At 70.9% G+C, this 111467-nt stretch carries 105 protein-coding genes, 1 tRNA gene and 2 pseudogenes (2 of these 108 cut by a window edge); 54 read left to right on the top strand and 54 right to left on the bottom strand.

Annotation, left to right across the window (positions count from 1 at the left end; all coding sequences use genetic code 11):
• The 7 genes in view from DPQ23_RS06865 to DPQ23_RS06895 are tightly spaced (at most 11 nt apart) and all read left to right on the top strand, a layout consistent with a single transcriptional unit that may run on beyond the window.
• On the top strand, positions 1–988 hold the 3' portion of the coding sequence (locus DPQ23_RS06865; RefSeq protein WP_112873962.1) for a coiled-coil domain-containing protein. 92 nt of this gene lie to the left of the window's left edge; only the last 988 of its 1080 coding nucleotides appear in the window; the start codon falls outside the window, past its left edge; it ends in the stop codon at positions 986–988.
• Positions 989–2119: a hypothetical protein gene (locus DPQ23_RS06870; protein WP_112873963.1), complete on the top strand. Its 1131-nt coding sequence runs from the start codon at positions 989–991 to the stop codon at positions 2117–2119.
• Positions 2119–4047 (top strand): AAA family ATPase, encoded by a 1929-nt coding sequence (locus tag DPQ23_RS06875; protein ID WP_420818569.1) that lies wholly within the window; start codon positions 2119–2121, stop codon positions 4045–4047. Before DPQ23_RS06870 ends, DPQ23_RS06875 begins: the two co-directional genes overlap by 1 nt.
• Positions 4044–4334, top strand: coding sequence for a hypothetical protein (locus tag DPQ23_RS06880; RefSeq protein WP_112873965.1), 291 nt, complete (start codon positions 4044–4046; stop codon positions 4332–4334). The genes DPQ23_RS06875 and DPQ23_RS06880 overlap by 4 nt, the downstream gene beginning before the upstream one ends.
• Entirely contained in the window at positions 4331–5734 is a 1404-nt protein-coding gene (locus DPQ23_RS06885) for a DUF6638 family protein (RefSeq protein ID WP_112873966.1), read from the top strand. Before DPQ23_RS06880 ends, DPQ23_RS06885 begins: the two co-directional genes overlap by 4 nt.
• Positions 5725–6003, top strand: a complete 279-nt coding sequence (locus tag DPQ23_RS06890; RefSeq protein WP_112873967.1) for a hypothetical protein — start codon at positions 5725–5727, stop codon at positions 6001–6003. Before DPQ23_RS06885 ends, DPQ23_RS06890 begins: the two co-directional genes overlap by 10 nt.
• 11 nt (positions 6004–6014) lie before the next feature.
• Positions 6015–6704: a DUF1523 family protein gene (locus tag DPQ23_RS06895; protein WP_112873968.1), complete on the top strand. Its 690-nt coding sequence runs from the start codon at positions 6015–6017 to the stop codon at positions 6702–6704.
• An 8-nt stretch (positions 6705–6712) separates the two neighbouring features.
• On the opposite strand, the gene DPQ23_RS06900 is transcribed toward DPQ23_RS06895, so the two are convergent.
• From DPQ23_RS06900 to fabD, 5 genes are all read right to left on the bottom strand, one after another.
• Positions 6713–7246: a sugar O-acetyltransferase gene (locus tag DPQ23_RS06900; RefSeq protein ID WP_112873969.1), complete on the bottom strand. Its 534-nt coding sequence runs from the start codon at positions 7244–7246 to the stop codon at positions 6713–6715.
• A gap of 8 nt (positions 7247–7254) precedes the next feature.
• A complete protein-coding gene (locus DPQ23_RS06905) occupies positions 7255–7623 on the bottom strand; it encodes an SUF system Fe-S cluster assembly protein (protein ID WP_112873970.1) in 369 nt (122 codons plus the stop codon).
• Between the two features lie 158 nt (positions 7624–7781).
• Positions 7782–8018: an acyl carrier protein gene (locus tag DPQ23_RS06910; protein WP_112873971.1), complete on the bottom strand. Its 237-nt coding sequence runs from the start codon at positions 8016–8018 to the stop codon at positions 7782–7784.
• 174 nt (positions 8019–8192) lie between these two features.
• Positions 8193–8930, bottom strand: a complete 738-nt coding sequence (gene fabG, locus DPQ23_RS06915; protein WP_112873972.1) for a 3-oxoacyl-ACP reductase FabG — start codon at positions 8928–8930, stop codon at positions 8193–8195.
• A gap of 91 nt (positions 8931–9021) precedes the next feature.
• Positions 9022–9951 (bottom strand): ACP S-malonyltransferase, encoded by a 930-nt coding sequence (gene fabD / locus DPQ23_RS06920; protein WP_170310766.1) that lies wholly within the window; start codon positions 9949–9951, stop codon positions 9022–9024.
• Between the two features lie 123 nt (positions 9952–10074).
• Here fabD and DPQ23_RS16060 point away from each other — a divergent pair, with 123 nt between their 5' ends.
• On the top strand, positions 10075–11421 hold the full coding sequence (locus DPQ23_RS16060) for a cytochrome b/b6 domain-containing protein (RefSeq protein ID WP_112873974.1): 1347 nt from the start codon (positions 10075–10077) through the stop codon (positions 11419–11421).
• Positions 11422–11499: 78 nt separating this feature from the next.
• On the opposite strand, the gene ndk is transcribed toward DPQ23_RS16060, so the two are convergent.
• Together ndk and DPQ23_RS06935 are read right to left on the bottom strand one after the other, a co-directional pair.
• Complete coding sequence (ndk, locus tag DPQ23_RS06930; protein ID WP_112874112.1) at positions 11500–11922, bottom strand: nucleoside-diphosphate kinase; 423 nt, start codon at positions 11920–11922, stop codon at positions 11500–11502.
• Between the two features lie 123 nt (positions 11923–12045).
• A complete protein-coding gene (locus DPQ23_RS06935) occupies positions 12046–12252 on the bottom strand; it encodes a cold-shock protein (protein WP_112873975.1) in 207 nt (68 codons plus the stop codon).
• Between the two features lie 220 nt (positions 12253–12472).
• On the opposite strand from DPQ23_RS06935, the gene DPQ23_RS06940 reads away from it, so the two are divergent.
• Positions 12473–14320 (top strand): ABC-F family ATP-binding cassette domain-containing protein, encoded by a 1848-nt coding sequence (locus tag DPQ23_RS06940; protein WP_112873976.1) that lies wholly within the window; start codon positions 12473–12475, stop codon positions 14318–14320.
• A gap of 196 nt (positions 14321–14516) precedes the next feature.
• Here DPQ23_RS06940 and dnaE read toward each other — a convergent pair whose 3' ends face one another.
• The gene (dnaE, locus tag DPQ23_RS06945; protein WP_112874113.1) at positions 14517–17993 is read right to left on the bottom strand and encodes a DNA polymerase III subunit alpha; all 3477 of its coding nucleotides are present in this window, start codon (positions 17991–17993) and stop codon (positions 14517–14519) included.
• 84 nt (positions 17994–18077) lie between these two features.
• Between dnaE and DPQ23_RS06950 the strand changes: the two genes are divergently transcribed.
• From DPQ23_RS06950 to DPQ23_RS06970, 5 genes are all read left to right on the top strand, one after another.
• Entirely contained in the window at positions 18078–19607 is a 1530-nt protein-coding gene (locus DPQ23_RS06950) for an ABC transporter ATP-binding protein (RefSeq protein ID WP_112873977.1), read from the top strand.
• Entirely contained in the window at positions 19594–20673 is a 1080-nt protein-coding gene (locus tag DPQ23_RS06955) for an ABC transporter permease (RefSeq protein ID WP_112873978.1), read from the top strand. The genes DPQ23_RS06950 and DPQ23_RS06955 overlap by 14 nt, the downstream gene beginning before the upstream one ends.
• On the top strand, positions 20670–21557 hold the full coding sequence (locus DPQ23_RS06960; protein ID WP_112873979.1) for an ABC transporter permease: 888 nt from the start codon (positions 20670–20672) through the stop codon (positions 21555–21557). Before DPQ23_RS06955 ends, DPQ23_RS06960 begins: the two co-directional genes overlap by 4 nt.
• A 20-nt stretch (positions 21558–21577) precedes the next feature.
• Positions 21578–22687: a BMP family ABC transporter substrate-binding protein gene (locus DPQ23_RS06965; RefSeq protein ID WP_112873980.1), complete on the top strand. Its 1110-nt coding sequence runs from the start codon at positions 21578–21580 to the stop codon at positions 22685–22687.
• A 183-nt stretch (positions 22688–22870) separates the two neighbouring features.
• On the top strand, positions 22871–23140 hold the full coding sequence (locus DPQ23_RS06970) for a DUF333 domain-containing protein (protein WP_112873981.1): 270 nt from the start codon (positions 22871–22873) through the stop codon (positions 23138–23140).
• A gap of 271 nt (positions 23141–23411) precedes the next feature.
• Here the strand turns inward: DPQ23_RS06970 and ilvC are convergent, their stop codons facing one another.
• Positions 23412–24434, bottom strand: coding sequence for a ketol-acid reductoisomerase (gene ilvC, locus DPQ23_RS06975; protein WP_112873982.1), 1023 nt, complete (start codon positions 24432–24434; stop codon positions 23412–23414).
• A 123-nt stretch (positions 24435–24557) separates the two neighbouring features.
• Between ilvC and DPQ23_RS06980 the strand changes: the two genes are divergently transcribed.
• A complete protein-coding gene (locus tag DPQ23_RS06980; protein ID WP_112873983.1) occupies positions 24558–25013 on the top strand; it encodes an Lrp/AsnC family transcriptional regulator in 456 nt (151 codons plus the stop codon).
• The gene (locus tag DPQ23_RS06985; protein WP_112873984.1) at positions 25010–25471 is read left to right on the top strand and encodes an Lrp/AsnC family transcriptional regulator; all 462 of its coding nucleotides are present in this window, start codon (positions 25010–25012) and stop codon (positions 25469–25471) included. Before DPQ23_RS06980 ends, DPQ23_RS06985 begins: the two co-directional genes overlap by 4 nt.
• Positions 25472–25546: 75 nt before the next feature.
• Here the strand turns inward: DPQ23_RS06985 and DPQ23_RS06990 are convergent, their stop codons facing one another.
• The 3 genes from DPQ23_RS06990 to DPQ23_RS07000 are packed head-to-tail and all read right to left on the bottom strand — an operon-like array spanning position 25547 to position 27780.
• Positions 25547–26731 (bottom strand): UbiH/UbiF family hydroxylase, encoded by a 1185-nt coding sequence (locus tag DPQ23_RS06990; protein ID WP_112873985.1) that lies wholly within the window; start codon positions 26729–26731, stop codon positions 25547–25549.
• 7 nt (positions 26732–26738) lie between these two features.
• Positions 26739–26981, bottom strand: a complete 243-nt coding sequence (locus DPQ23_RS06995; RefSeq protein ID WP_112873986.1) for a hypothetical protein — start codon at positions 26979–26981, stop codon at positions 26739–26741.
• A 43-nt stretch (positions 26982–27024) separates the two neighbouring features.
• Entirely contained in the window at positions 27025–27780 is a 756-nt protein-coding gene (locus DPQ23_RS07000) for a pyrimidine 5'-nucleotidase (RefSeq protein WP_112873987.1), read from the bottom strand.
• A gap of 66 nt (positions 27781–27846) precedes the next feature.
• Here DPQ23_RS07000 and DPQ23_RS07005 point away from each other — a divergent pair, with 66 nt between their 5' ends.
• The 3 genes from DPQ23_RS07005 (at position 27847) to DPQ23_RS07015 (ending at position 30117) form a co-directional block, all read left to right on the top strand.
• On the top strand, positions 27847–28494 hold the full coding sequence (locus DPQ23_RS07005; protein ID WP_112873988.1) for a GntR family transcriptional regulator: 648 nt from the start codon (positions 27847–27849) through the stop codon (positions 28492–28494).
• Positions 28494–29135: a DNA-3-methyladenine glycosylase family protein gene (locus tag DPQ23_RS07010; RefSeq protein WP_112873989.1), complete on the top strand. Its 642-nt coding sequence runs from the start codon at positions 28494–28496 to the stop codon at positions 29133–29135. Before DPQ23_RS07005 ends, DPQ23_RS07010 begins: the two co-directional genes overlap by 1 nt.
• A 322-nt stretch (positions 29136–29457) precedes the next feature.
• Positions 29458–30117, top strand: coding sequence for an alpha/beta hydrolase (locus tag DPQ23_RS07015; protein ID WP_112873990.1), 660 nt, complete (start codon positions 29458–29460; stop codon positions 30115–30117).
• A gap of 56 nt (positions 30118–30173) precedes the next feature.
• Here DPQ23_RS07015 and DPQ23_RS07020 read toward each other — a convergent pair whose 3' ends face one another.
• Entirely contained in the window at positions 30174–30563 is a 390-nt protein-coding gene (locus tag DPQ23_RS07020; protein ID WP_112873991.1) for a COG4315 family predicted lipoprotein, read from the bottom strand.
• 241 nt (positions 30564–30804) lie between these two features.
• Here DPQ23_RS07020 and DPQ23_RS07025 point away from each other — a divergent pair, with 241 nt between their 5' ends.
• The gene (locus tag DPQ23_RS07025; RefSeq protein WP_112873992.1) at positions 30805–31407 is read left to right on the top strand and encodes an HNH endonuclease; all 603 of its coding nucleotides are present in this window, start codon (positions 30805–30807) and stop codon (positions 31405–31407) included.
• A gap of 4 nt (positions 31408–31411) precedes the next feature.
• Here DPQ23_RS07025 and DPQ23_RS07030 read toward each other — a convergent pair whose 3' ends face one another.
• Positions 31412–31606, bottom strand: a complete 195-nt coding sequence (locus DPQ23_RS07030) for a hypothetical protein (protein WP_112873993.1) — start codon at positions 31604–31606, stop codon at positions 31412–31414.
• Between the two features lie 123 nt (positions 31607–31729).
• On the opposite strand from DPQ23_RS07030, the gene DPQ23_RS07035 reads away from it, so the two are divergent.
• On the top strand, positions 31730–32827 hold the full coding sequence (locus tag DPQ23_RS07035) for a PA0069 family radical SAM protein (RefSeq protein WP_240602539.1): 1098 nt from the start codon (positions 31730–31732) through the stop codon (positions 32825–32827).
• A 42-nt stretch (positions 32828–32869) separates the two neighbouring features.
• Here DPQ23_RS07035 and trpS read toward each other — a convergent pair whose 3' ends face one another.
• Positions 32870–33883: a tryptophan--tRNA ligase gene (gene trpS / locus DPQ23_RS07040; protein WP_112873994.1), complete on the bottom strand. Its 1014-nt coding sequence runs from the start codon at positions 33881–33883 to the stop codon at positions 32870–32872.
• A gap of 80 nt (positions 33884–33963) precedes the next feature.
• Here trpS and DPQ23_RS07045 point away from each other — a divergent pair, with 80 nt between their 5' ends.
• A complete protein-coding gene (locus tag DPQ23_RS07045) occupies positions 33964–34674 on the top strand; it encodes a rhomboid family intramembrane serine protease (protein WP_112873995.1) in 711 nt (236 codons plus the stop codon).
• A 96-nt stretch (positions 34675–34770) separates the two neighbouring features.
• On the opposite strand, the gene murJ is transcribed toward DPQ23_RS07045, so the two are convergent.
• The 3 genes from murJ to DPQ23_RS07060 form a co-directional block, all read right to left on the bottom strand.
• Positions 34771–36300 carry a murein biosynthesis integral membrane protein MurJ gene (gene murJ, locus DPQ23_RS07050; protein WP_112874115.1) on the bottom strand — a complete coding sequence of 510 codons (1530 nt, stop codon included), beginning with the start codon at positions 36298–36300 and terminating at the stop codon, positions 34771–34773.
• 244 nt (positions 36301–36544) lie between these two features.
• Positions 36545–39352, bottom strand: a complete 2808-nt coding sequence (locus DPQ23_RS07055; RefSeq protein WP_112873996.1) for a [protein-PII] uridylyltransferase — start codon at positions 39350–39352, stop codon at positions 36545–36547.
• Positions 39353–39354: 2 nt separating this feature from the next.
• Positions 39355–40554, bottom strand: a complete 1200-nt coding sequence (locus DPQ23_RS07060; protein ID WP_112873997.1) for a penicillin-binding protein activator — start codon at positions 40552–40554, stop codon at positions 39355–39357.
• A gap of 100 nt (positions 40555–40654) precedes the next feature.
• On the opposite strand from DPQ23_RS07060, the gene rsmI reads away from it, so the two are divergent.
• The 12 genes from rsmI to DPQ23_RS07120 all read left to right on the top strand — a co-directional run bounded on the left by rsmI (position 40655) and on the right by DPQ23_RS07120 (position 53450).
• A complete protein-coding gene (gene rsmI / locus DPQ23_RS07065) occupies positions 40655–41674 on the top strand; it encodes a 16S rRNA (cytidine(1402)-2'-O)-methyltransferase (RefSeq protein WP_112873998.1) in 1020 nt (339 codons plus the stop codon).
• Positions 41664–42098 (top strand): YraN family protein, encoded by a 435-nt coding sequence (locus DPQ23_RS07070; protein ID WP_112873999.1) that lies wholly within the window; start codon positions 41664–41666, stop codon positions 42096–42098. Before rsmI ends, DPQ23_RS07070 begins: the two co-directional genes overlap by 11 nt.
• 64 nt (positions 42099–42162) lie before the next feature.
• Positions 42163–43110 (top strand): glutathione synthase, encoded by a 948-nt coding sequence (gene gshB, locus DPQ23_RS07075; RefSeq protein WP_112874000.1) that lies wholly within the window; start codon positions 42163–42165, stop codon positions 43108–43110.
• Between the two features lie 157 nt (positions 43111–43267).
• Complete coding sequence (locus DPQ23_RS07080; protein ID WP_112874001.1) at positions 43268–44782, top strand: YifB family Mg chelatase-like AAA ATPase; 1515 nt, start codon at positions 43268–43270, stop codon at positions 44780–44782.
• A 209-nt stretch (positions 44783–44991) separates the two neighbouring features.
• On the top strand, positions 44992–46353 hold the full coding sequence (locus DPQ23_RS07085; protein WP_112874002.1) for a bifunctional phosphopantothenoylcysteine decarboxylase/phosphopantothenate synthase: 1362 nt from the start codon (positions 44992–44994) through the stop codon (positions 46351–46353).
• Entirely contained in the window at positions 46350–47396 is a 1047-nt protein-coding gene (locus DPQ23_RS07090; protein WP_112874003.1) for a cysteine desulfurase family protein, read from the top strand. Before DPQ23_RS07085 ends, DPQ23_RS07090 begins: the two co-directional genes overlap by 4 nt.
• A 3-nt stretch (positions 47397–47399) precedes the next feature.
• On the top strand, positions 47400–48926 hold the full coding sequence (gene sufB, locus DPQ23_RS07095) for a Fe-S cluster assembly protein SufB (protein WP_112874004.1): 1527 nt from the start codon (positions 47400–47402) through the stop codon (positions 48924–48926).
• A gap of 156 nt (positions 48927–49082) precedes the next feature.
• Positions 49083–49844, top strand: coding sequence for a Fe-S cluster assembly ATPase SufC (sufC, locus tag DPQ23_RS07100; RefSeq protein WP_112874116.1), 762 nt, complete (start codon positions 49083–49085; stop codon positions 49842–49844).
• Entirely contained in the window at positions 49837–51165 is a 1329-nt protein-coding gene (locus DPQ23_RS07105) for a SufB/SufD family protein (protein WP_112874005.1), read from the top strand. The genes sufC and DPQ23_RS07105 overlap by 8 nt, the downstream gene beginning before the upstream one ends.
• Position 51166: 1 nt before the next feature.
• Positions 51167–51664, top strand: a complete 498-nt coding sequence (locus DPQ23_RS07110; protein WP_240602541.1) for a hypothetical protein — start codon at positions 51167–51169, stop codon at positions 51662–51664.
• An 8-nt stretch (positions 51665–51672) separates the two neighbouring features.
• Positions 51673–52242, top strand: a complete 570-nt coding sequence (locus DPQ23_RS07115) for a YIP1 family protein (RefSeq protein WP_162630665.1) — start codon at positions 51673–51675, stop codon at positions 52240–52242.
• Positions 52239–53450, top strand: a complete 1212-nt coding sequence (locus DPQ23_RS07120; RefSeq protein WP_112874008.1) for a cysteine desulfurase — start codon at positions 52239–52241, stop codon at positions 53448–53450. Before DPQ23_RS07115 ends, DPQ23_RS07120 begins: the two co-directional genes overlap by 4 nt.
• A gap of 59 nt (positions 53451–53509) precedes the next feature.
• On the opposite strand, the gene DPQ23_RS07125 is transcribed toward DPQ23_RS07120, so the two are convergent.
• Positions 53510–54112 (bottom strand): NADPH-dependent FMN reductase, encoded by a 603-nt coding sequence (locus DPQ23_RS07125; protein ID WP_112874117.1) that lies wholly within the window; start codon positions 54110–54112, stop codon positions 53510–53512.
• A 295-nt stretch (positions 54113–54407) separates the two neighbouring features.
• On the opposite strand from DPQ23_RS07125, the gene DPQ23_RS07130 reads away from it, so the two are divergent.
• Positions 54408–54725 carry a hypothetical protein gene (locus tag DPQ23_RS07130; protein ID WP_112874009.1) on the top strand — a complete coding sequence of 106 codons (318 nt, stop codon included), beginning with the start codon at positions 54408–54410 and terminating at the stop codon, positions 54723–54725.
• A gap of 503 nt (positions 54726–55228) precedes the next feature.
• Here DPQ23_RS07130 and DPQ23_RS07135 read toward each other — a convergent pair.
• Positions 55229–55305: transfer RNA gene (locus DPQ23_RS07135), tRNA-Arg, on the bottom strand.
• A 259-nt stretch (positions 55306–55564) separates the two neighbouring features.
• Here DPQ23_RS07135 and rpsB point away from each other — a divergent pair.
• Positions 55565–56380 carry a 30S ribosomal protein S2 gene (rpsB, locus tag DPQ23_RS07140; protein WP_240602543.1) on the top strand — a complete coding sequence of 272 codons (816 nt, stop codon included), beginning with the start codon at positions 55565–55567 and terminating at the stop codon, positions 56378–56380.
• A 70-nt stretch (positions 56381–56450) separates the two neighbouring features.
• Positions 56451–57332, top strand: a complete 882-nt coding sequence (tsf, locus tag DPQ23_RS07145; RefSeq protein WP_112874010.1) for a translation elongation factor Ts — start codon at positions 56451–56453, stop codon at positions 57330–57332.
• A 281-nt stretch (positions 57333–57613) separates the two neighbouring features.
• Here the strand turns inward: tsf and clpX are convergent, their stop codons facing one another.
• Positions 57614–58879 carry an ATP-dependent Clp protease ATP-binding subunit ClpX gene (clpX, locus tag DPQ23_RS07150; protein WP_112874011.1) on the bottom strand — a complete coding sequence of 422 codons (1266 nt, stop codon included), beginning with the start codon at positions 58877–58879 and terminating at the stop codon, positions 57614–57616.
• A gap of 180 nt (positions 58880–59059) precedes the next feature.
• Positions 59060–59689 (bottom strand): ATP-dependent Clp protease proteolytic subunit, encoded by a 630-nt coding sequence (locus DPQ23_RS07155; protein ID WP_112874012.1) that lies wholly within the window; start codon positions 59687–59689, stop codon positions 59060–59062.
• A 153-nt stretch (positions 59690–59842) separates the two neighbouring features.
• On the opposite strand from DPQ23_RS07155, the gene pth reads away from it, so the two are divergent.
• Together pth and DPQ23_RS07165 are read left to right on the top strand one after the other, a co-directional pair.
• Complete coding sequence (gene pth / locus DPQ23_RS07160; RefSeq protein WP_112874013.1) at positions 59843–60547, top strand: aminoacyl-tRNA hydrolase; 705 nt, start codon at positions 59843–59845, stop codon at positions 60545–60547.
• 9 nt (positions 60548–60556) lie between these two features.
• Positions 60557–60922, top strand: coding sequence for a DUF2237 family protein (locus DPQ23_RS07165; protein WP_112874014.1), 366 nt, complete (start codon positions 60557–60559; stop codon positions 60920–60922).
• A 225-nt stretch (positions 60923–61147) separates the two neighbouring features.
• On the opposite strand, the gene DPQ23_RS07170 is transcribed toward DPQ23_RS07165, so the two are convergent.
• The 9 genes from DPQ23_RS07170 to DPQ23_RS07210 form a co-directional block, all read right to left on the bottom strand.
• Entirely contained in the window at positions 61148–61684 is a 537-nt protein-coding gene (locus tag DPQ23_RS07170; RefSeq protein ID WP_112874015.1) for a hypothetical protein, read from the bottom strand.
• 96 nt (positions 61685–61780) lie between these two features.
• Positions 61781–63007: a tryptophan synthase subunit beta gene (gene trpB / locus DPQ23_RS07175; RefSeq protein WP_112874016.1), complete on the bottom strand. Its 1227-nt coding sequence runs from the start codon at positions 63005–63007 to the stop codon at positions 61781–61783.
• Positions 63008–63038: 31 nt separating this feature from the next.
• Positions 63039–63494 (bottom strand): GNAT family N-acetyltransferase, encoded by a 456-nt coding sequence (locus DPQ23_RS07180; RefSeq protein WP_112874119.1) that lies wholly within the window; start codon positions 63492–63494, stop codon positions 63039–63041.
• 6 nt (positions 63495–63500) lie between these two features.
• The gene (locus DPQ23_RS07185) at positions 63501–64136 is read right to left on the bottom strand and encodes a phosphoribosylanthranilate isomerase (RefSeq protein ID WP_112874017.1); all 636 of its coding nucleotides are present in this window, start codon (positions 64134–64136) and stop codon (positions 63501–63503) included.
• Between the two features lie 4 nt (positions 64137–64140).
• On the bottom strand, positions 64141–64554 hold the full coding sequence (locus DPQ23_RS07190) for a lipopolysaccharide assembly protein LapA domain-containing protein (RefSeq protein WP_112874018.1): 414 nt from the start codon (positions 64552–64554) through the stop codon (positions 64141–64143).
• A 103-nt stretch (positions 64555–64657) separates the two neighbouring features.
• On the bottom strand, positions 64658–64939 hold the full coding sequence (gene ihfB, locus DPQ23_RS07195) for an integration host factor subunit beta (protein WP_112874019.1): 282 nt from the start codon (positions 64937–64939) through the stop codon (positions 64658–64660).
• A gap of 151 nt (positions 64940–65090) precedes the next feature.
• Complete coding sequence (gene rpsA, locus DPQ23_RS07200; protein WP_112874020.1) at positions 65091–66770, bottom strand: 30S ribosomal protein S1; 1680 nt, start codon at positions 66768–66770, stop codon at positions 65091–65093.
• Between the two features lie 312 nt (positions 66771–67082).
• The gene (locus DPQ23_RS07205) at positions 67083–67670 is read right to left on the bottom strand and encodes a (d)CMP kinase (protein WP_112874021.1); all 588 of its coding nucleotides are present in this window, start codon (positions 67668–67670) and stop codon (positions 67083–67085) included.
• Between the two features lie 141 nt (positions 67671–67811).
• Complete coding sequence (locus tag DPQ23_RS07210) at positions 67812–68984, bottom strand: NAD(P)/FAD-dependent oxidoreductase (protein WP_112874022.1); 1173 nt, start codon at positions 68982–68984, stop codon at positions 67812–67814.
• 177 nt (positions 68985–69161) lie between these two features.
• Here DPQ23_RS07210 and DPQ23_RS07215 point away from each other — a divergent pair, with 177 nt between their 5' ends.
• From DPQ23_RS07215 to DPQ23_RS16065, 3 genes and pseudogenes are all read left to right on the top strand, one after another.
• Positions 69162–69536 carry an NADH:ubiquinone oxidoreductase subunit NDUFA12 gene (locus DPQ23_RS07215; protein ID WP_112874023.1) on the top strand — a complete coding sequence of 125 codons (375 nt, stop codon included), beginning with the start codon at positions 69162–69164 and terminating at the stop codon, positions 69534–69536.
• Between the two features lies 1 nt (position 69537).
• Positions 69538–70020 carry an outer membrane lipid asymmetry maintenance protein MlaD gene (gene mlaD, locus DPQ23_RS07220; RefSeq protein WP_112874024.1) on the top strand — a complete coding sequence of 161 codons (483 nt, stop codon included), beginning with the start codon at positions 69538–69540 and terminating at the stop codon, positions 70018–70020.
• Positions 70021–70124: 104 nt separating this feature from the next.
• Positions 70125–70424: pseudogene (locus DPQ23_RS16065) on the top strand (DUF2155 domain-containing protein); the annotation flags it as partial.
• 47 nt (positions 70425–70471) lie between these two features.
• Here DPQ23_RS16065 and aat read toward each other — a convergent pair.
• The 6 genes and pseudogenes from aat to tkt all read right to left on the bottom strand — a co-directional run bounded on the left by aat (position 70472) and on the right by tkt (position 77393).
• Positions 70472–71185, bottom strand: a complete 714-nt coding sequence (aat, locus tag DPQ23_RS07230; protein WP_112874025.1) for a leucyl/phenylalanyl-tRNA--protein transferase — start codon at positions 71183–71185, stop codon at positions 70472–70474.
• 163 nt (positions 71186–71348) lie between these two features.
• On the bottom strand, positions 71349–72695 hold the full coding sequence (gene accC / locus DPQ23_RS07235; RefSeq protein ID WP_112874026.1) for an acetyl-CoA carboxylase biotin carboxylase subunit: 1347 nt from the start codon (positions 72693–72695) through the stop codon (positions 71349–71351).
• Between the two features lie 17 nt (positions 72696–72712).
• Positions 72713–73213 (bottom strand): acetyl-CoA carboxylase biotin carboxyl carrier protein, encoded by a 501-nt coding sequence (gene accB, locus DPQ23_RS07240; protein ID WP_112874027.1) that lies wholly within the window; start codon positions 73211–73213, stop codon positions 72713–72715.
• Between the two features lie 262 nt (positions 73214–73475).
• Positions 73476–74300, bottom strand: a pseudogene (locus tag DPQ23_RS07245) (lysophospholipid acyltransferase family protein); the annotation flags it as partial.
• A gap of 68 nt (positions 74301–74368) precedes the next feature.
• A complete protein-coding gene (locus DPQ23_RS07250) occupies positions 74369–75289 on the bottom strand; it encodes a DMT family transporter (RefSeq protein ID WP_112874029.1) in 921 nt (306 codons plus the stop codon).
• An 85-nt stretch (positions 75290–75374) separates the two neighbouring features.
• Positions 75375–77393 carry a transketolase gene (gene tkt, locus DPQ23_RS07255; protein WP_112874030.1) on the bottom strand — a complete coding sequence of 673 codons (2019 nt, stop codon included), beginning with the start codon at positions 77391–77393 and terminating at the stop codon, positions 75375–75377.
• Positions 77394–77511: 118 nt separating this feature from the next.
• Between tkt and DPQ23_RS07260 the strand changes: the two genes are divergently transcribed.
• A complete protein-coding gene (locus DPQ23_RS07260) occupies positions 77512–79554 on the top strand; it encodes a hypothetical protein (RefSeq protein ID WP_162630666.1) in 2043 nt (680 codons plus the stop codon).
• Here the strand turns inward: DPQ23_RS07260 and DPQ23_RS07265 are convergent.
• From DPQ23_RS07265 to DPQ23_RS07275, 3 genes are read right to left on the bottom strand one after another with little or no spacing between them, the layout of a single operon-like run.
• Complete coding sequence (locus tag DPQ23_RS07265; protein WP_112874032.1) at positions 79485–80528, bottom strand: tyrosine recombinase; 1044 nt, start codon at positions 80526–80528, stop codon at positions 79485–79487. The two genes, DPQ23_RS07260 and DPQ23_RS07265, sit on opposite strands and share 70 nt — an antisense overlap.
• A complete protein-coding gene (locus DPQ23_RS07270; protein ID WP_112874033.1) occupies positions 80525–82183 on the bottom strand; it encodes a hypothetical protein in 1659 nt (552 codons plus the stop codon). The genes DPQ23_RS07265 and DPQ23_RS07270 overlap by 4 nt, the downstream gene beginning before the upstream one ends.
• Complete coding sequence (locus DPQ23_RS07275; RefSeq protein WP_112874034.1) at positions 82167–82448, bottom strand: hypothetical protein; 282 nt, start codon at positions 82446–82448, stop codon at positions 82167–82169. Before DPQ23_RS07275 ends, DPQ23_RS07270 begins: the two co-directional genes overlap by 17 nt.
• A 108-nt stretch (positions 82449–82556) precedes the next feature.
• On the opposite strand from DPQ23_RS07275, the gene DPQ23_RS07280 reads away from it, so the two are divergent.
• The gene (locus tag DPQ23_RS07280) at positions 82557–83201 is read left to right on the top strand and encodes a shikimate kinase (RefSeq protein ID WP_170310768.1); all 645 of its coding nucleotides are present in this window, start codon (positions 82557–82559) and stop codon (positions 83199–83201) included.
• A complete protein-coding gene (aroB, locus tag DPQ23_RS07285; RefSeq protein ID WP_112874036.1) occupies positions 83201–84310 on the top strand; it encodes a 3-dehydroquinate synthase in 1110 nt (369 codons plus the stop codon). The genes DPQ23_RS07280 and aroB overlap by 1 nt, the downstream gene beginning before the upstream one ends.
• A 67-nt stretch (positions 84311–84377) precedes the next feature.
• Here aroB and ssb read toward each other — a convergent pair whose 3' ends face one another.
• Positions 84378–84899, bottom strand: a complete 522-nt coding sequence (ssb, locus tag DPQ23_RS07290; RefSeq protein WP_112874037.1) for a single-stranded DNA-binding protein — start codon at positions 84897–84899, stop codon at positions 84378–84380.
• Positions 84900–85118: 219 nt separating this feature from the next.
• On the opposite strand from ssb, the gene DPQ23_RS07295 reads away from it, so the two are divergent.
• A complete protein-coding gene (locus DPQ23_RS07295; protein WP_112874038.1) occupies positions 85119–85745 on the top strand; it encodes a lytic transglycosylase domain-containing protein in 627 nt (208 codons plus the stop codon).
• A gap of 106 nt (positions 85746–85851) precedes the next feature.
• On the opposite strand, the gene hemB is transcribed toward DPQ23_RS07295, so the two are convergent.
• Entirely contained in the window at positions 85852–86856 is a 1005-nt protein-coding gene (hemB, locus tag DPQ23_RS07300; protein ID WP_112874039.1) for a porphobilinogen synthase, read from the bottom strand.
• A 176-nt stretch (positions 86857–87032) separates the two neighbouring features.
• Between hemB and DPQ23_RS07305 the strand changes: the two genes are divergently transcribed.
• Both DPQ23_RS07305 and mfd read left to right on the top strand, forming a co-directional pair.
• Positions 87033–87614 (top strand): hypothetical protein, encoded by a 582-nt coding sequence (locus DPQ23_RS07305; RefSeq protein WP_112874040.1) that lies wholly within the window; start codon positions 87033–87035, stop codon positions 87612–87614.
• Between the two features lie 44 nt (positions 87615–87658).
• Positions 87659–91378 carry a transcription-repair coupling factor gene (gene mfd, locus DPQ23_RS07310; RefSeq protein ID WP_240602545.1) on the top strand — a complete coding sequence of 1240 codons (3720 nt, stop codon included), beginning with the start codon at positions 87659–87661 and terminating at the stop codon, positions 91376–91378.
• Between the two features lie 150 nt (positions 91379–91528).
• On the opposite strand, the gene DPQ23_RS07315 is transcribed toward mfd, so the two are convergent.
• From DPQ23_RS07315 to hisA, 4 genes are all read right to left on the bottom strand, one after another.
• Positions 91529–91990 (bottom strand): hypothetical protein, encoded by a 462-nt coding sequence (locus DPQ23_RS07315; RefSeq protein WP_240602547.1) that lies wholly within the window; start codon positions 91988–91990, stop codon positions 91529–91531.
• Positions 91987–93633 carry a CTP synthase gene (locus DPQ23_RS07320; RefSeq protein WP_112874041.1) on the bottom strand — a complete coding sequence of 549 codons (1647 nt, stop codon included), beginning with the start codon at positions 93631–93633 and terminating at the stop codon, positions 91987–91989. The genes DPQ23_RS07315 and DPQ23_RS07320 overlap by 4 nt, the downstream gene beginning before the upstream one ends.
• Positions 93634–93781: 148 nt before the next feature.
• Entirely contained in the window at positions 93782–94369 is a 588-nt protein-coding gene (gene secG, locus DPQ23_RS07325) for a preprotein translocase subunit SecG (RefSeq protein WP_112874042.1), read from the bottom strand.
• Positions 94370–94491: 122 nt separating this feature from the next.
• Positions 94492–95208, bottom strand: a complete 717-nt coding sequence (hisA, locus tag DPQ23_RS07330) for a 1-(5-phosphoribosyl)-5-[(5-phosphoribosylamino)methylideneamino]imidazole-4-carboxamide isomerase (RefSeq protein WP_112874043.1) — start codon at positions 95206–95208, stop codon at positions 94492–94494.
• A 167-nt stretch (positions 95209–95375) separates the two neighbouring features.
• On the opposite strand from hisA, the gene DPQ23_RS07335 reads away from it, so the two are divergent.
• Positions 95376–95762: a DUF2147 domain-containing protein gene (locus DPQ23_RS07335; RefSeq protein ID WP_112874044.1), complete on the top strand. Its 387-nt coding sequence runs from the start codon at positions 95376–95378 to the stop codon at positions 95760–95762.
• Positions 95763–95862: 100 nt separating this feature from the next.
• Here the strand turns inward: DPQ23_RS07335 and edd are convergent, their stop codons facing one another.
• Positions 95863–97665: a phosphogluconate dehydratase gene (gene edd, locus DPQ23_RS07340; protein ID WP_112874045.1), complete on the bottom strand. Its 1803-nt coding sequence runs from the start codon at positions 97663–97665 to the stop codon at positions 95863–95865.
• A 137-nt stretch (positions 97666–97802) separates the two neighbouring features.
• On the opposite strand from edd, the gene DPQ23_RS07345 reads away from it, so the two are divergent.
• Genes DPQ23_RS07345 through DPQ23_RS07355 form a run of 3 tightly spaced genes read left to right on the top strand, consistent with a single transcriptional unit; the run spans position 97803 to position 99974 of the window.
• Entirely contained in the window at positions 97803–99095 is a 1293-nt protein-coding gene (locus tag DPQ23_RS07345; RefSeq protein WP_112874046.1) for an adenylosuccinate synthase, read from the top strand.
• Between the two features lie 4 nt (positions 99096–99099).
• Positions 99100–99315 (top strand): DUF2842 domain-containing protein, encoded by a 216-nt coding sequence (locus DPQ23_RS07350; protein WP_112874047.1) that lies wholly within the window; start codon positions 99100–99102, stop codon positions 99313–99315.
• Positions 99312–99974, top strand: coding sequence for a thiamine diphosphokinase (locus tag DPQ23_RS07355; protein ID WP_112874048.1), 663 nt, complete (start codon positions 99312–99314; stop codon positions 99972–99974). The genes DPQ23_RS07350 and DPQ23_RS07355 overlap by 4 nt, the downstream gene beginning before the upstream one ends.
• Here the strand turns inward: DPQ23_RS07355 and DPQ23_RS07360 are convergent.
• From DPQ23_RS07360 to DPQ23_RS07370, 3 genes are all read right to left on the bottom strand, one after another.
• The gene (locus DPQ23_RS07360; protein WP_112874121.1) at positions 99961–100890 is read right to left on the bottom strand and encodes an ABC transporter permease; all 930 of its coding nucleotides are present in this window, start codon (positions 100888–100890) and stop codon (positions 99961–99963) included. The genes DPQ23_RS07355 and DPQ23_RS07360 overlap by 14 nt on opposite strands.
• A gap of 79 nt (positions 100891–100969) precedes the next feature.
• Positions 100970–101977 (bottom strand): ABC transporter permease, encoded by a 1008-nt coding sequence (locus DPQ23_RS07365; protein ID WP_112874049.1) that lies wholly within the window; start codon positions 101975–101977, stop codon positions 100970–100972.
• 64 nt (positions 101978–102041) lie between these two features.
• On the bottom strand, positions 102042–103742 hold the full coding sequence (locus DPQ23_RS07370) for a peptide ABC transporter substrate-binding protein (protein WP_112874050.1): 1701 nt from the start codon (positions 103740–103742) through the stop codon (positions 102042–102044).
• Positions 103743–104057: 315 nt separating this feature from the next.
• Between DPQ23_RS07370 and DPQ23_RS07375 the strand changes: the two genes are divergently transcribed.
• On the top strand, positions 104058–105914 hold the full coding sequence (locus tag DPQ23_RS07375) for an ABC transporter ATP-binding protein (protein WP_112874051.1): 1857 nt from the start codon (positions 104058–104060) through the stop codon (positions 105912–105914).
• A gap of 70 nt (positions 105915–105984) precedes the next feature.
• Entirely contained in the window at positions 105985–107151 is a 1167-nt protein-coding gene (locus tag DPQ23_RS07380) for a M20 aminoacylase family protein (RefSeq protein ID WP_112874052.1), read from the top strand.
• A gap of 63 nt (positions 107152–107214) precedes the next feature.
• Here the strand turns inward: DPQ23_RS07380 and lpdA are convergent, their stop codons facing one another.
• The 4 genes from lpdA to queA form a co-directional block, all read right to left on the bottom strand.
• Entirely contained in the window at positions 107215–108606 is a 1392-nt protein-coding gene (gene lpdA / locus DPQ23_RS07385; RefSeq protein ID WP_112874053.1) for a dihydrolipoyl dehydrogenase, read from the bottom strand.
• 23 nt (positions 108607–108629) lie between these two features.
• Complete coding sequence (locus DPQ23_RS07390) at positions 108630–109268, bottom strand: DUF924 family protein (RefSeq protein ID WP_112874054.1); 639 nt, start codon at positions 109266–109268, stop codon at positions 108630–108632.
• Between the two features lie 154 nt (positions 109269–109422).
• Complete coding sequence (locus tag DPQ23_RS07395) at positions 109423–110694, bottom strand: MFS transporter (protein ID WP_112874055.1); 1272 nt, start codon at positions 110692–110694, stop codon at positions 109423–109425.
• Positions 110688–111467 carry the 3' portion of a tRNA preQ1(34) S-adenosylmethionine ribosyltransferase-isomerase QueA gene (gene queA, locus DPQ23_RS07400; protein WP_112874056.1) on the bottom strand. Its footprint extends 282 nt past the window's final position, so 780 of the gene's 1062 nt are visible here — the last part of the coding sequence; its start codon lies off the right edge, out of view — the gene reads right to left on this strand; its stop codon occupies positions 110688–110690. Before queA ends, DPQ23_RS07395 begins: the two co-directional genes overlap by 7 nt.

The raw sequence follows: 111467 nt of genomic DNA on the forward strand, positions 1-111467 counted from the left end.
CCTGGCCCGCGCCGACGCCGCCGCCGCGGCACCCGCGCTGGACATCGCCAATGCCACGCTGGCCGAGGTGCACAAGCACAGCGAGGCGATGAACGCCAACATCGCCGAGCTGATCATGGGCCTGGACGACGTGACCGCGGGGTTCAGCAAGGACTTTGAACAGATGCGGTCCAAGACCGGCTGGGAAAGCCTTGTCGGCATCTTTGCGCGCGGCAAGTCCGAGGCGATGCGCCAGGAACGCCTGCGGACCGCGTCGATCGACGACAAGCTGCAGGACCTGATCTCGAAGTCGGACGTCATCACGCGCCTGCTGCAGGGCCAGCTGGACGTGCTGAACGACCAGAAGGCCAAGGTCGAGGCGAACCTGTCCCAGACCCTGGCCGAGCGCGAGGAGGCGGTCGCCACCCTGGAATCGCTGCGCGAGCGGATCAGGGCGATGGACCCGCAGCTGATCGATCTGGAAAACCGCATCGCCGCGACCACAGACCCCAGCGACCGCACCCGGCTGGAAACGGAGCTGGCCAACGCCAACAAGGACCACAACGCGCTGGTGCAGGACGAACAGGTGGCGCTGGCCCGGTCGCAGACGCTGGAACGCTATATCGAGGCCGGCAAGACCTGGGTGGACAGCCTGCAGAACCAGGCGGCCACGCAGATGGTGCTGATCAACAAGCTGCAGACCGACACGCGCCAGCGCGTCGTGCTGTATGACGCGCTGACCAAGTCGCTCAAGACCGCCCAGCAGCAGGACGTGGCCCACCGGATCAACGAGATCGGCGTCAAGACGGATCAAGAGGCGCAGACCGCCATGGCCGGGATCGGGGCCGCGACCAACGACCGGATGGCCGACATGCTCGAGGCGCACGGCGAGCACATGGTCTTTGCCCGCAAGGTGCTGGAGGAGAAGGCCCGCGCCGACGAGCGGTTCGCCCGCCGATTCGCCGAGATCGTCGAAAAGCACGACAAGAACCTGTACGGCGGGCAATAGGTGACGGACGCCCAAGGCCTTGCCGCCGACCACCGGGCGATTGCCGACGACCTGGTCGCGCGGGCCTATTTCCTGCAGTTGCGCCGGATCGCGGGCGCGCTGACGCCCGCGCTGGCCGAGATGGTGCGCGATCGCCTGTTCTCGGGGACCGACGTGCAGGTCATCGACGGCTACCTGCGCGCGCTGCTGGCCAGCGCGCAGGCGTTGTCGATGAAATACCTGGTGGCCGGGCGTGTCGAAGGGCCGCTGCGCCGCGCCCTGACCATCGACATCCACGATTCGGGCTTTCCCGTCTGGCAAGAGATCGCGCAGACCGCCGCGGATGCCGCGCAGGCCGGCGAGGAACTGGCCCGCACCCCCACCGCCGCCACGATCAAGGACGACATGATCCGCCAGATCGTCGGCGACCTGACCCATCCCACCCGCCTGCAATACGCGCTGTCGCAACGGATGTATTACGAATCACTGGCCGCCGGCGGGCTGTTCTGGCCGCAGATGCACCCGCAGGCGCTGGGGCTGGGCCAGCAGGGGCACCGCCGCCGCTGGCTGATCCACTGGGGCATCTACGACAGCCGGCAGAACCTGCCGGTCGTGTATCTGATGGACTGCGACGACACGGGACGCCGCCCCTTGCCCGACGACGCCAGGCGCTGGCCCGAGGCGCGCGCGCATCTGCTGGCGCAGTCGGTGGGCGAATTGCAGTTGCTGACGATCGCGCAGGGCTTTGACCGCGATTTCGACACGCTGCACCCGCAGCGGCTGCGGCGGCTGACGCTGGGGCCGATCCATTCGCGCGAGTTCACCGTGCAGGAAGGCCCCATTCGCCAAGTGCTGGAGGACGCGCGCGCCGAACCGGGGCAGGACTGGGCCCTGGCGCTGACGGTCGAGGACCTGCAGTCCGACCGGGCCGAGATGGAATCCGCGGGGCTGTTCACCGTGACCGAGCGCCAGATCTGGCGCATCGACCCGCTGAACCAGCACGGCGCGGGGCAGGGGACCACGGCGGCGCAGCGGCTGCTGGTGATCCCGCAGCGCCCCTATCAGGCGCTGGCGCGGCTGGACCCGCCCGGCTTCCGCGGCATCCGCAAGTATGTTCCCGGCCCCGACGGCCGCGTCCTGGGGTTTGGCTGATGGACACGCGCGACGAAATGGAATTGCCCGAGCCGAAGATCCGGGCGCAGTATCCCCAGGCGCTGGCGCTGCTGACCGGGTTCGACCACGCCCCCCGGCTGGCGGCGGCGGCGGCCCCCGCCGCGCTGCCGGAACGCTCGCCCGGCGTGCCGCGCGCCTCGCGCTTTCGGTCCACCACGCCGGGGCTGGCGGGGCTGCCCGCGCAGCGGCCCGGCGCCGTGCGGCTGATCGAGCGGATCGAGCGGACGGGCGGCGATGACCTGCCATCGGCCGCCGCCGCGACGGTGCTGCGGGTGTTGCGCCGGGCGCTGGCGATCGCGCTGGCCATGGGGGACGAGACGGCCGCGCGGTCGGGGGCGGCGGAACTCAAGCGCGCGAACCTGGAAAACCGCCTGCCCGCCGAGCGCCGCAGCGCCTTCGCCGACCTGCTGGCCGCCGAATCGCTGGCGGTGCTGTCGGTGCTGGCCAACGCGACCGCCTTTCTTCTGGCCGAGCACGCCGCCGCCGAGGCGCCCGACATCGGCGGCGTCGACGAGATCCTGACCGACGCGCCCCATGTCGCACTGCAGGGTGCGCTGTGGGAACTGGACGCCAAGCTCGCCGCCCACGCCGCCGACGACGCCACGCTGGTCGCCGTCACGCTGGCCTGGGCCGAGGCGCTGGCCGCCGCGGTTGCCGCACGGGCCGAGGCCGCACCCGCGACCGCGGCCTTCACCGGCGCGCGGTGGCGCGTGGCCGCCGACGACCTGCCGATCGCGGGCTTTGCCCCCGCGACCCGCGCCCGCGGCAAGCCCGTGCAGATGGCCTTCAAGCGCCCCGAGGAGGTGGTCGGCAACGCCATCGCCAAGCATCAGGCGATGCGCTTGGCGCGGATGCTGGTCGCCTATGACTTCGACCGGCGGATGAACCCGTTCGTGGAGCTGGGCGGCTTCATCTTCACCTTTCTGGGCGACGGGCGGCCGGGGACGGGCAAGACCACGCTGATCCAGATGATGGCGGGGCTGGTCAACGACTATTGCTCTGTCGCGGGCTATCCGTTCCGCTATCAGAACCTCGGCATCGACAACGTGGACAGCTATCAGGGCAAGTCGGGCCAGAATGCGCGCGCCTTCGTGGATGCGGTCATCGACCCCGCCGTGATCGGTTTCGGCACCATCGACGACATCGACCAGGTCGCGGGAAGGCGCGGCGACCGGCAGTCGTCGTCCGGCCAGCAGGAGATCACGGCCGTCCTGATGGACGCCTTTGCGGGCGCCGGAACGGTGGTGCGCGGCAACGCGACCTTCGGGATGTTTTCCAATCACGCCGAGTCCATCGACGAGGCGCTGCGCCAGCGCGCAGGCGCGCGGTTCCTGATCGACGGGCCCAGGACGCAGGCCGACTACATCGACATCTTTGCGCTGCTGCTGGGCAAGCACCACGCCATCCCGGTGGGCGACCACGACCTGATGCGCGCGCAGCAGATCAAGGCGGCGGTGCGGCAGGGCTATGCCGGCCACGACCGCCCCACTGATGCCGCGCTGGCGGCCATCTGGGACGAGGTGTCGGCCCGGCTTGGCCCCATGGACACGCTGGCCGACATCGGCGCCTATCTGCACGCCATCGCCCAGGCCGAACCGCGGTTCACCGGCCGGGCCGTCAAGAACATCACCGACGCCATCAAGACCCGCGCGATGGACTTCGACATGCCCGACGAGTGGTTCGAGACGCCCGAGCCGTTCCTGCACCAGCCCTATGCCCGCAAGCTGGACATGATCGCCGCCCTGCGCCAGCCGATCACCCCCGCGATGGTCGTGCAGGAAATCAACCGCTATGCCGACAGCGAATGGCGCTATGCCGAGACGGCGGACGAGCGCGCCATCGACGAGGCCGTTCGGGGGATGGAGCGCATGGCCGAGGCGCAGCGCCGGTTCGGGGGGGGCGCATGATTCTGATCTGTCTGGCCGGGCTGGCAGTGCTTTTGGCGAGGTTTGGCTGGGGCTTGTACTTGCGCCTTACCGGCGGCGCGTCAGGCGGCAGCGCATTGGTCAAATCGGTCGCCCTGACCGGAGTTCTGGCGGTGGCGCTTGGCTATGTCCTGGCCTGGGCAATCGGCGCGCTTGAGTATCCGAGTGGCGGGCCGTTTGTCGGACTGGTGTTTGCTGTCCTGACGGCGATCTTCTGGTTCCCGGTGCTTGTCATGGCCGCTCGCTCCGCTACGAGGCGCCGGCCATGAAACTGCTGATCGAACGCGGCCTGATGTTCGGGAACCTGATCCGGGTGGACAGCCCGGCGTGGGTCGCGCTCTACAACCGTGCGCTGGAAAAGCTGACCGGCAGGACCACGGCGCTGGCCGAGTTCCACATCGACCTGACGGGGCTGTCGCCCGAGGTGGGGGATGAGCTGGGCGATCTGGACTATCTGAATGCCGCCGGCGGCAACCGCCAGTTCATCCTGCTGACGACCGAGCAGAAGACCGCGCCCATGCTGGCGGCGGACCTGTCGGTCTATCGGACCATCCTGCGCCGCTTTGTCGCCGACAACGAAAGCCAGCTGTTCAGCCTGACCGCGCGCGACGCGGTGATCGGCGAGATCGACGATCAGGTCTGGCAGGTCGCCCAGCCCGCCGACCTGCTGGACATCCGGCAGGTGCGCATCACCGCCGACACCACCGGCAACCACGTGGCCGAGGCCGACCGGCTGACCGCCATGATCGACCGCTTCCGCAGCCAGCCGGACGCGTGGTGGGACGACGTGCTGATCGCCCAGATGATCGAGCAGGCCAGGAAATCCGGCGACGTGATCCGCAACCCGGTGCGGCTGGCGCACACCAGTTTCGACGTGCCCGATTTCTGGACGCCCGGGTTCGGGGGCGTCTATGTCATCCGCTCGGCCCGCGAGCCGGCCGTGATCTTTGCCGACGCCGCGCAGCGCACGCCGCTGCCCGGGGTGCGGGTGATGACGCTGGACGACCGGCACGACATCGCGGGCTGGCTGGCGCGCCAGGGGCTGGCCGAGCCCATCGCCGGCGCGGCCGGCGCCGATGCCGCGGCGGTGCTGCGCCAGAAGATCGACTTCATCCTGGTGGACGCGGCGACGCGGGCGGGAATCGATCCGGGCGACGGCACCCGCGCCAGCCTGCGCCGGGCCGCGGCGCGGCTGGACCCGGCCGCGCTGCCGGCCGAATTGCGCGGCCTGTCGGCGATCCTGCGCTATGTCGAAAGCGGGGGCGACTGGCCCGCCATCGATTCCAGCGATCCCGCCTATTTCCATGCGCTGCGCGGCAGCGCGGGGCCCGCCCGCGATCTGGTCAACCAGCTGCTGACCGAGCTTGCCCCCCATGACGTGCGCGCGTTGTTCATCCTGAACAAGCCGCTGTTCTATCGGCTGTATCAGGGCTGGGACGCCCGCAAGCAGGCCTATGTGGCCGACCAGCTGGCGCGCGAATACCAGATCGACAAGCAGGGCACGCGCGATGCGCTGTTCGGCCCCGAACCCGGCATGGCCGAGACGCCGGCGCCGCCCGCCCAGCCCGCCGCGCCCTGGGGGCCGGCGCGGGTGCGGCTGACCGAACAGCCCGCCGCGGGGCCGTGGGGCGCCGCGCCCAACGCCCGCAGGGGGCGCCCATGGGCCTGATCCGGCTGGCGGTCGTCGTGCTTGCCATCGAGGCGCTGTTCTATGGGCTGATCTCGGTCTATGTCCGGTCCTTGCGGCGCGAGGCGCTGGAGGAGGCCTGGGCGCGGCGGAACCCCGACCGCCCCGGCGACAGCCCGGACCGGCGCCGGTTCGTGCGCCTGGCGATGGCCGGGTTCCGCCGCAGCCTGGCCCGCCGGCTGATCGGGCTGGTGTTCGTTCTGCCGACGCTGGCGATCATCGTGGTCGTCTGGCTTGTGAACTACGACTGAAGGAGAGTTCGATGCGAACGGTTCAGGTGGTTCTGGGGGTTGCCTTCGGCATCCTGGTGTTCCTGTTTCTGGACTATGCGCTGCCCTCGCGCGAGACGGTGCGGATCACCAACACCTACAACAAGCTGACCGACATCGGCTGGAACCGGATCTTCTATGCCGCGGCCGACACCGGCACGGTCGAGAACCTGCAGGGCCAGCGCGACATCCGGTTCATCGACACGGTGCGCCCCAACGGGCGCCCGCTGGTCTTTCGCAACGAGGACACCGGCACGATCTGGCCGCCGTATTTCAAGTACGACAGCTCGAACCTGCACGCGGTGGCGGGGGACATGAAGTCCACGTCCGACAATCCCCGGTGGGTCAACATCACGTCCTACGGGTGGCGCGTCTCGTTCCTGTCGATCTATCCCAACGCGATCTCGATCCGCCTTGTCGCGGGTCCGGGGGACGAGCCGATGAACTGGCCGGCGATGGTGGTGCTGGCCATCCTGGGCGCGCTGCTGTTCCTGTTCTGGCGGATGTGGAACCAGTTCCGGGAACGGTCCATCGCCCCGATGGTCAGCCGCGCTGACCGGGCCATCGACCGCGCCGACGCGCGCATGGACAGCGCCCGCGACCGCGTGGCGGCCGAGACGCGGCAGGCGCGCGGCCGGTTCACGGGGTGGCTGGGCACCTGGCGCGGCAAGCCCCGGCGGTAAGCGGCATCTTAGCGCAGCGGCCGGGCCGGGTTGCCCGCGACGGTCGCGCCTGCGGCCACGTCGCGCGTGACCACCGCGCCCGCGCCGATGATCGCACCCGGCCCGACGCTGACGCCGGGCAGGAGGATCGCCCCGCCGCCGATCCACACGTCGTCCCCGATCGTCACGGGGCGGCCGGATTCTTCGCCCGTGGCGCGGCGGGCGGGGTCGCGCGGGTGGTCGGCCGTCAGGATCTGCACCTGCGGTCCGATCTGCACCCGCGCCCCGATGCGGATCGGGGCCACGTCCAGGAACACGGCGGAGAAATTGACGAAGCAGCCCGGCCCGAAATGGATGTGGCGGCCGTAATCGACATGGAACGGCGGCCGGATCACCGCGCCGCCCCAGGTGCCCAGCAACTCCCCCAGGATCGCCGGGTCGTCGCCCTCGATGGTGGCGTTGTATCGGCGCAGCAGGCCCTGGGCACGGCGGCGCAGCGCGACCAGCACGGGATCGCCCGCGTCATAGGGGCGGCCCGACAGCATGTCGTCCAGCGCGCCCATTTGGTAGCTTACATGAAGCCGAGTTCCAGCCGGGCCTCGTCGCTCATCATCTCCATCCCCCAGGGGGGCTGGAACGTCATCTCGACATCGACCTGGCGCACGCCGGGCAGCGGCTCGACCGCGTCGGCGACCCAGCCCGGCATTTCGCCCGCGACCGGGCAGCCCGGGGCGGTCAGCGTCATCACGATGCGGACCGCGTTCGTTTCATCGATGGCGATGGTGTAGATCAGCCCCAGGTCGAAGATGTTGACCGGGATCTCGGGGTCATAGACGGTCCGGCACGCCTCGACGATCGTTTCGTAAAGCGGATGGTCCGTGGTGGACGGCGCGATCAGGGGCGCCCCCTCCAGCATCGGCTGGGTCTGCGGCTGGTTCATCGGTCTGGTCCCGTGCATAGCTGACGGTTTATATAGGGCATCAGCGCGCCCGCGAAAAGACCGTTCGACGCCGCACGCCCGCCGCGACGCGATGTGGCGCAGATGAAAACGGCGCCCGCAGGGGGCGCCGTCAGGCAGGGGCAGGGGCTGGGGGCCGATCAGGCGGTCGCGCCCTGGATGAACTTCACCGCGTCGCCGAAGGTCTGGATGGTCTCGGCGGCGTCGTCGGGGATCTCGATCCCGAACTCTTCCTCGAACGCCATCACCAGCTCGACCGTGTCGAGGCTGTCGGCCCCCAGGTCGTCGATGAACGAGGCGGTCTCGGTGACCTTGTCCTCTTCGACGCCCAGGTGCTCGACCACGATTTTCTTCACGCGATCAGCGATATCGCTCATGTCTCGTTCCTCACTAACGGGCAATCCGCCCGGAATGCAGCCGGCACAGGATCCGGCGACAGCCGCGGGCGGTTCCCTGCGGCCTCGGATTCGGGGGATACAGCACCGCCCGCACCCACTGCAACCGCTTTCGCGCGCCGCTTTCGGGCCCGTGCAAGGGGGCGCGGGCGCGTTTCAGATCATCGCCATGCCGCCGTTCACGTGCAGCGTGGCGCCGGTGACATAGCCGGCCGCCGGGCTGGCCAGATACAGGACGGCGGCCGCGATGTCGTCGGGCGACCCCATGCGCCCGGCCGGGATCTGGGTCAGGATGCGGCCCTTCTGCTCGTCGGTCAGCGCGTCGGTCATCGCGGTCTGGATGAACCCGGGCGCCACGCAGTTGACCGTGATGCCCCGGCTCGCCACTTCGGACGCAAGGCTTTTGGACAGGCCGACCAGCCCGGCCTTGGCCGCGGCATAGTTGGCCTGGCCGGGGTTGCCGGTGGTGCCCACGACGCTGGTGATGCTGACGATCCGGCCCCAGCGCGCCTTCATCATCCCGCGCAGGACGCCCCGCGCCAGCCGAAAGGACGAGGTCAGGTTGACCGCGATCACCTGGTCCCATTCATCGTCCGACATCCGCATGAACAGGTTGTCGCGGGTGATGCCGGCGTTGTTGATCAGGATGTCCACCGACCCCATCGCTTGCGCCGCCTGCTTGGGCAGGGCGTCCACCGCCGCCGGGTCCGACAGGTTGGCCGCGACGACATGGGCGCGCTCGCCCAGGCGCTCGGCCAGGGCGCGCAACGGCGCCTCGCGTGTCCCCGACAGGGCCACGCTGGCCCCCGCCGCGTGCAGGGCCGCCGCGACCGCCCCCCCGATCCCGCCCGAGGCGCCGGTGATCAGTGCGGTCTTTCCGGTCAGGTCGAACATGGCTTGGCCCCTGCTGAGTTGTCGGGCGCGCCTTAGCACGCGGCGCGGCAGGCGGAAAGCGGCCCGCCGGCGCCCGCGCGCGCCGCCCCCGTCAGGCCTTGAGCGCGGCGATGTCCTCGGGCGTGCCGATGGCGCGGGTCCGCGCCTCGGGGGCGATGCGGCGGATCATGCCCGACAGCGCCTTGCCGGCGCCGATCTCCCAGAACTCGACCACGCCGGACTGGACCATGCAGCCCACGGATTCGCGCCAGCGCACCATGCCCGTCACCTGCTCGACCAGCAGGCGGCGGATGGCGCCGGGTTCCGTCACCGGCTCGGCCCGCACGTTGGCCACCAGGGGCACGGCGGGCGCGGCGATCTCGACGCCTGCCAGCGCCTCGGCCATGACCGCCGCGGCGTGCTGCATCAGCGCACAGTGAAAGGGCGCGCTGACCGGCAGCATCAGCGCCCGCTTGGCGCCGCGTTCGCGCGCCAGCGCCGCGGCGCGTTCCACCGCCGCCACATGGCCCGAGATCACCACCTGGGCCGGGTCGTTGTCATTGGCGGCCTGGCAGACCTCGTCCCCGGCCGCATCGCGGGCGATCTGGTCCACGGCCTCGAGGTCCAGCCCCAGGATCGCGGCCATTGCGCCCTGGCCCACGGGCACCGCCTCCTGCATGGCGGTGCCGCGCAGGCGCAAGAGCCGCGCCGTGTCGGGCAGGCTGATCGCGCCTGCCGCGCACAGGGCCGAATACTCGCCCAGCGAGTGACCGGCGACGAACGACGCGGCCTCGATCCCCCAGCCCTCGGATTCCAGCGCCCGCATAGCCGCCATCGACGTCGCCATCAGCGCCGGCTGGGCGTTGCGGGTCAGCGTCAGGGTGTCGGCGTCCCCCTCCCAGATCAGCGACGACAGGTTTTCCCCCAGCGCCTCGTCCACCTCGTCGAACACCGCGCGTGCGGCGGGATAGGCCTCGGCCAGGGCGCGGCCCATGCCGATGGCCTGCGCCCCCTGTCCAGGAAATACGAATGCCCGCATCAGTCCCGTTCCTTTTTCAGATCAGATCGGGGATAACGCGCGCGCCCCTGTCAGGCAACAGCGCCCCCGCACGGGTCCCTGGCGCGCCCCGCCACCGGCCCCGCCCCACGCAAGGATGACGCCATCATGTCCCAGCATGCCTCGCCGCGCGGCTACGACGGTTTCCACCGGCTGCTGCACTGGACCATCGCCCTGCTGATCCTGGCTGCCATGGCGCTGGGGCTGTACGCCAACAGCCTGCCGCGCGAGGGGCAGGACGCACTGGCCGCCATCATCGGGCTGTTCTCGGTCCACAAGACCGTGGGCGTGGCCGTCCTGCTGCTGGTGCTGGTGCGCATCCTCTGGGTGACGACGCGGCCGCATCCGCGCCCGCTGCACCCCGGCCGGCGGCTTGAGACGCTGGTCGCGGACACGGTCCACTGGGCGCTTTATGGCGGGATGGTGCTGATGCCGCTGACCGGCTGGCTGCTGCATTCCGCCGCGCCGGGCGAAGGGTTCGCCCGCATCCTGTGGCCGCTGGGCCAGCGCCTGCCCGGGGTGCCGGTGGACGCAGCGCTGTCCGAGCGTTTCGCCGCATTCCATGAAACCGGCTGGCTGCTGCTGGCGGTGCTGATCGTCCTGCACGTCGCCGGGGCGGTCAAGCACGCCATCATCGACCGCGACGCCACCATGGCGCGCATGACCCATGGCCGCAACCTGCCCGAGCCGCCGCCCGACACGCGCCGGGCCCGGTGGCTGGCACCCCTGCTGGCGGTGGTGCTGTGGGCGGGCGTGGCCCTGGCCGTGCCCGACAAGGCCGCAGAGGACGCCGACGCCACCCCCGTCGCCGAGGCGGTGCAATCGGCGCCCGCCGCCCCCTCCGGGGCCGAAACCCCGGCAGACACCGGCGCGCCCGCACCGCCCGAGGCACCACCGGCAAGCCCCACAGTTCCTGCGGCCGCGCCCCCCACGGCCGCTGCTGCGCCCGAGGCCGCCGCCACGGCCGCCTCGGCGCCCGCCTGGTCGGTCCGCTCCGGCACCGTCTCGATCACGGTCAAGCAGGGCGGCGCGCCGGTCACGGGCCAGTTCGGCACCTGGACCGCCCAGATCACCTATGACGAGGCGACCGGCACCGGGCGCGTCACCGCCGATGTCGATGTGACCTCGCTCAGCCTGGGGGCGGTGTCGTCCAACGCGACCGGCCCCGATTTCCTGAACGCCGCCGCCTTTCCGCAGGCGCGGTTCGAGGGGGCGATCACCCGCACCGATGCGGGCGGCGCGGCGCATCAGGCCACCGGCACGCTGACGATCGCGGGCGTGACCCGGCCCGCGACCCTGCCGTTCGACCTGACGATCGAGGGGACGACCGCCACGGCCCGCGGCACCCTGGCCGTGGACCGGCGCGATTTCGGGGTGGGCAAGGGCTATGCGGACGAGACGACCGCCGGATTTGCGGTGCCGGTCGCGATCGAGCTGACCGCCACGCGCGACTGAGCGCGGCGCAACCGCATGAACGGAAACGGGCCGCCCCGGCAGGGACGGCCCGATCGGCAGGGGCAAGGCCTGGGGCGATCAGCCGACCAGTTCCAGCCCCGAGAAGAAGAAGGCGATTTCTTCCTTGGCGGTGTCCGGCGCGTCGGACCCGTGGACCGAGTTCTCGCCCATCGACAGCGCGAACTCCTTGCGGATGGTGCCGGCATCGGCATTGGCCGGGTTGGTCGCGCCCATCACTTCGCGGTTCTTCGCGATGGCGTTCTCGCCCTCCAGCACCTGCACGACGACAGGCTCGGACGCCATGAACTCGACCAGCTCGCCATAGAAGGGGCGGTCCTTGTGGACCTCGTAGAACTTGCCGGCCTGCGCGGGCGACAGGTGGATGCGCTTTTGCGCGACGATGCGAAGGCCGGCGTCCTCGAACTTGGCATTGATCTTGCCGGTCAGGTTGCGGCGGGTCGCGTCGGGCTTGATGATCGACAGGGTGCGTTCGACGGCCATGATGTCCTCGTGGTGTTTGCGGTTGGGCGGCGCGGTATCATGGCGCGGGCGCAAGGGAAACCGTGCGGACATGAAAAAAGGCAGCCCCGAGGGGCTGCCTTTCAACGTCGGTCCGGCCTGAAATCAGGCGAACTTGATGTTGATCGCGGATTCGCGGCCGTCGCGGCCGGTTTCCAGGTCATAGGTCACGGCCTGCCCGTCAGCGGGGGCCTGCAGACCGGCACGCTCCAGCGCCGAAACGTGCAGGAACACGTCGCGCTTGCCGCTTTCCGGCTGGATGAAGCCGAAGCCTTTGGTGGTGTTGAACCATTTCACGGTGCCGTTGGCCATCGTGAGATCTCCTTCAGAATGCCGTCCACATCATGTGACGGCCCGGCGTAGTCAGAGAAAGCAGACTGAAGCCGTAAAGGAGACAGCGCAGATAGCCTAACGTCGCCACAAACAGATAGGACGGCAGGGCCCGACACGCAAGCGGCTTGTGGAAAGAATCAGCGCGATCGTGCGGAACCCGCCCATTGACCCGGGCCGACCGCTGCGGCATGGCCCCCCCATGCTGCGGATCGACGACATCTCTTATTCCATCGCGGGGCGCCCGCTGTTCGAACACGCCTCGGCCGTGATCCCGGATGGGCACAAGGTCGGGCTGGTCGGGCCGAACGGCGCGGGCAAGACGACGCTGTTTCGCCTGATCCGGGGCGAACTGGCGCTGGACGGCGGCGACATCCGCCTGCCCGCGCGGGCGCGGATCGGCGGCGTGGCGCAGGAATCGGCGGCGTCCGGCGCCAGCGTGCTGGCGACCGTGCTGGCCGCCGACCGCGAGCGCCACGCCCTGCTGGCCGAGGCCGACACCGCCGCAGATCCCCACCGCATCGCCGAGATCCAGACCCGGCTGGCCGACATCGACGCCTGGTCGGCCGAGGGGCGGGCGGCGTCCATCCTGCAGGGCCTGGGGTTCCCGGCCGCCGACCAGGCGCGGCCCACGTCGGATTTCTCGGGCGGGTGGCGGATGCGGATGGCGCTGGCGGGCGTGCTGTTTGCGCAGCCCGACCTTTTGCTGCTGGACGAGCCGACGAACTATCTGGACCTGGAAGGCGCGCTGTGGCTGGAGGGGTATCTGGCCCGCTATCCCCACACCGTCATCGTCATCAGCCATGACCGGGGCCTGCTCAATCGCGCGGTCGGCTCGATCCTGCATGTGGAAGACCGCAAGCTGACCCTGTATTCCGGCGGCTACGACAGCTTTGCCCGCATCCGGGCAGAGCGCCGCGCCCTGCAGGCCGCCGAGGCCAAGAAGCAGGAGGCCCGGCGCGCCCATCTGCAAAGCTTCGTGGACCGGTTCCGCGCCAAGGCCACCAAGGCCACGCAGGCCCAGTCGCGCCTGAAGGCGCTGGCGAAGATGGAGCCGATCACCGCGCCCGGCGAGGCGAAGTTCCACCGCTTCACCTTTCCCCAGCCCGACGCGCTGTCGCCGCCCATCGTGGCGATGGACGACGTGTCCGTGGGATACGGCGACCGGCCGGTGCTGCGGCGGCTGACCCTGCGGATCGACCAGGACGACCGCATCGCGCTGCTGGGGCGCAACGGCCAGGGGAAATCGACGCTGTCCAAGCTGCTGGCGAACCGGCTGGCCCCGATGGCCGGCAAGGTGTCGCAGTCGTCCAAGCTGCGCGTGGGCTATTTCGCCCAGCACCAGGTGGACGAGCTGGACCTGGCCGAGACGCCCCTGACCCATGTGCGCCGGCTGCGCCCGGCCGAGACCCCGGCCCGGCTGCGCGCGCGGCTTGCGGGCTTTGGCCTGATGGAGGCGCAGGCCGAGACCCGCGTGGCCTCCCTGTCGGGCGGGCAGAAGGCGCGGCTGTCGCTGTTGCTGGCGACCATCGACGCGCCGCATCTGCTGATCCTCGACGAGCCGACGAACCACCTGGACATCGAATCCCGCGAGGCGCTGACCGAGGCGCTGAACGACTATACCGGCGCGGTGGTGCTGGTCAGCCACGACATGCACCTGCTGGAACTGGTGGCCGACCGGCTGTGGCTGGTGGCCGACGGCACGGTCGCGCCCTATCCGCACGACCTGGAAACCTATCGCCGGTCGCTGCTGACCGCGGACGAGCCCGAGCGCCCCAAGGACCCCCCCAAGCCCGCGCCGAAAAAGCCCGGCCGGGACGAGATCCTGGACCTGCGCGCCGAGGTCCGCCGCGGCGAGGAGCGGGTCGAGAAGCTGACGGCGATGCTGGGCAAGATCCGTGCGAAGATGGCCGATCCCGCGCTGTACAACGACCCGCACGAGGCCGAGAAATGGGGCCGCAAGCACGCCGAGGCCACGGCCGCGCTGCCCCGGGCCGAAGAATTGTGGATGCAGGCGCTGGAGCGGCTGGAGGCCGCGGAGCGGACCTGATCGTCCCGGCGGCGGGCGTTGGCATGCTGCGCGCTCGTGAAAGCAGTCCGGTTTGGGCGCAGGCAAGCCTGATCGCCGGCGGCCGTCGCCCGATTCCCTTGACATCCCGAACCGCGCGACCGCCCCCCGGAAGGACCCGCATGGACGTGGGGAAGGGGCGAAAGCCGCCGTCGCCCAGCCGTCGCGCGCCCCGCGCCTATTCCTCGGTGACGTCGATCACGCCCTCGACCGCGCGCAGGGCCTGGCGCATGCGCGGGGTGACGGGGACATCGCGGCCCACCTCGACGTCATAGACGGTGTGGCCGTCGCGCACCCGCAGCAGCAGGGGGCCTCGGCCCCGCGACGACACTGCCATGTCGGCGCTGACGGCCCGCAGCCGGTCCAGCACCGCGATGGCGGTGGACGCATCCGCGACCTCGACGGCCAGCTGGTCCGCGCCGGCATCGGCGACCGCCTCCTCCAGTGGCACGGCCGCGCGCGCCAGCAGCTTGACCTGATCGCCCGACGGCTCGACGTTCACCGTCAGCAGCACGTTCGCGCCGGGTTCCAGATGCGCGCGCGCCTGGTCCAGCAGGTCGGAAAACACCGTCACCTCGTACAGCCCGGTCGGGTCGGACAGGGTGACAAAGGCATAGCGCGTGCCCTTGGCCGATTTCTTCTCGGCCCGCGCCGACACCGTGCCGGCAAGCTGCGCGACCAGCGGCCCGCCGGCCGCGGCCGCCGCAACCTCGGCCAGCGTCATCGCGCCCTTGCGCTTCAGCGCCGGCTGATAGTCGTCCAGCGGGTGGCCCGACAGGTAGAACCCGATGGCGGTGTGCTCCTCGGCCAGCTTTTCGGCGGGCATCCAGACGCTGGCGATGGCGGGCCGGGGCGGCGGCAGGTCCTCGCCCCCGTCGAACAGCGAGTTCTGGGACGAGGCCTGCGCCTGCTGCACCGCCGCCGACCACGCGACCAGCGCGTCCAGCGACCGCAGCACCCGCGCCCGGTTGGCGTCCAGCACGTCGAAGGCGCCCGCGCGCGCCAGCATCTCGAGCGCGCGCTTGCCGATCTGTTTCAGCGGCGCGCGGCGCGCAAGGTCGGTCAGGTCGGCAAACGGCCGGTCGCCCCGTGCGGCGACCAGCACGCGCATCGCCTCGACCCCCACGTTCTTCAGCGCGCCCAGCGCATAGACGATGCGCCCCTGATCGACGCTGAACCGCGGCTGGCCCCGATTGACGCAGGGGGGGATGATCTCGATGCCCATGCGGTCCACCTCGCGGCGATAGATCGCCAGCTTGTCGGTCAGGTGGATGTCGCAGTTCATCACCGCCGCCATGAACTCGACCGGGTGGTTCGCCTTCAGCCAGGCGGTCTGATAGCTGACGACGGCATAAGCCGCAGCGTGCGACTTGTTGAAGCCGTAGTTGGCGAATTTCTCCAGCAGGTCGAAGACCTCGCCGGATTTCTTGGCGTCAATGCCCTGGGCGGTGCAGCCCTCGATGAACTTGGGCCGCTCCTTCGCCATCTCCTCGGCGATCTTCTTGCCCATGGCGCGGCGCAACAGGTCCGCGCCGCCCAGCGAATAGCCCGCCATGACCTGCGCGATCTGCATCACCTGTTCCTGATAGACGATGATGCCCTGCGTCTCGGCCAGGATGTGGTCGATGGTGGGGTGGATCGACTCCAGCCGCTGCAGCCCGTTCTTGACCCTGCAATAGGTCGGGATGTTTTCCATCGGGCCGGGGCGGTACAGCGCCACCAGCGCCACGATGTCCTCGATGCAGGTCGGGCGCATCTGGCGCAGCGCGTCCATCATCCCCGAGCTTTCGACCTGGAACACCGCCACGGTGCGGGCGCTGGCGAACAGCCGATAGGTCGCCTGGTCGTCCAGCGGGATGGCGATGATCTCGTCCACGGCGCCCGGCGGCGGGTCGTAAAGCTGCCGCCCGTCGGCCGCGATGTGCAGGTGCCGGCCACCGGCGCGGATCAGGTCGACGGCATTCTGGATCACCGTCAGGGTCTTCAGGCCAAGGAAGTCGAACTTGACCAGCCCCGCCTGTTCCACCCATTTCATGTTGTACTGCGTGGCCGGCATGTCGGACGCCGGGTCGCGATACAGCGGCACCAGCTGGTCCAGCGGCCGGTCCCCGATCACCACCCCCGCCGCATGGGTCGAGGCGTTGCGCAGCAGCCCCTCGACCTGGGCCGCGTAATCGAGCATCCGGCGCACGTTTTCCTCGGCCGCCGCCGCCTCGCGCAGGCGCGGCTCGTCGGCCAGCGCCTTGGTGATGCTGACGGGCTTGACGCCCTCGACCGGGATCATCTTGGACAGCCGGTCGCGCTGGGAAAACCCCATGCCCAGCACCCGGCCGACGTCGTGGACCGCCGCCTTGGACAGCAGCGCGCCGAAGGTGATGATCTGGCCCACCTTGTCGCGCCCATAGCGTTGCTGGACGTACTGGATCACCTCCTCGCGCCGGTCCATGCAGAAGTCGATGTCGAAGTCCGGCATCGACACCCGTTCCGGGTTCAGGAAGCGTTCGAACAGCAGCGAATAGCGCAGCGGGTCCAGGTCGGTGATCGTCAGCGCAAAGGCGACCAGCGATCCCGCCCCCGATCCCCGGCCGGGGCCGACGGGTATCCCCTGCGCCTTGGCCCACTTGATGAAATCCGCCACGATCAGGAAATAGCCGGGAAAGCCCATCTGCTCGATGATGCCCAGCTCGAACTCCAGCCGGGCCTCGTACTCCTCGACACTGACGGCGTGGGGGATGACGGCCAGGCGCGCGGCCAGCCCCTCGCGCGCCTGCCGGCGCAGCTCCTCGATCTCGTCGTCGGCGAAACGCGGCAGGATCGGCTTGTGCTTGGCGACCGCAAAGGCGCAGCGGCGGGCGATCTCGACGGTGTTGGCGATCGCCTCGGGCAGGTCGGCGAACAGCATCGCCATGTCCTCGGCCGACTTGAAATGGTGGTTCGCGGTCAGCCGGCGGCGGGGGGCCGCCTGATCGACCATCGCGCGTTCGCGGATGCAGATCAGCGCATCATGCGCGCCGAACATCTCGGGCTTGGGGAAATACACGTCGTTGGTGGCGACCAGCGGCAGGCCCAGCGCATAGGCCAGGTCGATCATCCCGCCTTCGCTGGCGGCCTCGGCCGGCATGGGCTGGCCGTTGTCCTGCATGTGGCGTTGCAGTTCCACATACAGCCGGTCGCCGAAGGCGCCCGACAGCCGCCGGGCCAGCGTCTCGGCGTCGGCCTGCTTGCCCTGCTGGACCAGCAGGCCCAGCGGGCCGGTGGCGCCGCCGGTCAGGCAGATCAGGCCGCCTGCATGGGCCTCGAGCTCGTCCAGCGTGATGTGGGGCGCGGCCCCGCCGTCGCGCAGGTAAAGGCAGGACGACAGCGCCATCAGGTTCATCCAGCCGCCCTTGTCCTGCGCCAGCAGGACGACCGGCCCGCAGGCCGCGCCCGCATCCAGGGTGATCTGGCAGCCGACGATGGGCTGCACGCCCTCGGCCTGCGCCTTGACCGAGAATTCCAGCGCGGCGAACAGCGCGTTGGTGTCGGTCAGCGCGACGGCGGGCATCCCCTGCGCGGCGGCCAGCTTGGCCAGCTTGCCCACCGGGATCGCCCCCTCCAGCAGCGAGTGTTCGGAATGGCAGCGCAGGTGGATGAATCGGGGCAGGGCGTCGGACATGGCGCGAAACATAGGCCCATGGCCACCGGGCGCAATTGCCCCTTGGCGCAAATCGGCTAACACTGCGGCAAAAGACCTGCGGGGATGCGCGTGACGACAACCGAGCTGTTCCGGGCCGAGGGCCTGGGCAAGACCTATCCGGGCGTGCGCGCCAATGACGACGTGTCGTTTTCCGTCCGGCCCGGGGAAATCCACGCCCTGCTGGGGGAAAACGGGGCGGGCAAGTCCACGCTGGTCAAGATGATCTACGGCCTCGTGCGGCCCGACGCGGGGCGGATGCGGCTGGGCGGGGCGGCGCATGCGCCGGCCGATCCGCGCGCCGCGCGCGCCGCCGGCGTGGGCATGGTGTTCCAGCATTTCAGCCTGTTCGACGCGCTGAGCGTGGCCGAGAACGTGGCGCTGGGCATGGACGCGCCGCCGCCGCGCAGGCAGCTTCCGCCGCGCATCGCCGAGGTCAGCGCGGCCTATGGCCTGCCGCTGGACCCCGCGCGCCGCATCGCGGGGCTGTCGGCGGGCGAACGCCAGCGGGTCGAGATCGTGCGCTGCCTGCTGGGCGAGCCGCGCCTGCTGATCATGGACGAGCCGACCAGCGTGCTGACCCCGCAGGAGGCCGAGATCCTGTTCGCCACCCTGCGCAAGCTGGCCGCGCGGGGAACGGCGGTCCTGTATATCAGCCACAAGCTGGACGAGATCCGCACCCATTGCGACCGCGCCACGATCCTGCGGCAAGGCCGGGTCGTGGGCACCGTCTCGCCGGGCGAGCATACCGCGCGCGCGCTGGCCGCGATGATGGTCGGGGCCGAGATGCGCCCCGTCGATCGCAGCGGGCGGCAGGCGGGCGACGCGGTGCTGGTGGTGCGCGGGCTGACCTCGGCCCCGGGCCATGCGGGGACGGCCCTGCGCGACGTGGGCTTTGCGGTGCGCGCGGGCGAGATCCTGGGGATCGGCGGCGTCGCCGGCAACGGGCAGGAGGAGCTGATCGCCGCCCTCTCGGGCGAGACGGCCGGGCGTCCGGGCACCGTCCTTTTGTCGGGCGCCGACCTGTCCGCGCTGGGGCCCGAGCCGCGGCGGCGCGCCGGCCTTCTGGCCGCGCCCGAGGATCGGCTGGGCCACGCCGCCGTCCCCGAGATGAGCCTGACCGACAACGCCCTGCTGACCGGGGCCACGCGGCAGCGGCTGGCCCCCCGCGGGGTGATCGACCACGCCGCGGCGCGCGCCTTTGCCCGGCGCATCATCGCCGCCTTTGACGTGCGCACGCCGGGGCCGGGGACGCCCGCGGCCTCGCTGTCGGGGGGCAACCTGCAAAAATTCGTCATCGGGCGCGAGATCCTGCAGGACCCGCGCGCGCTGGTGGTCAACCAGCCGACCTGGGGGGTGGACGCGGGCGCTGCCGCCGCGATCCGGCAGGCGCTGCTGGACCTGGCGCGGCGCGGCGCGGCGGTGGTGGTGATCAGCCAGGACCTGGACGAGCTGCTGGAGCTGTCGGACCGCTTCGCCGCGCTGAACGCCGGGCGGCTGTCGGCCCCGGTGCCGACCGAGGGGCTGACCATCGAGCGGATCGGCCTGATGCTGGGCGGCGCCCACGGGATGGAGGTCGCCCATGTTGCGGCTTGAGCCCCGCCCCGCCGCGCCCGCCTGGCTTGAGCTTGCGACCCCGGTCATGGCCGTCATCGCGACGATGATCGCGGGGGGCGTGCTGTTTGCGCTGATGGGGTTCGACCCGGTGGCAGCGGTCCGCACGATTTTCTGGGACCCGCTGTTCGGACCGGCGGCCAGCTATTCCCGGCCGCAGTTGCTGGTCAAGGCGGGGCCGCTGATCCTGATCGCCTGCGGGCTGGCCGTGGGCTTTCGCGCGGGGATCTGGAACATCGGGGCCGAGGGGCAGTACATCGTCGGCGGCCTGTGCGGTGCCGCCGTGGCGCTGGCTGCCTATCCGGCCGAGGGCGCCTGGATCTTTCCCGCGATGGTTCTGGCGGGCGCGGCGGGCGGCTGGGCCTGGGGCATGATCCCGGCGATGCTGCGCAACTGGTTCGGCGCGTCGGAAATCCTGGTATCCCTGATGCTGGTCTATGTCGCGCAGCGGCTGGCGGCGTGGATGGCCTTTGGCCCGATGCGAAACCCCGAGGGGTTCGGCATGCCGGGGTCGCGCAACCTGCAGCAATACCCGTCCGCGGCAAACCCCGAACTGGTCGCGGGCACCGGCGCCCATTGGGGCGTGGTCGCCGCCGCCCTGGCGGTGGTTGCGACCTGGTTCCTGATGAGCCGGCATATCCGCGGCTTTCACATCCGCGCCGCCGGGCTTGCGCCGCGCGCCGCGCGCTTTGCAGGCGTCAGCCCCGCCGCGCTGGTGGCCTTCTGCCTGGGCCTGTCGGGCGCGCTGGCGGGCATGGCGGGCCTGTTCGAGGTGGCCGGTCCCGGCGGGCAGATCATCGACAGCTTCGGGTCGGGCTATGGCTTCACGGCGATCATCGTGGCCTTTCTGGGCCGGCTGCATCCGCTGGGCATCCTGCTGGCGGGGCTGCTGCTGGCGCTGACCTACATCGGGGGCGAGCTGGCGCAGCTGACCCTGCAACTGCCCGCGGCGACCGTCCAGGTGTTCCAGGGGATGCTGCTGTTCTTCCTGCTGGCGTTCGACACGCTGACGCGGTTCCGCATCCGGTCGGCGAGGGCCATGGCATGATCCTGGACGTCACCACGCTGCTGCTGCTGATCTCGGCCGCGACGCCGATCCTGTTCGCCGCCCTGGGCGAGGTGATCGTGGAACGCGCGGGGGTGCTGAACCTGGGCGTCGAGGGTCTGATGATCGTGGGCGCCCTGGCGGGCTTTGCCGCCGCGCACGCCACCGGCAGCACCGCCCTGGGGTTCGCCGTGGCCGCCGTGGCCGGGGCGGGGCTGGCCATGATCTTTGCCGTGCTGACCCAGATGCTGCTGACCAATCAGGTCGCCACCGGGCTGGCGCTGACCCTGTTCGGCCTGGGCCTGACCGCGATGTTCGGCAAGCCGTATGAGGGGATCAAGGCCCCGCCCGTCCCCGCCGGGCCGCTGGGCGTGAACGCGATGATCTGGCTGGGGCTGGCGCTGGTGCCGCTGATCTGGCTGGGGCTGAACCGCACGCGCGCGGGCCTGATCCTGCGCGGGGTGGGGGAAAACCATGATGCCGCCCACGCGCTGGGCTACAAGGTGCGGGCGGTGCGCATCGCCGCCATCGCCGCGGGCGGCGCGCTGGCGGGGATGGGCGGGGCGTATATCAGCATCGCCATCGTCCTGCAGTGGACCGAGGGGATGACCGCGGGCGCGGGCTGGATCGCGCTGGCGATCGTCGTCTTTGCAGGCTGGAACCCGTGGGGGGCGCTGGCCGGGGCCTGGCTGTTCGGCGGCGTGACCGTGCTGCAGCTGCGCCTGCAGGCGGCGGGCGTGGCGGTCCCGGTGCAACTGCTCAGCATGGCGCCCTATCTTGCCACGATCCTGGTTCTGGTGCTGATATCGGCCCGGCAGACATACGCGCGCGGGGGCGGCGGGACCGCCCCCGGTTCGCTGGGCCGCCCCTTCCACGCGCTGCGATAACCCCGACGAAGGAGCCTTTGATGAACCGCAGAACCCTGTTGGCCTCGGCCGCCGCGCTGGCGCTGCCGGCCCTGCTGCCCGGCGCGCGCGCCCGCGCGCAGACGCCCGCAACCCCCGTCCCGGCAGGCGAGACGCTGAAGGTCGGCTTTATCTATGTCGGGCCGGTGGGCGACGGCGGCTGGTCCTATCAGCACGACCTGGGCCGCAAGGCGATCGAGGCGGAATACGGCGACCGGGTCGAGACGACCTTCATCGAAAGCGTCCCCGAGGGCGCGGACGCCGAGCGCGCCCTGACCCAGCTGGCGCTGGCCGGCAACACTCTGATCTTCGCCACCAGCTTCGGCTTCATGGACGCCGTCATCAACACAGCCCGGAAGTTCCCGAACGTGAAGTTCGAGCACGCCACCGGCTACAAGCGCGCCGACAACGTGGCGACCTATGATGCGCGCTTCTACGAGGGCCGCGCGGTGATCGGCACCATCGCCGGGCGGATGACCAAGTCCAACAAGATCGGCTACATCGGGTCGTTCCCGATCCCCGAGGTGATCCAGGGCATCAACTCGTCCTTCATCCACGCCCGCAAGGTGAACCCGGGCGTCGAGATGAAGGTGGTCTGGGCCTATAGCTGGTTCGACCCCGCGAAAGAGGCCGACGCCGCCGCCGCCCTGATCGCCGAGGGCGTGGACGTGATCCTGCAGCACACCGATTCGACCGCGCCGCTGGCGAAGGCGCAGGAGGCCGGGGTGATCGGCTTCGGGCAGGCGTCCGACATGGCGAACTTCAAGCCGACGCCGCGGGTCAGCTCGATCATCGACAACTGGGCGCCCTATTACATCCGCCGCGTGGGCCAGATTCTGGATGGCACCTGGACATCGCACGGCGTCTGGCTGGGCATCGGCGACGGCGAGGTCGAGATCGGCGAGATCACCGAGGCCGTGCCGGCCGAGGTCAAGGCCGAGGCCGAGGCGCTGAAGGCGCAGATCGCCAGCAAGGCGTATCACCCCTTCACCGGGCCGCTGAAGAAGCAGGACGGCAGCGACTGGCTGGCCGAGGGCGCCGTCGCCACCGACGAGGAATTGTCGTCGATGAACTTCTTTGTCGAGGGGATCGCCGCGCAGATCCCCAGCTAAGCCGCCGCGACCGGGCCGGTCGCCGCCACGCGCGGCAAGGCCGGGCCGTTGGCGCCCTTGCTGCGGCGCACGGGCCGGGCCTGCCGCGCGCTGTCTGATCCGGTCCCGGGCGCGCGGCAGCTTGCCAGCCACGCGCCCGCTTGGCACCCTGCCCGGATTGCAATCGACAGGAAGGACCACCGGATGATCCCCATGACGCGATGCCGCGTGGCCCTTGTCCTGCCGGTTGCGCTGGTGCTGGCCGGCTGCGGGGGCGGTGCCCCCCAGGGCCGCCCTGCCTCCACGGCCACGCCCGCGGCCGCCATCGTCGATCCTGCGGCGCTGTATTGCGCGGGATCAGGAGGCACGGTCATTTCCGCCACCGCAGGGGGCCGGCGCGCCGACCTGTGCCGGATGCCGGACGGCCGCACCGTGCGCGCGGCCGATCTGCTGAACAGCCACAACGACCTGTGACCCCGGGGGCCGCGGCCCTGCCGCGCGCCTGTCGGTATCCCGTCACGGCTGTGGGGTGGGGGCCCGGTGAACTCGTCTGGATCGACCCTGGCTGCCCCCTGCGGTTGTGACGGGTCGATCCGCGCCGTTGCGGATGGCTCTCCGGCCGGGTGGGCCAAGGGGGGCGAATGGAAACGGGGCGCCGGTCAGGGCGCCCCGTCCAGGGTGTTTCGTGTCGCAGGACCCGGACCTGCCGGCCGCAGGGGGCGGGGCGGCTTTCGCGGTGAACCGATCAGTTCCGCGCGCGGTCCACCATCTTGCCCTTGGAAATCCAGGGCATCATCTCGCGCAGCTTGGCGCCGACCTGCTCGATCTGGTGTTCGTCGTTGATGCGGCGCGTGGCCTTGAAGGACGGCTGGCCGACGGCGTTTTCCTGCATGAAGTCGCGCACGAACTTGCCGGTCTGGATGTCCTTCAGCACCGCCTTCATCCGCGCCTTGGTTTCGTCATAAGGCAGGATCCGCGGGCCGCTGACGTATTCACCGTATTCGGCGGTGTTGCTGATCGAATAGTTCATGTTGGCGATGCCGCCTTCATAGATCAGGTCCACGATCAGCTTCACCTCGTGCAGGCATTCGAAATAGGCCATCTCGGGCTCATAGCCCGCCTCGACCAGCGTTTCGAAGCCCATGCGGATCAACTCGACCAGGCCGCCGCACAGCACCGCCTGCTCGCCGAACAGGTCCGTCTCGCATTCCTCGCGGAAGTCGGTCTCGATGATGCCCGACCGCCCGCCGCCGATGGCCGAGCAATAGGACAGCGCCAGGTCCAGCGCCTTGCCGGACGCGTCGTTGTTGACCGCGACAAGGCAGGGCACGCCGCCGCCCTTGACGTATTCGCCGCGCACCGTGTGGCCCGGACCCTTGGGCGCCATCATGATGACGTCCACGGTCTTTTTCGGCTCGATCAGGCCGAAGTGGACGTTCAGCCCGTGGGCAAAGGCAATGGCCGCGCCGTCGCGCAGGTTGTCGTGGACGTATTTGCGATAGGTGTCGGCCTGCAACTCGTCGGGCATGGTGAACATGATCAGATCGGCCCACTTGGCGGCCTCGGCGATCTCCATCACGCGCAGGCCCTCGGCCTCGGCCTTGGCCTGGCTGGGCGAGCCGGGGCGCAGCGCCACGACCAGGTTCCGGGCGCCGGAATCGCGCAGGTTCAGCGCATGGGCGTGGCCTTGGCTGCCATAGCCCAGGATGGCGATGTTCTTGTCCTTGATCAGGTTCACGTCGCAGTCGCGGTCATAGTAAACGCGCATGATGGTCTCCCTTGTGATGGGGCGACACTAGCGGTCCCTGCACGACACAAGGCTGCATTCTGTTGATGTCTGGCCGTTTCTGCGCGAAAACCATGCAAAGCCTTGGGACTATGTGCAAGGATCATGCTGGACGACACCGACCGCCGCATCCTGCGTCACCTGTTGGCCGACCCGCAGGCCGACAACGCCACGCTGGCCGGCCGGGCCGGCGTGACGGTGGCCACGCTGTGGCGCAGGCTTGATCGCCTGCGCGAACGCGGCGTCCTGACCGGGATCGAGGCCCGCATCGACTGGCGCGCCTTGGGGTATGAGGTTCAGGTCAGCCTGCGCTTCACCCTCGACAAGACCGAGCCGCGCGCCTTCGACGCGTTCACGACCGCCGCCCGCGTGGTGCCCGAGGTGATCGAGATCCAGACCTTCCTCGGCTCGGTCGATATCCGCCTGTCGGTGGTCGCCCGCGACATGGCGCATTGGCAGCAGATCTGGCGCGACCGCATCCTGGCGCTGCCGCATGTCACCGACATCGAACCGCTGATGCTGGTCGCCACCATCAAGGACACGGCGGAGCTTGCGCTGTGAGCGTCGATCTGGACGACACCGACCGCGCGATCCTGCGGCTGCTGGCCGGTGACGCCACGCTGGGGGCGGCGCAGGTCGGCCGGGCGGTGGGGCTGACCCAGTCCGCCGCCTGGCGCCGCATCCGCCGGCTGACCGACGCGGGCGTGATCGCCGGGCGCCGCATCGTCGTGAACCACGCGGCGCTGGGCTTTGGGGTGACGGTGTTTCTGGGGGTGCGGCTTGCGGCCAAGGGGCGCATCGACCTGGAGGCGTTCGAGCGCGCCGTCACCGCCATCCCCGAGGTGCAGACCGTCCAGCATGTGCTGGGACGGTTCGATTACCGCCTGCGGATCGTCGCCCGCGACATCCCCGATTTCGAACGCATCCTGCGCCGCCGGATCATGACGCTGCCGGGGGTCGGCCAGGTCGAGGCGAACGTCGTTCTGTCGGAAGAACGCCGCCCCGGCCCGCTGGCCTGAGGGGTGGCGCCGCCCGTCGGGCAGCGGGGGCCTTGCGCGCGGGGCCTGTGCGTCAGGGGCGCCGGTGGCCGGCCGTCACTTCAGCCCCAGCCCGGCCCGCATCATGGTGCGCCGCAGGGGCGCCAGCGCGTACAGCCCGCCCAGGGCCGCGGCCCGCAGGTCGCGCAGGGGACGGGGCGCCAGCATGCTGGCGCGGTTCAAGGCGTCGATGCCGATCAGCCGGGCCAGCGCCTCGGGGCGGCGGCGGCGCGCATAGGCGGCCAGGCTGCCCGGCGCGCCCGGATCGGGGCGCGACAGCTCCAGCAGGGTGCCCAGGTCCGCAAGGCTCATGTTCAGGCCCTGCGCGCCGATGGGCGGGACCACATGCGCGGCCTCGGCGATCAGGGCGGTGCGGGGGCCGGTGTAGCGGTCGGCGATCTGGCTGATGATGGGCCATTCCGTCAGCCCGGTCGCCAGCGTCAGCCGCCCCAGGACGCCGGCCGAGCGGGCGTTCAGTTCCGCCTCGAACGCCTGTCGGGCCAGGGCGCGCAGCTGCGCGATGCGCGGCCCCCGTTCCATCCACACCACGGCGGACGCGGGGCGGCCGTCGCGGTCGGGCAGGGGAACCAGCGTGAACGGTCCACCCGAGCGGTGGATCTCGGTCGAGACGTTCTCGTGCGGACGCTCGTGCGTGACGGCGAACGCCAGCGCCTTCTGGCCATAGCGGATGGTGCGCACGCCGATCCCGAGCGCGTGGCGCACGGGCGAGTCGCGCCCGTCCGCCGCCACCACCAGCCGCGCGGCAACCGATGATCCGTCCGACAGCAGGACGCGCGCGGCGTCGTCGCGCGGCGTCAGCCCCGCGGTGCCGGTGCCCGGGCGGAATTCCACCCCCGGCAGGTCGGCCAGGCGGGCCGCGATCTCTCGGCGCAACAGCCAGTTGGGGATGTTCCAGCCGAAGGGCCGGTCGGAAATCTCGGCGGCGTCGAACTCGCGCGTCAGCCGGGCGGCGGGGCGTGCGCCACCGGCATCGACGATGCGCATGACCTGCAGCGGCGCCCCATGGGGGGCCAGGCGGCCCCACAGGCCGATCCGGTCCAGCAGATCGACCGAGGGTTGCAGGAACGCGGTCGTGCGCAGGTCGGCGCCGGCGCCGTCCTCGGTCGTGACCGGCGGGGCGGGGTCCACGCACAGAACCGACCGCCCCTCGGCCCCGAAGGCCGCGGCCGCGATCAGCCCGGCGACGCCGCCGCCCGACACCAGCACATCGACGCTGTCCATGACCGCGTCAGAACCCGGCGGCGTAGGCGATCAGCACGGCAAAGACGAGCGCGGTGGCGATCAGCGCCAGGATGTTCAGCGCAGGCAGGCCGAACAGCGCCACAATGACAACCGCCAGGACGATCACCATCAGCAGGATGCCGATGATGCGCGCGGCGGTGCGCAGTTCGGCGCGCGACTGCATCGCGGCGTCGGCGGTCAGCGCCTCGCCCACGGCCTCGGCCGCGGTCTGGCTGTGGGTCTGGGACATGGTGGCCTCGTGTCTGTGCATGAATGTCGTGCGCGCTCGGGCGTCAGTCTGCCACGTCAGGCGGGCCGCCCGCAAGCGCCGCCAGAAAGCCGGCCAGGCCGTCGGTGCGGTGCTGGACGTGCGGCCCGTGCGTGTGGTCGGGGGCCAGGTCGTCCGGTCCGTGGCGGCCGGCACCGACCAGAACCGTGCGCATTCCCAGCGCATGCGGGATTTCCAGGTTGCGGGGATCGTCCTCGAACATGGCGGCGCGGGCGGGGTCCAGGGCGTGCGCGGCGGCGACTGCGGCGAATGATCGCGGGTCGGGCTTGGGGTGAAAATCCGTCTCCTCGATGCCGTGGACGGCGTCGAACAGCGGCCGGTCCGGGTCGTCCAGGCCGCGCCCGGCCAGCACCCTGCGGGCATAGGCCGCATCGGCGTTGGTGTGCACGATCTTGCGACCCGGCAGCGCGGCGATCGCCGCGGCCAGCGCCGGATCAGGGCTCAGCGCCGAAAAGTCGATGGCGTGGACATCGGCCAGATAGGCCAGCGGGTCGATGCCGTGATGCGCCATCAGCCCGGCCAGCGTCGTGCCGTGGTCGCGCCAGTACTGCGCGCGCAGGCCGTCGGCCGTGGCCGCGGACACGCCCAGCAGGCGCTGCACGTAAAGGGTCATCCGCGCCTCGATCTGCGCGAACAGGCGCGCGCCCGGCGGATAAAGCGTGTTGTCCAGGTCGAAGATCCACAGATCGACGCCGGCAAAGGCCGCGCGCAGGGCCGCCGGGTCGGGGATCGGGTCGGGCAGGGGGGTGGGGTCAGGCATCCGGCCACCTTGGCGCGCGGCGGGGCGGGTTGCAATCGCACCCACCGCACCCCATTCCTGACAGGCATGAAGGACGCCTATTCCCTGATCCTGTCGGCCATCGACAACGGCACCTATCGCCCCGGCGACCGGCTGGTCGAATCGGAACTGGCCGAACGGTTCGGCGTGTCGCGGACCCCGGTGCGCGAGGCGCTGCAACGGCTGGAAACCCAGTCGATGCTGACGCGCGACGGGCGCAGCCTGATCGTGGCGACGCTGGACCACAACCAGTTGGCCGAGCTTTACACCGTCAGGACCGAGCTTGAGGCGCTGTCCGCGCGCCTTGCCGCCCGCCACGCCACGCGAGAGGAAGTGCGGGTCCTGAACCAGATGGTGCAGGACGACCGCCGCATCGTCGGCGATCCGCAGGCGCTGAGCCGCGCGAACCGCCGCTTTCACCACCAGATCCACCTGGCCTCGCACAACCGCTATCTGGTGCAGCAGCTGGACATCGTGCACCGCACGATGGCGCTGATGGCGCACACCTCGCTGGCCGCCCCGGGGCGCGGCGACAAGGCCATGGCCGAGCACCAGAAGATCGTGGATGCCATCGCCGCGGGCGACGCGGTCGCCGCCGAAAGCGCGCTGCGCGAGCATATCTCGACCGCATTCGAGACGCGGCTGAAGGAAAGCGCCCGCGCCTGGGCCGACACCGTCGAGCAGGACCGCCGCTGATGCGGGTGATCGCGTCGGATGCCGACCTGGCCGAGGGCGCGGCCCATCTTGCCGCGGTCTGCCCGGTCTGGGCGCGGGTGCTGCCGACGCTGGGACCGCTGCCGCTGCGCCGACGGCCCGGCGGCTTTGGCGCGATCCTGGATGCGGTGGTGGGCCAGCAGCTGTCCGTCCACGCGGCGGGCGCGATCCTGTCCCGGCTGGACGCGGCGGGGTTGACCACGCCCGACGCCATCCTGGCCACGGACGAGGCCGGCCTGCGCGCCTGCGGGCTGTCGGGGCCCAAGATCCGCTATCTGCGCGGCATTGCGGCGGCAGGGGTGGACTGGGACGCGTTGCAGGACCAGCCGGACGAGGCGGTGATCGCGACCCTGACCGCGCTGCCCGGCATCGGGCGCTGGACGGCCGAGATCTATCTGATGTTCGCCCTGGGGCGCGCCGACGCCTTTGCACCCGCCGACCTTGCGCTGCAGGAGGCGGCGCGAATGATGTACGGGCTGGACGCCCGCCCCACGCCGCGCGCCCTGTCGGGCCTGGCCGAGCGCTGGCGGCCCTGGCGCGCCGTCGCCGCCCGCGGGCTGTGGGCCCATTATCGACTGGCCAAGGGGCGCGAGGGGGTGATCGCGCCGGATGCGTCCGGCTGACCGCCGGGCAGCGGCTTGCCGTCCGTGGCCTGCACGCGGCCGCAGTGTCTGGCGGGCTGCTGCCCCTGGCTTGCCGTCCGTCGCCTGGCCGGGCAGTGCTGGCGGGCGCGCTGCCCGGTCCTGCGCCGCACTTGCCACCGGCTGCTTTGCAGGGTCCCCCCCGGCGGTAGGCGGCCCAGGCGTCCCGCTGCCCATCGGTCCGCCGCGCCTCAGGCCCGCCAGCCGCGGCGTTCGCCCTGGCAGCGAACGCCCGCCACCCTTCGGCTTTACCATCCCGCCCGCATGGCCCACATTGCCCGCGTCCCAGTCGCGAGAGTTGCCGATGTCCCCCAGACCCCTGTCCTCTGGCCGCAAGGGCCCTGAAAGCGCCCGTTCCGTGGTCGTCTTCCTGCACGGCTATGGCGCCGACGGGGCCGACCTGCTGGGACTGGCCGAGCCGCTGGCCCCGCATCTGCCGACAACGGCCTTTTATGCCCCCGACGCGGCCGAGCCGTCGCGCAACAATCCCTTCGGGCGCCAGTGGTTTCCGATCCCTTGGCTGGACGGGTCGTCCCAAGGCGATGCCCGCGACGGCATGGCCCGCGCCGCCGCCGACATCGACGCCTTTCTGGATGCGGTGCTGGAACGCGAGGGGCTGACCCCTGACCGCATGGTCGTCGTCGGGTTCTCGCAGGGCACGATGATGGCGCTGCACGTCGTGCCACGCCGCGCCGCCGCTGTCGCGGGGATCGTGGGCTTCTCGGGCCGTCTGCTTGCGCCGGACAGCCTGGCCGAGGTGCGCGTCCGCCCGCCGGTCCTGCTGGTTCACGGCGACCAGGACGAGATGGTGCCGTTCGCCGACATGGACCTGGCCGCAAAGGCGCTGACGGATGCGGGGTTCACCGTCTATGCGCACACGATGAAGGGCACCGGGCACGGCATCGCGCCCGATGGGCTGTCGGTCGCGCTGGCCTTTGTGCGCGAGGTGCTGGCCGAGGGCTGAGCAACGGCCCGGCTGCGTCCGCAAGGGGGGCGTTCGCAGGGGCGCACCCGCGCGCCTTATTTCGCCGCGTGCCAGACCCCGCCCACGCCGTCGCCGGTCATCTGGCCGGGGGCGGTGTCCTTGACCCACAGATACAGCGGGCGGCCGTCCAGCGCCCATTGCAGCGTGCCGTCCGCGCGCGTTATGGGCGCGAACGGCCCCGCGGCCGTCGATCCCGCGGGCGCGGCGAGCGGGGGCCATTTGGCCGCGCACTCGCCGGTGCAGTTCGACTTGCCGGGTTCGTCCTTGTCGAAGACATACAGCGTCATGCCGCGCGAATCGGCATAGACCTCGCCGCCGGGCGTGCGAACCCGGACGACGCCGGGATCGGCCAGCGCCGCGGTCGCGGCAAGGCCCAGCGTTGCGGCGGCAAGGATCGTGCGTGTCGGGTGAAGGGTCCGGTTCATGATGGTTTCCCGCGCTTGCCCCCCGCCCTGTCGATCAACGGGGACGGCGCTGCATCATACCACAGGGCCAGCGCCCGGCCCAACGGCGAAGGTTGCCGCCGCGTCACGACGGCGTCACGAACGCGCGCTATCCCGCCGGTGACCATATGTCCCGGGCTTGCCACGTTGCGACCGCCAGATATAGTCGGCGCGACGGTTCTGACAGGCCCGGCCATGCCGGGGCAGGGGGCAGGCACGCACGATGCTGGACGACCATCACGGTGAGGCGGATTTCCGGACCCAGTTCGTGCGCGATCCCGCGTCGTTGCGCCGCAATCCGGCGCTGGTGCTGAACGCCGATTTCCGCCCGCTCAGCTATTACCCGCTGTCGCTGTGGCCCTGGCAAGAGGCGATCAAGGCCGTCTTCCTGGACCGTGTCAGCATCATCGCCGAATACGACGAGGTGGTCCGCAGCCAGCGCGAGGCGATACGCATCCCCTCGGTCGTCGTGCTCAAGGACTATGTCCGACCCAGGAAGCGCGTGGCCTTCACGCGCTTCAATCTTTTTCTGCGGGACGAATTCTGCTGCCAGTATTGCGGGGCACGGGGCGACCTGACGTTCGACCATGTCGTGCCGCGGTCGCGCGGGGGCGTGACCAGCTGGGACAACGTGGTGGCGGCCTGCTCGCCCTGCAACCTGAAGAAAGCCAACCGCAGCCTGCGCCAGTCGGGGCTGCGGCTGCATCGCGCGCCGCGCCGCCCCTCGTCCGAGGAGATGCACGCGATCGGCCGGCGGTTTCCGCCCAACCACCTGCACGACAGCTGGATGGATTACCTGTACTGGGACGCCGAACTGGAAAGCTGAACGCTCAGCCGCCGGGATGGTGATGGGGCCCGTCGCCCGCATCGCCCGATCGGGCGGCCAGATGGACCACGACCGCGCCCGCCAGCACCACGAGCCCCATGACCTGGAAGGGGACGCCGAGGGACAGGGCCGCCAGAAGCGTGGCACCCGCCGTCACGATCACGGCTGCAAGCATCAGCAGGAAATGGGGCAGGGGCATCGATTCCCTCCGGGTCAGACCCCGAATATGGGGTCTCCTGCCGGTTGAGGAAAGGGGCAGAACACAGTCGCAGGCGACAAGCCGCCAAGCCTTTGAACCAGATTGCGTGACAATGTTCTTTGTATGTTCTATTCTGGCATCATGCTGCCGCCGTCCAGCCCAGACGAAATCCTCAGGGCGCGCGGGGCCGCGCACCGTCCGGCCGGGCGATTCGAACCCTATCATCCGGTGCCCGAGGATGACGGCTGGGACACCCCGCGCGATGCGTCCCTGCTGCGGACCGAGATCGCGACCGAACGGCCGCGCCGCGTCATCACCCGCAACCAGTCCCCCGACGTGCCGTTCGACCGCTCTGTGAATCCCTATCGGGGCTGCGAGCATGGCTGCATCTATTGCTTTGCCCGCCCCACGCACGCCTATCTGGGCCTGTCGCCCGGCCTCGATTTCGAAACCCGCATCACCGCCAAGCCTGACGCCCCGGCCCTGCTGGCCGAGGAGATCGCCCGGCCCGGCTATGCCGTGGCGCCGATCGCGTTCGGCACCAACACCGATCCCTATCAGCCGGCCGAATCGCGGCTGGCGATCATGCGCGGCTGCCTGCAGGTGCTGCACGACTGGAACCACCCGCTCAGCATCGTCACCCGCGGCCAGACCATCCTGCGCGACCTGGACCTGATCGGGGCGATGGCGGCGCGCGGACAGGCCCTTGTCGGCGTGTCGCTGACCACGCTGGACCCCGTGCTTGCCCGGCAGATGGAGCCGCGCGCCCCCGCCCCCGCGACGCGGCTGCGGATGATCCGGGCGCTGGCGGACGCGGGCGTCGCGGTCCGCGTCATGGCCGCCCCGATGATCCCGGTCCTGACGGCGCACGAGCTTGAGGCGATCCTGGCCGCCGCACGCCGGGCGGGCGCGGCCAGCGCCAGCATGATCCCGGTCCGCCTGCCGCTTGAGGTGGCGCCCCTGTTTCGTGACTGGCTCGACCGCCACCACCCCGGAAAGGCCGCCCATGTGATGGCGCGCATTCAGGCCATGCGCGGCGGGCGCGACAACGACCCGCGCTTTTTCAGCCGGATGCGCGGCGAGGGACCCGAGGCCGACCTGCTGCACCAGCGCTTTCGCCTGGCGCGCAGGCGGCTGGGCTTTGCGACCGAAAGCCCGCCGCTGGATTGCAGCCGGTTCGCCCCGCCGCCGCGCGCGGGCCAGCAGCTGTCGCTGTTCTAGGCCACCCTTTCGGCCGCGCATGGTCCTGCGGGGGCGCCCCGTTCACCGGGCGCCGCGGATCATCCCCATAATCTCGCGCGCGTCCGCGACGATGGGCGCGGCCACGGCATCGGCGCGCTCGGCGCCCGCCAGCAGGATGCGGTCGATCTCGGCGGGGTCGGCCATCAGCGCGTTCATGCGCGTGGTGATGGGCGACAGCACGCCCACCGCGACCTCGGCCAGCGCGGGCTTGAACGCGCCGAAGCCCTGACCCTCGAACCGGGCGCAGACCGCGTCCGGCGCCTCGCCCGTCAGGGCGGCATAGATGTTGACAAGGTTCCGCGCCTCGGGGCGGTCCTTCAGCCCGGCCATGCTGCCGGGCAGGGGGTCGGCGTCGGTGCGCGCCTTGCGGATCTTTTGCGCGATGGTGTCGGCATCGTCGGTCAGGTTGATGCGGCTGGCGTCCGAGGGGTCGGACTTGGACATCTTCCTGCTGCCGTCGCGCAAGCTCATGACGCGCGTGGCCGTGCCCTCGATCACCGGCTCGGGCAGGGGAAAGAACTCGACGCCGTAGTCGTGGTTGAACTTGGCCGCGATGTCTCGGGTCAGCTCGACGTGCTGCTTCTGATCCTCACCTACGGGGACATGGGTCGCCTGATAGGCCAGGATGTCGGCCGCCATCAGCGCCGGATAGGCGTACAGCCCCAGGCTGACCGCTTCGGCGTTCTTGCCGGCCTTGTCCTTGAACTGGGTCATCCGGTTCATCCAGCCGACGCGCGCCACGCAGGACAGCATCCAGCCCAGCTCGGCATGGGCGGGGACGTGCGACTGCACGAACAGGATCGACTGGGCGGGGTCGATGCCGGCGGCCAGGAACGCGGCCGCGGCCTCGCGCGTCTGGTGGCGCAGGCGGGCGGGGTCCTGCCAGACGGTGATCGCGTGCAGGTCGACCAGGCAATAGACCGTCTCGACCTGGCCCTGCTTTTCGACAAAGCGCCTCAGCGCGCCCAGATAGTTGCCCAGCGTCAGCCCGCCGGACGGCTGGATGCCGGAAAAGATGCGCGGCGCGTGGGTCATGGCAAGCCTGCTGGAAAAATGGTCGCGGCCGGGATAGCGGTTGGCCGGAACGGGCGCAACCGCCCGAGGAAAGGACCGCGATGCGCCCCGGATACGACGAAAGCCCGCTGAACCCCGTCCCCGCGGTGATCTGGCTGCTGGCCGCCCCCATCCTAGCGGCCGAGGCGTATTTCGGCCTGGGCCGCCTGGGCTTTCTGGGCGGCGGCCCCGGCGCGAGCGGCGCCGCGCGGCAGATCATGGTCGAACGCACCGCCTTCGCGCCCGAGTTCGCCATCCGCGCCTGGGAACGCTGGACCCCGGCGGGCGGGCAGTTGTGGCGGCTGCTGACCTATCCGTTCGTCCACTACTCGCTGACGCACGCGATCTTCGTGTGCGTCTTTCTGCTGGCGCTGGGCAACATGGTGGCCCGCGCGTTCCGGCCGCTGGCCGTGGCGCTGGTGTTCCTGGGCGCGGCCGTGGGCGGCGGGCTGGTCTATGCCGTCGCCGCGCGGCTGCTGCCGGGGGTGCGGTTCGATCCGCTGGTCGGCGGCTATCCCGCCGTCTACGGCCTGCTGGGCGCGTTCACATTCCTGCTGTGGGCGCGGCTGGGGGCGGAAAACGCAAACCAGCTCAGGGCCTTTTCGCTGATCGGCATCCTGCTGGCGTTCCAACTGGTGTTCGGGATCGTGTTCGGCGGGGCGGGAATGAACTGGGTGGCCGAGATCGCGGGCTTTGCGATCGGCTTTCTGCTGTCCTTCGTGCTGGTTCCCGGCGGGTGGGCGCGGGTGCGCGGGCGCGTCCGCCACCGTTGAGCCGGTCCCCGGGGCGACCCGCAACCGCCGCCGGATCGCGCGGCGGGATGGTCCTGCGGCTGCACGGCCTGGGCCCCGCGGTTGCCCCTGTGGCGGTCAGCGCCGCCGCACGCTGGCCCGCAGGTCCGCCGGGCGCACCGCCCCGGTGGCAAAGCTCAGCCCGAAATAGAGCGCGGCGCCCCCAAGGACCATCAGCGCCAGGCCCGCGACATCGCCCTCTCCGTCCGCGGCCAGCCACTGGCGCAGCGCCCACAGCGCCGCCGCCATCAGCGCCGACGACAGCACGATGCGCGGGGCCGATCCGATCAGCCGCGCATCGGCGCGCGCCGCCAGCCCCATCGCGCGCGTGCCCCACCACAGCTGCGCGACCATCACCCAGGCCGCGACGCTGGTGCCGATCGCGGCGGCGATGAACCCCGCCAGCGGCATCAGGCCGAAGGCCACGGCGGCGTTCACCCCCATCGACACCACCGCAAAGCGGAACGGCGTGCGCGTGTCCTCGCGCGCGAAATACAGCGGCTGCAGGATCTTCTGCATCACGAAGGCGGGCAGGCCCAGCGCATAGACGACCAGCGCGCGGGCGGTTTGCGTGGTGTCATGGGCGTCGAACGCGCCGCGCTGGAACAGGGTGGCGACCATCGGCACGGCGATGACGGCGATAGCAAAGGCCGCGGGCAGGGTCAGAAACAGCCCGAACTCGGTCGCGCGGCTATAGGCGGACTGGCCGCCGGTCTCGTCCCCGGCGCGCAGGCGGCGCGACAGTTCGGGCAGCAGCACCACCGCGACCGCCGCCCCCACGACGCCCAGCGGCAGCTGGTACAGCCGGTCCGAGTAGCTGAGCCAGCCGATCGCGCCCTCGAAGAAGCTGCCCACCTGCCGGCCCACCAGCAGGTTCACCTGCACCACGCCGCCCGCGAAGACGGCCGGCAGGGCGATGGTCAGCAGCCGCCGCATCTCGGGCGTCAGGCGCGGCCGGCGCGGCACCAGCCGCCAGCCGCTGCGGCTGGCGTCCCACCAGACCAGCGCCAGCTGCGCGACGCCGGTGATCGGCGTGGCCCAGGCCAGCGTCAGGCCCAGGTCCCAGCCCAGCGCGCGCCCCAGGACCATGCCGACGATGAACAGCAGGTTCAGCAGCACGGGCGCCGCGGCGGCGGCGGTGAACCGGCCGTTCGCGTTCAGCACGCCCGAGATCATCGAGGCCAGCGAGATCAGCAGGATATAGGGGAAGGTGATCCGCCCGTATTCGACCGCCAGGCCGAACCGCTCGTCCCCGGAAAACCCCGCCGCCATCAGCCAGACCAGCACCGGCATGAAGATCATCGCCAGCGCGGAGAACACCGCCACCACCACCGCCAGCCCCGAGAAGGCATCGCGCGCAAAGCCCTGCGGGTCCTCGCCCGATTCCAGCTTTTTCGAGAACAGCGGCACGAAGGCGGTGTTGAACGCCCCCTCGGCGAAAAAGCGGCGGAACATGTTGGGCAGCGACAGCGCGACCAGGAACGCCTCGGCCACGGGGCCGGTGCCCAGCCAGGCGGCCATCAGGATGTCGCGGACAAAGCCGGACAGCCGCGACAGGAATGTCCACAGCCCGACCGAGACAAAGCCCCGCAGCAGTCCGCCCCGCATCGCGCCGGCCTCCTCGCTTTTTTCGTTTCCGGCGGCCCGGTGCCGGGCGCGCGCCACCCGCTGGCGCCGGTGCCGCGCCGATGTGCCCGCGATTGTGCCGCGCCGCAAGCCGGTGCGTGGCTGAGCGGGCGGGCCGCCGCGCAGCCGGCGGCAGGCTGCCGGACGGTCGGGGCGGGGGACGGGGACTCGGGCCGGAACGACAGGCCACCCGTGCCGCGACCCGTCGGCGCGGATTGCGGCGGCGTCAGACGGCCGCGCGCTCGGCGCCCTCGCGGATCGCCTGGCGCAGGCGGCGTTCCAGCGTTTCGCGCCGTGCCGGCTGATGCAGCTTCAGCCCGAACATGTCCTTGACGTAGAACGTGTCCACGACCTGGGCGCCGAAGGTGGCGATGACCGCGCTGGCGATCTGGATGTGGTTCTGCGCCAGGGTGCGGGTCAGGTCATACAGCAGGCCCGGCCGGTCGCGGGTGTCCACCTCGATGATCGTGTAGATCTCGCTGCCCTCGTTGTCGAAGGTGACGTGGGTGGGAAAGCGGAACGCCCGCTCGCGCTTGCGGACCTTGTCGCGGTCGGCGAACGCCTCGCGCGGGACGACCTCGCCGGCCAGCGTGCGCTCGATCATGCGGCGCAGGCGCGGCAGGCGGTCGGTGGAATAGGGATGGCCGGCCTCGTCCTGGATCCAGAACACCGCCGTCGCATAGCCGTCGCGGGTCGTATAGGTGCGCGCGTCCACCACGTTCGCGCCCACCAGCGCCAGCGACCCGGCCAGGCGCGAGAAGATGCCCGGATGATCGGCCAGCGCAAAGGCCGCACGCGTCGCGTCACGCTTCAGGTCGGGGTCCAGGTCCATGCGGATCTCGTCGTCGCGGATGCCGCGCAGCAGCCGCGCGAACACCTGCTGCGTGTCGGTGGGCAACCCCTGCCAGTAGCTGTCATAGTGGCGCTGCGTCTCGGCCCGGACCGCCTTCGGCTCCCACCCCTGGGCGATCAGCAGGTGGCGCAGGCTGCGCCGCGCCTCGTCCACGCGCTGTTCGCGGTTGACGTCCTCCAGCCCGTTGTCCAGCGCGTCGGCGGTCTGCTGGTACAGCTTCCGGATCAGCGCCGCCTTCCAGTTGTTCCAGGTGCCCGGCCCGACCCCGCGGATGTCGCAGACGGTCAGCACCGTCAGCAGGTCCAGCCGCCGACGCGAGCGGACCGCCTTGGCGAAATCACGCAGGGTGCGGGGATCGGCGATGTCGCGTTTCTGCGCCACGTCCGACATCAGCAGGTGGTGGCGGATCAGCCATTCCACCAGTTCCACCTGTTCATGCGTCAGGCCCAGGCGATGGCAGACCCGGCGCGCGATCTGCGCGCCCACGATCGAATGGTCCTCGGGCCGCCCCTTGCCGATGTCGTGCAGCAGCGTCGCCAGATAGATCACGGCGCGATCCACGGGCCCGCGCATGATCGCGCTGACGATGGGCAGGTCCGCCTCGTCGTCCCCGCGCTCGATGGCGGCCAGGGCCGCGACGCACTGGATCAGGTGCTCGTCCACGGTGAAGTGGTGGTAGACGTTGAACTGCATCATGGCGACGACGCGTTCGAATTCGGGGATATAGGCGCCCAGCACCCCCAGTTCGTTCATCCGCCTGAGCGAGCGTTCGGGATTGCCGTGCCCCAGCAGCAGGTCCAGGAAGATGCGCGCCGCCTCGGGGTCGTGGCGCATCCGGTCGTCGATGCGCCACAGGTTCGCCGCAACCAGCCGCATGGCGTCCGGGTGCAGCAGGATCGACGTCCGCAGCGACTCCTGGAACAGGCGCAGGATGTTCAGGGGATCGGCCAGGAACCGCGCCGGATCCTCGACGGTCAGCCGACCCGTCTTTTCGGCGAACCCCGGCCCCAGCGTCTTGCGGCGGCGGAAGATGCCGGGCAGCAGCGGCGCCTTGTAGACGTGGCGCTGTTCCAGCGCGGTCAGGAACACGCGGGTCAGCTCGCCCACGCGGGTGGCGTGGCGGAAGTAGTCCTGCATGAAGATCTCGACCGCGCGGCGCCCGGTGGCGTCGTGATAGCCCATGCGCGCCGCCACCTCGACCTGCATGTCGAAGCTGAGCACGTCGACCGCCCGTCCCGCGATCAGGTGCAGGTGGCAGCGCACCGCCCACAGGAAATCCTCGGCCGCCCAGAAGGTCGCGTGCTCGTCGCGGGTGAAGAAGCCCAGGTCCACCAGCTCGACCGCGCGGTCCACGCGGTGGATGTACTTGGCGATCCAGTAGAGCGTCTGCAGGTCGCGCAGGCCGCCCTTGCCCTCCTTGATGTTGGGTTCCAGCACATAACGCTGGCCGCCCTGGCGCTTGTGGCGCTCGGACCGTTCGGCCAGCTTGGCCTCGATGAACTCGGGCACGGTCCGCTCGAACAGCTCGGGCCACAGGCGGTCGCGCAGGGATTCGGCGGTCAGCGCATCGCCGCAGATCAGCCGGTGCTCCAGCAGGCTGGTGCGGACCGTCATGTCGCGCTCGGCCAGCCGCACGCAGTCGTCCAGCGACCGCGTGGCCTGCCCGATCTTCAGCTTGAGGTCCCACAGCATGTACAGCATCGATTCGACGACGCTTTCGACCCAGCCGCTGATCTTCCACGGCACCAGGAACAGCAGGTCCACGTCGGACTGCGGCGCCATCTCGGCCCGCCCGTAGCCGCCGACGCCCACCACGGCCAGCCGCTCGGCCTCGGTCGGGTGGGGGTTGGGGTGCAGATGGCGGATGGCGACATGATGGACGCCGCGCACGGTGGCGTCGGTCAGCGTGGCGATGGCGCGCACGGTCTCGCGCCCGGCGCGCGGGTGGCTCGTCAGGCCCGCGACGATGTCGGCCATCGCCTCGGCCCGCGCCTGGGACAGCAGCGCCACCGTGGCCTCGCGGATCGCGCGCGGCTCGGTCAGGCCGGCCAGGCGCCGGTCCAGCGCCTGCGCCAGCCAGTCGGGGTCGAACAGCCCGTGCGCCCCGGGCAGGGCCGGCGCGCTCTGGACGGGGGCCGCGACGGGGGCGGCCCCCGCGTCGGTCGGCTGGGGGTCGGCCAAGGTCAGAGCCCGAACCCGCTGAAGCTGCGGCGCGCGGGGTCCAGGATGACCAGCTGGCCGCCGCGCAGGGTGGCGACCGCAAGGCTGCGCTCGATGCTGCCGTCCGAGCGCAGGCGGAACGGACCCTGGACGCCCGCGAACCCGGCGCCGCTGGTCAGCCCCGCCGTCGTTACCGCATTGCGCCGCCCGTCGCGCACCAGCGCCGCGATCGCCGAGACGCCATCATAGGCCAGCGAGCCCAGCTCGTGCGGCCGCTCGCCGAAGGCGGCCTGATAGCGGCCCTGGAACGCCGCGATGCGCGCCAGGTCCGGCACCGTGAACCAGCCGTTCTGCAACTGTGCCAGCCCGATCCGTTCGGGCGGCGTGTCCCACCGGGTCAGCCCCATCATCTGGATCGCCGAGCCGGTCAGGCCGACCTGGGCCAGCGCGGCCGTGATCTCGGGCAGGACGCTGCCCTGGTTGGCGGTCAGGAAGATCGCCTGGGCGTTGTTGGCGCGGGCGGCCTGCGCGATCTGCGGGGCGACCGCGTCCATGTCGGCGCGGCTCAGCCCGTGGCTGGTGCGGCCGACCATGGTGGCGCGGTTGCGCGCGATCGCGCCCTCGATCGCGGCGCCGCCCAGCTGGCCGGCGGTGTCGTTCTCGGACACCACCAGGAACCGCCGCAGCCCCTGCTGCGCGCCATAGGACACCAGACGGTCGGCGGTGTTGCCGAAGGTGTTGCCCAGCACGAACACGTTGCCGCCCGCGATGTCGGCGTTGTTGGAATAGGACAGCACGTTCACCCGGCCGCGCACGGCGTTGCCGACGGCGTTGGTCTCCTCGGCGAACAGGGGGCCGACGATGATCCTGGCGCCCGCCGCGACGGCCTCGTTGGCGCGTGCGACGGCGGTTTCGGCGTTGCCGCCGGTTTCATAGATGCGCAGGTCGATGCGGGCGCCCTGCGCGTCCGCGGCGGCCATGCGCCCGGCGTTGGCCAGTGACCGGGCCAGCCACTCGACCTCGGCGTTGCCGGACCCGGCAGGAACCAGCAGGGCCACCTGCACCGGCTGGGCGGGATCGATCAGCGGGCCGGTCTGCGGCCCCGAGGCGGTCGGCGTCATCGGCTGACAGGCGGCCAGCGCCAGCGCCGCAAGCACCGCCGCGGCGCGCCGAAGGGGCCGGCGCAGCGCATCGAGGGCCCGGCCGGGGGCAAGTGTGGACATGGATGATTCCCTTTCGGACGATGGGGGGCTTGGGCGCAAGCCTAGCCACAAGGGCCGGGACGTGGCAACCTGACGCGCCCCTGTGGGCAAGGAGGGGGCGATGACGAAGGACACACGCGCACAGGGTGGCGGGCGCCCCGGCGGGACGGGGGCGCGGCAAGGGGCGGCCGGGCGAGCGGGGGCAGGCCACGCCGCGCCTGCGGCCGAGGCAGCCGGCGAGGCGCGGGACCGCGAGCCCGCCCGCAGCCTGACGGCCACGATCGAGGCCGGGCCGCTGCCCCCCGGCCTGCACCTGGTCGCCACGCCCATCGGCGTTGCCCGCGACATCACGCTGCGGGCGCTGGACGTGCTGAACACGGCCGACCTGCTGGCGGCCGAGGACACCCGCACCCTGCGCCACCTGATGGCGATCCACGGCATCCCCCTGCGCGGCCGCCGGATCGTCGCCTATCACGACCACAACGCGGCGCGGACGCGTCCCGGCCTGATGGCCGCGCTGGGACAGGGGCTGTCGGTGGCCTATTGCTCGGACGCGGGAACGCCCCTGGTGGCGGACCCGGGCTTTGCGCTGGCGCGCGATGCGGCCCATGCGGGCGCCCGCGTCCATGCGGTCCCCGGCCCGTCCGCCCTGCTGGCCGCGCTGACCGTGGCGGGCCAGCCCAGCGACCGGTTCCTGTTCGCGGGCTTTCCCCCGTCGCAGGCCTCGGCCCGCCGGCGCTGGCTGGCCGGGCTGGCCGGGATCGACGCCACGGTCGTGCTGTTCGAAAGCCCCCGCCGCGTTAAGGAACTGTTGAACGATCTGTGCGAGTCTGAGGCGAATCGCGGTATCGCGGTGTGCCGGGAACTGACCAAGAAGTTCGAGGAGGTGCTGCGCGGCACGGTGGCCGAGGTGCGCGAGATGATCCCCGACGAGGGGCTGAGGGGAGAGGTCGTGGTGGTGCTGGCCCCGCCCGTGCCGATCCCCGCGGGCGACGACGAGGTCCGCGCCGCCCTTGCGGGGCGGCTGGGCCGGATGACGGTCAGGGATGCCGCCGCCGAGGTGGCCGGCGCGCTGGGCCTGCCGCGCAAGGACGTGTATCGCATGGCGCTGGTCCTGCAGGAGGAACGGGATGAGACATGAGGCCTGCGACCGCATCGCCCCGGTCCGTCCGCTGTCCCCGGTGCGCCCGTCCCGCACCGCGCGGATCGCGCGCGGGCTGAGCGCGCAGGCCTCGGGGCACCAGGCGGAACGGCGGGTGGCCGAGGTCTATCGCGCCCGCGGCTGCGAGATCCTGGCGCAGTGCTGGCGGGGCCGCGCCGGAGAGATCGACCTGATCCTGCGGGACGGGCCTGCGCTGGTCTTCGTCGAGGTGAAGAAAAGCGCGACCCATGCCCTCGCCGCCGAACGCCTGTCGCGGCGCCAGATGGACCGCATCTGCCTTGCCGCGCAGGAATACTGCGCCGGCCTGCCCGAGGGGTCCCTGACCGAGCAGCGCTTCGACGCGGCGCTGGTGGACGCGGCGGGGGAAGTCGAGGTGATCGCCAATGCGTTCGGCCTGAACTGACGCGGTTGCATCGGGGCAGGGTGCTTGCGACAAGACCCGCAACCGACCAGCCGGAGCGAGACCCATGGGCCTGACCGTTGCCTTGCAGATGGACCCGATCGAACAGGTGTCCATCACTGCCGATTCGACCTTTCGGATCGGGATCGAGGCGCAGGAGCGGGGGCATTCCCTGTTCCAGTACACCCCCGACCGGCTGGTCTTCGACCAGGGCCGGGTCATGGCGACCGGGCGGGACGTCACCCTGCGGCGCGAGGCCGGACGCCACGTCGATTTCGGTCCGTGGCGGCGCGCCGACCTGGCGCTGTTCGACGTGGTCTGGCTGCGCCAGGACCCGCCCTTCGACATGGCCTATGTGACCTCGACCCATCTGCTGGACCGCATCCACCCGCGCACGCTGGTCGTCAACGATCCGTTCTGGGTGCGCAACTCGCCTGAAAAGCTGATGGTGCTGGACTTCCCCGAACTGACGCCGCCCACGATGATCGCCCGGGACGCCGAGGCGATTCGCGAGTTCCGCGCCCGCCACGACGAGATCATCCTCAAGCCGCTTTACGGCAACGGCGGCGCGGGCGTGTTCCATCTGCCGCAGGCGGACGCAAACCTGTCGGCGCTGCTGGAGCTGTTCGGCGGCATCAACCGCGAGCCGGTGATCGCGCAGAAATACCTGCCCGCGGTGGTCAAGGGCGACAAGCGCATCATCCTTGTGGACGGCGAGCCGGTCGGCGCCATCAACCGCGTTCCCGCGCAGGGCGAGGCGCGGTCGAACATGCATGTGGGCGGGCGTCCCGAAAAGGTGGGGCTGACCGACCGCGAGCGCGAGATCTGCGCCGTCATCGGGCCCGTCCTGCGCGACAAGGGCCAGATCTTCGTGGGCATCGACGTGATCGACGGATGGCTGACCGAGATCAACGTGACCTCACCCACCGGCCTGCAGGAGCTGGAGCGGTTCGACGGGATCAACGCGGCCGCGCTGATCTGGCAGGCGATCGAACGGCGGCGCGCGGCAGCCTGAGCGCGGGCTGCCGGGCGCGGTGGCGCCTGGCCGACCGCCGGGTGCGCCGCGCGCCCGGGCGGGCCGGTCCGGGGCGCAGCCGTCCCTGGCGCCGTTAACCTTTTCTGAACCTTTCCCGGGGCAATCTGCCCCGGTCGGTGCACGAAAGGAATCGCGGATGGTTGCCATCGCCTATTCGGTGGCCTTCGAGGGCATCGAGGCGCGCCTGGTCGAGGTACAGGCCGCGGTGTCGCCGGGACTGCCGTCGTTCACCATCGTGGGGCTGCCGGACAAGGCCGTCAGCGAGGCGCGCGAGCGGGTGCGCGCGGCGTTCGGGGCGCTGTCGGTGGCGATGCCGTCGCGCCGGGTGACGGTCAACCTGTCGCCCGCGGACCTGCCCAAGGAAGGGTCGCACTTCGACCTGCCGATCGCGCTGGCCATCCTGGCCGCGCTGGAGGTCGTGCCGGCCGACGAGCTGGCGCAGGTCGTCTCGCTGGGCGAGCTGGCCCTGGACGGGCGGCTGGTCGCGGTTGCGGGCGCGCTTCCCTCGGCGGTGGCGGCGGCCGAGGATCAGCGCACCCTGATCTGCCCGCGCGAGTGCGGGCCCGAGGCCGCGTGGGTCGGCGCCGTTCCCGTGATCGCACCGACCAGCCTGCGCGAGGTGGTCGATCACCTGACCGGGCGGTCCCCGCTTGGTCCCGCACGCGCAGGCCAGCTGGCGCGGCCGCGGCCCGCCGCCGACATGGCCGACGTCAAGGGGCAGGAGCGCGCCAAGCGCGCGCTGGAAATCGCCGCCGCGGGCCGCCACCACCTGCTGATGGTCGGCCCGCCCGGCGCGGGCAAGTCGATGCTGGCCGCGCGCCTGCCCGGATTGATGCCCGAGCTGACGCCGGCCGAGGCGCTGGAGACCTCGATGATCCAGTCGCTGGCGGGGCTGCTGGGGGACGGCGGCATCTCGCGGGCGGCGCCGTTCCGCGACCCCCATCACACCGCCAGCATGGCCGCCATCGTGGGCGGCGGGCGCGGCGCGCGGCCAGGCGAGATCAGCCTGGCGCACAATGGCGTGCTGTTCCTGGACGAGCTGCCCGAGTTCTCGCGCCCGGTGCTGGAAACCCTGCGCCAGCCTATCGAGACGGGCGAGGTGGTCGTGGCGCGGGCCAACGCCCATATCCGCTATCCCTGCCGGTTCCTGCTGATCGCCGCGGCCAATCCCTGCCGCTGCGGGTATCTGGCCGATCCGGCACGGGCCTGCGCCAAGGCGCCGCTGTGCGGCAGCGACTATCTGGGGCGGCTGTCGGGACCGCTGATGGATCGGTTCGATCTGCGGATCGAGGTGCCGGCGGTGGGGCTGGACGCGCTGGACATGCCCCCGGCGGGCGAGCCGTCGGAGGCCTTTGCCGCCCGCATCGCCGCCGCGCGCGCCGTGCAGGCGCGGCGGTTCGAGGCCCATCGGGGCCTGCGGACCAACGCCGACGCGGGCGGCGCCCTGCTGGACGAGATTGCCGCGCCGGACGACGAGGGTCGCGGCCTGATCCGGCGCGCGGCCGAGCGACTGGGCCTGACGGCGCGCGGCTATCACCGCATCCTGCGCACCGCCCGCACCATCGCCGACCTTGCCGGAGAGGCGCGGGTCCGCGCACCCCATCTGGCCGAAGCGATCGGGTACCGCCTGCCCTTTCTGGCGGGCGGTTGAGGGCACAGGGCAGGACCGGCCCTCCAATCCCGGTCCGCCGCGCCGCATGACCCGCCGCTCTGTCCTCGGCTCGCCGCGGGCTGCCGACAGGCGGGCTGCCCGCGCCACCGCCCGCCGGCCCCGCCCGGGTTGACCGCGCAGAACCGCCGCGTTCTTGCCCCGCCTGCCGCTTGCCCCTAGGACTGGCGATCAGCGCAGGAGGGGGTGACATGCAGGGAAAGCGTGTTCTGCTGATCGTCGGCGGCGGTGTCGCCGCCTACAAGACGCCCGAGCTGGTGCGCCTGATCCAGCGCGCGGGGGCCGAGGTGACGTGTGTGCTGACCGCCGGTGGCGGGCAGTTCGTCACGCCGCTGACGCTGGCGGCGCTGTCGGGGCGGCCCTGCCACCAGGCGCTGTTCGACCTGACGCGCGAGACCGAGATGGGGCACATCCAGCTGTCCCGTTCGGCCGATCTGGTCGTGGTCGCGCCCGCGACGGCCGACCTGATGGCCAAGATGGCGGCGGGCCTGGCGGACGATCTGGCCTCGACCCTGCTGATGGCGACCGACAAGCGCGTGCTGATCGCGCCTGCGATGAACGTGCGGATGTGGGACCACCCCGCCACCCGCCGCAACCGCGAGACGCTGAGGGATGACGGCATCCTGTTCGTCGGCCCCGACGTGGGCGAGATGGCCTGCGGGGAATACGGCGAGGGCCGCATGGCCGAGCCCGAGGCGATCCTGGACGCGATCCGCACCGCCCTGGGCCCGGCCCTGCTGACCGAGGCGCCGCTGCGCCTGCCGCCCGAGGCGGTGGTCGTGCCGCCCCGGACCCCCGCCGGCGCCGTCCTTGTCACGCCGCCGCCCGGCCCCCTGCACGGCCGGCACGTCATCGTGACCTCGGGGCCGACGCACGAGCCGATCGACCCGGTGCGCTATATCGCCAACCGCTCGTCGGGGGCGCAGGGGGCCGCGATCGCGGCGGCGCTGCGCGACCTGGGCGCGCGGGTCAGCTTCGTCACCGGCCCCGCGGCAGTGCCGGCGCCCGAGGGGGTCGAGGTGCGGCCGGTGCAGACCGCGGCCGAGATGCAGGCCGCGGTCGAGGCCGCCCTGCCCGCCGATGCTGCCGTGATGGCTGCGGCCGTGGCCGACTGGCGCGTGGTCAACGCCACCGACCGCAAGATGAAAAAGGACGGCAGCGGCCGTCCCCCGGCGCTCGAGATGGCCGAGAACCCCGACATCCTGGCCTGGATCAGCCGCGACGCGCGTCGTCCCGCCCTGGTGGTCGGCTTCGCCGCCGAGACCGACGACGTGGTGGCGCATGCGACCGCCAAGCGCGCGCGCAAGGGGTGCGACTGGATCGTCGCCAATGACGTGCGGCCCGTGACCGGCATCATGGGCGGGACGGACAACGCCGTGGTGCTGATCACCGACGCGGCCGCCGAGCATTGGCCGCGGATGCCCAAGGACGAGGTGGCGCGGCGACTGGCCGCGCGGATCGCCGCAGCCCTGGCCGAGCAGGGTGGCGCGCCCGCCGATGCCGCCGACGCCCCGGACCGGGGGGCTGCCGATCCGCAGGACCGCGCCGGATGAGCCGCGTCTATCTGGACTGGAACGCCACGGCCCCCCTGCGGCCCGAGGCGCGCGCCGCCATGGCCGCGGCGATGGATGTGGTGGGAAACCCGTCCAGCGTCCATGCCGAGGGACGCGCGGCGAAGATGCTGCTGGAACGGTCGCGCGAGACGCTGGCCGAGGCGCTGGGGGCGGCGCAGGCCGACCTTGTGTTCACCTCGGGCGCGACCGAGGCCGCCGCGCTGGCGCTGGAGGGGCAGGGACTGGCCTGCGCGGGCATCGAGCATGACGCCGTGCGCGCCTGGTGCGACGAGACGCTGGCCACCGCGGCCCACGGACAGGTCGCCGTGCCCGATCCCTCGCGTGCGACGCTGCAACTGGCCAACAGCGAAACCGGGGTGATCCAGTCGCTGCCGCAGGGCCTTGCGGTCAGCGATCTGACGCAGGCGTTCGGCAAGATCCCCCTAGCCTTCGACTGGCTGGGGATCGGGGCGGGGTTCGTCAGCGCCCACAAGCTGGGCGGACCCCGCGGCACGGGCGCGCTGATCCTGCGCGCCGGAACCGACCGCGCCGCCCGCATCCGCGGCGGCGGGCAGGAAAGCGGCCGGCGCGCCGGCACCGAAAACCTGATCGGCATCGCCGGTTTTGCGGCCGCCGCCGCGGCGGCGCAGCGCGATCTGGCCGACGGAATGGCCGAGAAACTTGCGGCATTGCGAAATCGCCTGCGAATGAGACTGGAAGATGCTGAGGGAAACACTATGTTTCCGGGGCGCGATGGTGACTGCCTGCCCAACACCCTGTCGATCCTGACGCCCGGTTGGCGCGGAGAGACGCAGGTGATGCAGATGGATCTGGCGGGCTTTGCGGTGTCCGCCGGGTCGGCCTGCTCCTCTGGCAAGGTGCGGACCAGCGGGGTGCTGCGCGCGATGGGGGTGGCGGACGACGATGCGGGCTGTGCCCTGCGGGTGTCGTTCGGAGGTACGACCTCCGCCGAGGATTTGGACCGCTTTGCCGACGCGTGGCGCACCGCCCGCGACCGCTGGCAGAGCAAGCGAGGAAGGTGAGCGATGGCCGCGTTGGACATGCCCGAACTTGAGGTGCGCGAAGGCGTCGACCGCGAGACGATCGAAACCGTCGCCAGCATGGGGTCCTACAAATACGGCTGGGACACCGAGATCGAGATGGACTATGCGCCCAAGGGCGTGTCCGAGGACATCGTGCGGCTGATTTCACAGCGCAACGAGGAGCCGGAGTGGATGACGGAATGGCGGCTGGCCGCGTTCCGCCGCTGGCAGACGATGGCCGAGCCGCGCTGGGCGATGCTGAACTATCCCGAGATCGACTATCAGGACCAGTATTACTATGCGCGCCCGAAAAGCATGGCGGTCAAGCCCAAGTCGCTGGACGAGGTCGATCCCAAGCTGCTGGCGACCTACGAAAAGCTGGGCATCCCGCTGAGGGAGCAGGCGATCCTTGCCGGGATCGAGGGGGCGGTCGGCACCCCGGCCGAAGGGCGCCGCGTCGCCGTGGACGCGGTGTTCGACAGCGTCAGCGTGGGCACGACGTTCCAGGCCGAACTGGCCAGGGCGGGCGTGATCTTCTGCTCGATCAGCGAGGCGATCCGCAACCACCCGGAGCTGGTGCGCAAGTACCTCGGCTCGGTCGTTCCCCAAAGCGACAACTACTTCGCCACGCTGAACAGCGCGGTGTTCTCGGACGGCTCGTTCGTCTACATCCCGCCGGGCGTGCGCTGCCCGATGGAGCTGTCCACCTATTTCCGCATCAATGCGGAAAACACCGGCCAGTTCGAGCGCACGCTGATCATCGCCGACAAGGGGTCCTACGTCAGCTATCTGGAAGGCTGCACCGCGCCCAAGCGCGACGTGGCCCAGTTGCACGCGGCGGTGGTCGAGATCGTCGTGCTGGAGGATGCCGAGGTCAAGTATTCCACCGTCCAGAACTGGTATCCGGGCGACGAGCAGGGCCGGGGCGGCATCTACAACTTTGTCACCAAGCGCGCCGACTGCCGCGAGGCCCGCGCCAAGGTCATGTGGACGCAGGTCGAAACCGGCTCCGCGATCACGTGGAAATACCCGTCCTGCATCCTGCGGGGCGATGAGTCGCAGGGCGAGTTCTATTCGATCGCGATCACGAACAACGCCCAGCAGGCGGACACCGGGACCAAGATGATCCATCTCGGCAAGAACACCCGGTCGCGCATCGTGTCCAAGGGCATCTCGGCAGGCCGCGCGCAGAACACCTATCGCGGGCTGGTGACGATGCACCCGCGCGCCACGAACAGCCGCAACTATACCCAGTGCGACAGCCTGCTGATCGGCGACAAGTGCGGGGCCCACACGGTGCCCTATATCGAGGTCAAGAACACCTCGTCGCGCGTGGAACACGAGGCGACCACGTCCAAGGTGGACGAGGACCAGCTGTTCTACTGCCGCGCCCGCGGCATGGACGAGGAGGAGGCCGTGGCCTTGGTCGTCAACGGTTTCTGCCGCGATGTGCTGCAGGCCCTGCCGATGGAGTTCGCGATGGAGGCCCAGAGCCTGGTCGCGATCAGCCTGGAAGGCAGCGTCGGCTGACCCCGGCGCAACGAACCTGCGCGCGGCGCGTTGCCTGCGCGCGGGCCATGCCGATCCGGCCGGGCCTGGCCGCACCCCGATGCTGCCGCGCCCGGTGCCGGCACCTCTGACAAGACCGTCCCGCCGCGGGCCGGCGCTGACGAAAAAGGAACGATGATGCTGGAAATCCACGACCTGCATGTCAAGCTGGAAGACGAGGACAAGCAGATCCTCAAGGGCGTCACCCTGAGGGTCCCGGCGGGCGAGGTTCATGCGATCATGGGACCGAACGGGTCGGGGAAATCCACGACCTCGTATGTTCTGGCGGGGCGCGACGGCTATGTCGTGACCCAGGGGACGGCCACGCTGAACGGTCAGGACCTGCTGGCGATGGAACCCGAGGCCCGCGCCGCTGCCGGCCTGTTCCTGGCGTTCCAGTATCCGGTCGAGATTCCGGGCGTCGGCAACATGACCTTCCTGCGGACCGCGGTGAACGCGCAGCGCAAGGCGCGCGGCGAGGCCGAACTGTCTGCGGGCGAGTTCCTCAAGCTGGTGCGCGAAAAGGCCAAGGCGCTGGATATCGACGCCGAGATGCTGAAGCGCCCCGTGAACGTGGGCTTTTCGGGCGGCGAGAAGAAGCGCAACGAGATCCTGCAGATGGCCATGCTGGAGCCGACGATGTGCATCCTGGACGAGACCGACTCGGGTCTGGACGTGGACGCGATGCGGCTGGTGGCGGATGGCGTGAACGCGCTGCGTTCGCCCGAGCGCGCGTTCCTGGTCATCACGCACTATCAGCGCCTGCTGGATCACATCCGCCCGGACGTGGTGCACATCATGGCCGAGGGCCGCATCGTGAAATCGGGCGGGCCGGAACTGGCGCTCGAGGTCGAGCAGAACGGCTACGCCGATATCCTTGCCGAGGTCGCTGATGCCTGACAGCGCCGTGCTCGACATCATGACGCCCTCGGTCGGGGGGCAGGGCGCCCCCGATCCCCTGTCCATGCGGCTGGGCACGCTGCCCCAGGGCGGCGCCACCACGGCTGCGCGCGCCGACGCGCTGGCGCGGCTGCGCGCCATGGGCCTGCCGCGCCCGCGCGACGAATACTGGCGCTATACCGACCCCGCCCCCTTCACCGACGCGACGGTTGCGGCGCAGGCGGTTGACCCTGCCGCGGGCGACCCGCCGCTGTTTTCGGATGTGGACCGCCTGCGGATCGTGTTTCTGGACGGGCGCTTCGATGCCGCCGCGTCGGACGACCTGACGCTGTCGGGCATCAGCATCCTGCCGCTGTCGCAGGCGCAGGCCGAGGCCGGCCATTGGATCGCCGGGGCCTATGGCCGGCTGGAAGCCGCCGGGCAGTCGCCGGTACCGCGGCCCTTTGCGGCGCTGAACACGGCGGCGGCGACCGACGGCGTGGTGATCCATGTCACGGGCCGCGCCGCAAAGCCGGTGCAGATCCTGTACCGCCGCGCCGATGCGGCGGCCGACGTCGTGTGCCACCATGTCCTGCGGCTGGACCCGGGGGCCGAGCTGACCCTGCTGGAAAGCGGCCTGGTCGGCGCGCGCGGCAACCTGGTGATCGAGGCGGACCTGGCCACCGGCGCGCGGCTGCACCACATCGCCGCCCTGCGCGCCGGCCATCCGCGCGTCAGCCTGACGCATCTGTTCGCCCGGCTGGGCGAGGGCGCGCTGCTGAAAAGCTTTTCGCTGTCGGTCGATGGCGCGCACATGCGGTCCGAGGCGGTGATCGACATGGCCGCAGACGATGCCGTGGCCCATGTCGCGGGTGCGATGCTGGGGGACGGGCGGCAGGTCCATCACGACGACACCGTGTTCATCACCCACGCAGGTCTGCGCGGCGAAAGCCGGCAGGTCTTCAAGAAGGTGCTGAAGAACGGCGCCACGGGCGTGTTCCAGGGCAAGATCCTGGTGCGTCCCGGCGCGCAGAAGACCGACGGCTACCAGATCAGCCAGGCGCTGCTGCTGGACGAGGCGAGCCAGTTCCTCGCCAAGCCCGAGCTGGAGATCTATGCCGACGACGTGAAATGCAGCCACGGATCGACCACCGGGGCGATCGACGAGACGGCGCTGTTCTATCTGCGTTCGCGCGGGGTGCCGCGCGAACGCGCGGTGGTGCTGCTGGTGCTGTCGTTCCTGGCCGACGCCCTGGCCGAGATCGACGACGAAGGCCTGCGCGAGCGCATCGCGGAGCGTCTGGAAGACTGGCTGAACACGCGCCCGGCGGCGGTTGGCTAGGATGGCGCTGGTCCCGCGCATCCTGTCAACCTGGCGCGCGCCAGGCGCGACCGTGGCAAGCCTGCGCGGCATGCCCGAGCCGTCGATGCTGGCGTTGCTGATCGGGACCATGGCCGTCTATTTCGTCGCGCAATGGCCGGGGCTGGCGCGCGTGGCGCAGATCGACCCGTCGGTGCCGCTGAATGCGCGGCTGGCGGGTGCGCTGCTGGCCACCCTGTTCCTGATGCCGCTGCTGGTGCTGGCGGTGGCGGGGATCGTGCAGCTGGTCGCGCGGGTGCTGGGCCTGCGCTTGGGCGGGGCCGACTCGCGGCTGGCGCTGATCTGGGCGCTGGCGGCGACCGCGCCGGCCATGCTGCTGGCGGGGCTGGTGGGCGGGCTGATCGGCCCGGGGCCGGGGCTGACGCTGGTCCACGTCGTCAGCGGCCTGGCCTTTGTGCTGTTCTGGGGCACGGGACTGGCCGCGCTGGCGCGCAGGCCGGATCGGCGGCGCCTCTCATGATCGGCCTGATGACCCTGACGCTGCGCGAGCCGCGGCGCGCCTTTGCGCGGCTGCGCGGGCTGGCGCTGCCCCTGTCGGCGCGCTGGGGCCTGGTGGTGATGGCCGCCGCCGCCTCGGCCGTGCTGTCGTTTCTGGGAACGCTGCTGATCCCCGTGCCGGCCGACGCCCCGGCGGACGTGCTGCATGTGCTGTCCGTCACGCCCTGGGCCATGGCCGCGACGCAGGTCGCCTCGGCGGCGCTGGCCGCGTATCTGCTGGCCGAGGTCGGGCGCGTCTTCCGCGGCACCGGCGGCTTTGCCGACGCGCTGCTGGCGGTCGGCTGGATCGAGACGATGATGGTTGCGTTCCAGGCGCTGCAGCTGGCGACGATGCTGGTCCTGCCGCCTCTGGCCGGGCTGATCGGGATCGGGTCGCTGGTGCTGGCGACCGTGCTGGTGGTCCTGTTCACGATGGAGCTGCACGGCTTTCGAAACCCGCTGCTGGTCGTTCTGGGCATCATGGGCACGGTGATGGTCACCGGCTTCATGTTGTCCATCCTGGCGGCGACGCTGGGACTGCTGCCCGAGGTGCCGGTATGAGCTTTGACGTCGAACGCGTTCGCGCCGATTTCCCGATCCTGTCGCGGCAGGTCAACGGGCGGCCGCTGGTCTATCTGGACAACGGGGCCAGCGCGCAAAAGCCGCAGGTGGTGATCGACGCCATCGCCAACGCCTATGGCGCGGAATACGCCAACGTCCATCGCGGGCTGCATTTCCTGTCGAACCTCGCGACCGAGAAGTACGAACGCGTGCGCGGCATCATCGCGCGCTTTCTGAATGCCCCGCATGAGGACGAGGTGATCTTCACCTCGGGCTCGACCGAGGGGATCAACCTTGTCAGCCACGGCTGGGCCGCGCCGCGCCTGGGACCGGGCGACGAGATCCTGCTGTCGGTGCTGGAACACCATGCCAACATCGTGCCCTGGCATTTCCTGCGCGAACGGCAGGGCGTGGCGCTGCGCTGGGTCGAACCCGAGCCGGACGGCAGCCTGCCCGCCGAAAAGATGCTGGCGGCGGTGGGGCCACGCACCCGGCTGATCGCGGTCACCCAGATGTCGAACGTCACCGGCACGGTGGTGGACGTGGCTGCCATTGCGGCCGGGACCGACGTGCCGGTGCTGGTCGATGGCAGCCAGTCGGCTGTACACATGCCCATCGACGTGGCGGCGCTGGGCTGCGATTTCTTCTGCATCACGGGACACAAGCTGTATGGCCCCTCCGGCTCGGGCGCGATCTGGATCGCCCGCGAGCGTCAGGCCGAGATGCGCCCCTTCATGGGCGGCGGCGACATGATCCGCGAGGTGACGCGCGACAGCGTCACCTATGCCGACCCGCCCTTGCGGTTCGAGGCCGGGACCCCCGGCATTGTCAACCAGATCGGCCTGGGCGTGGCGCTGGAATACCTGATGGGCCTGGGAATGGACGCCATCGCGGCCCATGAACGCGACCTGCGCGACCATGCCCGCGCACGGCTGTCGGGGCTGAACTGGCTGTCGGTGCAGGGTGATGCGCCGGGCAAGGGTGCGATCTTTTCGCTGACCATGCCGGGCGCGCACGCCCATGACATCTCGACCATCCTGGACAAGCGCGGGATCGCCGTGCGGGCGGGCACGCATTGCGCCATGCCGTTGATGCAGCATTACGGCCTGCCCGCGACGGCGCGGGCCAGCTTTGCGATGTACAACACCCGCGCCGAGGTCGATGCGCTGGTCGATGGGCTGGAATTCTGCCGCGAACTGTTCGGCTGACCTGTCCGCAGCCGCCCCGCACGTGACGTGCCGGGCGGCTGCGGGGTCGGCCTGATGCGTCAGGCGGCCGCGGCCGGCTGCTGGCGGGCGGCACGGGTGGCGTTGGCCCACCAGGCCAGTTCGTCCAGCATCGCGTTCAGCGAGGGCTGAAGGACGGCCTCAACCTCGGACATCGCGCCATTCTGGCCCAGCGGGCTGACCTTGAAGAACTCGCCGCCCCCCAGGTGAACGGCATTGCGAAGCGGCACCATCTGCAACTCGACAACGATACCGCGCAGATGCTCGATGGCACGGGCCGCGCCGACCCCGCCATAGCCCATGGCCGCCGCCGGCTTGCGCGCCCACTCCGTATAGGCCTGGTCCAGCGCGTTCTTCAGCGCGCCGGTGATGGAGTGGTTGTATTCCGCCGTTACGAAGACATAGCCGTCGAACGTGCCGATCGTGTTCTGCCAGGCGACGGCGCGCGGGTCCTGCGACGGCACCCAGGCGTTCGAGGCGACCTCGTCGAACAGCGGCAGGTCAAAATTGCGTAGATCGACCAGTTCAAAGGTCATGTCCTCGCGCTTGCTGGCCTGTTCCAGCAGCCAGGCGGCGGGCTTGTCGGCGAACCGGGCCTGCCGGGTCGATCCGATGATGATGGCGATGCGGGGTTTGTCCATGATGGTGTCCTCTTGCTCTCGGCAGGGCATGCGCCTGCCATCCGTTCTGTCCCCACCAAGATGAGGGTGCGGTTCTGTTCGATCCAGACGGCGAATGTGGAACTCGGGGTTCGGTCGGACAGAATAGCCCAGGGGTGCCGGGGCTTTGTGCAGGGGGGGATGCCGAAGCGGCGATGCCGTCGCTGGGGACCGCATGGTGACGTGGTAAGGGCAAGGACGCAAAGGGCCGGCCGAACCGCTCGCGCCCCGGGACGTTGGCAGGAGAGCAGGGGAAATGCCGTCATCACGGGGACGAGCCATGGCTAGGCGGGACGCGGACGACCTTGACCGTCAGTTCAGGCGGCTGGAAGGGCATTTGCCCGCAGCGGCCGTGCGGATGGTCCTCTGGGCGCGCAAGCCGTCGTCCCGCCCCTTTCGCATTCCTGCGGGGATCGTGCTGATCCTGGCCGGGGTGCTCGGGGTCCTGCCCCTTCTGGGGTTCTGGATGGTGCCCCTGGGCTTGCTGCTGCTGGCGCAGGATCTTGCGTGTCTGCGGCGGCCCTTGTCGTCGCTCCTCGCCCGGCTGGCCGACTGGCTCGACCGGCGTCGCGGTCCGCGTGATGGCAGGCCCGGATGATGCGCCGGCTGGGCCGCGCGGCCACGCCCGGCGGCAGCTCAACGCCGCACCTTGCTCCGTCACGTCCGGTTTGCGGGGACGCCGAGGGGTGAGGGGTGGGGGGCATGCGGGGCGGCAGCGGCGATTCTCGATCCGCTCGGCCAGCCCGTGGGGACGCACAGCAGGAACAGCCGATCAGGCCGTGGCTGCTGCCGTTCGGCCAAGCCGGCGAGCAACAGGCGGCTGAGCTTTTCCACCTGGCACCCGCGTCAAGGGGGGGCGCGCGAACCCGCCGCGGAAGCGGCCTCAGGAGGCGGGACGGATTGCCTTGCGCGCCCGCCCGATCGCCCGCCTGGACCCCACGTCTCGCGCTGATCGGGTGCGCCCTCTCCCGCCTCGCCCATGTGTGCCGGCAGTGTCGCAGGCGGTATGGCACAAAGGAGAGACGGACGGCGTCGCAGGCAGCTTGAACCGGGAAAGGCAACCCGTGTGAACGGGTCGGAGGACGCTTGCGCCGAGGTGATTGGCGCACCCGACAGGATTCGAACCTGTGACCTCTGCCTTCGGAGGGCAGCGCTCTATCCAGCTGAGCTACGGGTGCCGCGCGGACCTGAATAAGGGAACAGTCGTTGGGCCGCAATGCCCCTTGTCCCCGGGCCCGGTCCCGGACAACCGGGAAACGCAGACGCCATACCCCGGAGGGTCGTGGACAGGCTTGCCTTCGGGCGGCTTTCCGACTAAGGCACCCCCACTTCACAGGCAAGGGCGGGCTGCCGGCGGGAGACATCCGTCGCGGTCCACCGGTTGGGGTTCCCGGCAGGGGCCCTGAATCCCTTGCCGAGGCGCAAACCGGAAAGGACATGGACATGGCGCTTCCTGATTTCTCGATGCGGCAGCTTCTTGAGGCTGGCGTTCACTATGGTCACCAGACGCAACGCTGGAACCCGCGCATGGCGGAGTTCATCTATGGCGACCGCAACGGCATCCACATCATCGACCTGACGCAGACCGTCCCCATGCTGGACGCGGCGCTGACGGTGATTCGCGACACCGTCGCCAAGGGCGGCCGTGTGCTGTTCGTCGGCACCAAGCGCCAGGCACAGAAGGCGGTGGCCGATGCGGCGGAAAAATCCGCGCAGTTCTACATGAACCACCGCTGGCTGGGCGGCACGCTGACCAACTGGAAGACGGTCAGCCAGTCGATCCAGCGCCTGAAGCAGATCGACGAGGCCATGGCCTCGGGCGCCGAGGGCCTGACCAAGAAAGAGCGCCTGGGGATGGAGCGTGAGCAGGCCAAGCTGCAGGCCAGCCTGGGCGGCATCCGCGAGATGGGCGGCCTGCCGGACCTGCTGTTCGTCATCGACGTCAACAAGGAGGACCTTGCGGTCCTCGAGGCCAACAAGCTGGGCATCCCGGTGGTGGCCGTCGTCGACACGAACTGCTCGCCCAAGGGCATCGACTATGTGATCCCGGGCAACGACGACGCGGCGCGCGCCATCGCGATGTACTGCGACCTGGTCGCCCGCGCCGCGCTGGACGGCATGTCGGCGCAGATGGGCGCCGCCGGCGTCGATCTGGGCGCGCTGAGCGACGCCCCGGCCGAGGACCTGGACGACCTGGACGTGGGTGAAGCCGCGGCCGCCGCGGGCGAACAGGCCGCCGCTGTCGACGCCTGATCCCTGCAGATCATCGACCATTCATCAGGCGGGGATCATCCCCGCCTGTCGCATTGAAAAGGAGAGGACCATGGCGATCACCGCAGCGATGGTGAAAGACCTGCGCGAAACCACCGGCGCCGGCATGATGGACGCCAAGAAGGCGCTGACCGAAACCGACGGCGACATGGAAGCCGCGATCGACTGGCTGCGGACCAAGGGTCTGGCCAAGGCGGCCAAGAAATCCGGCCGGATCGCCGCCGAGGGCCTGATCGGCGTCGCCGTGCGCGATGGCGTGGGCGTCGCGGTCGAGGTGAACTCGGAAACCGACTTTGTGGCCAAGAACGAGGAGTTCCAGTCGATGGTCCGCGCGATCGCGCAGGCCGCGCTGCAGGTCGAATCGGTCGAGGCGCTGAACGACGTGGCGGTGAACGGCAAGCCGGTCAGCGGCGTGCTGACCGATGCGATCGCCAAGATCGGCGAGAACATGACCCTGCGTCGCATGGTCCGCGTGACCGGCGACACGGTGGTCAGCTATGTGCACAACGCTGCGGCCGAGGGCATGGGCAAGATCGGCGTGCTGGTCGCGCTCAAGGGCGACAACGCGGCCGAGATCGGGCGCCAGATCGCCATGCACATCGCCGCGACCTCGCCCGCGTCGCTGTCGCAGGCTGACCTGGACCCGGCGCTGATCGAGCGCGAGAAGGCGGTCCTGACCGAGCAGGCGCGCGAATCGGGCAAGCCCGACGCGGTCATCGAAAAGATGATCGTCGGCCGGATGGCCAAGTTCTTCGAGGAGGTGACGCTGCTGGGGCAGAAGTTCGTCATCAACCCGGATCTGACCGTGGCCCAGGCGGCCAAGGACGCCGGCGTCGAAGTGCTGGGCTTTGCCCGCGTGGCCGTCGGCGAGGGCATCGAGAAGAAGGAAGAGGACTTCGCCGCCGAGGTCGCCAACACGCTGAAGGGCGCCTGAGGCCACGGACAGAAAAACAGGAAAGACCGGCCTCAGGGCCGGTTTTTTTCTGCCCTGCGGGCCGGTGGCGACCGCGGGCGCCAGCAGACCGGGCGCAGGGTGGCTGGCGGAGCGGGGTGCCCTGCCAGACTGCGGGACGTCCGCCGCCAACAGGCGGGCCGGCAGGCTGAAGGGCGGGCAGGGGGGCCTCGCTGTACCATGTTGTGTGGCAGCGGTTTCAACAGAAAGGGCCTGCCACGATGGGCAGGCCCTTTGTCCTGTGGTGCGATCGCGGCGCCCGTTCAGCCCGCGACGGCCGGCTCTTTCTTGTGATCGGCATGGATCTGCAGGGGCTTGGCGGCGGGGTTGTCCACGGCTTCCTCGTTCACGACCACCTCGGTCACGCTGTCGAGGCCCGGCAGTTCGAACATGCTGTCCAGCAGGATGTCCTCCATGATGGACCGCAGGCCACGGGCGCCGGTCTTGCGCTTGATGGCGCGCCGCGCGATCGCCTTCAGCGCGTCCTCGGTGAAGGACAGCTTGACGTCCTCCAGATCGAACAGCCGCTGGTACTGCTTGACCAGCGCGTTCTTGGGCTGGGTCAGGATGGTGATCAGCGCCTCTTCGTCCAGGTCGGTCAGGGTCGCGATGACCGGCAGGCGGCCGACGAACTCGGGGATCAGGCCGAACTTCAGCAGGTCCTCGGGTTCGAGCTGCTTGAACATCTCGCCCACGCCGCGGTCGTCGTTGTCCTTGACCGTCGCGCCAAAGCCCATCGCCGTGCCCTTGTTGCGCTGGGCGATGATGCGTTCAAGACCGGCGAAGGCGCCGCCGCAGATGAACAGGATGTTGGTCGTGTCCACCTGCAGGAATTCCTGCTGGGGATGCTTGCGGCCGCCCTGCGGCGGAACGGAGGCGACCGTCCCTTCCATGATCTTCAGCAGCGCCTGCTGCACGCCCTCGCCGGACACGTCGCGGGTGATCGAGGGGTTGTCGGACTTGCGCGTGATCTTGTCGACCTCGTCGATGTAGACGATGCCGCGCTGGGCGCGCTCGACGTTGTATTCGCTGGCCTGCAAGAGCTTCAGGATGATGTTCTCGACATCCTCGCCGACATAGCCGGCCTCGGTCAGCGTGGTGGCGTCCGCCATGGTGAAGGGCACGTCCAGGATGCGCGCCAGCGTCTGCGCCAGCAGCGTCTTGCCGCAGCCGGTCGGGCCGATCAGCAGGATGTTCGACTTGGCGAGCTCGATGTCGGATTTCGCGCTGTGGTTCAGCCGCTTGTAATGGTTGTGGACCGCGACCGACAGCACGCGCTTGGCATGCTCCTGCCCGATCACGTAATCGTCCAGGACCGCCATGATCTCGCGCGGCGTGGGCACGCCGTCGCCGGACTTCAGCCCCGACGACTTGGTCTCCTCGCGGATGATGTCCATGCACAGCTCGACGCACTCGTCGCAGATGAACACGGTCGGTCCGGCGATCAGCTTGCGCACCTCGTGCTGGCTCTTGCCGCAAAAGCTGCAATAGAGCGTGTTCTTGCTGTCGCTGCCGGGCTGATTGGCCATCGTCGTTTCCTTGCCTGTTCTGGTCGCGCCATCCCGTATCGCGGGGGACCGGGGCGATCGGCAGGCGAGTCCGGCCGGGCCGGGCACGCCATCATGGTTCCGCCCATCGTAAAGGCGGCGGTCGGGGGTCACAATCGGAAATGTGACCCGGTTGCCCCGGATACAAGGCCCGCGGGCAGGTCAGCTTTCCGGCACGGCCTTGCCGCGCGGCTCGAGGATCTGGTCGATCAGCCCCCAGTCGCGCGCCTCGTCCGGTGACATGAAGCGGTCGCGCTCCAGCGCCTCCTCGACCTCGGCCAGGGTGCGGCCGGTGTGATGGACATAGATCTCGTTCAGGCGCCGCTTGAGCTTTTCCGTCTCGCGCGCGTGGATCAGGATGTCGGTGGCCTGTCCCTGGAACCCCCCCGAGGGCTGGTGGACCATGATCCGGCTGTTGGGCAGGGAGTGGCGATGTCCCTTTTCACCGGCCGCCAGCAGCAGCGATCCCATCGAGGCCGCCTGTCCGACCACCAGTGTCGAGATGCGCGGCCGGATGTACTGCATCGTGTCATAGATCGACAGGCCCGCCGTCACGACGCCGCCGGGGCTGTTGATGTACATGCTGATGTCCTTGGACGGGTTTTCCGCCTCGAGGAACAGCAGCTGCGCGCAGACCAGCGTGGCGGTGCCGTCATGCACCGGCCCGGACAGGAAGATGATCCGTTCCTTGAGCAGGCGCGAGAAGATGTCATAGGCGCGCTCGCCCCGGCTGGTCTGTTCGACGACCATCGGGACAAGGTTGTTCATGTAGAATTCTGCCGGATCGTGCATCTGCGCCCCTGTCGTATTTGCCACTTTGCCCCATCTGTGATTCTCGGTCGCCGGTCGTGTGATGCGACCCGGTCTAGGGGCGAAAGGTTGACAGAGTCTTAGTTACGGGCGAGGTCCGCCGCAAGGGATGGCTAGAATGCAAGGGGACCGGCGATGCTGCTGATGGTCGGGCTGGGCAATCCGGGGGCGCAGTACGCGGCCAACCGCCACAACATCGGGTTCATGGCGCTGGACCGGATCGCGGCCGACCACGGGTTCTCGCCCTGGCGGGCGCGGTTCCAGGGGCTGGCCGCCGAGGGGCGGCTGGGCGAGGCGCGGGTGACGCTGCTGAAACCGCAGACCTTCATGAACCTGTCGGGCCAGTCCGTCGGCGAGGCGATGCGCTATCTCAAGCTGACGCCGGCCGAGGTGATCGTGCTGCACGACGAACTGGACCTGCCGCCGGGCCGCTGCCGGGTCAAGACCGGGGGCGGGCATGCGGGGCACAACGGCCTGCGCTCGATCCACCAGCACGTGGGCGAGGGCTATCGCAGGCTGCGGATCGGCATCGGCCACCCCGGGCACAAGGACCGCGTGACCGGCCATGTGCTGTCGGATTTCGCCAAGGCCGAGGCGGGGATGCTGGACGACCTGCTGCGCGGCATCTCTGACGGCGCGCCGGCGCTGGCGGCAGGCGACGATGGCCGGTTCGGCAGCGCGCTTGCCGCGCGGACGGGCAGCGCCGCCGCGCCCCGGGCCGCCCCGCGCCCGTCCGCCCCGCAGCCTGCGCGGCCCCCCGCGGGGCTTGCGCCCGACCCGCAGCCTGCCGCAGGATCTGCGGGCGACGCGCTTGGGGCGCTGCGCGATCGGTTCCGATAGGAGACGCGGATGGATGCTTCGCTGAACGTGCTGGGAGGACGGCTTCAACCCTGTTCGACCCAACCGCTGACGGGGTTCTATCGCAACGGCTGCTGCGACACGGGGCCCGCCGATCGCGGCAGCCACACGGTCTGCGTCATCGTCACGGCCGAGTTCCTGGCGCTGTCGAAGTATCTGGGCAACGACCTGTCCACGCCGCGACCGGAGTATGGCTTTGCCGGTTTGAAGCCGGGCGACCGCTGGTGCCTGTGCGCCGGCCGGTTCCTGCAGGCCGCGCAGGAGTTCGCGGCCCCCCAGGTGGTGCTGGACGCCACGCATGCCCGCGCGACCGAGATCGTGCCCCTGGAACTGTTGCGCGCCCACGCCACGTCCTGACAGGACGGCCCGCAGCGGCCATGCCCCTTGCGGCGTGGTCGGCGCCCGGCTGCGTGACCCATGCGCCGCGCCTTGCCGAGCGGCATCGAGGCCGGGTTTGCCATCGATATCGCCGCCCGTCCATGGCGCAGGACGAGGCCGCGCCCTGCGGGCAGCGGCGGCCCTGCCTTGTGGCGGCGGGGCGCCGCGTGGTGTCGGTCCGGGCCAGGGTTCCCGGGGGCGCGGTCAGCCGTCGCTGCTTTCCCCGGCGTCCCCGTCGCCCTCTGCAGCGCCGTCCTCGCTGCCCTCTGCGGCGCCGTCCTCGCCGTCCATCCCCTCCTCGCCTGTGGCGTCGTCCGCGCTGCCGTCCTGACCCGCGGCCTCCTCACCGGCCTCGCCGTCGTCGTCCATCTCGCCCGTCCCGGCTCCGGTCGATCCTCCGCGATCCTCCAGGTCTTCGGGGCTCAGGATGGTGCGGCCGTCCTGCTCGATCAGGCGGCCGGTCGAGGTGTTGTACACCAGCTCGACCGGCACCCCGTCGCGCTGGGCCGTCACCGTCATCAGCACGCCGTCACGGTCGATCTCGACGTCGCGGAAACCCTGCGCCAGCAGCAGCCCCGCGACGGCCTCGTTGTTGGCCATCTGCTCGAGCGTGGGGACCGGCGCCCCCGCAAGCGCAACGGCCGCCGGAGAGCCCGGGTCCGCGGTCGCCGCCGTCCCCTGGGCCGCGGCAGTCCCCGCGGTCAACAGCAATGCCAGTGCGGCCCTGGTCAGCATCGTCATCGGATCGCCTCCTGTAACGGACAGTCACGGTCCAACGCACGCGGGGCGGCGCGGTTCATCCCGCGCCGCCCCTGCGGCATCGTCCCTCGCGGCCGTTCAGGCGTCGATCTCGACGCCCAGGTGGCGGGCAACGGTGAAGATGTCCTTGTCGCCGCGCCCGCACATGTTCATCACGATCAGATGCTCGGGCGGCAGGGCAGGCGCGATCTTGGCGACATGGGCCAGCGCATGAGCGGGTTCCAGCGCGGGGATGATCCCTTCTGTCTCGCAGCACAGGGTAAAGGCCGCCAGCGCCTCGGCATCGGTGATGCTGACGTAATCCGCCCGGCCCACATCCTTGAGCCAGGCGTGTTCCGGCCCGATGCCGGGATAATCCAGCCCGGCGCTGATCGAGCTGCCTTCCAGGATCTGCCCCTCGTCGTCCTGCAACAGGAAGGTGCGGTTGCCGTGCAGGACGCCGGGGCGCCCCCCGGTCAGGGACGCGCAGTGCTGCATCGTCTCGTCCACGCCCTTGCCGCCCGCCTCGACCCCGATGATCCGAACGGAACGATCGTCCAGGAACGGGTGGAACAGCCCCATCGCGTTCGACCCGCCCCCGATCGCGGCGATGATCGTGTCGGGCAGGCGGCCTTCGCGGTCCATGATCTGGGCCTTGGTCTCGCGCCCGATGATCGACTGGAAATCGCGCACCATGGCGGGATAGGGATGCGGTCCCGCGACCGTGCCGATGCAATAGAACGTGTCGCGCACGTTCGTCACCCAGTCGCGCAGGGCGTCGTTCATCGCGTCCTTCAGCGTGCCGCGGCCGGATCGGACGGGGATCACCTCGGCCCCCAGCAGGCGCATGCGGAAGACGTTGGGCTGCTGGCGTTCCACGTCATGGGCGCCCATGTAGACCACGCATTTCAACCCGAAGCGCGCGCAGACGGTGGCGGTGGCCACGCCGTGCTGGCCCGCGCCGGTTTCCGCGATGATGCGGGTCTTGCCCATGCGGCGCGCCAGCAGGATCTGGCCCAGCACGTTGTTGATCTTGTGGCTGCCGGTGTGGTTCAGCTCGTCGCGCTTCATGTAGACGGTCGCGCCGCCCAGCCGTTCGGTCAGCCGCTCGGCCTTGTAGAGCGGCGAGGGCCGGCCGACGTAATGCGTCCACAGGTCGTCCATCTCGGCCTTGAAGGCGGGATCGGTCTTGGCGCGTTCGTATTCGGCCTGCAACGCCAGGATCAGCGGCATCAGCGTCTCGCTGACAAAACGCCCGCCGAAGATGCCGAAGCGGCCTTGCTCGTCCGGGCCGGTCATGAAGCTGTTGATCAGGTCGTCGGCCATCGGCTGTCCTCGCAAGGGCCGGGGCGGCCCGTCAGAGAGGTTTCTTAAATCCGATGTGCGAAGGGGTAAACCCAAGCCGCCGATAGAACCGCGCCGCGTTCTCGCGCGCGGCATTGGTCGTAAGCTGGATCAGCCCGCAGCCGGCGGCACGCGCGCGCGCCTCGGCATCGGCGATCAGCTGCGCGCCCAGGCCCTGCCCGCGACGGTCGGCGGCGACGCGGACACCCTCGATCTCGGCCCGGCGGGTGCCCGACAGCGACAGGCCAGAGATCAGCACAAGCTGGTAGCAGGCGACGATCCGGCCGTCCGCCTCGGCCACGAACAGCGTGTTGCCCGGCTCGGCCGCCATGGCGTCGAACGCCGCCAGATAGGGGGCAAGGTCGCCCCCTTCGCGCGCGCGGCCCAGGTCGTCGTCGGCCAGCAGGGCCACGACGGCGGGCACATCGTCGCGGGTGGCGGGGCGAAAGGGCAGGGGGCGCGCGTCCACCACCGCTCAGCCCGCCGCTGCGACAAAGGCGCGGATCAGGTCGGGGTCCTTGACCCCCGGCCCGGATTCGACCCCCGAGGAGACGTCCACCGCCGGCGCCCCTGTCAGGCGGATCGCCTCGGCCACGTTGCCGGGGGTCAGCCCGCCCGCCAGCATCCAGGGCTTGAGCAGCCGCCGCCCCGCCAGCAGCCGCCAGTCGAAGGACAGGCCGTTCCCCCCGGGCAGGGCCGCGCCGGGCGCGGGCTTGGCATCGATCAGCAGCAGGTCCGCGACCAGCCCGTAATCCCACAGCGCGTCCAGATCGGCAGGTCCGGCGATGCCTACGGCCTTCATCACGGGCAGGCCGGTGCGGGCCTTGACCTCGGTGACGCGGGCAGGCGTCTCGGCCCCGTGCAGCTGCAGGATGTCCAGCGGCACCTGCGCCAGCACCGCGTCCAGCGTGGCATCGTCGGGGTTCACGAACAGGCCCACGCGCGCCAGGCCGACCGGCGCCGCCCCGGCCAGCGCGGCGGCCTCTGCGATGCCAAGGTGACGGGGGGACTTCGGAAAGAACACAAGGCCCGCATAGCGCGCGCCGGCCTGCGCCGCGGCGGCCAGGTGGTCTGGCCGGGTCAGGCCGCAGATCTTGACGGCGGCGGGCAAGGATCTAGCGCGCCGCGGGCAGCGTGGTCGCGGGGGCGGCAAGGGGCCGGGCAGGGGCCGCGGGGGAGGGCGGCGCGTCCAGGATCGCCAGCACCTCGTCGCGCGGGGCGGCATGGGTCTGGCGCAGGCCGCCGACCTCGCGTTCCAGCCGCGCCAGGTCGTTGGCCCGGCGCGACGATTCCTGGCGCAGATGCGCCTCGCGCAGCCATTCCCAGATCAGGCCCAGCACCATGCCCACCAGCAGGGACAGCAGGATGACCAGGAACAGCGGCATGCTGGCCGACCACGTGCCGCCGCCCAGATACTGGTCGAACTGGCCGGGAAACAGTCGGACGGTGACGATCCCGCGGTTCGCCATCGCCACCAGGAACAGGGCCACGGCCAGCAGAACAAAGAACAACACCCGAATCAGACGCATCGGCCACCCGTGACGATAAAGGATTTCTGCGGGGCCATCCCGCCCGCGCCACTTTCGCCCATGCCGCGATCAGGTTCAACCGCCGCGCGGCCCGGCCGCGGCGTCAGCCGTCGTTCAGCCGGTCGCGCAGCAGCTTGCCGGTCTTGAAGAAGGGCACGTGCTTTTCATCGACCTTGACCGATTCGCCGGTGCGCGGGTTGCGGCCCTGCCGGGCGTCGCGCTTCTTGACCGAGAACGCCCCGAAGCCGCGCAGTTCGACCCGGTCGCCGCGGGCCATGGCCTCGATGATCTCCTCGAACACCGTGCCGACGATCTTTTCCACGTCGCGCTGGATCAGATGCGGGTTTTCGTCCGCGATGATCTGGATCAGTTCGGAACGGATCATGGGCGTCCTGCGCGTTGGCGGCGGGTCCGGGATGGGATCAGATACTTGTGTCCGAACGCGACCCAAATGAAAAGGTTGCAAAAAATCCTGAGACAAAGAAAAACCGCCGCCCCCGGACGGGGACGGCGGCGAAAGGGGATCGCCTAAGCGATCAGCCGCGGTTCTTGAGCGCCGCGCCGAGGATGTCGCCCAGCGACGCGCCCGAATCGGACGAGCCGTACTGGTCGATGGCCTCTTTCTCCTCGGCGATCTCGCGCGCCTTGATCGACAGGCCCAGACGGCGGGTCTTGGTGTCGATGTTGGTCACGCGCGCATCCACCGTGTCCCCGACCTGGAAGCGTTCGGGACGCTGGTCCTGACGGTCGCGCGCCAGGTCGGACCGGCGGATGAACGACTTGACGCCGTTGTATTCCACTTCGATCCCGCCCTCCTCGATCGCCGTCACCGTGACGGACACGACCGAGCCGCGCTTCACGCCATCGACCGCCTCGGTCATGGTGTCGTTTTCCAGAGCCTTGATCGACAGGCTGATGCGTTCCTTGTCGACATCGACCTCCTGAACGGCCGCGCGGACGACGTCGCCCTTGCGATAGTTCTGGATCGCATCCTCGCCGCGCTGGTCCCACGACAGGTCCGACAGGTGGACCATGCCGTCGATGTCGCCGTCCAGGCCCACGAACAGACCGAATTCGGTGATGTTCTTGACCTCGCCCTCGATCTGGGTGCCGGCCGGGTGGGTTTCGGCGAAGACTTCCCACGGGTTGCGCATGGTCTGCTTGAGGCCAAGGCTCACGCGGCGCTTCTGCTCGTCGATCTCCAGCACCATGACGTCAACCTCCTGCGAGGTGGACACGATCTTGCCGGGGTGGACGTTCTTCTTGGTCCACGACATTTCGGACACGTGGACCAGGCCCTCGACGCCCGCCTCCAGCTCGACGAAGGCGCCGTAGTCGGTGATGTTGGTCACGCGGCCCTTGTGGACCGACCCGATCGGGAACTTGGCGGCCACGGTGTCCCACGGATCGGACTGCAGCTGCTTCATGCCCAGGCTGATGCGGTGGGTTTCCTTGTTGATCTTGACGACCTGGACCTTGACGGTCTCGCCGATCGCCAGGATCTCGGACGGGTGGTTGACGCGGCGCCACGCCATGTCGGTGACGTGCAGCAGGCCGTCCACGCCGCCCAGGTCCACGAAGGCACCGTATTCGGTGATGTTCTTGACGACGCCGTCAACGACCTGACCCTCGTGCAGGTTGGAAATGACCTCGGCGCGCTGTTCGGCGCGGCTTTCTTCCAGGATGGCGCGGCGCGACACGACGATGTTGCCGCGGCGACGGTCCATCTTCAGGATCTGGAACGGCTGCTTCAGACCCATCAGCGGGCCGGCATCGCGCACGGGGCGCACGTCCACCTGGCTGCCTGGCAGGAACGCCACGGCGCCGCCCAGATCGACGGTGAAGCCGCCCTTGACGCGGCCGAAGATGGCGCCATCGACGCGCTCTTCCTTGGCGTAGGCCTGCTCCAGACGGTCCCACGCCTCTTCGCGGCGGGCCTTCTCGCGGCTGATCGAGGCTTCGCCGCGGGCGTTCTCCACGCGGTCCAGATAGACCTCGACCTCGTCGCCGACCTTGATGGTCGCGTCCTCGCCGGGGGCTGCGAATTCCTTAAGATCGACGCGGCCTTCCATCTTGTAGCCGACGTCGATGATGGCCTGGCCTGCCTCGATGGCAATGACCCGGCCCTTGACGACCGAACCTTCGTTCGGGGTGTCGATTTCGAGGCTGTCGTTCAGAAGGGCCTCGAATTCCTCCATGGATGCGTTCTTCGCCATGCGGCTGTCAGTTCCTTTGTGCATGTGTATGGGCCTGGCGGTTGGCTCCGCCGGTCTGTTGGTCCCCGGAACGACAAAGGGTCGCAGCAATGGCCCGACCCGGTGGAAAGCGGCCTGTTGTGGCCCTGTCGTTCACGAAGACTTGGCCGCGCGTATAGACGCCGGGGGCCGCAAAGGCAAGGGCAGCCGTGGATCAGGCCAGATCGCCCGCGTCCCGGGATCGGGGCAGGGCCGCCCGCGGGGCGCGCGCGGGATCTGTCGTCACCCGCCCGGACCGACGCGACCGCAAGGGATCATGCGCCCCTGCCCGGATCAGCCCGCACGGCGTTGCACGACCTCGACCACGGCGGCGGCCACCGCCTGGTCGATGGTCATGGCGGTGGTGTCCAGCACCACCGCATCGGGCGCGGGGCGCAGGGGGGCCGCGGCGCGGGCGCTGTCGCGGGCGTCACGCTCGCGCAGCTGCGCCAGCATCTCGGCCGGATCGACGCCCAGTTCGGCCGCACGGCGGCCCGCGCGGGTCGCGTCGTCGGCCACGACATACAGCTTGACCGCTGCCTCGGGGCAGATGACCGTCCCGATGTCGCGCCCGTCCAGCACCGCGCCGGGTTCCTGAAGGGCAAAGCGGCGCTGGAAATCGACCAGCGCCGACCGCACCCCGGGCAGTGCTGCGACACGCGAGGCCGCCTGCCCGGCCTCGGCCGAGCGCAGGCCGGGGCGGGCCAGGTCGGCGGCGGTCAGGGCCTGTGCGGCGGCAACGGGATCGCCGCCCATCGCGCCCACCGCGCGATACAGCAGCCCCGTGTCCAGATGCGGGAACCCGAAATGCGCCGCCAGCGCCCGCGCGATGGTGCCCTTGCCCGATGCGGCGGGTCCGTCGATGGCGATGGTGAATGGCATGGCGCGGTCTCCGGCGAATGCAACGGGATTGCCACAGGCGGCGGCGCAAGGAAAGCGGGCGGCGCGCAGGGCTGCGGCTGGTCGTGCGGGCGATCATGCAGCCGCAGGCGGGACCCGGGGCGCCGGGACGATGGCCGCCGGTCAGACGATCGCCGCTTCGGCGAACGGTCGGCCGTCCAGCACCCTCTGGACGCCCAGGGGCGACAGGTCCAGCGTCACCCAGTCGCCGTGGACGATCTGTTCCGCGATGCCGCGCCCCACGGCCGGGGCCTGTTGCAGGCCGTGGCCGGAAAAGCCGTTGGCGTGATACAGGTTCGGCACCAGCGGGTGGCGGCCCAGGATGGCATTCTGGTCCAGCGTGTTGAACGCATAATGCCCCGCCCATCCGCGCACCGCCCTGGCCGCGCCGAAGCCTTCGGCCCGGTTGTAGAGCGCGGGCCAGACGTGATCCTCCCACAGGGCATGGTCGGGGTCGAAATCGTCGGGCGCGCAGGGGCCGTCGCAGGCGGGCACGGCCGCGGCCAGCCACTGGCCGTGTTCCGGCCGGAACCAGAGGCCCGAGGGATCGACGACCAGCGGCGCGTCCGGGTGGCGCGCCCCGGGGGCGTCGACGACAAAGATCGTGCGCTTGCGCGGCTCGACCGGCAGGTCCAGCCCCATCGTCCGCATCAGGGCCCCGGCGCGCGGCCCGGCGCAGTTGACGACCACGTCGGCGGCTCGCCGCCCGCCCTGTTCCAGCAGGACCGCCGCCACGCGACCGCCCTCGCGTTCAAGCGCGGTCACGCGGTCGCGCAGCCAGACCGCGCCGGCGGCGCGCGACGCGTTCCTCAGCCCCGCCAACAGGCCCATGTTGTCGAAGAACCCCTCGTCGCGCGGGCCGAACGACCCCGCCACGACATCGTCCAGCGCCATCCAGGGCCAGCGGGCGGCCAGCCCCGCGCGGTCCAGCACCTGCGTCGCGGCGCCCAGCGACCGCTGCATCGCGGCCAGCGTGTCCAGTTGCCGGGCGCCCGCCTCGGTCGCGGTAAGGAACAGATAGCCGTTTTCCCTGAATCCCAGGTCCGGCACGCCTCCCGCAGGGGCGGTCCAGGCCGCGAAGTCGCGGATGAACTCGACCCCGAAGCGGCTGATCGCCACGTTGACCGGGGTGGTGAACTGCGACCGGATGGCGGCCGCCGACAGCGCGGTGGACGACGTGGCATAGCTGGGGTCGGGCTCGATGACGGTGACGCGCAGTCCGGGGTCCATGCGGGTCAGCCAGAACGCCACCGACGCGCCCATCACCGCGCCCCCCACGATCAGCACCTCGGTCATCCTGCGCCCCGTTCCCGGTCGGGCGCCTGCCGGCCCGATCCCCGCAGCGTGGGCCGGGGACGGGCGGCGCCGCAAGCCGGGTGCGTCACTCTGCCGTGGTCATGCGGCAAGGTGCTGGACCTTGGGCCGGGGATGGGCGATAGGAACTCATCTTGCCGACAACAGCCGGAGCCGCCCATGTGGATCGTCTATCGCCTGCTGACCTGGTGGAACGGTCAGACGCTCGGGACCCAGCTGTGGACCCGGCGCCACGGTTCGGCGGTGGGCGAGGATGAGCAGGGCAACCTGTATTACCAGACCGCCGGCGGCAAGCGCCGCTGGGTCATCTACAACGGCGAATCCGACGCAAGCCGCGTGCCGCCCGAATGGCACGGCTGGCTGCATTTCACCTATGACGAGCCGCCCACCCGCGGGGCGCTGCCGCACAAGGCCTGGCAGCGGCCCCATGTGCCCAACCTGACCGGCACGCCGGGCGCCTATCACCCGGCCGGGTCGCTGTATCGCGCCGAACCGCTGAAGCGGCGCGACTATGACGCGTGGCGGCCGGAGTAGCATGACCGCCGCATCCGAACGGGCCGAACTGCTGGTCGGCGCGGTGGTGATCGCCGTCGCCGCCGGCTTTCTAATCTGGTCCACCGGCGCGCTGACCGGGCCAGGGCGCGACAGCTATCCGCTGGTCGCGTCCTTTCCGAACGTGGACGGAATCGAGAAGGGGACAGAGGTGCGGCTGGCCGGGGTCCGCGTCGGCCGCGTCGACGAGGTTTCGCTGAACCCGCAGACCTATCTGGCCGAGGCCAGGCTGAGCATCCCCGCCGGCATTGCCCTGCCCACCGACAGCGCGGCGCTGATCCAGTCCGACGGTCTGCTGGGCGGCGCCTATGTCGAGCTGCGCCCCGGCGGCGCACCCGACCTGCTGGGTCCGGGCGACGAGATCGAAGACGTTCAGGGCGCCGTCAGTCTGCTGACGTTGATGATGAAGTTCGTCGATTCCAAATCCGCCGAGGGGGACGCCCCCGCCGCGGGCGCGCAGCCGTGATCGGGCGGGCGCTGCTGCCGGTCCTGGCGGCCCTGCCGCTGGCCCAGCCTGCTGCGGCGCAGTCCCGCGCCTCTACCGACATCGCGCCGGGCAGCCGGGCGGCGGTGGTCCAGCCCGCGGCCGCGGGCGACATCGCGCGGGCGCAGGGGGCGCTGCTGCGGGGACTGGACAAGGTCTCGGGCCGGTCCACCGAGCTGTCGCTGCTGGTGGGCGAGGCGGTGCGCTTCGGCCGGCTGGAGGTGCGGCTGGGCGAATGCCGCTATCCTGCCGCCGACCGCGATTCGGACGCGTTCGCGGAACTGACGATCACCGACACGACCTCGAACGAGACGCGCTTTGCCGGATGGATGATCGCGTCCTCTCCGGCGCTGTCGGCGCTGGACGATGCGCGCTATGATGTCTGGGTGGTGTCGTGCACGGACGGCACGACCGACGCCCGCCCCGACCTGGTCTATGAACCCGACACCGTGGCCCCCGCAGGCGGCGAGGGCGAGGCGGTGCCCCCCGAGGGGGCCGGCCCCGACGGCGGCGAGGCCCCCCCGCCCGAGGACAGCGACGCCGCCAGCGCCGAGGCCGAGGGCAACGGATAGGCCCGAAAGTCGGCGGGGATCGTGATCGCGTGGGCCAGCTGGCGGCGATAGACGCTGCGCGGGATCTCGTGCCCGCCCATCGAGGCCAGGTGCGGCGTCAGGTACTGGGTGTCGAACAGCACGAACCCGCAGCGCGCCAGATGGTCGCTGGTCCAGACGAGCGCCATCTTGGACCCGTCGCGCCGGGCCGAGAACATGCTTTCCCCGAAGAACGCGCCGCCCAGCGTCACGCCGAAGATGCCGCCGGCCAGCGCGCCCTCGTGATAGACGGCCAGCGCATGGGCGTGTCCCATCGCGTGCAGGTCCCTGTAAAGCTGGCGCAGCGGCGCGTTGATCCAGGTTTCCGGGCGGTTCGCGCAGTGGCCGACGATCGCATCGAAATCGCGGGCGATCTCGGCGTGCCAGCCGCCACGCGCCAGACTGCGCCTGAGCGAGCGCGAGGCATGGACCCCGCCGACCGGCAGCACGCCCCGCAGCGGCGGGTCGAACCAGTGCAGGCGGTGATCCACCGCCGAGACGGCCATCGGAAAGACCCCCTGGGCATAGCCGGTCAGCAATTGGGCCGTGTTCAGCATCCGACGCTCTCAGGACTTGGCGGGGGCAGGTTAGCGGCCGGGCCGGGCCTTGGCCAGCCGCACAGCCTTGCGCCGCGCACAGGGCGAGGGGGCGGGACGACGCGGGCGGGCCGTGGTGGTCGCCGCGACGGGAAAGGCCGGCGTCGCCGCCGGCCGTCTCGGGTCAGTTCAGGTTTTCCGACAGCCAGCGTTCAAGCCAGTGAATGGAATAGTTCCCGCGCTGGATGTCGGGTTCTTCAAGCAACGCGCGAAACAGCGGGATCGTGGTGTCCACGCCGTCCACGATCAGCTCTCCCAGCGCGCGGTTCAGACGCGCCAGCGCCTCGTCGCGGTCGCGGCCATGCACGATCAGCTTGCCGATCAGGCTGTCGTAGAACGGCGGGATCGCATAGCCGTCATAGATGGCGCTGTCCATGCGAACGCCCAGCCCGCCGGGCGCGTGATACTGGGTGATCCGGCCGGGGCAGGGGGTAAAGTTCGGCAGCTTCTCGGCGTTGATGCGCACCTCGATCGCGTGGCCGCGGATCGACAGCTGGTCCTGCGACAGCGTCAGCGGATGGCCCGCCGCGACGCGGATCTGCTCGCGCACGAGGTCCACGCCGAAGATCGCCTCGGTCACCGGATGCTCGACCTGGAGGCGGGTGTTCATCTCGATGAAGTAGAACTCGTCGTCTTCGAACAGGAACTCGACGGTGCCTGCGCCCGCATAGCCCAGCTTGGCCATCGCATCGGCGCAGATGCCGCCGATGCGCGCGCGCTGCTCGGGGGTGATGACGGGGCCGGGCGCCTCCTCCAGCACCTTCTGGTGGCGCCGTTGCAGCGAGCAGTCGCGCTCGCCCAGATGGATCGCCGCGCCCTTGCCGTCGCCGAAGACCTGGATCTCGATATGGCGCGGGCGCTGAAGGTATTTCTCGATATAGACCTCGTCGTTGCCGAAGGCGGCCTTGGCCTCGGCCCGCGCGGTGCGGAAGGCGACCTCCAGGCCCGCCTCGTCATGGGCGACCTTCATGCCGCGCCCGCCGCCGCCGGCGGTGGCCTTGATGATGACCGGATAGCCGATCTGCCCGGCGACCGTCTTGGCCGACGCCACATCCGCGACGCCGCCGTCGGACCCCGGCACCACGGGGATGCCCAGCGCCCTGGCGGTGTCCTTGGCGGTAATCTTGTCGCCCATGATGCGGATATGCTCCGCGCGCGGTCCGATGAAGGTCAGGCCGTGATCCTCGACCATCTGCACGAAGGTCGCGTTCTCGGACAGAAAGCCGTAGCCGGGATGGATCGCCTGCGCGCCGGTGATCTCGCAGGCCGAGATGATCGCAGGCATCGACAGATACGACAGCTGCGACGGCGGCGGGCCGATGCAGACGGATTCGTCGGCCATGCGGACGTGCATGGCGTCGGTGTCGGCCGTGGAATGGACCGCGACCGAGGCGATGCCCATCTCGCGGCAAGCGCGGATGACGCGCAGCGCGATCTCGCCGCGGTTGGCGATCAGGATCTTGTCGAACATGGGCCGGCGGTCCCCGCTCACTCGACGACCATCAGGGGGGCGCCGAACTCGACCGGGGTGCCGTCCTCGACCAGTATGCGGCGGACGGTGCCCGCGCGGGGCGCGGGGATGTGGTTCATCGTCTTCATTGCCTCGACGATCAGCAGCGTGTCGCCCTCGGCCACCTGCTGGCCGATGGTGACGAAGGGCGCCGACCCCGGCTCGGCCGACAGATAGCAGGTGCCGACCATGGGCGAGGTCACGGCCCCCGGCAGGGAGGCCGGGTCCCCCGCGGGCGGCGCGGCGGGGGCCTGGCCGGCCTGCGGGGCCTGGGGCGCCTGCTGGACCTGGGGCGCGGGGGCGCTGTGCATCATGACCGGCGCGGCCTGCTTGGCCAGCTGGATGGTCAGGCGGTCGTTCTCGCCGTATTCCCGTTCCACCGACAGCTCGGTCAGCTGGTTGCGGTTCAACAGCTCGGCCAGCGCCTGGATGAAGGCGACGTCGCCCTCATGGTGCGCGGTGTGATCTTTGTCGCTCATGCGTCTCTGCCTCATGCCGTTCTGATGTCGGCGCTCTGGCGGGCTTATATCTTGACCGCCGCGCCAAGGGAAACCGTTTCGGGCCGCCGTCCGGCCGGCGCTGTCAGGCCGGCGTGCCGCCCGCGCCATTCCCCGCCCCGTCAGCCCCCACCCCGTCAGCCTCGGACCGGGCAGGCCGCGCGCCGGGCACGGCGGGCCCCATGAAGGCGCCGGGCGGCGCGGCGGTATCGTCGCCCGCGGGCTGCGCGGGCGTTCTGCGGGGCGGGGCCTTCCAGCGACGGTGGACCCAGAACCACTGGTCCATGTGCGCGCGCACCAGCCGTTCCAGGTCGTCATTCAGCGCCTGCATCATCGTGGCGGCATCCGAGGCAGGGATCGGCAGGCCCACCTCGACCCGAAAGCTCAGCCCGTCCGGCTGGCGCACCCCGGCGATGGGAACCAGCGCCGCGCCGTGGCGCAACGCCAGCTCGGCCGGGGTCAGGACCGTCTCGCTGGGCAGGCCGAAGAACCGCAGAGTCGCGCCGTGCCGGTCGAACTGGTCGAACCCCAGGCACAGCATCCCCCCGCGCCGCAGAAAGCGCAGCATGCCCGTCAGCCCGGCGCGTCCCGCGCGCGGAAACAGGGGCTGCGCGATGGCCTCGATCGTGGGGATGTAATGGCGGTTGAAGGCGCGGTTGTTCATCGGCCGGTACAGCGCCCCGACAGGCCAGCCCCGCGCCGCGATCGCCGCGCGCATCGCGTCATAGTTGCCGAAATGCGCGCAGGCGAGGATCACCGGCCGCCCCGCCGCCGCCGCCTGTTCCAGCGCGGGCACGCCCGGTCCGGTCAGGGGGTCGGCAGCACCCACGCGGGCGGTGAACTCGGCCCCGGAATAGATTTCCATCAGGGCGCGGCCCGCGTTGTCGGGAACGGCCCGCGTCAGGCGGCGCACCTCGGCGGGCGTCAGGTCGGGGCGCGCCAGGGCAAGGTTCTCGCGGATGCGCCGCCGCCAGCCGGCCACGGGGCCGACCAGATGGGCAAAGGTCCAGCCCATCGCGGGAATGCGCCGGTCATAGGGCAGCAGCCGGAACAGCCGGATCAGCGCCATGAAGGCCGCGCTGGCCACCCGGTCGCGCAGGGGCACCCGCGGCGCGTCGTCCGGGGCGGGCGGCGCGCTCATCCAGGGCGGCCGGCGCGCATGGCCTGCGCCTCGCGCGTCCAGACATACAGCCCCGCGGCCACGATGATCCCCGCGCCCACCAGCGCCCACAGGTCGGGCACCGCGCCGAAGAACAGCCAGCCCCACAGCCCCGCCCAGATCAGCCCGGTATAGCCGAAGGGCGCGACGGCCGCCGCCTCGGCCAGCGAGAAGGCGCGGATCAGCGTGGCCTGGGCGCCCGTTCCCAGCAGGCCCAGCGCCAGGAATGCGGGCAGGTCGGCCGCGGCGACCGGCTGCCACACGAAGGGCGCGACCAGCGACGCGCCCAGCGTCGCCACCGCCGTGGACCACAGGATCGAGGTCGCGGTCGAATCGCCCCGCACCATCCGGGTCATCACCGCCCCCGCGGCATAGGTGAACGCCCCGATCAGCGGCAGGACCGCCGCGGGGTGCAGCACGCCCGCGCCCGGGCGGATGATGATCAGCGCGCCGGCCAGTGCCGCGGCGATGCCGACGATGCGGCGGATGCCGATGCGCTCGCCCAGAAACAGCGCCGCGCCCAGCGTGATCAGCACGGGGTTGATGTCCATGATCGCCGTCGCCTCGGCCAGTCCGATGAACTGCAGGGCGGTGAAGAACAGCCCGATCGAGGCGACCTGCGTCAGCCCTCGCCCGACCTGCAGCAGGGGCGCGCTGGACCGGGCGACGGTCCGCAGGCGCGGGGCCAGCACCGCCAGCACGATGACCAGGTTGATCGCCATCCGGGTCCAGATCACCTGTCCGGGGTGATAGCTGGCGGTCAGGTGCTTGCCCAGCGCGTCCATCAGCGTGAACAGCAGCACCGAGGCCAGCAGCATCAGGATGCCCAGCCGCTGGTTCGCGGCCTGCGCGGGCCGGGCCGCGGCCGTGGGCAGGGCGCCGGGCGTGGGCTGGGTCATCGCCCGCCCCCGGACTGCCCCGCCCTGCCGCCTGCACGCGCACGGCACATCGCCGCGCCGAGGGCCGCCGGGCAGGCCCGTCCGGTCACAGCAGCGCCTTGACCTTGGCCACCGTGTCCTCGGCCGTGATGCCGAATTCCCTGTAAAGCCGTTCGGCGGGGGCCGAGGCGCCAAAGCCCGTCATCCCCACGAAATCACAGCGTTTCCAGTCGCCCCGCTCGCCCATCAGCAGCCAGTCCCAGGGCTGGCGCACCGCCGCCTCGACCGCCACGCGGACGGGGCCTGCGGGCAGGACCTCGGCGCGGTAATCCTCGTCCTGGTCGCGGAACAGCTCCATGCAGGGGACCGACACGACGCGCGTGGGGATGCCTTCGGCCTCCAGCGCCTCGGCGGCCCGGACGGCGATCTCGACCTCGGACCCCGAGGCCATCAGGATCGCCCGCGCCTCGGCCGACGCCTCGCGCAGGACATAGGCGCCCCGTGCGGTCAGGTTCTCGGCGGTGTGTTCCGTGCGCACGGTGGGCAGGTTCTGCCGCGACAGCGCCAGGATCGAGGGGGTCTCGTCGGTGCTCAGCGCCAGTTCCCACGCCTCGGCGGTCTCGACCACGTCGGCGGGGCGGAACGTCCAGGTGTTGGGCGTGGCGCGCAGCATGGCCAGATGCTCGACCGGCTGGTGGGTCGGGCCATCCTCGCCCAGGCCGATGGAATCGTGGGTCATCACATAGACCACCGGCAGTCCCATCAGCGCCGACAGCCGCATCGCGCCACGGGCATAGTCGGTAAAGCACAGGAACGTGCCGCCATAGGGGCGAAAGCCCCCGTGCAGCCACAGCCCGTTCATCGCCGCGGCCATGCCGTGTTCCCGGATGCCGTAATGGACATAGCGGCCCAGCCGGTTCTGCGCGTCGAACACGCCCAGGCCCTTGGTCAGCGTGTTGTTGGACCCGGTCAGGTCGGCCGACCCGCCGATGGTTTCCGGCAGAACGGGGTTCACCGCCTCCAGCACCATCTCGGAGGCCTTGCGGGTGGCGACCGTGGGGCGCCCCTCGGCGGCGGCGCGCTTGACCGCCTCGATCGCGGGGGCCAGCGCCGGGTTCGCCTCGCCCGAGACGCGGGCGGCGAATGCGTTGCGGCGGTCTTGCGGCAGGGCATCGACGCGGGCGGCCCAGTCCTCGCGCGCGGGGCGGCCGCGCGCGCCGATGGCCCGCCAGCGCGCCAGGATGTCGTCGGGGACGTGGAAATCGGGGTGCGCCCAGTCGTATCCGCTGCGCGCCGCCGCGATCCCCTCGGCCCCCAGGGGCGATCCGTGGACGCCCGAGGTGCCGCCCTTGGGCGCCCCCCAGCCGATGATCGTCTTGCACGCGACCAGGGTCGGGCGGCCATCGCCTGACGCGGCCTCGGTCAGGGCGCGGTCGATGTCGGCGGCGTCGTGGCCGTCGCACGACAGGGTGCGCCAGCCGCAGGCCTCGAACCGCTTCAGCTGGTCGGTCTTGTCCGACAGCGACACCGCGCCGTCGATGGTGATGTCGTTGTCGTCCCACAGCACGATCAGCCGGCCCAGCCGCTGGTGGCCGGCCAGTGCGATCGCCTCGTGGCTGATGCCCTCCATCAGGCAGCCGTCGCCCGCGATCACCCAGGTGCGGTGGTCGCACAGGTCGGGGCCGAACTCGGCGCGCATCTTCTCCTCGGCCATGGCCATGCCGACGGCGGTGGCCAGGCCCTGGCCCAGCGGGCCGGTCGTCGTCTCGACCCCCTCGGCGTGGCCGTATTCGGGGTGGCCCGCGGTGATCGCGCCCCACTGGCGGAAGTTGCGGATCTGCTCCAGCGTCATCTGCTCGTACCCGGTCAGGTGCAGAACCGCATAGATCAGCATCGAGCCATGGCCCGCCGACAGCACGAAACGGTCGCGGTCGAACCAGTTCGGCGCGGCGGCGTCGAATTTCAGATGCCGGCCCCACAGCACGGTCGCCACGTCCGCCATGCCCATCGGCATGCCGGGATGGCCCGAGTTCGCGGCCTGCACCGCATCCATCGCCAGCACCCGGATGGCGCTTGCAAGGGTCCAGTGGTCGGGGTCGGCAAGGCGGCGCGCGGTCAGGTCCATGGGGGGCTCCGGGATGGCGGATGGCGGACAGGGTCGCGTGCCTGATAGGCAGGCCGCGCCCGGGTTGCAAGGCAGGGTGGGCGCGCCTAGACAGGCCGGGGCAGCAGCGGTGGGCGACATGGCGGACGGCATCGCGGGCGGCATCGCGGGTGGGCAGGGCGGACGCGGCGACGCGCCGCCGGGGCCGGCGATCCTGGGCTTTCGCAAGGACCGGGTGGGCGCGCGGCTGATCGGGCTGCTGAACGTGCTGCGCCTGCGTCAGCGGTTCGGCGAGGGCAGCGCCCGTTTCGCATGGCTCAGCCAGCCCGACGGCCCCTATCCCGACCTGACCGACCCGACCGAGATCTTTGCCCCCGCCCTTGTCGCCGCGGTCATGGATGTCGTCCCCCGCGCCCCCGACATGGCGGGACGCGAGTCGCTGACCGCCGCGGCGGTGCGGATGCGGCCCGACAGCCTGGCCGAGCGGCTGGCGCAGGGCGCGCGCTGGCACTGCGATGCCGCGTTCGAGATGGTGGCCTTTCAGGGCGAGCGTCCGGCCGAGATCGTCCGGCAGACCGCCGCGCTGGTGGCCGCGCTGCCGCTGTCGGCCCCCCTGGCGCAGGCGCTGGACGCGGCAATGGCGCAGGTCGGGGCGGTGGCGTCCGGTCCGGCCGCCGCCATCCACGTCCGGCGCGGCGACATCCTGGACGGCGACCCGTGGTCCTATGCCGCCTGGCCGTCGAAATACGTCCCCGACGAATTCTTCCGCGCCTATGTCGAGACGACCACAGGCCCCGTGCTGGCGTTTTCCGACACACCGGCCGCCATCCCGCATCTGGCGCAGGGCCACCCGCGCATCGTTGCGGTGGCGGGGCTGCTGGCCGACCGGGGGCTGACCACCGCCCAGCAGGACGTGCTGGAACTGTTGCTGATGGCGCGCTGCGCGCAGGTGGGCGCGCCGGCCTACAGCGCGTTCTCGCGCGCGGCGCAGGTGATGGGGGGCGCGCGGGTGGTGGCGCTGCCCGCAGGGTTGCCCAGGCCGTTGCGGGTCGCCGCGCATGACGGGCTGCTGGACAGGGCGCTGACGCGGCAGGACAGCTTTCTGGCGCCGGGGGATCTGGCGCAGTCGCTGGTCCATGCCGCCAACCATGCCGCGGCCACCGGCCGCGACGCCGAGCTGGTCGCGGCCTTCGCGCCGCAGGATGCGTTCCTGCGCCGGTTCCCGTTCGTGGGCGGGGTCGTTGCCGCCGCCGCCCTGCGGGCGGATCAGCCAGACCTTGCTGCAACCTTGGCAGCGGCGATGCTGGACAACCCGCGCCTGCAGTCCGGCAACAAGACCGTCGCGCGCCAGATCGGGATGCTGCGCACCAGGACGGCCGGGCGCGGTGGCGACGGGGAAGGCGATCCCGTGGCCGGGCTTGTCACCGAACTGTTCGTGGGGTGGCGGTCCGACAGCAGCGTGCTGCCCCGGCTGGTCTGGACCTTGCTGGGGCAACAGGGGCCGGCCGGTGCGGCGCTGATGATGTCGCCGGGCCTGGCCCGGCGGCTGGCGCTGCCGCAGGTCGAGGGCGGCCCCCCCGCGCTGCTGCCGCCCTGGACGGTGCAGATCGGCTGGGCCGAGCTGATCCAGTCCGACGACATGCGCCGCCGCCTGCACCAGTCACCCCCGCTGGCCCGCGCCCTGGCCCCCGCGGCCGGCCTGCTGGACGGGGTCGAGGCGGGGCTGACCGCGCCCGAGACGCGGACCGGGCCGGTTGGGATCGACTCCGAGTTGCTGGGCTTTGCGGCCTCGGTGCTGGTGATGCACAACCGGCTGGCCCGCGCGATGCGGCTGCTGGAATGGCTGATCGCGCAGCGCCCGACCGACCCGATGCTGCACAAGCGCATGGCCGACGCCTGCTATATGGCCGACAACGCCGGGGCGGGGTGGCGCTGGCTGGACGGCGCGATCGAGCGCGCCGAGGCGGGGTCGCGCAGCCATGCCCTGCTGCATGTGGCCGCAGCCTCGCGCGCGGGCGCGGGCGCCCCCCGCCGCGCCGAACGGCACCTCGCGGCCGCGTCCGAGGGCTGGCCGAACCTGCGCCTGATCGCCCGCGTGGCCAAGGGCCTCGGTCAGTCCGGTTCGGCGTCCGCGCGGCGGGGCAGGGGCCGGGCCGAGGCCGTCGCAGGCCCCTCGGGCTGATCGCCGCCCCCGGCCAGCGGGTGATGGCGCAGCACCAGCTCGCGCAGCCGCGCGTCCATGACATGGGTATAGATCTCGGTCGTGCCCAGGTCGGCATGGCCCAGCAGGGTCTGGATCGCCCGCAGGTCGGCCCCGCCTTCCAGCAGATGGGTGGCAAAGGCGTGGCGGATGACGTGCGGCGTGACCCGGCCCGGCGCAAAGCCCGTGGCCGCCGCAAGGCCCGCCAGCATCCCGTGGAACGCCTGCCGGGTCATGTGCCCGGCCGCGCCCGCGGCGGGAAACAGCCAGCGTGCGCCCGGCCCCGCCACCAGCCGCCCCAGGGGGCTGTCGGGCGGGGCCGCGTCGCGGATCGAAAGCCAATCGGCGACCGCCGCGCGCGCGGGTCCGGTCAGCGGCACCATGCGCTCGCGCCCGCCCTTGCCGCGCACCAGGATCATCTGCGGCGCGCCGCGCAGGGCCGCGACCGGCAGGCCCACCAGTTCGCTGACGCGCAGGCCGGTGGCATAGATCAGCTCCATCGCGGCCCGGTTGCGGGCCCGGTCGGCCGGCGTGGCGCCGAACTGGCCTGCGGCATCCAGCAGGCGGGTCATGTCGTCCTGCGTCAGGGTGCGGGGCAGGCGCGGGCTGCGGCCGGGGCCCGCGATGCGGATCGCGGGGTCGTCGTCGCGCCAGCCTTCGTCCAGGGAAAACCGGGTGAACTGGCGGATGGCGGACAGGCGGCGGGCGCGGGTGGCGCGCGAAAGGCCCTCGGCCTCGCAGCGCGACAGATAGGCCTCGATCTGGTCGCGGGTGATGGCCGTCAGCGCGATGCCACGCCCGGCGGCAAAGGCCGCAAGGTCGCGCAGGTCGCGGCCATAGCCCAGCAGCGTGTTGCGCGAGGCCCCGCTTTCGGCCGCCTGCGCGTCCAGGAACGCGCCGATGCGGCGCAGGTCGTCCGCGCGTGCGTCCTGCGCCAGCGCGCGATCCCGCGTCATGGCCGTGGGCGTGCGGGGTCCAGCACCAGCAGCTCGACCGCCGCCTGCCGGGCCAGCGTCGCCTGGCCCAGCCGGACCAGGTGCGACAGCCCCGCGGCCGCGCGCCTCTGATCGCCCGAGGCGCCCGCATCGACATCGGCCAGCGCCGCGATCAGCGCAAGGCCGCGGCTGGACGGCGGCTCCGCGCCCTCGGCCGGGCCGCCGGACGCAGGGGGGGACAGCGCCGCGGCAAAGTCCGCCGCCGCCGCCGGGGCCTCGGCCGGCGGAGGGGGCAGGGGCGCTGCCGTGCCGGGCGCATGGGCCAGCGCCGACAGCCAGCGATCCAGCGGCGATGCGTCCGCGTCGGTCACCGGCAGGCCCGCGATCAGCCGCAGCCGCGCGGCGATGGACCGCGCCTCGTCCGTCATTCCGGTTGCGGGCAGGCGCGCGGCGACCATCGCGGCCAGCGTGGGGGTCAGCCGGCCGTCGGCGAACAGCCGGTCCGCCCGTTCCAGCGCCTGCCCGGCCGCCGCGGCGTCCTGGGCCGTCAGCGCGCGGTCCAGGTCCTGCCACGCCGCGGCGCGGTCCCATACCCCGCCCGAGGCCGCGGGCGCCTGTTCCGAATAGGCCTGCGCCAGCGTGGCGGGGTCCAGCGCGCCCGCGCGCGACAGCCGCTCGGCCGCCTCGATCCGCGCTTTCCATCCGCCGTTCGCCCGCAGGTCGGCATGGGCGAAGGCCAGCGGCAGGTCGGTGGTGGACAGCGGCTCGCCGATCGCCTCGTGCAGGCGGAAATCCAGCGGAGTCACCGTTTCAGTGGCGGGGATCGCCCCCTCGCCCTCGGCGGGCGCGTCCACCGCGCCATCGTCCAGGAACGCCTCGAGCAGGGCGACGGTGGTGGGGGGGATCAGCCCGTCCGCCCGCGCCCCGTGCAGCGTCAGCGCCGCCGCCGCCCAGTCCCCGGCCTGGGCCAGGCAGAAGATGCGCGCACCGAATCCGGGGGCAAGGCCCGGCTTGCGGCCGATGGTCTCGCACAGCGCGCCCTCCTCTCCGGTGATCAGCGCGATGTCGAAGCGGCGCCCCACGATCGGGGCGTTGCCCGCCCCGGCCGCCTGCGCCAGCGCGCGCGCGGCGGGCAGTTGGCCCAGCGCGATCAGCCGGTCGATCCGGGCCAGAAACAGCGAGCCCTCGTCGCCCGCCGCGCTGCCTGTCGGGGGGGCAACCTGCGCGGTCAGCAGCCGCAGGAACGCCTGCCGCGTCGCGGGCAGCTGCGGGTCATAGCCGGCAAGGGCCCGGGCTGCGTCCCCGGCCGAGGCATTGCCCCACAGGTCGGCGGGCAGGCCCGCGGCGGCGGCCGACAGCGTGCCCTTGGCATCGGGATTGCCGTCCGACAGCCGCGTGACGCCGACCGGGGCCACGGCGCCGGTCTTGGCCACCGGGCCCAGGCCGGGCGCGGGGCGGGGCCTGCGGCGCTGGGCATCGGGGGGCACCGGCTGTCCGGGCCGCCAGCTGGGCGCGGGCATGCTGCGGGACGGCTGCGGCGCGCGCCCCGACAGCCAGTCGTTCGACGACAGCGGCGCGCCGCCGGGCGGGGCGGGCGCCTGCGACCAGGCGGGGCCGGCCAGCGCCAGCGCCGCGATCAGCGCGGCCGCCGCGCGCGCGTCAGTCCAGCACGGCATCGGGATCCTCACTGGCGGGCGCAGGAGCCTGCGTCGCATCGGATGTCGCGGCCGGGGCAGGCATGGCGGGGCGGGCGGCGGCGGGTGCGGCGGCGGGCGTGGCGTCGGGGCTGGCGTCGTTGTCGGGGCTGGCGTCGTTCAGGTCCAGCTCGACCGGGACCCGCATCGCCTGGGGCTGCGCGTCCATGTCGCCGAAATAGGCATAGCCGAACAGTCCGGCCACGGCGGCCAGCGCCAGGAAGATGATGATCCGCAGCCAACGCATGACCCGTGTCCCTCTGGTGTTATCGTCCCGGCGCCGGTGCGGCGGGTTGGCACGATTATAGGTGGCGTTTCGGGAAAGATCACGCCATTGACTGCACGGTCCGCCGCGATGCCGCTTGCAGGCGCAGGGCGGCGTTTGCAAGGGGGCCTGCGGGTGAGACAGTGCGTCGTGCTGATCGGCATGATGGGGGCGGGGAAATCCGCCATCGGCGCGGAGCTGGCCCGCCGCCTGTCCGTGCCGCTGCGCGATTCCGACGCCGAGATCGCCCATGCCGCCGCGATGACCATCCCCGAGATCTTTGCCCGCGACGGCGAGGCGTTCTTTCGCGCGCGCGAGACCGAGGTGCTGGCCCGGCTGCTGCGCGCCGGGCCGGCCATCATCTCGACCGGCGGCGGCGCCTGGATGCGGGCGGAAAATCGCGCCCTGATCGCCGCCGCGGGCGTGTCGGTGTGGCTCGACTGCTCGTTGCCGACGCTGTGGCACCGGGTGCGGATGAAGCCCACGCGCCCGCTGTTGCAGACCCCCGACCCGCGGGGCACGCTGGAGCGGCTGCTGGCCGAACGCGGGCCGGTCTATGCGACGGCCGACCTGACGCTGCGCGTGGGCGAGCGCGACAGCGTCGAGGTGACGGGCCAGCGCCTGCTGGACCTGCTGGCGCAGTCCCGCCCCGACCTGTTCGACCCGGCCGAGCGCGCGCGCATCGGCGCGCGGGCGGTCGATCCCCAGCCAAGCTCAGCCGACGAGGGCCCCTGATGACACCATCCCCCCGGATCGTTCCCGTGGACCTGGGCGCGCGCAGCTATCAGGTCCGCATCGGCCCCGGCCTGATCCCCGCGGCCCCCGCGCATCTGGCCCCCCTGCTGGCGCGTCCGCGGGTGGCCATCGTCACCGACGAGACGGTCGCCGCGCTGCATCTGCCGGCGCTGGTGGCGGCGCTTGAAGGGGCGGGCATCGCCGCGACCGCGCTGGCCCTGCCGGCGGGCGAGGCCACGAAGGGCTGGGACCAGCTGGGGCGCACGGTGGACTGGCTGCTGGGCGAGCGGATCGAGCGGCGCGACATCGTGATCGCGCTGGGCGGCGGGGTGATCGGCGATCTTGCCGGCTTTGCCGCCGCGATCCTGCGCCGGGGCGTGCGCTTCGTGCAGATGCCGACCACGCTGCTGGCGCAGGTGGACAGCTCGGTCGGCGGCAAGACCGGGGTGAACTCGGTCCACGGCAAGAACCTGATCGGCGCGTTCCACCAGCCCAGCCTGGTGCTGGCCGACACCGACGCGCTGGCGACCCTGCCGGACCGCGACTTTCGCGCAGGTTACGGCGAGGTGGTGAAATACGGCCTGCTGGGGGACGCCGGGTTCTTTGCCTGGCTGGAGGAGAACGGCCGCCGGCTGCGCACCGACGCGGAGGCTGTGCTGCACGCGGTGGCCCATTCCGTCGCGATGAAGGCCGGGATCGTCGCGCGCGACGAGACCGAGCAGGGCGAGCGCGCCCTGCTGAACCTGGGCCATACGTTCGGCCACGCGCTGGAAACCGCGACCGGCTATTCCGACCGGCTGCTGCACGGCGAGGGTGTGGCGATCGGCTGTGCGCTGGCGTTCGAACTGTCGGCGCGCCTGGGCCTGTGCCCGCAGGAGGATCCCTCGCGCGTGGGCGCGCACCTGGCCGCGATGGGGATGCCCGCGCGGCTGGCCGACATCCCCGGCGCGCTGCCGGACGACGACGCGCTGATCGCTGCAATGGGGCAGGACAAGAAGGTGGTGGACGGGCGGCTGCGCCTGATCCTGGCGCGCGGGATCGGGCAGGCCTTCGTCACCGACGCGGTGGACCGGGGCGATCTGGCGGCGGTGCTGGCCGCGTCACGCTGAACGGGCGCCCGCCAGGGGCGCCCGTCGGGGGCGCCCGCCGGTCAGGCCGCGCACGGACGGCGTCCGATCAGAACGGGATCTCGTCGTCGAAATCCGGGCCGCCGCGGCTGGCGCCGCCTTTCGATCCGCCCTGCGCGCCGCCCGAGGGGCCGCCCTGGTCGTAGTCGCCGTAACCCTCGTCATAGCCGCCGCGCGCGCCCTGGCCGCCCCCCGGACCGCCGCCGCCGCCCGGGCCGCCGCGGCCGTCCAGCATGTGCAGTTCGCTGCGGAACGGACGCAGCGCGACCTCGGTCGCGTAGCGGTCGGCGCCGGACTGGTCCTGCCATTTGCGGGTTTCAAGCTGGCCCTCGACATAGACCTTGCTGCCCTTTTTCAGGTACTGCTCGGCCACCCGGACCAGCGGTTCGGAATGGATGACGACGGTGTGCCATTCGGTGCGCTCGCGCCGTTCGCCGCTTGTGCGGTCCTTCCACTGTTCGGATGTGGCGATCCGCAGGTTGGCGATCTTGCCGCCGTTCTGAAAGGTGCGGATTTCCGGGTCCTGGCCCAGATTGCCGACCAGAATGACCTTGTTGACGCTGCCGGCCATGGTGTTTCCGTCCTGATGCTGATCTGAGGCATGGGTGTATCCCGGACGCCGGCCCGCCGGCAAGCGGAAGGGCAGGCGCAGCAGTCGGCGGATTGTCGCCGATCATCCGGGGATTGCGGCAACAGCGGCCTTGGCGGCTTGTCGCCTTTGCCCGTAACGTCGTCGCAAAACGACAATGGCGAGGGCGACATGGCTTCAGTGATCGACGGATTTCGTTCCATGGCCAGGGTTGTGGTGCTGGCGCTGGCCGGCGCGGGGATTGCGGCGCCGGTCTCGGCGCAAGGGCTGGTCCTGAACGGCGCCTCGTCCAAGTCGCGCAGCTCGCAGTTCCAGCGCCAGACCCGGCTGATGGACACGCGGCTTGCCACGCAATACCAGCGCTCGCAGCGGCTGCGGCCCGACAACGGCAAGGTCAAGACGCTGACCGTCATCAGTCTGGACGGGGGCGGATCGGGCGCGATCCCCCGCTATCGCGGCAACCAGCGCAGCCAGTACCTGCCCCACGCCCGCGCGATGGCGCGCAAGCACGGCGTGCCCGAGGATCTGTTCCTGCGGCTGGTCCAGCAGGAATCGGGCTGGAACGCCAGCGCGCGGTCGCACAAGGGGGCGACCGGACTGGCGCAGCTGATGCCCGGCACGGCGGCCAAGCTGGGCGTGAACCCCCGCGACCCGATCCAGAACCTGGAAGGGGGCGCGCGCTATCTCAAGCAGATGTACAATACGTTCGGCGACTGGCGACTGGCGCTGGCGGCCTATAACGCGGGGCCCGGCGCGGTGCAGAAATACCGCGGCGTGCCGCCGTACCGCGAAACCAAGAACTACGTCCGCATCATCCACGGCGGCTGACGGCGCGCGGCGCCGCGCCGGGGGTTTTCCACCCCCGGACCCCCGGAGGATACTTGGGCAAGACAGAACGATCGGGCGCTGATCGCCGCGCCTCCGTTCCGACGGGCTAGGCCTGGGCCAGCGCCTGCGCCACCTGCGGCGCGTAATAGGTCAGGATGCCGTCGCAGCCCGCGCGGCGGAACGACAGCAGGCTTTCCAGCACCACGTCGCGCCGCAGCCAGCCCTGGCGGATCGCGCCCTCGATCATCGCGTATTCGCCGCTGACCTGATAGGCGTAGGTGGGCGCGCCGAACTGGTCCTTCACCTCGCGGCAGATGTCGAGATAGGGCATCCCCGGCTTGATCATCACCATGTCCGCGCCCTCGGCCAGGTCGCGGGCCACGCAGCGCAGCGCCTCGTCGCGGTTGGCGGGGTTGATCTGGTAGGTCTTCTTGTCGCCGACCAGCCGCCCCGAGGCGCCGACCGCATCCCGGAACGGCCCGTAGAAGCCGGACGCGTATTTCGCCGCATAGGACAGGATCGCCACATCCTTGTGTCCTGCGCCCTCGAGCCCTGCGCGCAGCGCGCCGATGCGGCCGTCCATCATGTCGCTGGGACCCAGGATGTCGGCCCCCGCCTCGGCCTGCACCAGCGCCATGCGGACCAGCGCCTCGACCGTCTCGTCGTTCAGGATCACGCCGTCGCGGACCAGCCCGTCATGGCCGTTGATGTTGTAGGGGTCCAGCGCGATGTCGGTCATCACCGCCAGATCGGGGGCTGCGTCCTTGACCGCCCGGATGGCGCGGTTGCCGATGTTGTCCGGGTCCCAGGCCCGCTCGCACCCTTCGGTCTTCAGGTCGGGGTCCGAGTGGGGAAAGATGCAGACCGCCGGGATGCCCAGGTCGGCCGCGCGTTCGGCCGCCCGGCGCGCGCCGTCCAGCGTCAGGCGCTCGACGCCGGGCATCGAGGGGATCTCGCCCTCGGCCCCGGCGACCTCGGTCACGAAGATCGGCCAGATCAGGTTCTGCGCCGACAGGTGGCGCTCGGCCGTCAGGGCGCGCAGCGCGGGGGTGCGGCGCAGCCGGCGCAGGCGGGTGGCGGGGAAGGGGGCGATGATCGGCGTGGCGGGCATGGGGGCGGGCTTTCCTGGCGGTCGCCTTCACAGGTGCCACAAGGGCGGGGCCGGGCGCAACCGACGCCGCGCGGCGCGCGCGTGCCGGGCACGCAGATTGGCGGTTTCGCGATCGCTGCAGGGCCGGTAAGGTCGGCGTCCGAACAGGGCAGGCAGGGTGGCGGCAGGTGACGGGAATGGGTGGGGTGGTCGACATTCTGGGCGGCCGGTCCTTTGCCTCGCTGTGGTACTGGCTTGCGTTCAGCGTGGCCTGGACCTGGGTCGGACGAGGGGCGCTGGGCATTCCCACCGACCTGGTGCGCCGCATCCACGCCGCGGGCAGCAGGGCGGCCGGGGACGGACCCGCGCCCGGTCTGCGCGACGACGCGCTGCTGCTGCTGGACTGGCTGTCGCTGGTGACGCCCCGCTGGCAGGTCGGCGCGCGCGACGGCATGGTGCTAATCGCGGCCGCCGCGTTCGTGCTGTCGGCGCTGGCCGTGCTGGGGTTCGCCTATGGCCGCGAGACGGCGCAGGCCATGGTGCTGCTGCTGGGGCCGCTGGCGCTGGCGGGCGCGCTGCGCGTGCGCCTGGCCGCGCAGCTGCGCACGGTGCTGGCCGCGGCCGAGGCGGGCCGGCTGGCCCCCGATGCGGCGGCGGCGCAGGCGGGCGCGCGCATCGTCGCGCATCTGCGCACGGTCCGCGCGCTGTCGCTGGCCGCCGTGGCGCTGGCGGCGGTATGGGGCACGCTGTGGATGCTGCGCCATCCCAACGGACTATGAGGCAGGCGCTTGACTCCGCCCGCCCTCGCTTTACCTGACAGCCCATGTCCGAAACCCTGATCCTGTCCGGCGCGCCCGAGGGCCTGGACGCCGCCCTGATCGCGCGCGAGGCGGCACGCGGCGCGCCCGTCGTCCACATCGCCCGCGACGACCGCCGCATGGCCGCGATGCGGGCGGCGCTGTCGTTCTTTGCCCCGACCCTGACGGTGCTGGACCTGCCCGCGTGGGACACGACGCCCTATGACCGGGTGTCCCCCTCGGGCGAGATCATGGCGCAGCGCCTGCAGGTGCTGGCGGCGCTGGCCGCGGGCGCGATCCGGCCGCCGTTCGTGCTGCTGACCACGGTCAACGCCGCCGTCCAGCGCCTGCCCGCAGCCGGCACGGTGCGCGACGCCTCGTTCGTCGCCCGCAAGGGAGAGCGGCTGGACGAGGCGCAGCTGCGCGGTTTTCTGGTGCGGGTGGGCTTTGCCCAGTCGCCCACCGTGACCGAGCCGGGCGACTATGCGGTGCGGGGCGGGATCATCGACATCTATCCGCCCGGACCCGGCGGGCCGGTGCGGCTGGACCTGTTCGGCGACGTTCTGGACGGCATCCGCCGCTTCGACCCCGACAGCCAGCGCAGCCTGGCCGCGCTGGACCGGGTCGAGATCGCCCCCATGTCCGAGGTGATCCTGAACGACGACGCCATCGCCCGGTTTCGCCAGAACTATCGCGCCGAATACGGCGGCGGGGCCAGCGACCCCTTGTATGAATCGGTCAGCGCCGGCCAGAAGACCGCCGGCATGGAACACTGGCTGCCGTGGTTCCACGACCGGCTGGACAGCCTGTTCGATTATCTTCCGGGCGCCGCGGTGGTGCTGGACGACCATCTGGACCAGCACCGCGCGGCGCGCTGGCACACCGTCACCGAACAGTTCGACGCCCGGCGCGAGGCGCTGGGCCGCAAGGGGGGCGGCGACAGCGTCTATCGACCCGTGGCCCCGCAGGCGATGTTCGCGGACGAGGCGGAATGGACCGGCTGGCTGGCGCGGCACCGCGTCATCAGGCTGTCGGTTCTGGCGCAGCCGCCGGGGCCGGGGGTGCTGGACGCGGGCGGCCGCGTGGGCCGCAATTTCGCCCCCGAGCGGCAGGCCGAGAAGGCCGATCTGTTCGGCGCGCTGGCCGCCCATGTACGCGATCTTCAAAAGACCCGCCGCGTGGTCGTCGCAAGCTTTTCGGACGGCGCGCGGGAACGGCTGGCGGGGCTTCTGTCAGACGAGGGACTGACCGGGGTTCCCATCGACGACCTCCGTGCGCTGCCGGATGTCCAGGGCGCGCTGGGCCTCGCCGTCTGGCCGCTGGAAGAAGGCTTCGTGTCTGACGGGCAGGCCACCGGCCCGCTGGCGGTGATCTCGGAACAGGACGTGCTGGGCGACCGGCTGATCCGCGGGGCGAAAAAGCGGCGGCGGGCGCAGAACTTCCTCAAGGACACGCAAAGCCTGACGCCGGGCGACCTGGTGGTCCATGTCGAACACGGCATCGGCCGCTATACCGGGCTGGAAACCATCCGCGCGCTGGGCGTGCCGCATGACTGCGTGGCGCTGGAATACGCGGGCGGCGACCGGCTTTACCTGCCGGTCGAGAACATCGAGCTGCTGACCCGCTACGGGCACGAGGACGGGCTGCTCGACCGCCTGGGCGGCGGCGCCTGGCAGGCCCGCAAGGCGCGGCTCAAGGACCGCATCCGCCAGATCGCCGACCGCCTGATGCGGGTCGCCGCCGAACGGCTGCTGCGCAATGCCCCGGTGCTGGAGCCCGAGCACCACGAGTGGGAGGCCTTTGCCGCCCGCTTTCCCTATACCGAGACGGACGACCAGGCCGCCGCCATCGTGGACGTGGCCGAGGATCTGGCGGCCGGCCGCCCGATGGACCGCCTTGTCGTGGGCGACGTGGGCTTCGGCAAGACCGAGGTCGCCATGCGCGCGGCCTTCATCGCGGCCAGCCAGGGGATGCAGGTCGCCGTGGTCGCGCCCACGACGCTGCTCGCCCGCCAGCACTATCGCAGCTTTGCCGAACGCTTCCGCGGCACCGCCATCAACGTGCGGCCCTTGTCGCGCTTTGTCAGTGCCAAGGACGCAGCGGCGACCCGCGCGGGGCTGACGGACGGCAGCGTCGATATCGTCGTCGGCACCCATGCGGTGCTGGCGAAGGGGATCAAGTTCAAGACCCTCGGCCTGCTCATCATCGACGAGGAGCAGCATTTCGGCGTGGCTCACAAGGAACGGCTGAAGGAACTACGGTCCGACATCCACGTCCTGACCCTGACCGCGACGCCGATCCCGCGCACGCTGCAACTGTCGCTGACCGGGGTGCGGGACCTCTCGATCATCGGCACCCCGCCGGTAGACCGCCTCGCCATCCGCACCTATGTGTCCGAGTTCGACAGCGTCACCATCCGCGAGGCGCTGCTGCGCGAGAAATACCGCGGCGGGCAGAGCTTCTTCGTCGTCCCCCGCCTGTCGGACCTGCCCGAGGTCGAGGACTGGATGCGTGAGCACGTCCCCGAGGTCAGCACGATCGTCGCCCACGGCCAGCTTGCGGCGGGCGATCTCGACCAGCGGATGAACGCCTTTTACGACGGCAGCCACGACGTGCTGCTGGCGACCTCGATCGTCGAATCCGGCCTCGACATCCCGACCGCGAACACGATGATCGTCTGGCGCGCCGACATGTTCGGGCTGGCGCAGCTGTACCAGATCCGGGGCCGCGTGGGCCGGTCCAAGACCCGTGCCTATTGCTATCTGACCACCAGGCCGCGCGTGCCGCTGACGCCGCAGGCGATCCGGCGGCTGAAGTTCCTGGGCTCCATCGACTCGCTGGGGGCGGGGTTCAACCTTGCCTCTCAGGACCTGGACCTGCGCGGCGCCGGCAACCTGCTGGGCGAGGAGCAGTCGGGCCACATCAAGGAAGTCGGCTTCGAGCTTTACCAGCAGATGCTGGAGGAAACGATCGCCAAGCTGAAGTCGGGCGAGCTGGAAGGCACCCCCGACGACGAATGGGCGCCGCAGCTGAACCTGGGCGTGCCGGTGACGATCCCCGAAAGCTTCATCCCCGACCTGGACGTGCGGCTGGACCTGTATCGCCGCCTCGTGCAGCTGACCACCAAGGTCGAGCTGGAGGGCTTTGCCGCCGAGCTGATCGACCGTTTCGGCCCCCTGCCGCGCGAGGTGAACACGCTGCTGCTGGTCATCCGCATCAAGGCGATGGCCAAGCGCGCCAACATCGCCTCGCTGGTGGCGGGGCCCAAGGGCGCGACGATCCAGTTCCACATGGACAAGTTCCCGAACCCGGCCGGTCTGGTCGCCTTCCTGCACGAACAGAAGGGGGGCGCGCGGATCAGCGACAACAAGCTGGTCGTCACCCGCGCCTGGGCCACCGAGGCCGACCGCATCAAGGGCGCCTTTGCCGTGGCCAAGGACCTGGCGGCGCGGGCACGCGAGGGCGCAGACGCGTCGGGGCGGACGGCCGACAAGGGGACCGGCGGGCCGCGGCCGCAGCCCGCGACTGCGGCTGGCAAGGGCGGCGCGGCCGCGGCCAAGGCCGGCAAGGCCGGGGCAAAGGCCGCGGCGGCGGCCCCCGCCAGCCCGGCGCGCCGGTTCCAGAAAGCGGCCGAGACGGCCGCGGCCTCGACAAGCGGCGGCAAGGGCGCGACCCCGTCCGGCAAGGGCGATCGCGGGCCGGCTGGGCGGCCCACGGGCCGAAGCCGCTGGCCCGGCCGGGGTTAGCGCGGCGCGTTCATGCCGGACTGTCGGGTCCGGCCCGCTGGCGTCGGCCACACGGGACCGCGCCGTGCGCCGCCCGGGGCCCGTTCGTCACGCCCGCCTGGACGGACCGTCACCCGCGGCAGGCTGGACCGCGCGACCCTTGGGCCTGCGTCAATGAAAGAACCGCCCCGCGCAGGCCTGCGTCATGCCAAAGGCCATACCGCCCCCGGTGTCGGCCACCGTCCCGCACCACCGCCCGTCGCTGCCGAACAGCGACCTGGTGCCGCGCGCCGGGCGATACGCCACCCGGCGGCCGTTCAGGTCGAACAGGTTCAGCGTGCCGCCATTCGTCGTATAGTAGCCGACCGGCTCGTCGCCCACCCAGATCGCCCGTCCGCCGTCCGGCCCGTTGGCCGGGTTGTCGGGCGCGTTCGCGTGGACGCCCGACCCGTTGCCGGGTGCGGCGGACGAGTTGCCGGGCGCGGTGGGCAGGTTCGACCGGCGCGCAGGCCCGTTCGCAGGCGCCCCCGGCCCCAAATCGAACGGCAACTGCGATGGCTCGACGATGAACAGCGGCGCGTCGGCTGCCGCCGCCGTGGACAAAGCCAGCAGCAGGACGGCGGCGCGGATCACACCATCCGCTCCTGATCCTTCGCGGCGCGGACGAAATCGGCAAACAGCGGCGCGGGCGCGAAGGGCTTGGATTTCAGCTCGGGGTGCGACTGCACGCCGATGAACCACGGGTGGCCGGCGGCCTCGACGACCTCGGGCAGGCGGCCGTCCGGCGACATGCCGGAAAACACCAGCCCTGCCTGCTCAAGCTGCTCCCGATAGGCGGCATCGACCTCATAGCGGTGACGGTGGCGGTCCTCGATCTCGGTCGCGCCGCCGTAGACCTCGCTGACGCGCGAGCCGGGCTTGAGGATGGCGGTATAGGCGCCCAGGCGCATCGTGCCGCCCTTGTCGTCGCCGGGCTTGCGCTCGACCCGGTGGTTGCCCTGCACCCATTCCTTGAGGTGATAGACAACGGGGGTAAAGCGGCTGACGCCCGCCTCGTGGTCGAACTCCTCGGAGCCCGCGTCGGGGATGCCGGCCAGGTTGCGCGCGGCCTCGACCACGGCCATCTGCATTCCCAGGCAGATGCCCAGATAGGGCACGCCCTTCTCGCGCGCGTATTTCGCCGCGGCGACCATCCCCTCGGTCCCGCGCTCGCCGAAGCCGCCGGGCACCAGGATGCCGTGATAGCCGTCCAGCAGATGCTTGCCGCCCGGCGCCTCGATGTCCTCGGCGGCGATCCAGTCGGGGCGGACGCGGACGCGGTTGGCCATGCCGCCATGGGTCAGCGCCTCGGAAATGGATTTGTAGGCGTCTTCCAGCTGGGTGTATTTCCCGACGACCGCGATCCTGACCTCGCCCTCGGCGTTGGTCAGGCGGTCCATCACGTCCTCCCACTTGCGCAGGTCGGGCTTGGGCGCGGGGCTGATCTGGAAGGCGTCCAGAACGGCCCGGTCCAGGCCCGCGCGATGATAGGCCATCGGCGCCTCGTAGATCGACTTGAGGTCATAGGCCGGGATCACCGCGTCGGGCCGCACGTTGCAGAACAGCGCGATCTTGGCGCGTTCGCGGTCGGGGATCGGCTGTTCGGACCGGCAGACCAGTACGTCGGGCTGCAACCCGATCGAGCGCAGTTCCTTGACGGAATGTTGCGTGGGCTTGGTCTTCAGCTCGCCGCTGGCCGCCAGCCAGGGCAGCAGCGTCAGGTGCATGAAGATGCACTGTCCGCGCGGGCGGTCCTGGGCAAACTGGCGGATCGCCTCGAAGAAGGGCAGACCCTCGATGTCGCCGACGGTGCCGCCGATCTCGCACAGCATGAAATCGACCTCGTCGTCGCCGATGGCGATGAAGTCCTTGATCTCGTTGGTGACGTGCGGGATCACCTGGATGGTCTTGCCCAGGTATTCGCCGCGGCGTTCCTTCTCCAGCACGTTGGAATAGACGCGGCCCGCGCTGATGGAATCGGTGCGCCGCGCGCTGACCCCGGTGAAGCGTTCGTAATGGCCCAGGTCCAGGTCGGTTTCCGCGCCGTCGTCGGTGACGAAGACCTCACCGTGTTCAAAGGGCGACATCGTGCCCGGATCGACGTTCAGATAGGGGTCCAGCTTGCGCAGGCGCACGGTAAAGCCGCGGGCCTGCAACAGCGCCCCCAGCGCCGCCGAGGCCAGCCCCTTGCCAAGCGAGGACACGACGCCGCCGGTGATGAAGATGTAACGCGCCATGCGGTCCCCGTGATCGTTTGTGCAAATGCGGCAACGCGGCCCGGTCGACCGGCATCACGGGAGTCGGGATATAGCCGATTCTCCGCCAGCCCGCAACGGACCGCGATAATGGGTGTTCAGGGCGCGGGCGCGCCCAAGGTCTTGGAATTCAGTTGCCAGCCGGGGCGGGCGCGTTCAGCGGAACGGTCGTGGTGGTCGTCGTGCCCCCGCCGGTGGCGCGGCTTTCGGTCGCGGCCGGGGCAGGGTCGGCTGCGGGGGCCGGCACCGGATCTGCGGGCGGGACGTCGGCCGGCGCGGCGGGCGTGTCCGTGCCTGCGGCTGCCGGGGCGGTCGCTGCGGCCGGCGCAGGGGTGCCGGCCGCGCCCGGCGGCAGCACCGGTTGGCCCGGCGGCAGCACCGGCTGGCCGGCAGGCGGCGGCGGCGCATAGGCGGGCAGTTGCGGCAGGCCGGTCGCGGGGCCCTCGGTCGCGGGGGCGCCGCCGATGCGGTCCATCACCGACCCGCCGACGGCATCGCGCGCCGCGATCACGGTCAGCGCCAGCGAGGTGACGATGAACCCCGCCGCCAGCATCCATGTGGCCCGGCTGAGCGCGTTGGCAGCCTGGCGGCCGGTCATCACGCCGCTGCCACCGCCGCCGCCCAGGCCCAGCCCGCCGCCCTCGGACCGCTGCAGCAGGACCACGCCGATCAGCAGCACGGCGAGGATCAGATGCACGGTCAGAACGACGTTTTCCACGGGGTCGGGCCTTTCTCGCAGGACGCGCCTATCTAGTCACGGGCCAGGGGGATGGCAAGCTGATCGCGACCCCGGTCCGCGTATCCCCGCCGCCGCGTCGGGCAGGGGGGCAGGGGCGGCGGTCAGGCCAGCGCCCGCAGCGCCTGCGCCAGGTCGATCGCCCCGTCATACAGGGCGCGCCCCGAAATCGCCCCCGCGATCACGCCCGTGTCGCGCAGCGCCAGCAGGTCCGCCAGCGCCGCGACCCCGCCCGAGGCGATCACCGGGATCGTGACGGCGCGGGCCAGCGCCTCGGTCGCGGCGATGTTGGGGCCGCCCATGGCGCCGTCGCGGTCGATGTCGGTATAGATGATCGCGGCCACGCCCGCGTCCTGGAACCGGCGGGCCAGGTCGGTGGCGTCGATGTCGGTCGCCTCGGCCCAGCCGCGGGTGGCGACGCGGCCTGCGCGCGCGTCGATGCCGACGGCGATCCGGCCGGGATGGGCGGCCGCGGCCTCGGCCACCAGCGCCGGGTCCTCGACGGCGACGGTGCCCAGGATCACGCGCGCGATGCCGCGGTCCAGCCATGCGTCAATGGTGGCGCGGTCGCGGATGCCCCCGCCCAGCTGCACCGGGATCGTCACGGCGGACAGGATCGCCTGCACCGCCGGCGCGTTCACCGGGCGCCCGGCAAAGGCGCCGTTCAGGTCCACCAGGTGCAGCCATTGCGCGCCGGCATCCTGAAAGGCCCGCGCCTGCGCGGCGGGATCGGTGCCGAACACCGTCGCCGCGTCCATGTCGCCGCGCAGCAGCCGGACGCAGGCCCCGTCCTTGAGGTCGATGGCGGGATAGAGGATCATCGCGGCAACTCCGTTCCTGGAACCTGCGCGGCGCCATGCCACAGCCGCGGGCGGGGCGAAAGTGCGCCCGCGCCGACCTGCGCCACCCGGACGCGACCCCACGTCATCCTTGCGTGGATCGCCCGCCCGCGCCCTGATGCGCGGCAGGGAGATCAGGGAGGACACCCATGAAGACAGTTGCGCTGGCCGCCGCGTTCGCGCTGGCCGCCACGGCGGCCCTTGCCGCCGACCCGATCGAGGGCACCTGGCAGACGCAGGCCGACGAGGGCGCGTTTGCCTTTGTCGCCATCAAGCCGTGTGGCCCCGCGTTCTGCGGCACCATCGTCAAGACCTTCAAGGGCCGGGACGAATACAAGTCGCCGAACCTGGGCAAGCAGATCGTGACCGGCATGACCCCGGACGGCAACGGCGGCTACAAGGGCAAGGTGCTGCGGCCCGCCGACAACAAGGTCTATAACGGCAAGGCCGCGGTCAGCGGCACGACCATGAAGCTGTCGGGCTGCGTCGCGGGCGGGCTGATCTGCAAGTCGCAGACATGGGCCAGGGTGAACTGACGCGCTGATCGCGCCGGGACCGGGGCGCTGCCCCGGAACGACGTGTGGTTCGGGACCGGCTGGCGCTGGCGCGGCGCCGAGACGCTGGGCGCACCCCGCCCTAGACGACGAGGCCGGCGCCCTGGTCCACGGGGGCGGCGTGGGCGCGAAAGGCCGCGAACAGTTCGCGCCCCATGCCCTCGGCGCTGGGGGCCGGGTCGTGGGGGATCGGCGCGCGGTCCGCAAAGTCGGGCTCCAGGCAGTCCAGCGTGCCCGCCACCGCGTCCAGCCGCACACGGTCGCCGTCGCGCAGGCGCGCCAGCGGGCCGCCCGTCGCGGCCTCGGGGCTGGCATGGATGGCGGCGGGCACCTTGCCCGACGCGCCCGACATCCGGCCGTCCGTGACCAGCGCGACGCGCAGGCCGCGGTCCAGCAGCACGGCCAGCGTGGGCGTCAACGAATGCAGCTCGGGCATGCCGTTCGCGCGGGGACCCTGGAAGCGCACCACGACGATGGTGTCCTGCGTGAACTGGCCGGCCTTGAACGCGGCCCTGACCTGATCCTGATCGTCAAAGATGCGGGCCGGCGCCTCGATCACGTGCAGGTCGGGCTTGACGGCCGAGACCTTGATGACGGCGCGGCCCAGGTTGCCCGACAGCATGTTCAGCCCCCCGGTCGCCGCAAAGGGATCGCGTGCCGGTCGCAGGATGCGGTCGTTCAGGCTGTCGCGCGGGCCCGGAACCCAGGCCAGCCCCGCATCCGTCAGCCGCGGCTCGGCCGTATAAAGCGACAGCCCGTCGCCCGCGACCGTTCGCACGTCCTCGTGCAGCAGGCCCGCCTCCAGCAACTGGCCGATCAGGAAGCCGAGCCCGCCCGCGGCGTGGAAGTGGTTCACGTCCGCCAGACCGTTCGGATAGACCCGCGCCAGCAGCGGCACCGCCTGGCTGAGGTCGTGGACATCCTGCAGGTCCAGGATCACGCCCGCTGCGCGCGCCATCGCGGGCAGGTGGATCACCAGGTTCGTCGATCCGCCGGTCGCCATCAGCCCGACCAGCCCGTTGACGAAGGCACGCTCGTCCAGGATCGCGCTGACCGGCCGCCAGTCGTTGCCCAGCCGCGTGATCTGCGCCGCGCGGGTGACGCCCGCGACGGTCAGCGCCTCGCGCAGCGGCGTGTCGGGATTGATGAAGCTGGCGCCCGGCAGGTGAAGGCCCATGAATTCCATCAGCATCTGGTTGCTGTTGGCGGTGCCGTAGAACGTGCAGGTCCCCGGCGAATGATAGGACGCCATCTCGGCCGCCATCAGCGCCTCGCGCCCGATCTTTCCGGCGGCAAAGTCCTGGCGGACGCGGGCCTTTTCGTCGTTGGGCAGGCCCGAGGGCATCGGCCCGCCCGGCAGGAACACGGCCGGCACATGGCCGAAGGTGGCGGCCGCGATGACCAGCCCCGGCACGATCTTGTCGCAGATGCCCAGCCAGACGGCCGCGTCGAAGACATCGTGCGACAGGGCCACGCCCGCCGCCAGCGCAATGACGTCGCGGGAAAACAGCGACAGTTCCATCCCGGCGCGGCCTTGGGTGACGCCGTCGCACATGGCGGGGACGCCGCCCGCGACCTGGGCCGTGGCCCCGGCCGCATGGGCGGCGCGGCGGATCAGGTCGGGATAATGTTCATACGGGCGGTGGGCCGACAGCATGTCGTTGTAGGCGGTGACGATCCCGATGTTGGGCTTGTTCGTCCCTGCCAGATCGGCCTTGTCGTCCATCGCGGCATAGGCATGCGCCTGGTTGCCGCACGACAGATGCGCGCGGCGCGGCCCCTCGCGCGCCGCGCGGGCGATCTTGTCCAGATAGGCCGCGCGCGTTTGGGCCGACCGCGCGCGGATGCGGTCGGTGACGCGATCGATGACGGGATGCAGGGTCATGGCGGTCTTTCGCGGCTATTGCCCACAAATAGGACGTTAGCGTTAACGGCGCAACCGCCCGGCCGTCGGGCGCGCAAGCGGCTTTCAACCGCGGGCGGGCGGGGCTATACCCCGCCCGATCGGACAGGGGACCAGGCATGGCGAACGTGGTGGTGGTCGGCGCCCAGTGGGGCGACGAGGGCAAGGGCAAGATCGTCGATTGGCTGAGCGAGCGCGCCGACGTGATCGCCCGGTTCCAGGGGGGCCACAACGCCGGGCACACGCTGGTCATCGGCGGAAAGGTGTTCAAGCTGTCGCTGCTGCCCTCGGGGATCGTGCGGACGGGCAAGCTGGCGGTGATCGGCAACGGCGTCGTGCTGGACCCTTGGGCGCTGTTTTCGGAAATCGACAAGCTGGCCGGGCAGGGGGTCGAGATCGGCACCCACAACCTGATGATCGCGGAAAACACGCCGCTGATCCTGCCGCTGCACCAGGACCTCGACAAGCTGCGCGAGGAGGCCGCGGGCGCTGCCAAGATCGGCACCACCGGCCGCGGCATCGGACCCGCGTACGAGGACAAGGTCGGCCGCCGGGTGATCCGCGTCGCGGACCTGGGCGACGAGGAGACGCTGGACAGCCGGCTGGACCGGCTGCTGGCGCATCACGACCCGCTGCGCCAGGGGCTGGGGGCCGACCCGATCGACCGCGCCGACCTCAAGGCGCGGCTGATGGCGATCGCGCCCAAGCTGCTGCCCTATGCCCAGCCGGTCTGGCGGATCATGGCCGACGCCCGCAAGGCGGGCAAGCGCATCCTGTTCGAGGGGGCGCAGGGCTCGCTGCTGGACATCGACTTCGGCACCTATCCGTTCGTCACCTCGTCCACCACCATGTCGGGAATGGCCGCCACCGGCACCGGCATGGGGCCGGGGGCCATCGGCTATGTGCTGGGCATCGTCAAGGCCTACACGACGCGCGTGGGGTCGGGCCCCTTTCCGACCGAGCTGACCGACGGCATCGGCCAGCGGCTGGGCGAGCGCGGGCATGAATTCGGCACCGTGACCGGGCGCAAGCGCCGCTGCGGCTGGTTCGACGCGGCGCTGGTGCGCCAGACCTGCGCCATTTCCGGGGTGAACGGAATCGCGCTGACCAAGCTGGACGTCCTGGACGGATTCGAGACGCTGAAGATCTGCACCGGCTATACGGTGGACGGGCAGCATTACGATTACCTGCCGACCGCCGCCGCGCTGCAGGCCCGCGCCGTTCCCGTCTTCGAAGAGATCGAGGGCTGGACCGAGTCGACCGAAGGGGCGCGGTCCTGGGCCGACCTGCCGGCCGCGGCCATCAAGTACGTCCGCCGCATCGAGGAGCTGATCGAGTGCCCGGTCGCCCTGCTGTCCACCAGCCCGGAACGCGAGGACACGATCCTTGTCCGCGATCCGTTCGCGGACTGACGCCATGGACCTGAAAGCCCGCAAGCGCTGGTCGCTGGTGCTGCTGCTGGTCTGGCTGCCGATCTGGGTCGTGATCGCGGTCAGCCTGATGAACTGGCTGGACGCCCGGTTCGGCCGGATGCCGATCTGGGCCGAGGTGCCGGTCTATTTCGGGCTGGCGATCGTCTGGGCGCTGCCGTTCCGGCGGGTGTTCCGCGGCGTCGGCCGCGGCGAGGAATGACGCCGGTCCTGCGGGCGACGCAGGGGGTCACGCTGATCGGCGGGGGCACGGTCGCGCCGGGCGACGCAACGCTGGCGCTGGCGCGCGCGCCGGTGGTGATGGCTGCCGACGGGGGCGCGGCCGCCGCGCTGGCGCTGGGGCTGATGCCCGCGGCGGTGGCGGGCGACATGGATTCGCTGCCCGAGGGGGCGCAGGCGGCAATCCCGCCCCGCCGGGTGCATCGCATCGCCGATCAGGTCACGACCGATTTCGAGAAATGCCTGGCGCGGCTGGACGCCCCCTTCGTGATCGCCATCGGCTTTGCCGGCAGCCGCACCGATCACCTGCTGGCCACGCTGAACGTGCTGGTGCGGCTGCGGGTGCCGCCCTGCCTGTTGCTGGCCGGGGGCGACGTGATCTTTGCGGTGCCCGACCGGCTGGCGCTGGACGTGCCGGCGGGCACGCGGCTGTCGCTGTTTCCGCTGGGGCGGGTGACGGGCACCAGCCGCGGCCTGCGCTGGCCGCTGGACGGGCTGGTGCTGGACCCTGCCGGACAGGTGGGCACATCGAACCAGGCGACGGGACCCGTCGCGCTGGCGCTGGACGGTCCTTGCCTTGTGATCCTGCCCCGCGCGGGGCTGGATGCGGCGATGAAGGGGCTGGGCCTCAGCGCCCCCTGATCCGCGGGTCCATCGCGTCGCGCAGCCCGTCGCCGATATAGTTGACCGTCAGCACCGTCAGCGAGATCAGCGCCCCGGGCAGGATCACCCGTGACGGATACATCTGCATCTGCGGGATGGCGTCGTAGAGCAGCCGCCCCCAGGTCGGGAAATCGGGTGGGAACCCCAACCCCAGGAACGACAGCGCGGATTCCGTGATGATCGCGGTCGCGATTCCCAGCGTCGCCGCCACCATGATCGGCGACAGCACGTTGGGCAGGATGTGGCGCATCACCATGCGCGTGTTCGGCGTGCCGATGGACCGCGCGGCCAGGATGAACTCGCGTTCCTTCAGGCCCAGCACGTCGCCGCGCACGATCCGCGCCGCCTGCATCCAGCTGGTCGCGCCGATGGCCGTCACGATCAGCAGGAAGGTGCCCGTGCCGGTGCCCAGCGACTGCGACAGCGGCTCGCGGAACAGCGTCACCATCAGCAGCAGCAGGGGCAGCAGCGGCAGGGCCAGGAACAGCTCGGTCAGCCGGCTGAGTGGCGCGTCCAGCCGCCGGAAATACCCGGCCAGGATGCCGATCAGGCTGCCCAGCGTCACGGCGATGATCATCGCCGTCAGGCCCACGGCGATGGACACCCGCCCCCCGGCCATCAACCGCGCCAGCATGTCGCGGCCCAGCTGGTCGGTGCCCAGCGGATGCGCCGCCGACAGCCCCTGGTTGCGGGCGCGGATGTTCACGAACGTGGCGTCCACCGTCCACAGATACGGGCCCACGGTCACGAACAGGATGATCAGGACGAACAGCACCAGCGCCACCATCGCGCCGCGATGATGGCTGAACTGGCGCCACACGTCCGCCCACTGGCTGCGCGTCGCGGGCGTCTCGTTCAGCGGCGCGGCGACGACGGGGCTGTCGGGGGGCAGCATCTCGGCCCCGGGCGCGGCGGCGTTCGACGCGGTCTCGCGGATCAGCTGCGCGCGGTTCCGGGCGGGGTCGGTCGCGGGGTCAGTCATAGCGGATCCGGGGGTCAAGGACGCCATAGAGCAGGTCGGCGATCAGGGTGAAGACCACGATCAGGATGGCAAAGATGAAGGTCAGCGTCAGCACCATCGGAATGTCGTTGGCGTGGATGGCCGAGATCAGCAGCTGCCCCAGCCCGTTCACCTGGAACACCTGTTCCGTGATGATGGCGCCGCCGAACACGGCCGGCAGGCCCAGCGCGATTACCGTGACGACCGGGATCAGACTGTTGCGCAGCACGTGTTTCAGCACCACGGTCTTTTCGGTCAGCCCCTTGGCGCGGGCGGTGCGGACATAGTCCTGCCGCAGGTTGTCCAGCATCGACGCCCGCATGAAGCGCGAGATCTGCGCCGCGTTGTACAGCGCCAGCACCGTCACGGGCATCACCATCTGGCGCGCCTGTGCCTTGAAGCTGGCCCAGTCCGTCACCCGCAGCGTGGTGTCGTAGACCGAGGGGAACCAGCCCAGGTTCACGGCGAACACGATGATCAGCACGACCCCGGTGAAGAAGGTGGGCATCGAAAAGCCCACCATCGACACGAAGGTGCCCAGCTGGTCGAACCACGAATACTGCTTGTAGGCCGAGACGATCCCGATCGGGATCGCGATCAGTACCCCGATCAGATAGCTGAACCCCACGACGATCAGCGTCTGCGGGATGCGCTGCGCGATCACGTCGAACACCGGGCTGCGCGACTGAAAGCTGATGATGCGCTGCTGCCCCGCCACGACCGAGGTGCCGAACGCCTGGTCGAACCAGTGCATCGGTTCCACCCAGAAGAACTGTTTCAGCCACAGCACATAGCGGATGTACCAGGCCTGCCCCAGCCCCAGCGCCTCGCGCATCTTTTCCTTGACGTCCGGCGGCACGGTCATCGGCACGTCGCCCAGCGGATCGCCCGGCGACAGTTCCAGCAGCAGGAAGATCACCAGCGAGATGAACAGCAGGGTGGGGATGGCCAGCAGCAGCCGGCGCAAGGCATAGGTCAGCATCGGTGTGCGTCCCGGATGGGGGCCCGCCCCGGCGCTGGGCCGGAACGGGCGGGATCAGGTCAGGTCACTTCACCCGGAACCAGTCCGAGGCGTTCCACAGCTCGGTGTCCCAAGTGTTCAGCACCACGCCGCCCAGCGCGTTGGAATGGGCCGAAAAGCGGGCGCGCGAGATCAGCGGCACGACGGTGTTGGACTCGACCGTCAGCATGTTGTTCATCTTCTTGGCCAGTTCGCCGCGCTTGGCCATGTCGGCGGTCTTGCCCATCTCGACGACCAGCGCGTCATAGGCGGGGTCGCAGTAGCGGTTGACGTTTTCGCCCTGCCACTGCGTCTCGGGGCGGGGGGCCTTGTCGCAAGTGTACTGCGCCAGATAGGGCTCGGGGTCGGTGCCGTCGAAGTTGTTGGCGTACATCTCGACGTCGGCATAGAATTTTTGCAGCGTGTCGGGCGAGCCTGCATCGCCGCCGAAGAAGACCGATCCGTCGATCGTCTTCAGCTCGGTCTCGACGCCGATCTCGGACCACCACTGCTTGATGATCGACTGGAACTCCTGCCGCACCGGATTGACCGAGCTTTGGAACAGCAGCCGCAGGGGACGGCCGTCCTTTTCGCGGATGCCGTTGCCGCCGACGGTCCAGCCCGCCTCGTCCAGCAGCGTCTTCGCGCCCTCGATGTCCTGGGTCAGGCAGCTGGTGTTGTTGGCGGCGAACTGTTCGGGCGCCGGCACCAGGTCGCAGGTGGCCTTGCCCGCGTCGCCATAGCCGATGTCGTTCAGCGCGACGCGGTCGATGGCCATCGACAGCGCGGCGCGGACCTTGGGGTCCGACAGGATCGGGTGCGGGTGCTTGGCCGTGGCGCGTTCGTCGGGCGGCAGGTCCGGCGACGGATCGGTCATGTTCATCTCGATCCGCTCGACCAGCGTGCCATAGGCCGACACGAAGACGCCCTTGCCGGCGGCCTTCATCTGCTCTTGCACCTCGGGCGAGACCTGGGTGTTCCAGGCATAGTCGAACTCGCCGGTTTCCATCACGGCGCGGGTGGCCGCCGTCGCGTCGCCGCCGCCCTTGACCATGGCGGTGGCGAAGGCGGGCTTGGCCGGGTCGCGGTATTCGGGATTGGCCTCGAGCATCACGACGTCGTTCGTCTTGAAGTCCGTGACGCGGAACGGCCCGGTGCCGATGGGACGGAAGTTCTGGTCCGTGCAGGTCGAGGCGGCCGGCCCCAGGCAGTTGGCGAACTGCGCCTTTTGCAGGATCGGCGAGGTCGCGCCCACAAAGGCCATGAACGGGTTGGGCTTGGGCTCGTTGAACGTGACCCTGACGGTCAGCGGGTCCACGACCTCGACACTCTTGATGCCCTCATAGCGGGCAAGCTGGGCGCAGCCCCCCTCGGGGTGCATGCAGTAATCGGCGGTGAACTTGACGTCCTCGGCGGTAAAGGGGGTGCCGTCGGACCATTTCAGGTCGGGGGTGATCTTCCAGGTGATCGTGGTCATGTCCTGGGAAATGCCGCCGTTCTCGATCGACGGGATCTCGGACACCAGGCGGGGGATCACGTTGCCCTTCTCGTCGAACCCGGCCAGAGGCTCCAGCACCAGGCTGCCCACCTCGACGTCCTTGGTGCCCGACGACAGATATGCGTTCATCGTGGACACGGCCTGCGAATACAGGATGTTCACCTGCCCGTCGCTGCCGCGTTCGGCCTGTGCGGCGCTGGCCAGCGCGATCGTCGCGGCGGCGCCCATCATCAGGGTCTTGAGCTTCATCGAAGTCTCCCGGTTGGAATGTGGCCCGCGGGGTCTGTGGCGGCTGGCACCGGCATGGTCGGGCTGGCGCGGTCTGTCCTTATGGTGGATGGCCCCTGCGGATTGACCTTCAGTTTCGGTCCGGTCCCGCGCGGATTGCAAGCCCTAAGATGCCCGCCCGCGCCGGCGCAGGCCCTGTGCCGTGACGTTGCCCGCGCCGCACGTCGCCCCGGTGGGCGGCGCCGCTGCGGCAGGCTTGCAACGCGCCGCGATCGGTCTAGCCTGCGGGCCAGGTGCGCGCCGCGCGCGCGGGACCCGACCGCAGGAGAGCGCCAGATGCTGGATGAGACCGAACGTGCCGGCGCGGCCGCGCCGCTGGTGGCCATCGACGGGCTGCGGGTGACGTTCCAGACCCGCGAAGGCCGCGTGGCGGGCGTCAACGACATCGGATTTTCGATCCGCCCCGGCGAATGCGTCTGCGTGGTGGGCGAATCCGGGTCGGGCAAGTCGGTCACGTCGCTGTCGCTGATGCGGCTGGTCGAATACGGCGGCGGGCGGATCGACGGCGGGGCGATGCTGTTCGATCGCGGCGACGGCCGCCCCGTCGACCTGGCGCGCCAGACCGACGCCGCGATGCGCAAGCTGCGCGGCAACCAGATCGGGATGATCTTTCAGGAACCCATGACCAGCCTGAACCCGGTGTTCACCGTGGGCGACCAGCTGGCGGAATCGCTGATCGTGCATCGCGGCATGACCAGGGCGCAGGCCCGCGCCCGCGCGCTGGACCTGCTGCGCGAGGTGCGGATCCCCGAACCCGAGCGCCGCCTGGACCAGTATCCGCACGAACTGTCGGGCGGCATGCGCCAGCGCGTCGTGATCGCGATGGCGATGGCCTGCGAGCCGCGGCTGCTGATCTGCGACGAGCCGACGACCGCGCTGGACGTGACGATCCAGGCCGAGATCCTGGCGCTGATCAACCGCCTCAAGCGCGAAAAGACCATGGCGGTGCTGTTCATCACCCACGACATGGCGGTGGTGGCGCAGATGGCCGACCGGGTGGTCGTGATGCTGCGCGGCGACAAGGTCGAGGAAGGCACCGTCACCGAGATCTTCGAGACCCCCCGCGAGGAGTACACCAAGGCGCTGCTGGCCGCCGTGCCCCGGCTGGGCGAGATGCGCGGCAAGCCCGCGCCCGAGCCGCTGCGGCTGATGCGCGGGGCGGGCGGGCAGGCCGCGCCACGCCCCATCATCGTGGACGACCCCCAACCGCTGCTGATCGTGCGCGACCTGTGCACCCGCTTTGCGGTCAAGGGCGGCCTGCTGCGCCGGACGGTGGCGCAGGTCCACGCGGTCGAGGACGTGAGCTTTGCCCTGAACGGGGGCGAGACCCTGTCGCTGGTGGGCGAATCCGGCTGCGGCAAGTCCACCTGCGGGCGGTCCATCCTGCGGCTGGTGGAGCCCACCTCGGGCAGCGTCCACCTGGGCGGGACCGACGTGCTGGCGCTGTCGCCGCGGGCGCTGCGGCGAGCACGCGCCGACATGCAGATGATCTTTCAGGACCCTTTCGCCAGCCTCGATCCGCAGATGAAGCTGTATGACCAGCTCGAGGAGCCGATGCTGAATTATGGCATCGGGTCGAAATCCGAACGCCAGGACCGGATCGCCGGTCTGTTCGACCGGGTGGAACTGCCGCGCAGCTTCATGCGGCGTTACCCCCACGAGATGTCGGGCGGCCAGCGCCAGCGCATCGCCATCGCCCGCGCGCTGGCGCTGAATCCCAAGCTGATCATCGCCGACGAGGCGGTCAGCGCGCTGGACGTGTCGGTGCAGGCGCAGGTGCTGAACCTGCTGATGGAGCTTCAGCAGGACCTGGGCATCTCGATGCTGTTCATCAGCCACGACATGGCGGTCGTGGAACGCGTCAGCCACCATGTCGCGGTCATGTATCTGGGCCGCATCGTGGAAATCGGCACCCGCGCGCAGGTGTTCGAGAACCCGCAGCACAGCTATACAAGGCAGCTGATGGCGGCCGTGCCCGTGGCCGACCCGCGCCAGAAGAAGATCGCCGAGGACCTGACGTTCACGCCGATCCCGTCGCCCATCCATCCGATCGGCCATGTGTCCCCGCGCTCGGTCTATCGCGAGGTCGCGCCGGGGCACCGGGTGCTGATCGACCCGGTCACGCACGGCTGACGCCCGGTCCCGCCGCGCCACTGGACTTCGACCCGGGCCGGGGCCACGCTGCGCCCGAAGGAGATCCGCCATGCCCGTCAAGAACCGTTTCGCCGAACTGCTGCCCGAGATCACCGCCTGGCGGCACGAGTTCCACCAGAACCCCGAACTGCTTTACGACGTGCAGCGCACCGCCGGCCGGGTGGCCGACCTGCTGCGCGGCTTTGGTGTGGACGAGGTGGTCGAGGGCATCGGCCGCACCGGCGTCGTGGGCGTCATCCGGGGCCGGACCGACGCCAGCGGCCGCGTCATCGGCCTGCGCGCCGACATGGACGCCCTGCCGATCACCGAGATCACCGGCGCGGCCCATGCGTCGCGCACGCCGGGCGTGATGCACGCCTGCGGCCACGATGGGCACACCGCGATGCTGCTGGGGGCGGCGAAATACCTGGCCGAAACGCGCAATTTCGACGGCACCGCGGTCGTGATCTTCCAGCCCGCGGAAGAGGGCGGCGCCGGCGGGCAGGCCATGGTCGAGGACGGGCTGGTGGACCGCTGGGGCATCCAGGAGTTCTATGCCATGCACAACCTGCCCGGCCTGCCGGCCGGCAGCTTCGCCATCCGCGAGGGCGCGATGATGGCGGCCACGGACCAGTTCGACATCACCGTGACCGGCAAGGGCGGCCACGCGGCGCGGCCCCATGACGGCGTCGATGCCGTGCTGGTCGCAGCCCAGATCACCGTCGCGCTGCAATCGCTGGTGTCGCGCAACCTCGATCCGCTGAAAAGCGGGGTCGTGTCGGTCTGCGTCGTGGAAACCGACAGCACCGCCTATAACATCCTGCCGCAGTCGGTGCGGCTGAAGGGGACGGCGCGCACGCTGGACCCGGACGTGCGGGTGCAACTGGAACGGGGCATCGGCCGCATCGCCACCAACGTCGCCGCGGCCTTCGGCGCGCAGGCCGAGGTGGCGTTCCACCGCGGCTATCCGGTGACGATGAACGACCCCGACGCGACGGTCCATGCCACCCGGGTCGCGCGCGCGATCGCGGGCGACGTGGACCTGACCGTTGCGCCGATGATGGCGGGCGAGGATTTCAGCTATATGCTGGAACAGCGGCCCGGCGCGTATATCTTTGTCGGCAACGGCGACACGGCGCAGTTGCACCACCCCGCCTATGACTTCAACGACGAGGTGATCCCGGCGGGGTCAAGCTGGTACGCCGGCATGGTCGAGGCGCGGATGCCCGCGGCCTGACCCGGCCGCGCGGGCGGGGCGCTCCGGGCCACCGGGGACGCAAGGCCCCGGCGGCCCTGCGTATCAGAAATGGATCGCGCGGCCATAGGCGTTCAGCACCGACTCGTGCATCATCTCGCTCAGCGTCGGATGCGGGAACACAGCCTCCATCAGTTCGGATTCCGTCGTTTCCAGCGTCTTTCCGACGACATAGCCCTGGATCAGTTCCGTCACCTCGGCGCCCACCATGTGCGCGCCCAGAAGCTCGCCCGTCCTGGCGTCGAACACGGTCTTGATCATCCCCTCGGGCTCGCCCAGCGCGATCGCCTTGCCGTTGCCGATAAAGGGGAAGCGGCCGACCTTGACCTCGTGGCCCGCCTCTTTCGCCCGCGCCTCGGTCAGCCCGACGCTGGCCACCTGCGGCTGGCAATAGGTGCAGCCGGGGATCGAGTTCGGCTTGATCGGGTGGGGATGTCCGCCCGCGATCAGTTCGGCCACCATGACGCCTTCGTGGCTGGCCTTGTGGGCCAGCCAGGGCGCGCCGGCGACATCGCCGATGGCGTAAAGCCCGTCCACGCCGGTGCGGCAGAATTCGTCGGTCACGACATGGGTGCGGTCCAGCGTGACGCCCAGCGCCTCAAGCCCCAGCCCCTCGACATTGCCGACGATCCCCACGGCCGAGATCACCGTGTCGAAGTCGTGGGCCGTGGTCTTGCCGTCCGCCTCGATATGGGCCGTGACCTTGCCCTTGCCGCGGTCCAGCGTCCTGACCGTGGATTTCTCCATGATCGTCATGCCCTGCTTGACGAACTGCTTTTTCGCCAGGGCGCTGATCTCGGCATCCTCGACCGGCAGGACGCGGTCCATGACCTCGACCACGGTGGTGTCGGCCCCCAGCGTGTTGAAAAAGCTCGCGAACTCGATCCCGATCGCGCCCGAGCCGATGACCAGCAGCTTTTTCGGCATCCGGGGCGGCACCAGCGCGTGACGATAGGTCCAGACCAGATCGCCGTCGGCCTCCAGCCCCGGCAGTTCGCGCGCGCGCGCGCCGGTCGCCAGCACGACGGACTTGCCGGTGAGGTCCTCGGACCCCTTGTCGGTCTTGACCGTCATCTTGCCGGGCGCGGTCAGCGTGGCGTCGCCCATGATGACCGTGACCTTGTTCTTCTTGAGCAGGTGGCCCACGCCGCCGGCCAGCTGCTTGGCCACCCCGCGCGAACGCTTGACCACCGCGTCAAGGTCATAGCCGATGCCATCGGCCTTCAGCCCGAACTCCTTGGCGCGCTCCATCAGGTGGAACACCTCGGCCGACCGCAGCATCGCCTTGGTCGGGATGCAGCCCCAGTTCAGGCAGATGCCGCCCAGGCTTTCACGTTCGACGACCGCGACCTTCAGCCCCAGTTGCGCCGCGCGGATCGCGCAGACATAACCGCCAGGCCCGGCGCCGATCACCACCAGGTCGAATTCCTGTGCCATGGCTGTCCCCCCAACAGGCTGTTTCACCCCAGTCTTGGCATGGGTTGCGCGGCATCGGCAAGCGACAGCTTGCCCGATACCAGCGCGCCATAGCCGCCCGCCTCCAGGACCGCCTGCTCGGCCGCGGTGGAGGCGCGCCCCAGCGCGGCGTTGCGCCACGGAAAGCGTCCGAACGCCGCGATGGTGTCGCGGTGCAGTTCGGCATGGCGCAGGTTCTCGCCCGGCATGCGTTCGGCAAACAGCGCGACGGCGCGGTGCTGGTGGGCCAGATCCTCGCTGTGCTCGAACGGCAGATAGAAGAACTGGCGCTGCGGCTCGGGCGTGGCTAGGTCGTGGCCGGCGTCCAGCGCCGCCTGCGCCAGGTCCAGCGCCAGCGGATCGGTGGCAAAGGCCCGCGGGTCGTCGTTGCGGAACATGTTGCGGGGGAACTGGTCGGTCAGGATCAGCGCGGCCAGCGCGCCCTGCGGGGTGGCCGACCAGCGCGGCGCCAACGTCGCCGCCTGGTCCCAGGCCGACCGGAACCGCCGCCGGATGGCCGCGTCCAGCGCGTCGTCGCGGACATACCAGCCCGGGGGGCCGACCTCGTCCAGCCAGAAGGCCAGCACGTCGTCGGGGGTTGCGTCTGCGCCGGCCCGGTCGGGGCGGGGGTCGTCCTGGGTCATGGCCTGGCCTTTCGTGATGGTTATCCGCAGTCTTGGCCATCGCCGCCCCGGACGCCAGAGCCGAGCGATCCCGCCGCCGGCCGATGCAGCCGGGGCGCGCCCGCCGCAGGAACACCCGCGGCTGCGGCCGTGGCGGTCCCGTCCGCGGCCGCCGTCAGACTGCCGCGGCGCCGGCCGGCTTGGCCATGTTGTCGGGGCTGTTGTCGGCGTCGGCCATCACCACCTCGATCGCCACGGGCGAGGCGGTGGGCGACAGCACGGCAAAGCTGCCCTGCGCCTCGACCGCGGGGGCCGCGCGGCGGGTCATCCGCCAGCCGGCATAGACCGCCAGCGCCGCCAGCAGCACGCCGTTGTAGGCCCAGAACCCGCTGTTGCCCATCAGCGCCATCAGCCCCGCGGTGACGAACGGCCCCGCGACCGAGCCTATGCCGTTCACGAACAGCAGGCCCGCCGAGGCGCCGGCCATTTCCGTGGGCGGCAGGAAGTCGTTGGTATAGGCGATCAGCAGCGCATAGACGGGGTTGGCCACCCCCCCCACCAGGGCCGCAGCCAGCAGCAGGCCCCAGATGCCGGGGTCCAGCGCGATCACCGCCGCCACGACCAGCGCGCCCGACACGGACAGGCCCGTGATGACCACGCGCCGGTCCACCCGGTCGCTGAGCCAGCCGATCGGGTACTGGATCGCCAGCCCGCCCACGAAGATCGCCGCCACGAAGGCCGAGACCTCGCGGACCGTCAGCCCCGCGGCCGACCCCCAGACCGGGGCCATGCCATAGACGCCCGCAAAGACGCCGCCGATCAGGAACATCCCCACGCAGCCCAGCGGCGACACCCGGAACAGGCGCACCACCGACATGGGCCGCAGCGATTCGAAATTCGGGGCGGGCTGCGGCGACAGCAGGATCGGCGTGAAGGCCAGGGACACCAGCACCGACGGCACGACGAACGGCAGGAACCCGGCCGGATCGCCGAAGTTCACCAGCACCTGCCCGCTGACCAGCCCCAGCATCTGCACGATCATGTAGGCCGACATGGCGCGGCCGCGGGTTTCGTTGCTGGCCGAGGCGTTCACCCAGCTTTCCGCCGTGATGTAGACGCCCGAGAACGAGAACCCGATCACCAGCCGCAGGACGGCCCAGGCCTGCCAGAAGGGCAGCGCGGCATAGAGGATCAGCACCGCCGAGATCATCGAGCCGAGGGCTGCGAACACCCGCACGTGACCCACGCGCTGGATCATGCCCGGCACCAGAATGCTGCCCAGCAGGAAGCCGCCGAAATACCCGGCCATGACCCAGGCCATGTCGGCCGTCGCGATCCCCTCGATCCCGCCGCGCACGCCCAGCAGCGTGCCCTGCATCCCGTTGCCGACCATCAGCAGCAGGACGCCCAGCAGCAGCGGCCAGGTGGTGCGAAGGACGCTCAGCACGACGGCCCCCCCGGGATCAGCAGCGAGGCGTCGCCATAGCTGAAGAACCTGTAGTTCTCGCGGATCGCATGGGCATAGATGCGGCGGATGGCCTGCGGGCCCATCAGCGCCGACACCAGCATCAGCAGCGTCGATTTCGGCAGGTGAAAGTTGGTCATCAGCCCGTCGGTCGCCCGGAAGCGGTGGCCGGGGCGGATGAAGATGTCGGTCGCGCCGTCGAACGGCAGGACCCGGCCGCTGTCGTCGGCGGCCGATTCGATCAGCCGCAGCGCGGTGGTGCCGACCGGGATGATGCGCCCGCCGGCGGCGCGTGCGGCGTTGATCGCGGCGGCGGCGTCGGGCGTGATGAGGCCGCGTTCCGCGTGCATGCGGTGCTGGCTCACGTCGTCGGTCTTGACCGGCAGGAACGTGCCCGCCCCCACGTGCAGCGTGACGGGCGCGCTCAGCACCCCGCGCGCGCGCAGGCGCTCCAGCAGGGCTGCGTCGAAATGCAGGCTGGCGGTGGGGGCGGCCACCGCGCCGGGGTTGCGGGCCCAGACGGTCTGGTAATCGGTGCGGTCCGCGTCGTCCGGGGCGCGCAGCGCGGCGATATAGGGGGGCAGCGGCATCGCCCCCACCTCGGCCAGGGCGGCGTCGAACGCGGCCCCCTCGGCGTCAAAGGCCAGGGTCAGCTCGCCCTCGGCGATGGCTGCGACGCGCGCGGACAGGCGGGGGCCAAAGCGGATCACCTCGTCCACGCGCAGCTTGCGCAGGGGCCTGGCCAGCGCCCGCCA

The organism is Paracoccus endophyticus (genome assembly GCF_003286075.1).
GTDB lineage: Bacteria > Pseudomonadota > Alphaproteobacteria > Rhodobacterales > Rhodobacteraceae > Paracoccus > Paracoccus endophyticus.

Coding starts and splice junctions, on each gene's coding strand:
- lpdA (WP_112874053.1), bottom strand. CDS start 108,606: ATGGCACAGGAATTCGACCTGGTGGTGATCGGCGCCGGGCCTGGCGGT.
- DPQ23_RS07155 (WP_112874012.1), bottom strand. CDS start 59,689: ATGCACGATCCGGCAGAATTCTACATGAACAACCTTGTCCCGATGGTC.
- rsmI (WP_112873998.1), top strand. CDS start 40,655: ATGACGAAGGACACACGCGCACAGGGTGGCGGGCGCCCCGGCGGGACG.
- sufC (WP_112874116.1), top strand. CDS start 49,083: ATGCTGGAAATCCACGACCTGCATGTCAAGCTGGAAGACGAGGACAAG.
- DPQ23_RS07005 (WP_112873988.1), top strand. CDS start 27,847: ATGAAGGACGCCTATTCCCTGATCCTGTCGGCCATCGACAACGGCACC.
- dnaE (WP_112874113.1), bottom strand. CDS start 17,993: ATGTCCGACGCCCTGCCCCGATTCATCCACCTGCGCTGCCATTCCGAA.
- DPQ23_RS07250 (WP_112874029.1), bottom strand. CDS start 75,289: ATGACCCAGCCCACGCCCGGCGCCCTGCCCACGGCCGCGGCCCGGCCC.
- DPQ23_RS07070 (WP_112873999.1), top strand. CDS start 41,664: ATGAGACATGAGGCCTGCGACCGCATCGCCCCGGTCCGTCCGCTGTCC.
- murJ (WP_112874115.1), bottom strand. CDS start 36,300: ATGCGGGGCGGACTGCTGCGGGGCTTTGTCTCGGTCGGGCTGTGGACA.
- tkt (WP_112874030.1), bottom strand. CDS start 77,393: ATGGACCTGACCGCGCGCCGCCTTGCCGACCCCGACCACTGGACCCTT.
- DPQ23_RS07080 (WP_112874001.1), top strand. CDS start 43,268: ATGGTTGCCATCGCCTATTCGGTGGCCTTCGAGGGCATCGAGGCGCGC.
- DPQ23_RS06980 (WP_112873983.1), top strand. CDS start 24,558: ATGCTGGACGACACCGACCGCCGCATCCTGCGTCACCTGTTGGCCGAC.
- DPQ23_RS07020 (WP_112873991.1), bottom strand. CDS start 30,563: ATGAACCGGACCCTTCACCCGACACGCACGATCCTTGCCGCCGCAACG.
- DPQ23_RS07115 (WP_162630665.1), top strand. CDS start 51,673: ATGACCCTGACGCTGCGCGAGCCGCGGCGCGCCTTTGCGCGGCTGCGC.
- DPQ23_RS06885 (WP_112873966.1), top strand. CDS start 4,331: ATGAAACTGCTGATCGAACGCGGCCTGATGTTCGGGAACCTGATCCGG.
- ndk (WP_112874112.1), bottom strand. CDS start 11,922: ATGGCCGTCGAACGCACCCTGTCGATCATCAAGCCCGACGCGACCCGC.
- DPQ23_RS06875 (WP_420818569.1), top strand. CDS start 2,119: ATGGACACGCGCGACGAAATGGAATTGCCCGAGCCGAAGATCCGGGCG.
- DPQ23_RS06960 (WP_112873979.1), top strand. CDS start 20,670: ATGATCCTGGACGTCACCACGCTGCTGCTGCTGATCTCGGCCGCGACG.
- DPQ23_RS07110 (WP_240602541.1), top strand. CDS start 51,167: ATGGCGCTGGTCCCGCGCATCCTGTCAACCTGGCGCGCGCCAGGCGCG.
- DPQ23_RS07205 (WP_112874021.1), bottom strand. CDS start 67,670: ATGCCATTCACCATCGCCATCGACGGACCCGCCGCATCGGGCAAGGGC.
- rpsB (WP_240602543.1), top strand. CDS start 55,565: ATGGACATGGCGCTTCCTGATTTCTCGATGCGGCAGCTTCTTGAGGCT.
- DPQ23_RS07170 (WP_112874015.1), bottom strand. CDS start 61,684: ATGACGATGCTGACCAGGGCCGCACTGGCATTGCTGTTGACCGCGGGG.
- ihfB (WP_112874019.1), bottom strand. CDS start 64,939: ATGATCCGTTCCGAACTGATCCAGATCATCGCGGACGAAAACCCGCAT.
- fabG (WP_112873972.1), bottom strand. CDS start 8,930: ATGTTCGACCTGACCGGAAAGACCGCACTGATCACCGGCGCCTCGGGC.
- DPQ23_RS07350 (WP_112874047.1), top strand. CDS start 99,100: ATGGACCTGAAAGCCCGCAAGCGCTGGTCGCTGGTGCTGCTGCTGGTC.
- DPQ23_RS07090 (WP_112874003.1), top strand. CDS start 46,350: ATGAGCCGCGTCTATCTGGACTGGAACGCCACGGCCCCCCTGCGGCCC.
- DPQ23_RS07025 (WP_112873992.1), top strand. CDS start 30,805: ATGCTGGACGACCATCACGGTGAGGCGGATTTCCGGACCCAGTTCGTG.
- pth (WP_112874013.1), top strand. CDS start 59,843: ATGCTGCTGATGGTCGGGCTGGGCAATCCGGGGGCGCAGTACGCGGCC.
- hemB (WP_112874039.1), bottom strand. CDS start 86,856: ATGCCCGCCACGCCGATCATCGCCCCCTTCCCCGCCACCCGCCTGCGC.
- gshB (WP_112874000.1), top strand. CDS start 42,163: ATGGGCCTGACCGTTGCCTTGCAGATGGACCCGATCGAACAGGTGTCC.
- ssb (WP_112874037.1), bottom strand. CDS start 84,899: ATGGCCGGCAGCGTCAACAAGGTCATTCTGGTCGGCAATCTGGGCCAG.
- DPQ23_RS07295 (WP_112874038.1), top strand. CDS start 85,119: ATGGCCAGGGTTGTGGTGCTGGCGCTGGCCGGCGCGGGGATTGCGGCG.
- DPQ23_RS07030 (WP_112873993.1), bottom strand. CDS start 31,606: ATGCCCCTGCCCCATTTCCTGCTGATGCTTGCAGCCGTGATCGTGACG.
- trpB (WP_112874016.1), bottom strand. CDS start 63,007: ATGGCCGACGACCTGATCAACAGCTTCATGACCGGCCCGGACGAGCAA.
- DPQ23_RS06955 (WP_112873978.1), top strand. CDS start 19,594: ATGTTGCGGCTTGAGCCCCGCCCCGCCGCGCCCGCCTGGCTTGAGCTT.
- DPQ23_RS07035 (WP_240602539.1), top strand. CDS start 31,730: ATGTTCTATTCTGGCATCATGCTGCCGCCGTCCAGCCCAGACGAAATC.
- DPQ23_RS07130 (WP_112874009.1), top strand. CDS start 54,408: ATGGCTAGGCGGGACGCGGACGACCTTGACCGTCAGTTCAGGCGGCTG.
- DPQ23_RS07265 (WP_112874032.1), bottom strand. CDS start 80,528: ATGACGCGGGATCGCGCGCTGGCGCAGGACGCACGCGCGGACGACCTG.
- accB (WP_112874027.1), bottom strand. CDS start 73,213: ATGAGCGACAAAGATCACACCGCGCACCATGAGGGCGACGTCGCCTTC.
- DPQ23_RS07015 (WP_112873990.1), top strand. CDS start 29,458: ATGTCCCCCAGACCCCTGTCCTCTGGCCGCAAGGGCCCTGAAAGCGCC.
- DPQ23_RS06970 (WP_112873981.1), top strand. CDS start 22,871: ATGATCCCCATGACGCGATGCCGCGTGGCCCTTGTCCTGCCGGTTGCG.
- DPQ23_RS07045 (WP_112873995.1), top strand. CDS start 33,964: ATGCGCCCCGGATACGACGAAAGCCCGCTGAACCCCGTCCCCGCGGTG.
- DPQ23_RS06935 (WP_112873975.1), bottom strand. CDS start 12,252: ATGGCCAACGGCACCGTGAAATGGTTCAACACCACCAAAGGCTTCGGC.
- DPQ23_RS16060 (WP_112873974.1), top strand. CDS start 10,075: ATGTCCCAGCATGCCTCGCCGCGCGGCTACGACGGTTTCCACCGGCTG.
- DPQ23_RS07260 (WP_162630666.1), top strand. CDS start 77,512: ATGGCGGACGGCATCGCGGGCGGCATCGCGGGTGGGCAGGGCGGACGC.
- DPQ23_RS07060 (WP_112873997.1), bottom strand. CDS start 40,554: ATGTCCACACTTGCCCCCGGCCGGGCCCTCGATGCGCTGCGCCGGCCC.
- tsf (WP_112874010.1), top strand. CDS start 56,451: ATGGCGATCACCGCAGCGATGGTGAAAGACCTGCGCGAAACCACCGGC.
- DPQ23_RS06990 (WP_112873985.1), bottom strand. CDS start 26,731: ATGGACAGCGTCGATGTGCTGGTGTCGGGCGGCGGCGTCGCCGGGCTG.
- accC (WP_112874026.1), bottom strand. CDS start 72,695: ATGTTCGACAAGATCCTGATCGCCAACCGCGGCGAGATCGCGCTGCGC.
- DPQ23_RS07375 (WP_112874051.1), top strand. CDS start 104,058: ATGCTGGATGAGACCGAACGTGCCGGCGCGGCCGCGCCGCTGGTGGCC.
- DPQ23_RS06905 (WP_112873970.1), bottom strand. CDS start 7,623: ATGAACCAGCCGCAGACCCAGCCGATGCTGGAGGGGGCGCCCCTGATC.
- DPQ23_RS07360 (WP_112874121.1), bottom strand. CDS start 100,890: ATGCTGCCCCCCGACAGCCCCGTCGTCGCCGCGCCGCTGAACGAGACG.
- sufB (WP_112874004.1), top strand. CDS start 47,400: ATGGCCGCGTTGGACATGCCCGAACTTGAGGTGCGCGAAGGCGTCGAC.
- DPQ23_RS07010 (WP_112873989.1), top strand. CDS start 28,494: ATGCGGGTGATCGCGTCGGATGCCGACCTGGCCGAGGGCGCGGCCCAT.
- DPQ23_RS07355 (WP_112874048.1), top strand. CDS start 99,312: ATGACGCCGGTCCTGCGGGCGACGCAGGGGGTCACGCTGATCGGCGGG.
- DPQ23_RS06995 (WP_112873986.1), bottom strand. CDS start 26,981: ATGTCCCAGACCCACAGCCAGACCGCGGCCGAGGCCGTGGGCGAGGCG.
- clpX (WP_112874011.1), bottom strand. CDS start 58,879: ATGGCCAATCAGCCCGGCAGCGACAGCAAGAACACGCTCTATTGCAGC.
- DPQ23_RS07335 (WP_112874044.1), top strand. CDS start 95,376: ATGAAGACAGTTGCGCTGGCCGCCGCGTTCGCGCTGGCCGCCACGGCG.
- DPQ23_RS06895 (WP_112873968.1), top strand. CDS start 6,015: ATGCGAACGGTTCAGGTGGTTCTGGGGGTTGCCTTCGGCATCCTGGTG.
- trpS (WP_112873994.1), bottom strand. CDS start 33,883: ATGACCCACGCGCCGCGCATCTTTTCCGGCATCCAGCCGTCCGGCGGG.
- DPQ23_RS06950 (WP_112873977.1), top strand. CDS start 18,078: ATGCGCGTGACGACAACCGAGCTGTTCCGGGCCGAGGGCCTGGGCAAG.
- DPQ23_RS07280 (WP_170310768.1), top strand. CDS start 82,557: ATGCCGCTTGCAGGCGCAGGGCGGCGTTTGCAAGGGGGCCTGCGGGTG.
- aat (WP_112874025.1), bottom strand. CDS start 71,185: ATGCTGAACACGGCCCAATTGCTGACCGGCTATGCCCAGGGGGTCTTT.
- mlaD (WP_112874024.1), top strand. CDS start 69,538: ATGACCGCCGCATCCGAACGGGCCGAACTGCTGGTCGGCGCGGTGGTG.
- DPQ23_RS07365 (WP_112874049.1), bottom strand. CDS start 101,977: ATGCTGACCTATGCCTTGCGCCGGCTGCTGCTGGCCATCCCCACCCTG.
- mfd (WP_240602545.1), top strand. CDS start 87,659: ATGTCCGAAACCCTGATCCTGTCCGGCGCGCCCGAGGGCCTGGACGCC.
- DPQ23_RS07305 (WP_112874040.1), top strand. CDS start 87,033: ATGGGTGGGGTGGTCGACATTCTGGGCGGCCGGTCCTTTGCCTCGCTG.
- DPQ23_RS07320 (WP_112874041.1), bottom strand. CDS start 93,633: ATGGCGCGTTACATCTTCATCACCGGCGGCGTCGTGTCCTCGCTTGGC.
- DPQ23_RS06880 (WP_112873965.1), top strand. CDS start 4,044: ATGATTCTGATCTGTCTGGCCGGGCTGGCAGTGCTTTTGGCGAGGTTT.
- hisA (WP_112874043.1), bottom strand. CDS start 95,208: ATGATCCTCTATCCCGCCATCGACCTCAAGGACGGGGCCTGCGTCCGG.
- DPQ23_RS07105 (WP_112874005.1), top strand. CDS start 49,837: ATGCCTGACAGCGCCGTGCTCGACATCATGACGCCCTCGGTCGGGGGG.
- DPQ23_RS07390 (WP_112874054.1), bottom strand. CDS start 109,268: ATGACCCAGGACGACCCCCGCCCCGACCGGGCCGGCGCAGACGCAACC.
- aroB (WP_112874036.1), top strand. CDS start 83,201: ATGACACCATCCCCCCGGATCGTTCCCGTGGACCTGGGCGCGCGCAGC.
- DPQ23_RS07210 (WP_112874022.1), bottom strand. CDS start 68,984: ATGACCGAGGTGCTGATCGTGGGGGGCGCGGTGATGGGCGCGTCGGTG.
- DPQ23_RS06940 (WP_112873976.1), top strand. CDS start 12,473: ATGCTGCGGATCGACGACATCTCTTATTCCATCGCGGGGCGCCCGCTG.
- DPQ23_RS07345 (WP_112874046.1), top strand. CDS start 97,803: ATGGCGAACGTGGTGGTGGTCGGCGCCCAGTGGGGCGACGAGGGCAAG.
- rpsA (WP_112874020.1), bottom strand. CDS start 66,770: ATGGCGAAGAACGCATCCATGGAGGAATTCGAGGCCCTTCTGAACGAC.
- DPQ23_RS06890 (WP_112873967.1), top strand. CDS start 5,725: ATGGGCCTGATCCGGCTGGCGGTCGTCGTGCTTGCCATCGAGGCGCTG.
- DPQ23_RS06965 (WP_112873980.1), top strand. CDS start 21,578: ATGAACCGCAGAACCCTGTTGGCCTCGGCCGCCGCGCTGGCGCTGCCG.
- DPQ23_RS06910 (WP_112873971.1), bottom strand. CDS start 8,018: ATGAGCGATATCGCTGATCGCGTGAAGAAAATCGTGGTCGAGCACCTG.
- DPQ23_RS07000 (WP_112873987.1), bottom strand. CDS start 27,780: ATGCCTGACCCCACCCCCCTGCCCGACCCGATCCCCGACCCGGCGGCC.
- DPQ23_RS07215 (WP_112874023.1), top strand. CDS start 69,162: ATGTGGATCGTCTATCGCCTGCTGACCTGGTGGAACGGTCAGACGCTC.
- edd (WP_112874045.1), bottom strand. CDS start 97,665: ATGACCCTGCATCCCGTCATCGATCGCGTCACCGACCGCATCCGCGCG.
- DPQ23_RS06900 (WP_112873969.1), bottom strand. CDS start 7,246: ATGGGCGCGCTGGACGACATGCTGTCGGGCCGCCCCTATGACGCGGGC.
- DPQ23_RS07120 (WP_112874008.1), top strand. CDS start 52,239: ATGAGCTTTGACGTCGAACGCGTTCGCGCCGATTTCCCGATCCTGTCG.
- DPQ23_RS07370 (WP_112874050.1), bottom strand. CDS start 103,742: ATGAAGCTCAAGACCCTGATGATGGGCGCCGCCGCGACGATCGCGCTG.
- DPQ23_RS07190 (WP_112874018.1), bottom strand. CDS start 64,554: ATGCGTCTGATTCGGGTGTTGTTCTTTGTTCTGCTGGCCGTGGCCCTG.
- DPQ23_RS07165 (WP_112874014.1), top strand. CDS start 60,557: ATGGATGCTTCGCTGAACGTGCTGGGAGGACGGCTTCAACCCTGTTCG.
- DPQ23_RS07380 (WP_112874052.1), top strand. CDS start 105,985: ATGCCCGTCAAGAACCGTTTCGCCGAACTGCTGCCCGAGATCACCGCC.
- DPQ23_RS07270 (WP_112874033.1), bottom strand. CDS start 82,183: ATGCCGTGCTGGACTGACGCGCGCGCGGCGGCCGCGCTGATCGCGGCG.
- ilvC (WP_112873982.1), bottom strand. CDS start 24,434: ATGCGCGTTTACTATGACCGCGACTGCGACGTGAACCTGATCAAGGAC.
- DPQ23_RS07085 (WP_112874002.1), top strand. CDS start 44,992: ATGCAGGGAAAGCGTGTTCTGCTGATCGTCGGCGGCGGTGTCGCCGCC.
- DPQ23_RS07275 (WP_112874034.1), bottom strand. CDS start 82,448: ATGCGTTGGCTGCGGATCATCATCTTCCTGGCGCTGGCCGCCGTGGCC.